Annotated in this window: 94 protein-coding genes, 3 tRNA genes and 2 pseudogenes (1 of these 99 running past the window's edge); 38 read left to right on the top strand and 61 right to left on the bottom strand. The window is 32.3% G+C overall.

The annotated features are described in order from the left end of the window. A protein-coding gene (locus AC061E_RS09230) for a DUF262 domain-containing protein (RefSeq protein ID WP_478285974.1) crosses the window boundary here: on the top strand, positions 1-458 show its end. Its footprint begins 1195 nt before the window's first position; the window shows 458 of its 1653 coding nt (coding positions 1196-1653); its start codon lies beyond the left edge, outside the window; the stop codon is at positions 456-458. Positions 459-477: 19 nt separating this feature from the next. Further along, on the top strand, positions 478-3201 hold the full coding sequence (locus AC061E_RS09225; RefSeq protein ID WP_478285973.1) for a DNA gyrase/topoisomerase IV subunit A: 2724 nt from the start codon (positions 478-480) through the stop codon (positions 3199-3201). Between the two features lie 96 nt (positions 3202-3297). Here AC061E_RS09225 and AC061E_RS09220 read toward each other — a convergent pair whose 3' ends face one another. From AC061E_RS09220 to AC061E_RS09190, 7 genes are all read right to left on the bottom strand, one after another. Further along, the gene (locus AC061E_RS09220; RefSeq protein WP_158729079.1) at positions 3298-4074 is read right to left on the bottom strand and encodes a TerC family protein; all 777 of its coding nucleotides are present in this window, start codon (positions 4072-4074) and stop codon (positions 3298-3300) included. A 25-nt stretch (positions 4075-4099) separates the two neighbouring features. After that, positions 4100-4474: a DNA topoisomerase IV gene (locus tag AC061E_RS09215; protein ID WP_478285972.1), complete on the bottom strand. Its 375-nt coding sequence runs from the start codon at positions 4472-4474 to the stop codon at positions 4100-4102. A 171-nt stretch (positions 4475-4645) separates the two neighbouring features. Then, complete coding sequence (locus AC061E_RS09210; RefSeq protein ID WP_478285971.1) at positions 4646-5218, bottom strand: pentapeptide repeat-containing protein; 573 nt, start codon at positions 5216-5218, stop codon at positions 4646-4648. Then, the gene (locus tag AC061E_RS09205) at positions 5218-5439 is read right to left on the bottom strand and encodes a DUF6095 family protein (RefSeq protein ID WP_182651089.1); all 222 of its coding nucleotides are present in this window, start codon (positions 5437-5439) and stop codon (positions 5218-5220) included. Before AC061E_RS09205 ends, AC061E_RS09210 begins: the two co-directional genes overlap by 1 nt. 62 nt (positions 5440-5501) lie before the next feature. Beyond that, positions 5502-6317: an N-acetylmuramic acid 6-phosphate etherase gene (murQ, locus tag AC061E_RS09200; protein ID WP_478285970.1), complete on the bottom strand. Its 816-nt coding sequence runs from the start codon at positions 6315-6317 to the stop codon at positions 5502-5504. Between the two features lie 168 nt (positions 6318-6485). Next, positions 6486-7157 carry a ZIP family metal transporter gene (locus tag AC061E_RS09195; protein ID WP_478285969.1) on the bottom strand — a complete coding sequence of 224 codons (672 nt, stop codon included), beginning with the start codon at positions 7155-7157 and terminating at the stop codon, positions 6486-6488. A 2-nt stretch (positions 7158-7159) separates the two neighbouring features. Beyond that, complete coding sequence (locus AC061E_RS09190) at positions 7160-7924, bottom strand: class I SAM-dependent methyltransferase (protein WP_478285968.1); 765 nt, start codon at positions 7922-7924, stop codon at positions 7160-7162. Between the two features lie 69 nt (positions 7925-7993). Between AC061E_RS09190 and AC061E_RS09185 the strand changes: the two genes are divergently transcribed. The 4 genes from AC061E_RS09185 (at position 7994) to AC061E_RS09170 (ending at position 10531) form a co-directional block, all read left to right on the top strand. Continuing rightward, positions 7994-9199 carry a THUMP domain-containing class I SAM-dependent RNA methyltransferase gene (locus AC061E_RS09185; protein ID WP_478285967.1) on the top strand — a complete coding sequence of 402 codons (1206 nt, stop codon included), beginning with the start codon at positions 7994-7996 and terminating at the stop codon, positions 9197-9199. A gap of 50 nt (positions 9200-9249) precedes the next feature. Continuing rightward, complete coding sequence (locus AC061E_RS09180) at positions 9250-9486, top strand: hypothetical protein (protein WP_478285966.1); 237 nt, start codon at positions 9250-9252, stop codon at positions 9484-9486. A 133-nt stretch (positions 9487-9619) separates the two neighbouring features. After that, positions 9620-10069: a Panacea domain-containing protein gene (locus AC061E_RS09175; RefSeq protein ID WP_478285965.1), complete on the top strand. Its 450-nt coding sequence runs from the start codon at positions 9620-9622 to the stop codon at positions 10067-10069. A 3-nt stretch (positions 10070-10072) separates the two neighbouring features. After that, the gene (locus tag AC061E_RS09170) at positions 10073-10531 is read left to right on the top strand and encodes a hypothetical protein (RefSeq protein ID WP_478285964.1); all 459 of its coding nucleotides are present in this window, start codon (positions 10073-10075) and stop codon (positions 10529-10531) included. 232 nt (positions 10532-10763) lie between these two features. Here AC061E_RS09170 and AC061E_RS09165 read toward each other — a convergent pair whose 3' ends face one another. Genes AC061E_RS09165 through rlmD form a run of 3 tightly spaced genes read right to left on the bottom strand, consistent with a single transcriptional unit; the run spans position 10764 to position 13560 of the window. After that, positions 10764-11615, bottom strand: coding sequence for a DUF6048 family protein (locus AC061E_RS09165; RefSeq protein ID WP_478285963.1), 852 nt, complete (start codon positions 11613-11615; stop codon positions 10764-10766). Continuing rightward, the gene (locus AC061E_RS09160) at positions 11587-12108 is read right to left on the bottom strand and encodes a DUF6452 family protein (protein ID WP_478285962.1); all 522 of its coding nucleotides are present in this window, start codon (positions 12106-12108) and stop codon (positions 11587-11589) included. The genes AC061E_RS09165 and AC061E_RS09160 overlap by 29 nt, the downstream gene beginning before the upstream one ends. A 39-nt stretch (positions 12109-12147) precedes the next feature. Beyond that, on the bottom strand, positions 12148-13560 hold the full coding sequence (gene rlmD / locus AC061E_RS09155) for a 23S rRNA (uracil(1939)-C(5))-methyltransferase RlmD (protein ID WP_478285961.1): 1413 nt from the start codon (positions 13558-13560) through the stop codon (positions 12148-12150). A gap of 232 nt (positions 13561-13792) precedes the next feature. On the opposite strand from rlmD, the gene AC061E_RS09150 reads away from it, so the two are divergent. Beyond that, positions 13793-14845 carry a sensor histidine kinase gene (locus AC061E_RS09150; RefSeq protein WP_478285960.1) on the top strand — a complete coding sequence of 351 codons (1053 nt, stop codon included), beginning with the start codon at positions 13793-13795 and terminating at the stop codon, positions 14843-14845. 43 nt (positions 14846-14888) lie between these two features. Here the strand turns inward: AC061E_RS09150 and AC061E_RS09145 are convergent, their stop codons facing one another. Beyond that, complete coding sequence (locus AC061E_RS09145; RefSeq protein WP_478285959.1) at positions 14889-16202, bottom strand: CPBP family intramembrane glutamic endopeptidase; 1314 nt, start codon at positions 16200-16202, stop codon at positions 14889-14891. A gap of 240 nt (positions 16203-16442) precedes the next feature. Between AC061E_RS09145 and AC061E_RS09140 the strand changes: the two genes are divergently transcribed. Beyond that, positions 16443-16853 (top strand): OsmC family peroxiredoxin, encoded by a 411-nt coding sequence (locus AC061E_RS09140; protein ID WP_478285958.1) that lies wholly within the window; start codon positions 16443-16445, stop codon positions 16851-16853. 59 nt (positions 16854-16912) lie between these two features. On the opposite strand, the gene AC061E_RS09135 is transcribed toward AC061E_RS09140, so the two are convergent. The 3 genes from AC061E_RS09135 to AC061E_RS09125 all read right to left on the bottom strand — a co-directional run bounded on the left by AC061E_RS09135 (position 16913) and on the right by AC061E_RS09125 (position 19054). Continuing rightward, the gene (locus tag AC061E_RS09135) at positions 16913-17554 is read right to left on the bottom strand and encodes a GDSL-type esterase/lipase family protein (RefSeq protein WP_478285957.1); all 642 of its coding nucleotides are present in this window, start codon (positions 17552-17554) and stop codon (positions 16913-16915) included. Positions 17555-17647: 93 nt separating this feature from the next. Next, positions 17648-18535 (bottom strand): cysteine synthase CysM, encoded by an 888-nt coding sequence (cysM, locus tag AC061E_RS09130; protein ID WP_478285956.1) that lies wholly within the window; start codon positions 18533-18535, stop codon positions 17648-17650. A gap of 222 nt (positions 18536-18757) precedes the next feature. Then, on the bottom strand, positions 18758-19054 hold the full coding sequence (locus AC061E_RS09125) for a DUF2752 domain-containing protein (protein WP_478285955.1): 297 nt from the start codon (positions 19052-19054) through the stop codon (positions 18758-18760). A 99-nt stretch (positions 19055-19153) separates the two neighbouring features. On the opposite strand from AC061E_RS09125, the gene AC061E_RS09120 reads away from it, so the two are divergent. Together AC061E_RS09120 and AC061E_RS09115 are read left to right on the top strand one after the other, a co-directional pair. After that, positions 19154-19339 carry a hypothetical protein gene (locus AC061E_RS09120; RefSeq protein ID WP_478285954.1) on the top strand — a complete coding sequence of 62 codons (186 nt, stop codon included), beginning with the start codon at positions 19154-19156 and terminating at the stop codon, positions 19337-19339. Next, a complete protein-coding gene (locus AC061E_RS09115; RefSeq protein WP_478285953.1) occupies positions 19329-19880 on the top strand; it encodes a DUF8465 domain-containing protein in 552 nt (183 codons plus the stop codon). The genes AC061E_RS09120 and AC061E_RS09115 overlap by 11 nt, the downstream gene beginning before the upstream one ends. Before the next feature lie 107 nt (positions 19881-19987). Here AC061E_RS09115 and AC061E_RS09110 read toward each other — a convergent pair whose 3' ends face one another. Next, entirely contained in the window at positions 19988-20932 is a 945-nt protein-coding gene (locus tag AC061E_RS09110) for a hypothetical protein (RefSeq protein WP_478285952.1), read from the bottom strand. A gap of 190 nt (positions 20933-21122) precedes the next feature. Between AC061E_RS09110 and AC061E_RS09105 the strand changes: the two genes are divergently transcribed. Together AC061E_RS09105 and AC061E_RS09100 are read left to right on the top strand one after the other, a co-directional pair. Further along, on the top strand, positions 21123-22040 hold the full coding sequence (locus AC061E_RS09105; RefSeq protein WP_478285951.1) for an EamA family transporter: 918 nt from the start codon (positions 21123-21125) through the stop codon (positions 22038-22040). A 22-nt stretch (positions 22041-22062) separates the two neighbouring features. After that, complete coding sequence (locus AC061E_RS09100) at positions 22063-23187, top strand: cysteine desulfurase family protein (protein ID WP_478285950.1); 1125 nt, start codon at positions 22063-22065, stop codon at positions 23185-23187. Positions 23188-23213: 26 nt separating this feature from the next. Here AC061E_RS09100 and AC061E_RS09095 read toward each other — a convergent pair whose 3' ends face one another. From AC061E_RS09095 to truA, 15 genes are all read right to left on the bottom strand, one after another. Beyond that, entirely contained in the window at positions 23214-23600 is a 387-nt protein-coding gene (locus AC061E_RS09095) for a response regulator (RefSeq protein WP_478285949.1), read from the bottom strand. Next, positions 23593-26622 (bottom strand): PAS domain S-box protein, encoded by a 3030-nt coding sequence (locus tag AC061E_RS09090; RefSeq protein WP_478285948.1) that lies wholly within the window; start codon positions 26620-26622, stop codon positions 23593-23595. The genes AC061E_RS09095 and AC061E_RS09090 overlap by 8 nt, the downstream gene beginning before the upstream one ends. A gap of 192 nt (positions 26623-26814) precedes the next feature. Continuing rightward, positions 26815-27399: a fasciclin domain-containing protein gene (locus tag AC061E_RS09085; RefSeq protein WP_478285947.1), complete on the bottom strand. Its 585-nt coding sequence runs from the start codon at positions 27397-27399 to the stop codon at positions 26815-26817. Between the two features lie 135 nt (positions 27400-27534). Beyond that, positions 27535-29574, bottom strand: coding sequence for a M48 family metallopeptidase (locus AC061E_RS09080; RefSeq protein WP_478285946.1), 2040 nt, complete (start codon positions 29572-29574; stop codon positions 27535-27537). A 162-nt stretch (positions 29575-29736) separates the two neighbouring features. Then, entirely contained in the window at positions 29737-30804 is a 1068-nt protein-coding gene (locus tag AC061E_RS09075; protein ID WP_478285945.1) for a serine hydrolase domain-containing protein, read from the bottom strand. Between the two features lie 191 nt (positions 30805-30995). Then, complete coding sequence (cysK, locus tag AC061E_RS09070) at positions 30996-31913, bottom strand: cysteine synthase A (RefSeq protein ID WP_478285944.1); 918 nt, start codon at positions 31911-31913, stop codon at positions 30996-30998. A 3-nt stretch (positions 31914-31916) separates the two neighbouring features. Next, positions 31917-32753, bottom strand: a complete 837-nt coding sequence (locus AC061E_RS09065) for a serine O-acetyltransferase (RefSeq protein WP_478285943.1) — start codon at positions 32751-32753, stop codon at positions 31917-31919. Between the two features lie 436 nt (positions 32754-33189). Continuing rightward, entirely contained in the window at positions 33190-33642 is a 453-nt protein-coding gene (locus AC061E_RS09060) for a ferritin-like domain-containing protein (protein WP_478285942.1), read from the bottom strand. 25 nt (positions 33643-33667) lie between these two features. After that, on the bottom strand, positions 33668-33850 hold the full coding sequence (locus AC061E_RS09055) for a pyridoxamine 5'-phosphate oxidase family protein (RefSeq protein ID WP_478286001.1): 183 nt from the start codon (positions 33848-33850) through the stop codon (positions 33668-33670). Positions 33851-34095: 245 nt separating this feature from the next. After that, positions 34096-34635 carry an NADPH-dependent FMN reductase gene (locus tag AC061E_RS09050; protein WP_478285941.1) on the bottom strand — a complete coding sequence of 180 codons (540 nt, stop codon included), beginning with the start codon at positions 34633-34635 and terminating at the stop codon, positions 34096-34098. A gap of 195 nt (positions 34636-34830) precedes the next feature. Continuing rightward, the gene (gene lpdA / locus AC061E_RS09045; RefSeq protein WP_478285940.1) at positions 34831-36219 is read right to left on the bottom strand and encodes a dihydrolipoyl dehydrogenase; all 1389 of its coding nucleotides are present in this window, start codon (positions 36217-36219) and stop codon (positions 34831-34833) included. Between the two features lie 161 nt (positions 36220-36380). Next, positions 36381-36923, bottom strand: a complete 543-nt coding sequence (locus tag AC061E_RS09040; protein ID WP_478285939.1) for a hypothetical protein — start codon at positions 36921-36923, stop codon at positions 36381-36383. Between the two features lie 468 nt (positions 36924-37391). Next, positions 37392-41639, bottom strand: a complete 4248-nt coding sequence (locus tag AC061E_RS09035; protein WP_478285938.1) for a T9SS type A sorting domain-containing protein — start codon at positions 41637-41639, stop codon at positions 37392-37394. A gap of 179 nt (positions 41640-41818) precedes the next feature. Continuing rightward, entirely contained in the window at positions 41819-43573 is a 1755-nt protein-coding gene (locus tag AC061E_RS09030) for an ABC transporter ATP-binding protein (RefSeq protein WP_478285937.1), read from the bottom strand. A gap of 114 nt (positions 43574-43687) precedes the next feature. After that, on the bottom strand, positions 43688-44431 hold the full coding sequence (truA, locus tag AC061E_RS09025; protein WP_478285936.1) for a tRNA pseudouridine(38-40) synthase TruA: 744 nt from the start codon (positions 44429-44431) through the stop codon (positions 43688-43690). A gap of 243 nt (positions 44432-44674) precedes the next feature. Here truA and AC061E_RS09020 point away from each other — a divergent pair, with 243 nt between their 5' ends. Then, a complete protein-coding gene (locus AC061E_RS09020; protein ID WP_478285935.1) occupies positions 44675-45172 on the top strand; it encodes a metallophosphoesterase family protein in 498 nt (165 codons plus the stop codon). Here the strand turns inward: AC061E_RS09020 and AC061E_RS09015 are convergent. From AC061E_RS09015 to AC061E_RS09005, 3 genes are all read right to left on the bottom strand, one after another. After that, the gene (locus tag AC061E_RS09015) at positions 45147-46874 is read right to left on the bottom strand and encodes an ATP-binding protein (protein ID WP_478285934.1); all 1728 of its coding nucleotides are present in this window, start codon (positions 46872-46874) and stop codon (positions 45147-45149) included. The two genes, AC061E_RS09020 and AC061E_RS09015, sit on opposite strands and share 26 nt — an antisense overlap. Positions 46875-46943: 69 nt before the next feature. Continuing rightward, positions 46944-47606, bottom strand: a complete 663-nt coding sequence (locus AC061E_RS09010; protein ID WP_478285933.1) for a response regulator — start codon at positions 47604-47606, stop codon at positions 46944-46946. A gap of 212 nt (positions 47607-47818) precedes the next feature. Beyond that, a complete protein-coding gene (locus tag AC061E_RS09005; protein WP_478285932.1) occupies positions 47819-48232 on the bottom strand; it encodes a DUF4293 domain-containing protein in 414 nt (137 codons plus the stop codon). Positions 48233-48415: 183 nt separating this feature from the next. Here AC061E_RS09005 and rho point away from each other — a divergent pair, with 183 nt between their 5' ends. The 3 genes from rho to AC061E_RS08990 all read left to right on the top strand — a co-directional run bounded on the left by rho (position 48416) and on the right by AC061E_RS08990 (position 55457). Beyond that, entirely contained in the window at positions 48416-50173 is a 1758-nt protein-coding gene (gene rho / locus AC061E_RS09000; RefSeq protein WP_478285931.1) for a transcription termination factor Rho, read from the top strand. Positions 50174-50407: 234 nt separating this feature from the next. Next, complete coding sequence (locus tag AC061E_RS08995) at positions 50408-52876, top strand: zinc-dependent metalloprotease (RefSeq protein WP_478285930.1); 2469 nt, start codon at positions 50408-50410, stop codon at positions 52874-52876. Between the two features lie 250 nt (positions 52877-53126). After that, a complete protein-coding gene (locus AC061E_RS08990) occupies positions 53127-55457 on the top strand; it encodes a PAS domain S-box protein (RefSeq protein WP_478285929.1) in 2331 nt (776 codons plus the stop codon). A 36-nt stretch (positions 55458-55493) separates the two neighbouring features. Here AC061E_RS08990 and AC061E_RS08985 read toward each other — a convergent pair whose 3' ends face one another. The 5 genes from AC061E_RS08985 to AC061E_RS08965 all read right to left on the bottom strand — a co-directional run bounded on the left by AC061E_RS08985 (position 55494) and on the right by AC061E_RS08965 (position 60742). Then, positions 55494-56912, bottom strand: a complete 1419-nt coding sequence (locus tag AC061E_RS08985; RefSeq protein ID WP_478285928.1) for an amidohydrolase family protein — start codon at positions 56910-56912, stop codon at positions 55494-55496. A 168-nt stretch (positions 56913-57080) separates the two neighbouring features. Further along, entirely contained in the window at positions 57081-57659 is a 579-nt protein-coding gene (locus AC061E_RS08980; protein WP_478285927.1) for a hypothetical protein, read from the bottom strand. Positions 57660-57667: 8 nt separating this feature from the next. Continuing rightward, positions 57668-58912 (bottom strand): protoporphyrinogen/coproporphyrinogen oxidase, encoded by a 1245-nt coding sequence (locus tag AC061E_RS08975; RefSeq protein WP_478285926.1) that lies wholly within the window; start codon positions 58910-58912, stop codon positions 57668-57670. Positions 58913-58976: 64 nt separating this feature from the next. Continuing rightward, positions 58977-60218, bottom strand: a complete 1242-nt coding sequence (locus tag AC061E_RS08970; RefSeq protein WP_478285925.1) for an MFS transporter — start codon at positions 60216-60218, stop codon at positions 58977-58979. Between the two features lie 2 nt (positions 60219-60220). Continuing rightward, positions 60221-60742, bottom strand: coding sequence for a GNAT family N-acetyltransferase (locus AC061E_RS08965; RefSeq protein WP_478285924.1), 522 nt, complete (start codon positions 60740-60742; stop codon positions 60221-60223). 160 nt (positions 60743-60902) lie between these two features. On the opposite strand from AC061E_RS08965, the gene yaaA reads away from it, so the two are divergent. Beyond that, positions 60903-61661, top strand: coding sequence for a peroxide stress protein YaaA (yaaA, locus tag AC061E_RS08960; protein WP_478285923.1), 759 nt, complete (start codon positions 60903-60905; stop codon positions 61659-61661). A 42-nt stretch (positions 61662-61703) separates the two neighbouring features. Here yaaA and AC061E_RS08955 read toward each other — a convergent pair whose 3' ends face one another. From AC061E_RS08955 to AC061E_RS08940, 4 genes are all read right to left on the bottom strand, one after another. Continuing rightward, positions 61704-63287 (bottom strand): DHA2 family efflux MFS transporter permease subunit, encoded by a 1584-nt coding sequence (locus AC061E_RS08955; RefSeq protein WP_478285922.1) that lies wholly within the window; start codon positions 63285-63287, stop codon positions 61704-61706. 77 nt (positions 63288-63364) lie between these two features. Further along, on the bottom strand, positions 63365-64444 hold the full coding sequence (locus AC061E_RS08950) for an HlyD family secretion protein (RefSeq protein WP_478285921.1): 1080 nt from the start codon (positions 64442-64444) through the stop codon (positions 63365-63367). Positions 64445-64453: 9 nt separating this feature from the next. Next, a complete protein-coding gene (locus tag AC061E_RS08945; protein ID WP_478285920.1) occupies positions 64454-65779 on the bottom strand; it encodes a TolC family protein in 1326 nt (441 codons plus the stop codon). After that, on the bottom strand, positions 65769-66395 hold the full coding sequence (locus tag AC061E_RS08940; protein ID WP_086453444.1) for a TetR family transcriptional regulator: 627 nt from the start codon (positions 66393-66395) through the stop codon (positions 65769-65771). Before AC061E_RS08940 ends, AC061E_RS08945 begins: the two co-directional genes overlap by 11 nt. A gap of 190 nt (positions 66396-66585) precedes the next feature. Between AC061E_RS08940 and AC061E_RS08935 the strand changes: the two genes are divergently transcribed. The 3 genes from AC061E_RS08935 to AC061E_RS08925 all read left to right on the top strand — a co-directional run bounded on the left by AC061E_RS08935 (position 66586) and on the right by AC061E_RS08925 (position 68551). Continuing rightward, positions 66586-67164, top strand: a complete 579-nt coding sequence (locus tag AC061E_RS08935; RefSeq protein WP_478285919.1) for a TetR family transcriptional regulator — start codon at positions 66586-66588, stop codon at positions 67162-67164. A gap of 31 nt (positions 67165-67195) precedes the next feature. Continuing rightward, positions 67196-67828, top strand: coding sequence for a nitroreductase family protein (locus AC061E_RS08930; protein WP_478285918.1), 633 nt, complete (start codon positions 67196-67198; stop codon positions 67826-67828). Positions 67829-67993: 165 nt separating this feature from the next. Next, the gene (locus AC061E_RS08925; protein WP_478285917.1) at positions 67994-68551 is read left to right on the top strand and encodes a DUF4494 domain-containing protein; all 558 of its coding nucleotides are present in this window, start codon (positions 67994-67996) and stop codon (positions 68549-68551) included. 117 nt (positions 68552-68668) lie between these two features. Here AC061E_RS08925 and AC061E_RS08920 read toward each other — a convergent pair whose 3' ends face one another. From AC061E_RS08920 to thrA, 5 genes are all read right to left on the bottom strand, one after another. Then, complete coding sequence (locus tag AC061E_RS08920) at positions 68669-69178, bottom strand: GNAT family N-acetyltransferase (RefSeq protein WP_478285916.1); 510 nt, start codon at positions 69176-69178, stop codon at positions 68669-68671. Positions 69179-69295: 117 nt separating this feature from the next. Beyond that, a complete protein-coding gene (locus AC061E_RS08915) occupies positions 69296-70291 on the bottom strand; it encodes a phosphotransferase (protein ID WP_478285915.1) in 996 nt (331 codons plus the stop codon). A 191-nt stretch (positions 70292-70482) separates the two neighbouring features. Then, positions 70483-71772 carry a threonine synthase gene (thrC, locus tag AC061E_RS08910; RefSeq protein WP_478285914.1) on the bottom strand — a complete coding sequence of 430 codons (1290 nt, stop codon included), beginning with the start codon at positions 71770-71772 and terminating at the stop codon, positions 70483-70485. A 73-nt stretch (positions 71773-71845) separates the two neighbouring features. Continuing rightward, positions 71846-72769 (bottom strand): homoserine kinase, encoded by a 924-nt coding sequence (locus tag AC061E_RS08905; protein WP_478285913.1) that lies wholly within the window; start codon positions 72767-72769, stop codon positions 71846-71848. A 107-nt stretch (positions 72770-72876) separates the two neighbouring features. Continuing rightward, the gene (gene thrA, locus AC061E_RS08900) at positions 72877-75318 is read right to left on the bottom strand and encodes a bifunctional aspartate kinase/homoserine dehydrogenase I (RefSeq protein WP_478285912.1); all 2442 of its coding nucleotides are present in this window, start codon (positions 75316-75318) and stop codon (positions 72877-72879) included. Between the two features lie 656 nt (positions 75319-75974). Here thrA and hutH point away from each other — a divergent pair. Genes hutH through AC061E_RS08885 form a run of 3 tightly spaced genes read left to right on the top strand, consistent with a single transcriptional unit; the run spans position 75975 to position 79560 of the window. Then, complete coding sequence (gene hutH / locus AC061E_RS08895; RefSeq protein WP_478285911.1) at positions 75975-77489, top strand: histidine ammonia-lyase; 1515 nt, start codon at positions 75975-75977, stop codon at positions 77487-77489. A gap of 49 nt (positions 77490-77538) precedes the next feature. Beyond that, positions 77539-78183 carry a DUF47 domain-containing protein gene (locus AC061E_RS08890; RefSeq protein ID WP_478285910.1) on the top strand — a complete coding sequence of 215 codons (645 nt, stop codon included), beginning with the start codon at positions 77539-77541 and terminating at the stop codon, positions 78181-78183. Between the two features lie 30 nt (positions 78184-78213). Next, positions 78214-79560 (top strand): inorganic phosphate transporter, encoded by a 1347-nt coding sequence (locus AC061E_RS08885; RefSeq protein ID WP_478285909.1) that lies wholly within the window; start codon positions 78214-78216, stop codon positions 79558-79560. 198 nt (positions 79561-79758) lie between these two features. Here the strand turns inward: AC061E_RS08885 and AC061E_RS08880 are convergent. The 3 genes and pseudogenes from AC061E_RS08880 to AC061E_RS08870 form a co-directional block, all read right to left on the bottom strand. Further along, positions 79759-80268, bottom strand: a pseudogene (locus tag AC061E_RS08880) (DUF421 domain-containing protein). Positions 80269-80342: 74 nt separating this feature from the next. Further along, positions 80343-81725 carry a 30S ribosomal protein S6--L-glutamate ligase gene (gene rimK / locus AC061E_RS08875; RefSeq protein ID WP_478285908.1) on the bottom strand — a complete coding sequence of 461 codons (1383 nt, stop codon included), beginning with the start codon at positions 81723-81725 and terminating at the stop codon, positions 80343-80345. A gap of 135 nt (positions 81726-81860) precedes the next feature. Then, positions 81861-84407: an ATP-dependent Clp protease ATP-binding subunit gene (locus AC061E_RS08870; protein WP_478285907.1), complete on the bottom strand. Its 2547-nt coding sequence runs from the start codon at positions 84405-84407 to the stop codon at positions 81861-81863. Positions 84408-84664: 257 nt separating this feature from the next. Here AC061E_RS08870 and gyrA point away from each other — a divergent pair, with 257 nt between their 5' ends. Both gyrA and AC061E_RS08860 read left to right on the top strand, forming a co-directional pair. After that, on the top strand, positions 84665-87316 hold the full coding sequence (gene gyrA / locus AC061E_RS08865) for a DNA gyrase subunit A (protein WP_478285906.1): 2652 nt from the start codon (positions 84665-84667) through the stop codon (positions 87314-87316). Between the two features lie 194 nt (positions 87317-87510). Then, on the top strand, positions 87511-88632 hold the full coding sequence (locus AC061E_RS08860) for a tetratricopeptide repeat protein (RefSeq protein ID WP_478285905.1): 1122 nt from the start codon (positions 87511-87513) through the stop codon (positions 88630-88632). Between the two features lie 48 nt (positions 88633-88680). Here AC061E_RS08860 and AC061E_RS08855 read toward each other — a convergent pair whose 3' ends face one another. Next, a complete protein-coding gene (locus AC061E_RS08855) occupies positions 88681-89442 on the bottom strand; it encodes a C40 family peptidase (protein ID WP_478285904.1) in 762 nt (253 codons plus the stop codon). A 67-nt stretch (positions 89443-89509) separates the two neighbouring features. Continuing rightward, positions 89510-90688, bottom strand: coding sequence for an acetyl-CoA C-acyltransferase (locus tag AC061E_RS08850; RefSeq protein ID WP_478286000.1), 1179 nt, complete (start codon positions 90686-90688; stop codon positions 89510-89512). A 227-nt stretch (positions 90689-90915) separates the two neighbouring features. On the opposite strand from AC061E_RS08850, the gene AC061E_RS08845 reads away from it, so the two are divergent. From AC061E_RS08845 to ddpX, 4 genes are all read left to right on the top strand, one after another. Further along, positions 90916-90999: transfer RNA gene (locus AC061E_RS08845), tRNA-Ser, on the top strand. Between the two features lie 17 nt (positions 91000-91016). Further along, positions 91017-91091 (top strand) — tRNA-Pro (locus tag AC061E_RS08840). A gap of 23 nt (positions 91092-91114) precedes the next feature. Then, positions 91115-91188 (top strand) — tRNA-Arg (locus tag AC061E_RS08835). A 104-nt stretch (positions 91189-91292) separates the two neighbouring features. After that, entirely contained in the window at positions 91293-91940 is a 648-nt protein-coding gene (gene ddpX / locus AC061E_RS08830; RefSeq protein ID WP_478285903.1) for a D-alanyl-D-alanine dipeptidase, read from the top strand. 3 nt (positions 91941-91943) lie between these two features. Here the strand turns inward: ddpX and AC061E_RS08825 are convergent, their stop codons facing one another. The 7 genes from AC061E_RS08825 to tsaD all read right to left on the bottom strand — a co-directional run bounded on the left by AC061E_RS08825 (position 91944) and on the right by tsaD (position 98677). Next, a complete protein-coding gene (locus tag AC061E_RS08825) occupies positions 91944-92510 on the bottom strand; it encodes a hypothetical protein (RefSeq protein ID WP_478285902.1) in 567 nt (188 codons plus the stop codon). A gap of 5 nt (positions 92511-92515) precedes the next feature. After that, entirely contained in the window at positions 92516-93694 is a 1179-nt protein-coding gene (locus tag AC061E_RS08820) for a THUMP-like domain-containing protein (RefSeq protein ID WP_478285901.1), read from the bottom strand. A gap of 2 nt (positions 93695-93696) precedes the next feature. Beyond that, on the bottom strand, positions 93697-94788 hold the full coding sequence (locus tag AC061E_RS08815) for an AI-2E family transporter (protein WP_478285900.1): 1092 nt from the start codon (positions 94786-94788) through the stop codon (positions 93697-93699). 75 nt (positions 94789-94863) lie between these two features. Continuing rightward, positions 94864-95811 carry a zinc metalloprotease gene (locus tag AC061E_RS08810; RefSeq protein ID WP_478285899.1) on the bottom strand — a complete coding sequence of 316 codons (948 nt, stop codon included), beginning with the start codon at positions 95809-95811 and terminating at the stop codon, positions 94864-94866. 480 nt (positions 95812-96291) lie between these two features. After that, the gene (locus AC061E_RS08805; RefSeq protein WP_478285898.1) at positions 96292-96930 is read right to left on the bottom strand and encodes a DUF4159 domain-containing protein; all 639 of its coding nucleotides are present in this window, start codon (positions 96928-96930) and stop codon (positions 96292-96294) included. A 10-nt stretch (positions 96931-96940) separates the two neighbouring features. Next, positions 96941-97648 carry a 16S rRNA (uracil(1498)-N(3))-methyltransferase gene (locus tag AC061E_RS08800; protein WP_478285897.1) on the bottom strand — a complete coding sequence of 236 codons (708 nt, stop codon included), beginning with the start codon at positions 97646-97648 and terminating at the stop codon, positions 96941-96943. Between the two features lie 6 nt (positions 97649-97654). Then, positions 97655-98677: a tRNA (adenosine(37)-N6)-threonylcarbamoyltransferase complex transferase subunit TsaD gene (gene tsaD, locus AC061E_RS08795; protein WP_478285896.1), complete on the bottom strand. Its 1023-nt coding sequence runs from the start codon at positions 98675-98677 to the stop codon at positions 97655-97657. Positions 98678-98899: 222 nt separating this feature from the next. On the opposite strand from tsaD, the gene AC061E_RS08790 reads away from it, so the two are divergent. The 4 genes from AC061E_RS08790 (at position 98900) to AC061E_RS08775 (ending at position 106658) form a co-directional block, all read left to right on the top strand. Continuing rightward, entirely contained in the window at positions 98900-103306 is a 4407-nt protein-coding gene (locus AC061E_RS08790; RefSeq protein WP_478285895.1) for a translocation/assembly module TamB domain-containing protein, read from the top strand. 307 nt (positions 103307-103613) lie between these two features. After that, entirely contained in the window at positions 103614-104600 is a 987-nt protein-coding gene (gene pfkA, locus AC061E_RS08785; RefSeq protein ID WP_086454612.1) for a 6-phosphofructokinase, read from the top strand. Positions 104601-104672: 72 nt separating this feature from the next. Further along, complete coding sequence (gene gap / locus AC061E_RS08780) at positions 104673-105677, top strand: type I glyceraldehyde-3-phosphate dehydrogenase (RefSeq protein ID WP_182650998.1); 1005 nt, start codon at positions 104673-104675, stop codon at positions 105675-105677. Between the two features lie 129 nt (positions 105678-105806). Beyond that, the gene (locus AC061E_RS08775) at positions 105807-106658 is read left to right on the top strand and encodes an N-acetylglucosamine kinase (protein WP_478285894.1); all 852 of its coding nucleotides are present in this window, start codon (positions 105807-105809) and stop codon (positions 106656-106658) included. A 108-nt stretch (positions 106659-106766) separates the two neighbouring features. On the opposite strand, the gene AC061E_RS08770 is transcribed toward AC061E_RS08775, so the two are convergent. Both AC061E_RS08770 and AC061E_RS08765 read right to left on the bottom strand, forming a co-directional pair. Further along, entirely contained in the window at positions 106767-107147 is a 381-nt protein-coding gene (locus AC061E_RS08770; protein ID WP_478285893.1) for a RidA family protein, read from the bottom strand. 28 nt (positions 107148-107175) lie between these two features. Continuing rightward, positions 107176-109923 (bottom strand): putative LPS assembly protein LptD, encoded by a 2748-nt coding sequence (locus AC061E_RS08765; RefSeq protein WP_478285892.1) that lies wholly within the window; start codon positions 109921-109923, stop codon positions 107176-107178. A 131-nt stretch (positions 109924-110054) separates the two neighbouring features. Between AC061E_RS08765 and AC061E_RS08760 the strand changes: the two genes are divergently transcribed. From AC061E_RS08760 to AC061E_RS08740, 5 genes and pseudogenes are all read left to right on the top strand, one after another. Then, positions 110055-111176 (top strand): N-acetylmuramoyl-L-alanine amidase family protein, encoded by a 1122-nt coding sequence (locus tag AC061E_RS08760; protein ID WP_478285999.1) that lies wholly within the window; start codon positions 110055-110057, stop codon positions 111174-111176. 90 nt (positions 111177-111266) lie between these two features. Next, positions 111267-112373: an N-acetylmuramoyl-L-alanine amidase family protein gene (locus AC061E_RS08755; RefSeq protein WP_478285891.1), complete on the top strand. Its 1107-nt coding sequence runs from the start codon at positions 111267-111269 to the stop codon at positions 112371-112373. A 44-nt stretch (positions 112374-112417) separates the two neighbouring features. Beyond that, positions 112418-113377 carry an MlaD family protein gene (locus AC061E_RS08750; protein WP_478285890.1) on the top strand — a complete coding sequence of 320 codons (960 nt, stop codon included), beginning with the start codon at positions 112418-112420 and terminating at the stop codon, positions 113375-113377. Positions 113378-113389: 12 nt separating this feature from the next. Continuing rightward, positions 113390-114721: a 4Fe-4S dicluster domain-containing protein gene (locus tag AC061E_RS08745; RefSeq protein WP_478285889.1), complete on the top strand. Its 1332-nt coding sequence runs from the start codon at positions 113390-113392 to the stop codon at positions 114719-114721. A 77-nt stretch (positions 114722-114798) separates the two neighbouring features. Further along, positions 114799-115263, top strand: a pseudogene (locus AC061E_RS08740) ((Fe-S)-binding protein); the annotation flags it as partial. Between the last annotated feature and the right edge of the window lie 80 nt (positions 115264-115343).

Here is a 115343-nt window from a genome sequence, read left to right as displayed (position 1 = left end):
ATGATAATAACGACAAGTTCGAAACTTTAGAATTTCCAGATAAAATTGAAATGGGAAGTGTAAGAAAAAAAACACTTGCTTTATTTATGATAAATTATTCTATTAATAGAGAATCTATTTTAAATGGTAAATCATTAGATGTTGATAATATTGCAAATGTAAAAAGTCATAAACTTTTTAAAGATTTTAATTCTTCCGAAAATACCGTTTTTATAATAGAAAAATATAACTCAACTGATAATTTTCCAAAAACAATAAAGGATCTTTCTTTTATGCTTTCAATTGAAAACAAAGGAAAGTATTCTGAATATTTTATTAATGAGGCAATGCGACAAGAATATGCCAAAGGAAATATTAGCAATGTTCTAGAAAATAGAAAAGAATTAATTATGGAAGAAGAAAGAAAATTTGTAGAAAATTTAAATATTAATTATACAGACCCTTACATTCCTTGGTAAAATTACATTGATAAAATAAATGAAAGACGAAGAAGACGACAACATAATTCCAGCAAACGAAGACAATAATTCGGAGGATTATTCTAATGATGAAAATCAGGAGGATAATGATTCGGAAGATATTATTGAGGTAGAAGCCAAACATTTTGAAGGACAGCATTTTTACGAAAATCAGGAAGAAGAAGGTGAGGGCGTGATTACGAAAGTAACCGGTATGTACAAAGACTGGTTTCTGGATTATGCTTCGTATGTAATTCTGGAACGCGCTGTACCTGCTATTGAGGATGGTTTTAAACCCGTTCAGCGAAGAATCATGCACTCGCTTAAAGAGTTAGATGATGGTCGTTACAACAAGGTGGCGAACGTTGTGGGGCACACTATGCAGTATCACCCACACGGAGATCAAAGTATTGGTGACGCCATGGTGCAAATTGGTCAAAAAGAATTATTGATAGATTGCCAAGGAAACTGGGGAAATATCCTAACAGGGGATGGTGCTGCGGCTTCGCGTTACATTGAAGCGCGTTTGTCCAAGTTTGCTTTGGAGGTTTTGTATTCTCCAAAAATTACCGATTGGGGTGTTTCGTATGACGGTCGTCGTGCAGAACCAAACAATCTGCCAGTTAAGTTTCCATTGCTTCTGGCGCAAGGAGCAGAAGGTATTGCAGTAGGACTTTCCACGAAAGTGTTGCCGCACAATTTTAATGAGCTCATTGACGCTTCGATCAAAATATTAAAAGGAAAATCGTTTACATTGTATCCTGATTTCATGACGCAAGGTATTGCTGATGTATCAAATTATAATGACGGATTGCGTGGTGGTCGTGTACGCGTACGTGCTAAAATTGCCCAGTTGGACAAAAACACGTTGGTCATTACTCAAATTCCGTTTTCGACAAATACAACGACTTTGATTGATAGTATTTTGAAAGCCAATGAAAAAGGCAAAATCAAAATCAAAAAAATTGAAGACAATACCGCTGCTGAGGTAGAGATATTGATTCACTTATTTCCAGGAGTTTCTCCAGACAAAACCATTGATGCTTTGTTTGCTTTTACAGCTTGCGAAACATCAGTTGCACCTTTGGGTTGTGTGATTGAAGATAACAAACCTTTGTTTATTGGGGTTTCTGAAATGTTGCGCATTTCAACTGCAAGAACAGTTGATTTATTAAAACAAGAACTCGAAATTCAACTCGAAGAATTAAAAAACAAGTGGCATTTTTCAACGCTAGAGAAAATTTTCATTCGCGAAGAAATGTACATTGATTTTAAATTATATGGTGATAGAGAAGCGCTGTATACCTATTTGTACAACCGATTTGAGCCTTTTACGAAATCTTTTGTTAGAGCCATTAATGATGACGATTTGCAGAAACTAACGCAAATTCAAATGATTCGTATTACCCGATTTGACTCGGATAAGGCTGATGACATGATTGCCAAGTTAGAGGGCGAGATGAAGGAAGTAGAACATCATTTAGCTCATTTAACAGACTTTGCAATAGCGTATTTTACGAAATTGAAAGAGAAATACGGAAAAGGTCGCGAACGCCAAACCGAATTGCGTATTTTTGATGATATTGAAGCAACAAAAGTAGTGTTGCGTAATACTAAATTATATGTAAATAGAGAAGAAGGTTTTGTAGGTACAAGTCTTAAAAAAGATGAGTATGTCACAGACTGTTCTGATATTGACGATGTTATTGTTTTTCTAAGAGATGGAAAAATGATGATTACAAAAGTGGATGCAAAAACCTTTGTGGGTAAAGATATTATTCATGTAGCTATTTTTGACAAAAGCGACAAGCGTACGATTTACAACTTGATTTATCGCGATGGAAAATCAGGGCCTTCTTATATAAAACGCTTTAATGTATCGGGAGTTACGCGTGATAAACCTTATGATTTAACTAATGAAACTGCGGGATCTCAAATCGTATACTTTTCATGCAATCCAAACGGTGAAGCTGAGGTAATTACCATTTTGTTGCGCCAAGTGGGAACTATTAAAAAATTGAAATTTGATATTGATTTTTCAAATCTTGCCATAAAAGGAAGAAGTTCTAAGGGGAATTTGGTAACGAAATATCCAATCAAGAAAATAGAATTAAAAGAGAAAGGTATTTCTACACTATTGCCTCGTAAAGTGTGGTTTGATGATACGGTACAACGATTAAATGTAGATGGACGTGGAGAATTGCTGGGTGAATTTAGACCAAGTGATAAAATTTTAATCATTGCACAATCTGGCAAGCTCAAAGTGATAACGCCGGAGTTGACAACACATTTCGACCAAGACATGGTTGTTTTAGAGAAATGGAATCCTAAAAAACCTATTTCGGCCATTTATTTCGATGGAGAAAAAGAGCGCTATTACATCAAACGCTTTTTGGTAGAAACCGAAAATAAAGAGGAAGCCTTTATCTCAGAGCATGCTAATTCGCATCTAGAAATTGTTTCAACAGATTATAGACCTGTGGCCGAATTAGTTTTTGCAAAAGTAAAAGGAGTACAAAAAGAAAACCAAATGGTAGATGTTGAGGCTTTTATAGCCGTAAAAGGATTCAAAGCCCAAGGAAATCAATTGACTGCAGATAAGTTAAAACAAGTCAATTTGCTAGAATCACTCCCGTACGAGGAGCCTGTAGAGGAAATTCCAGAACCGATTGTTTTAAATGATCAAGATGCAGGACCAGTACAACTTGATGAAGATGGCCAAGTCACCATGAGTTTAGATTAATACACTATTCTCAAAAAAATAAATGCCCCCAAAACAGTTTGGGGGCATTTTATTTTATAAAAGGATTCAATTTCACCATTCACTTTTAACTACTTACTATTTACTCTTGCTCTTATTCATTTTCATATTCAGTACTTCTACTAATAATGAAAACGAAATAGCAAAGTACAAATAGCCTTTTGGTACGGGTGTTACGTGACTTCCAAAGATCAAAGCGTTAGATAGATGAGCACTTTCAGTAAGTAACATCATACCTATTAAAATCAAAAATGAAAGCCCAAGGATTTGAATAGATGGATGTTTGTTGACAAAATTCCCAACAGGAACCGCAAATTGCATCATAATAAGTACCGAAATTATTACTGCTGTAATCATAATGTATAAGGCACCTTCAACACCATTTGTCATTCCTACCGCTGTCAAAATACTATCAAAAGAAAAAACCAAATCAATCAAGATAATTTGAAAAATAACGTTTTGAAATGATTTTGTAGCCGCTTTTCCAAGTTCTTTTTCCTCATGTCCTTTCTCATCCACTTTTTCTCGAATTTCATTGGTACTTTTGTAAATCAAAAATAACCCACCACCCAGTAAAATTAGGCTTTGACCCGTAATTCCAGCCGAAAACCAACTCAACTCAATGTGAAACCATGGTTCTTTCATTTGAATTAATAAATTAATACCAAACAAAAGTGCTATTCTCATGAACATTGCCAGGAACATTCCTATTTTAGTGGCTCTTTTGCGTTGTTCGATCGGTAATTTTCCAGTAGCAATAGAGATGAAAATGATATTGTCAATTCCTAAAACAATTTCAAGAAAAGTCAAGGTTAAAAGGGCTATCCACGCATCAGGGTTTAAAAATACTTCCATTATATTTAGTTAGGGTTGATATCTATTAATTGGCAAGCTTCGTCACGGTTCCGCGCTGTTTAGCATCAGATCCTACCATTCCAAACTCAAAGGTATAGGAATTTTTTGATGTTGTCAAAATTTTCATGCCAATCGCTTTTTCTTCGGCCATGTTTTTAGGGTGTAGTTTGAGCAATACATATTCGCAATCATTTACCCAGCGAACGCTTGCAGTATCTGTTTTTCCTTCAAAAGTCTCAATTTCAATACTATCATTGCGTTCAAAGAAAGTGGTTTTTTTAACTCCATTTACTTCATATTCAAACTTGAATTTACCCGTTTTAAAATCCTTACAATTTCTTTCTGCATCATAACAAGACACGAGGAGCAGTAAGGTCATGAGTAGTATTATTTTTTTCATTTGTTGTTTTTTATAGTTTTTTTGAACCTAATCCAGCTGTTTGTTGCAACTCATAAGACTGTAAATCTTTTTTTCTAGTGCCATAAAAGGAGCTTCCGTTGGTCGCTCTTTTAAGTCAAGAAAAAAATAGCTTTCCAGTCTCATGGGTTTTCACTTCCATCTGGGGTAAAATTAGTGTATTTTAATGTCATATTTGTCTAATAAACCACCAATTCCTTGAGTTGAAAATTTCGCTTTTTTCATCGGATTGAACTCTGGATCTATGCTGTAATCTGTGGCTTTAGTAAATTCACAACCAGCTAATTGCGTGTTGTTAAACAGTGCTCCTTGTAGCGTACTGCCATTAAAATTGGAACCCGTTAAATTGGTTTCAGAAAAATTAACTTCTTTCAACGAACAGGAAATAAACTTGGTTTTAGGCATCTTTTTATTGGAAAAAGAGGCATAATCTAAAATGCATTCTTCAAACTCCACTTGAAATAAAAAATCATCACATTCATCAAACAAAATCCCTAATAGTTTACAGTTTTTAAATTGTACTCCTTTTAAACTAGCACTAGCTAATCTCGTCATAGAAAGATTACAGTCTTTAAATACACAATCCATAAAGGTAGCATTGGACAAAACCGCATTGGATATATCACAATTTAAAAAAATACATTCTTCAAATTCTTGATTGCTTATCGAGTTATCAAACGGATTTGTTTTTTCAAATGTTTTTTGAAGGTGAATGAGGTTTTTCATTAGTCGTTAAATAAGCTTTTCATAATTGTTTTTAACCCTACATACATTAGGTACATGGCAATAAAACAAACAATCACGCCAACGCTTAATACTAGATAATGCCAAATGTTTTGCTTGTTCATAAAAGCATTATGAATTATTGTTGGTCCTAAAAATAATAATGGCAAAGCACCTGCTAAATACCTTATTCCTTTTGATAATAATTCTCTATTTGTAGCCATTGTTTCTTTTAAAATTTTAGGTTAAAGCTTTTGAAAATGCAAAATAGTTACAAGTACTATCGTTATTGCGCTAGATAAAAATTAACAGCTTTTCTCACGCTTTTGTGCTCTAACAATAAGGCAGAAGCCTGCTCGTAGGTGACCGGAATTTCTTCCATGATCATCTTTACGCCGCGGTCAACCAGTTTGCTATTGCTGAGTTGCATATCAACCATTTTATTTCCTTTCACTTTACCAAGCTGAATCATGGTAGCAGTTGATATCATGTTGAGTACTAGTTTTTGTGCCGTTCCGGCTTTCATTCGGGAACTTCCGGTTACAAATTCTGGACCTACAATTACTTCAATTGGGAATTTAGCCGTTTGTGACAACTTACTTCCAGTATTACAAGAAATACTTCCAGTAGCTATGTTATTTTCGTTACACGCTTGTAAGCCTCCAATAACATAGGGTGTTGTGCCCGAAGCTGCAATGCCTATAACTACATCTTTTTCATTTATTGCAAAAGCTTGTAAGTCAATCCAAGCTTGCGTTGTATGGTCTTCGGCGTTTTCAACAGCTTTACGAATGGCTGTGTCACCACCAGCAATAATCCCCACCACTAAATCAAATGGAACACCAAATGTAGGCGGACATTCAGAGGCATCTACAATACCTAATCTTCCTGAGGTACCGGCTCCTATATAAAATAAACGACCGCCTAATTTCATTTTAGTGACAATTTCGGTTACTAAATTTTCTATTTGGGGCAATGCTTTTTCAACAGCAAGAGGAACTGTTTTATCTTCTTGATTGATATTTGACAACAATTCTTGAACGGACATTTTTTCTAAATGTTCGTATTTTGAGGATTGTTCGGTGGTTTTAGTGAATTCCATGTGTTTCTAAATTTGTGATGCTAAAGCACTAAATTTTCTATTTGTTCTTGTTTCGCGTGAGGGATAGTAGCGGAAATCCTTTTTATCATGTAGCGGTAGCGAAATGAAAAAAGATTGCAGCGAATAGCCCGACCGCCTTTTTCTGGCAGGCACGCCCACAGTGTAAATTTATATAAAATATGCCAATACAATTCCTATCACAATCATTGAAACTTTGGCGATATTGAACTTGTGTCCTTCGCTGCTTTCAAAAATAATGGTAGATGAAATATGGAATAAGATTCCTATTACTATTGCTGTGATTTGAGTGGTGTATTGGCTAATAAATGGCAAATAATCAGATGTAAGTGTGCCTAATGGCGTCATGATGGCAAAAGTAATCATGAAGGCAAAAATTGCTTTTGGATTGAGAAGGGAATTGATGAAAAACGTAGTCAAGATGATAGCAATAGGCAAGTGGTGTATTGCGATACCGATGGCTAAATTATCATGTTGATGACCCACAGGAAAACCTTCTAAAAAAGCATGAATACATAAGCTGATGAACAATAACCATGGAATGTGATTCATGTTTTCATGTCCGTGTACGTGTCCATGCTCTGCGCCTTTAGAGAAAAACTCTAATATGATTTGGAATAGAATTCCTATCATGATAAAAATTCCAATATTGCTTTGCTTGTTTTCGTATACTTCTGGAAGCAGGCGCATGACGGTTAACGACAATAAAAAAGAACCACTAAAAGCTAAGAGTAACTTTAAGTTGGTCTTGTTTTTTGGTTTTAATAGTGAGGCAATGATATACCCTAATAGTACAGAAAGTAAAGGTAAAAGGTAATTCATTATTATTTAAAAATCATGATTAAGCGTTCACTTTCTGTTTTATGGAATTTTTTTAATTTATAATCCCCAAAGGTATCTAGGAGATAAATTCCGGCTTGCTCCATTAATTCTTCAAAATCTTTCAGCGTTAATGCTTTTACTTTTTCTGTGAAATGGTATTTTTGACCTTTATCTTCAAAGTCAATTTCTTTGTAAATATGGCCTTCTTTTAAATATCGGGTAATGTTAAAATCAATACCATCAACGGTTTTAGTTTCTGTAGGGACAAGTGTTTCTATGACATTAGGGACATTCATAAAATCAATTACTGCAAAACCGTATTCGGACAAGCTTTCTTTGATGGCTATAAGCGTTGTTAGGTTGTCTTCGTCATTTTCAAAATAGCCAAAACTGGTGAACAAATTAAAGATGGCATCAAATTTTTCTTCAAATGGCTCACGCATGTCATGAACTTTGAATTGTAATTTTTCATTAGCATTTTTATTCGCTTCGGCGATACTGTTTTCAGATAAATCGACACCAAGAACGGTAAAACCCAATTGGTTTAAATATATAGAATGACGGCCTTTGCCACATGCTAAATCAAGCACTTTAGCATTTTCTGGTAAATTAAGATAATGTGTAAGGTTGTCCATAAAAACTTGAGCTTCCCTGTAATTTCTATCCTTGTATAAAATGTGATAATAAGGTGTATCAAACCAAGAGGTGTACCAGTTTTCAGTTGATTTGGGTTGATTTTCAAGGGATGTATTTTGTGATGCAGACATTTATTCTTTTTCAATTAATTCGATTGATGCAAATTTAGTGTATTTTTGCAACGAATACTTGATTTTACAATGGAAAATAATTATAAAATGATTGCCAAAACCTTTTTTGGTTTTGAAGAAATACTGGCAAAAGAATTACAAAACCTAGGCGCACAAAATATAGAGCAAGGGGTACGAATGGTTAGTTTTAAAGGTGATAAAGGGTTTATGTACAAGGCTAATTTATCGTTGCGTACCGCTTTAAAAATTTTAAAACCTATTTATTTTTTTAAGGCCAATAATGAACAAGGATTATACAAAGGTATTGCGGGAGTAAACTGGTCTAAATTATTGAATGCTAACCAGACTTTTGTTATTGACACCACAGTGCATTCAGAATATTTTAATCACTCTGAATTTGTTTCTCAAAAATGTAAAGATGCCATTGTAGATCAGTTTAGAGAAAGAACAGGTCAACGACCTAGTATTGATAAAGTTCACCCTGATTTAAGAATTAATATTCATATTGATAAAGACCAAGTTTCGGTAGCGCTAGATACATCTGGTAATGGATTGAACCAGCGTGGATATAGAACTGCAACTAACATTGCACCTATAAACGAGGTTTTGGCAGCCGGGATTTTGTTGCTTTCTGGTTGGGATGGTCAAACAGATTTTTTAGATCCAATGTGTGGATCCGGTACTTTCTTAGCCGAAGCCGCTATGATTGCGTGTAATATTCCAGCTAATATCAACCGTAAACAATTTGCATTCGAAAAATGGAATGATTGGGACAATGATTTGTTTGACGCCATTACGGATAGTTTATTAAAACGTGTTCGCGAATTTCATTATACCATAAAGGGTTATGACAAAGCTCCAAGTGCGGTTCAAAAAGCGAAGGACAACATTAAAAATGCCAATCTAGACGAATACATTTCAATAGAAGATCAAAACTTCTTTGATACTGAGAAAACTTCTGAAGGCAAATTGCATATTACATTTAATCCACCTTATGACGAGCGTTTGGACATTCATATGGAGGAGTTTTATAAGAACGTTGGTGACACTTTAAAGAAAAATTATCCAGGTACAAACGCTTGGATGATCACTGCAAACTTAGAAGCATTAAAACATGTAGGTTTAAAACCTTCTAGAAAAATCAAACTTTTTAATGCAGGTCTTGAGGCTCGACTAGTAAAATATGAGATGTATGAAGGCAGTAAAAGAACAAAGTTTACTTCGTCTGTTCGCTCAGAGGATTCGGATCAGACTACAAAAGATAGTGCTGAATAAGTAATGATAAATTTTTACTTTTTACAATAAAACTTTAAGACTTATAAAAAATGACAAGAAAGCAAATACAAGCATTTGTATATCAATTAGCAAGCTTTGCAGTTTTATTTATCGCCGCAAGATATGCTATTGCGATGTATACTAATCTAACTGGTTTATGGATTCCAATAACGGCATTTGTAATTGGAACTTTAGTAGCTCCAAAATTTCAAGCCGTACAAACCAAAGATGGTGAGAAATTGTATATGAAATGGATTTTCATTAAAGGATTCAAGGAAATAGGCTAGATAATATTATAGCAAAATTGTGCGTTAAAAAAAAATAAAAAGAAAAACGAAATACGTAATTAAAGCAGTTTTATTAATTGTCTTATTTTTAGTAACTTTGTTTAAAGAGAAAATAATTAAAATCCTAAATAGAATGTATAATTGTTTTGACATAGCGAAGTATTTTATTGATTTAGCTAAAGAAGAAGGTCAAGGAATTGATCCAATGAAATTACTAAAACTAACTTATATTGCTCACGGTTGGCATTTAGGTGTTACAGGAAAGCCTCTTTTTCCAAATCAAGTTCAAGCTTGGAAATATGGCTCTGTAATTCCTGATTTATATCAAACAGTAAGGATTTTTGGAAAAAATAATGTTGACCCTTTTTTAATTAATATTTCAGCTAAAAATGAAATAGATGCGGATCATAAAGACTTCCTCAAAAAAATATGGAATAAATACAAACATTTATCGGGTTTACAACTCTCAGCATTAACTCACGAAAAAGACAGTCCTTGGGAGAAAACTTGGGACGGAACCCATAATGTAATTATTGAAAACAGCATTATAAAAGATTATTACAAACAAAAACTTTCAGCGTAACTAATGGGTAAAAAATTAGCAGACTTGCTCTCAGATAAAGCCTTAATTACAGACACTGAGAGCGCACCAAAAACAGATAATCTTAAAGACGAAGCTGAAAAAGAGGAGAACTTGATGAAACCCTATGACCCAAAAACTCATACAGAGTTTTTGGAATTGGAAAGATTTAAGATTGAGCAAGAAAATGAAAAACTTGAACGTGAATTAAGAAAAGATAACGCAATAAAAGCTTTTAAATTTTCTGCTACTTGGGGAGTTTTCATAGGTGTTCTTATTTTATTCCATGGTTTTGGAAAATGTTTTGATTTCTTTGAATTAACTCAAACAGAGTTTCTATTTATAATTGGAACTTTAACCACATCAATTTTTGCTTTTTATACTTTAGTTCTAAAGTACCTTTTCGATAGAAAACCTCAACCAAAGACTATAACAAAAAAAGTAGCTTCAAAAGCAAATGTTTAATTAACTCTCGATAGATACTTACTGTAATACTCTCTTTCACCAAGTTGGGCAATAGTGTTCAGTTTAGATACAGTGATTACTAGACAAGTTAAACAAAACATAAAAATAAAGAATTTTAACTCTAACTGCGTTTAGCACTGGAACGTTTTTAAATCCTAGAAAAATACTTTTACAATATAAACAGCTAGTTAGCTAATTATTTTTTAAGTTGTGTAAGTGAACCTGTTTTTTGCTACTTTTTCGTCACTGAAACTGGTTTTATTTTCTTTTTATAAATAGGAACAAAATACGTTACTGTATAATTGAATCCAACTCCAAAACTCCCATCATACGTCCTATTAAATCCCGGAATATATAAATTAGAGAAGTTCTCAGGTTCTTTATTAGTTACCAATCGATTCAAACGAAGGCTGAAGCCCATAAAAAAATTATCAAATACTTTTGCTTTTATACCTGCAACAACCTCAATCCAGCTCGCAGATAATCCATTGAAAGTTTTCCCTGAATTTATAATAGGATTTTCTTGAAAGTATGGATTGGCATTGTATATTCGGTAATTGTTTAATTGCTGATTGAACGTGCTAAAACCATAACGAAGACCAATTGAAATGATGTTTTCCATATCCAGCCAGTTTTCATAAGCATTGTAATCAAAACCTGCTTTTATGTAACTTCCTTTTGTGGTAAAGTTTACACGATCATCAGCTGTGGTTTTATTTTCGTTTCCAAGCTCGGCAGCAAGGAAATATTTTTTAGTTAATCTGTAGTCACCCACAAGTTCTAATCCCTTATAATCTTTGTCATAAAGTGCACGAGTTACTTTATACAAATCTAAACCTACACGAATTCCATATCGATCTACTTTTACGGGTATGGAGTCCTTTACGGCTACAGTTGGTAGTGGCGCATTTTTTGTTTTCGGCGTATTAGGAATGATTTGCTCTTTAGTTGTTTTTGTGGGCTCAACCGTTGTTATGGTAGCTGGCTTTTTAACTTCTATTTTTTTTGTTGTTTCTTGTGCTTGAACACTAATTATCAGAAACAAAAAACAAATACTAAAAAAAGATGTTGATGTGTGCTTCATTTTCATTGTCTATGTTTCTTGTTACCACCTCTATAAGTCGTATCCATCGTTGATTAGCTGCAATAGGATCAGTATGAACAAATGGTGCTGCTTGATCTAATATAAAAAGCGATTTATATCCGCACGCTCTTGAAACAAAAAGTTCTTGAGTGGTATAATTAAAACGGATAAGATCCGCGTCAACTAAAGCAGGATTCGCATTGTTTGAATTTAGTGTAAACCTAAAACTGGTACTAGTACCAACCGTTTTTAGTGGAATTGCAATTCTATTTCCATTAGTAGTAGGGCTGCCATTAAATAAAACAGCATCTGTCATACCTTCGCCTATAACCTGTAGGCTATTTACATTTTTCTTTACAGATGGGTTTTCAAAATCGTAAAAATCAATTATTAATCTAGGAGTTGTAGGTGTTTTTGGATCGCAGATATCGTCTTTTTCACAACTAGAAAAAGCGAATGCAGATACTAATACAAATAGAAATATTTTTTTCATCTTTCTTTATAATGTTCCCATCTTTAGGGTTTAAGAGGCTTACCTTCTTTCTAAAAGCACTACATTTTCTACGTGATGCGTTTGCGGAAACATATCTACAGGACGTACACGAGTTACTTTGTATTTTTCATCCATTAGAGCCAAATCACGAGCTTGTGTAGCCGAGTTGCAACTTACATAAACCACTTTCGCTGGAGCAATTTTTAGGATTTGTTCTATTACATCTTTGTGCATTCCATCTCTAGGTGGATCTGTAATAATGACATCTGGTTGACCATGTTGTGCTATAAACGCATCATTAAACACTACTTTCATATCTCCAACAAAGAACTCACAATTCGTGATCTCATTTCGAACAGCATTCGCTTTTGCATCTTTTATAGCATCAGGAACACTCTCTACACCAATTACTTTTTTAGCTTTTTTAGAAACAAACTGAGCTATAGTTCCTGTTCCAGTATACAAATCGTACACTACTTCATTTCCTGTTAAACCTGCAAAATCTCTTGTGATTTTGTACAATTCGTAAGCTTGGTCAGAGTTGGTTTGGTAAAAAGATTTGGCATTAATGCTAAATTTCAACCCTTCCATTTCTTCTAGAATGTAATCTCTTCCTTTGTATAACTTGATATCCGTATCGTACAACGTATCGTTTGCTTTATTATTAACTACGTATTGTAACGATGTAATTTGCGGAAATTTTTCATAAAGATGATCTAAAATCAACTCTCTGTTGGCTTTGTCATTTTCGAAAAATTGAATCAATACCATAATCTCACCTGTTGAGGCGGTACGTAACATTAAGGTACGTAATAAACCTTCGTGTGCTCTGGGATTAAAGAAAGTTAATCCATTTGCATTTGCAAAATCTCTAACTTCATTACGAATGGCGTTTGAAGGATCTTCTTGTAAATGACATTTATTAATGTCTAGAATTTTGTCCCACATTTTAGGGATGTGAAAACCAAGTGCATTTCTATTTCCTAAATCTTCAGTACTTTCAATTTCAGCTTCGGTTAACCAACGGCTATTTGAAAACGAAAATTCCATTTTATTTCTGTAAAAAAACTTTTTCTCTGAACCTAAAATTGATTCAAATTCAGGAAGTTCTATTTTTCCAATACGTTGCAAGTGGTTTTTGACTTCGTTTTGTTTGAAAACCAATTGTTGATTGTAGTTCATGTTTTGCCATTTGCACCCTCCACAAACTCCAAAGTGATCACAAATAGGATCTACACGATGCTCTGAGAACTCATGAAAATGAACTGCTTTACCTTCATAATACGCTTTGCGTTTCTTGAAAGTTTGCACATCAACTACATCTCCCGGAACTACATTCGGGATAAAAACTACTTTTCCATCGGGAGCCTTTGCTACCGAAACGCCTTTTGCACCAGCATCAAGGACTTTTATTTGATGAAAGACAACTTTGTCTGTATTTTTCTTAGCCATAGCACAAAAATAAGTGATTGATTGGTTTTATAAATTCAATTTCACAAATATTTTTAATTTTTAGTTAATTAACTCTTTTTGTCTAATTTATTGGCTAAATCTATTTTTGTCTAAAAGTTTTGACATTTAAATCATTAGGGAGTTTTTAATTTATTTTTTTTACAAAATTGGAGAACTTTTTAAATAGATATTTCGTAGTTTATTTATAATTTCCATTCCTAATTACAGTAGTATGAAACTATATGAAAAATTACACAAAATTTCTTTTTTGAGAAAAAAATATGCCTATAAATTTCTTTTTGTAGCTTTTTTGGGAATTCACATTCCACTAATAGGGGTTTCACTTTTTCTTCTTTTTGGAAACCAAGAATTGCAATCTATAATGATTCTTGTCGTTACTTTAGTACTCACTTTACTCGCAACATTGATAACTTTGATAGTGCTCAAAAAGTTAATAAAGCCTATTGAGCTTGCCTCTAGCGCATTATTAGACTATAGAAACAATAGAATTATACCCAATTTACCAACTCAATTTCAAGATGAAACAGGATTATTATTGGCAAATATTCAGTCCTCTATAGCAGATTATGAAACTTATATCAATGATAAGCAAGATTTGATTTATTTGTTATCACATGACTTACGAGGTTTTGCCGCTAATGCTCAGGGGCTTTCTACCTTAATTTTAGATGAAAATCCGTCTGAAATAATAAGTCAGTATGCCAATTTAATCACAGATTCTACGAATCAGCAACTTGCATTCATTGAAACTTTAATTGCACTGATACGTGATAAAGACGAAATATCAAAAAAAGAATACTTTGCAAACCAAATAGATTTCAATACTGTTTTAAGCAAAGTATCAGGGCAGTTAGCCGCAAAATTGATTTCTAAAAACTGTACTTTGGAATATGCAACACAGTTGCCTACCGCCTTAATTCATATAGATGAAGATTTATTAGTACGTGTTTTAATTAACCTTACTGATAATGCTATTAAGTTTTCTTTTCCAGACAGTGTTATTAGAATCAATATGATACAAGACAGTAGAAACATACTTATTCAAGTTACAGATGCTGGTTTGGGATTTAAAAGCCAAGATTTAGAGCATTTGTTTGACAAGTTCACATCAAAAAGCCGTTTAGGGACAAATAATGAAGCCTCAACAGGAATAGGATTGTATTTGTGTAAAAAAATCATAGAAAAATACAAAGGCCGCATTTATGCTGAAAGCATTGGTGTGCATAAAGGTTCTACTTTTTCTATTAGGTTAAATATCAAATAATTTTTTTAGAAAAAAGTAATTTTAAGTTCTTACAATATATTAATTATTGCTCTTTCTTTTCATTGAATTCAATCAAGTATTCTTCTTTTTTCTCCTTAGTTTTTACGACTTTTAAACCGTATTGAGATTCTAGCTGCTGGATTATCTTATCTAAACTATCTGAGTTTAGAGTAATGTTGTACTTGTTTTTTGTGTTAGGAGTTTGATCGTTAAATAATATGTTTTTTTGATTGCTAATGGAAGATGCTAGAGCAGCTAACGTTCCATTTTCGATACGAATTTCTTTAAAGGAGATCGTTGTAGCATTTATAATTTTTGAGTCAGTTGCCAAACTTTTTGCTAACAAAGCCGGATTTACAATATTCATGTTCCAACTTTCTTTTTCAATATTTTTTTTGATAATGGTGAAACCCAAATGCTTTTTGAGTTGCTCAAGGGCTATTTTTCTTGTTTGTAGCGTATCTTTGGTTTTGTTTTTAAAATGAAAACTATAACTTTTTGTTGTTTCAAGAGAATCGTTCACATCTATTAATTGTTCACTAGTTTGTAACACCCGCGCTAGCAAAGTTTTAATGGTTGTATTAGTGTACGCTAAACTGTCCACATAGTTTTTAAAAGATGCATTAGAAAAAGCATCGTTGTTTTGCTCTATTTTAACGTTGTATTTAGGGGTGTTTTCATCAACATTAATCATCATACTATTCATCCCAAGGATTGAAATACCTATAAAAATAGCATTATGAATGGCATGCATCATGTAACCTGCTAGAAAACCTTGTTTTATTCTCAAGAAACCGGTTATAAGTCCCATCATAATTTGTGGGGCTACTAAAAGTGGTGATAACAATAATACATTTGCGCTTGTTTCGAAATTGAAAATGTGAATGAAACCAAACAACAAGGCCGAGAAAAAGAAAACTGTAGCGTAGTATTTTGTCCAAATAGATTGCAGTTTGAGGTTTGTTTTTTGTCGCGCTGTTGTACTACCAAAAGAGGCAAAACCTAGTATAATTTGAATAACACCATTGTACTGATATCGTAAATACAACCTGAAAATTAATTCTTCAAAAAGTGGAATTATAAATACAGCTAAAATAAAAAACAATGGAATTGGTATTGTCTTCATCATTTCTTGAATCGAATGATTTTCAGTATCAATCCATTCAAGCTTCTCTAGTCCGCTAATGATGCCTATCATCAGTAGTAAAACAGGCATCTCAAGTATAATAAAAGCAAGTACGTTTTTAAGTCGTTCTAAAAAAGTTAGTTCGGCTCCTTTTTGATCTGTTGGATTTTTTAAAAAAGAAATAAAATTTTTTAAATTTTCATTAATGTTCTCGGAGAAAGAGTTGCTCATAGTTTTTGATTAACGGGTATTACCGAATCGATTTTAAACAAATCGTAAGATATTTAGTAATCAAACGTACTCAAATTATATTTATTTTAGGGTGTCTTTCACAAATTTTATATCAGATATTTTTCAGGAAGTTTTTTTTGCACTTTAGATACATGCCTAAAGTTACGTTAATTAATATTTTATTGGCAGGCACGTTTGTTTTAGTTTTGTAGATTTGAGATAACACTAAAAAAAAGCATTATGAAAAGATACGCAACAGCACACTGGGAAGGTTCACTTAAAGAAGGAAATGGTACACTTACCACTCAAACAACTACTCTTGATAAAACGCAATATTCTTTTAAATCACGTTTTGAAGAAGGTGTGGGGACAAATCCTGAAGAATTGATGGCAGCCGCACATGCGGGTTGTTTTACGATGCAATTATCGGCATATATTAGCGAAGGAGGATTTGCTATTGAAAATATTGAAACAAAATGTGACATTGATTTTGTAGATGGTGTCATTGCCACATCTCATCTTACGGTTGATGCAAAAATTGATAGTATTACAGCAGATGCTTTTCAAGAGTTAGTTCAAAAAGCCGAACAAAATTGTCCAGTTTCTAAGGTTCTGAACGCGACAATTTCAAGTACTGCAACACTATTGTAAACTAAAAATAGTTTCACATAAAAAAAACTCGAGTTGTACACTCGAGTTTTTTTTATGGATTAAATTTCCAAAACTTTTTGAATTGCCACTTCAACTAGAGGACCCATTACTTGATATCCTGCTAAGTTGGGATGTACACCGTCTGGTCCATATTCTATTTTGAGTCCGTTTTTCTCATCTTTCATTTCGCTAAAATAATTAAGATAATATATACCGTTCTCTAATGCATGTTTTTTTATCAAAAGATTCAAGGCTATAATTTTTTCAGCAGGAAATTGATTGGGTCTCCAAGAAAAATCATAAGCAGGCAAAACAGAACATAAAATGACTTTTATTTTGTTGGTTTGAGCCAAAGCTACCATTTCAAAAATAGTTGTAGCAATCCTTTGGATCGTAGTTGGTCCGGTATTACCAGCAATATCATTCACACCGCCCAGTATAACAACAACAGCAGGGTTTAAATCTAAAACATCAGCTTTAAACCTGTTGAGCATTTGAGGTGTTGTTTGGCCACTAATGCCGCGGTTGATATACGGTTTTAATTCAAAAAAACTCGGATTTATTCTGCTCCAAAATTCAGTAATGGAATCACCCATAAATATAACTCTTTTTTCTCCAGCAGGAGATGGTTTAAGTTGTGAATTTTGTTCTTGGTACTTTTTTAAATTGACCCAGTCTTGAGCTTGTGTTTTTTGCCCCATGATGCATGATACTTCTATTAAACCAATTGAAAAATTATGTCTTGATTAAATTAAAACTAAATTTTTTTCATTGGATAGTATTGATTTTTAGAATTAATCAAATAAATCCGAAGATAAATAACGGTCACCACGATCGCAAATGATTGCTACAATAACACCAGATTCTAAAGTTTCAGCAATTTTTATCGCAGCAGCTACTGATCCGCCGCTACTCATTCCTGCAAAAATTCCTTCTTCAAGCGCTAAACGTTTGGTCATAGCTCTGGCTTCTTGTTCTGAAACTTCAATAACAGTATCTACTTTTTTGGCATCAAAAATTTTAGGCAAATATTCCTGTGGCCATTTTCTAATGCCTGGTATTTGCGAACCGTCACTTGGTTGCGCTCCCACAATTTGAATGGCAGGATTTTTTTCTTTTAAATAGGTAGATGTGCCAATTATAGTTCCTGTAGTACCCATTGCAGATACAAAGTGGGTCACCGTTCCATCAGTATCATTCCAAACTTCGGGACCTGTAGTATTGTAATGAGCTTTCCAGTTGTCATCATTTGCAAACTGATTGAGCATGATATAACCACCTTCAGCAACTTTTTTATCAGCATAATCTCTAGAGCCAATAATTCCGGTTGCCGCTGGAGTTAAAATAACCGTTGCTCCATAAGCACGCATGGTTTGTGTGCGCTCTATGGTAGAATCTTCGGGCAGTATGAGCTCAATTTCAATATTGAATAACTGTGCAATCATGGCTAGTGCTATTCCAGTATTTCCACTAGTTGCCTCTATTAGTTTGTCGCCTTTTTTTATGTCTCCTCGTTCTAATGCCGATTTGATCATGTTGTATGCGGCTCTATCTTTTACACTTCCACCAGGATTGTTACCCTCAAGTTTCAATAATAGTTTTATATTTTTATTGGCAATTAAGTTTGTAGATTCAACTAACGGCGTGTTACCTATTAAATCTAGTATTTTGTATGATTTCATGAGCTTATTGGATTATTAAAAAAGAAAGTTCCTAAAGCAAAAGAGGAACATTCGATAAAAAAAAATTTTTTGGTTCAAAAAAGTGGTGCAAAGATATTGAACTAAATTAAAATTATGCGTTGGATTCAAGTAAACCTGTTTGTGTAATTGGGAAACTTTGTTAAATAATTAATGTTTTTGCCGCAGAAATTTACCCGTGTTAACCATTATTTCAGTCCTGTTTTACATCAAAAAGATCGTTTCAAAATGTTTGAAATAATAACCTACAATCATAAAAACACCATTTATGATTCCCGTTGTAATAATTAGGGTACTATATTTTCTTTTTTTGTCCAAAAAACTTAAAACACAACAAAGTATAAATAGTAATGAGGTAAATACTGCTGGATACATTTTAAAAGCTTTTGTAAAATCACCTTGTATCAAAAGAAGAAATGCACGCTGAAAGCCACAACCCAAACATTCAATTCCAAGGATTGTTTTACTTAAACAAGGGAGCATGTATTTTTCTAAATTCAATTTTTTTCTTTTTTACAACTTTACAAATAAACAATAAACTTTTTACAAATTAAAAAGAGCAATTTAAAAATGATTACTTTTGAATATTAATATTAGAAAATGAAAAAATTTATAATTCCTATTATGATAGTAGCCATTGTGGTGGCTTTGTACGAACAAGTAAGTGCTAATAAAAACATTTATGTAATGGCTGTTGCTATTGTAGTTTTTATGATGGGAATGATGCAATTAAGTGCTAAAACACCGAGTAAGAATCAAGAAAATAAGGATGATAATGTTGAATAAAGGAGATAAAGTTTCGGTTCTTGATGATGCCATTAACGGTGTTGTTCTTTCTGTACAAGAAAATCGTGTGACAATAGAAACCGAAGATGGTTTTACAATGGCATTTCTTGCCAATGAATTGATTAAAGTAAGCGAGAGTAGTAATTTACTAGATACTATTAGAAAGATAGATGTAGCTGAAATTAAAAAAGAAAAAGAGATACCAAAACCGCGTAGTTTTGTAAAAGAAAAAAAATCTAAAAATGAAATTTCTGCACCAGAGTTTGATTTGCATATAGAAAAATTAGTACCTAATAAAAGAGGAATGTCTAATTATGATATTTTGACCTTACAAACTGAAACAGCCAAAAGACACATTGAATTTGCCATTAAAAACAGAATTCCAAAAATAGTTTTTATTCATGGAGTAGGAGAGGGTATCTTAAAAGCAGAACTTGATTTTCTACTTGGTCGCTATGATAATATTGCTTTTCAGGATGGTAATTATCAAAAATATGGTTTAGGTGCCACCGAAGTATATATCAAGCAAAGTGCCATGTAAAATGGTAAGTTGGTCATAAAAAGTAAAACCCAATTCTAAAAGTAATTTATATGTACTGCTAGAATTGGGTTTTTTTGTATCAAATAATATCTACCTTATTTTGAAAACTAATTTGTAGTCTGTAACTCTCCGTAAATGTAATTGTCACCTAGACTAAAATCATTTGTTCCTTTTTTTAGTTTTACCTTTTTTAGAACAATTGTATGCTTAAACCCCGTTCCAAATGTTGTTGTAGTAACCTCAATGGTACCGCTAGTATTAACAACACCAGTAATTGCTATCCATTCTTCAGTTACATTAGGTGTAGCAGGATAAGTAGTGTTGCAAAAATAACTGTCTGACAATACCCCGCCAAACAGTCTGTAAGTGAGTTTGTTTACAGTATTGCTTATTAGTGCTACGCGAGGAGTGTTTAAGGGTGTACTTTCATTTTTAATTAAAGCGGGGTCAATGTCTAGTATTAAGGCTTCACTTTTATTTTTATCGTGTAACTGTTTAGTAGTTGGACATTGATTCAATACTTTATTGAATGCCAAAGGAGGTGGGGTATTAGTGATAATAAAGTCTCCAAAGGTAAATGTATCGTACACCTGAGTGCCATTTCCTTTGTTAAAGGTTATGTTCTTAAATGTAATGTTGTGGCTGTATCCAGTTATTCTGGTACTATTATCAGTTTGGTTTAATGGTTTTACGGCTTTTGTGGTAATAACCATTTTTCCACCTGTTGCAATCCAATCGTCAACAACAATAGGATTTGCAGGAGGTATAGTTTCACATAATGTTGCAGAGGTTACCGTCCCGTTGTAAAAACGATAAATTACACGATTTGTAGAATTAATGTCTATTTCTTGAGTGCTTTCCTCAGTAGGGAATTGAATTCCTGATGCATCAATAAGTAAGGCTTCGTTTTCTTTAACTTTATAAATAATGTTTGTAGTGCTACATTTTTGTGCAGTAACCGAATCGAAGTTAATAGTTTCCTGTGTTAAATCACCGTCATCACAACTGTGTAAAATAGCCGTTAAAAAGAATATGCTGAAAATTTTTTTCATGTTCAATAATTTGAAACAAAAATAGAATTTTTAATGGGTTCTAGTTGCATTGTAATTTAAAAAACATATTTTTAACATGATTTTAAGGCAGTGTTTTTTGAAAGCTTCTGCGTTCATAGCCCAACTTGATGAGTTTTTAAAGCTGTATTACTTTAAGAAAAGAGTATCTTTGTATTTCATTTTTTCATCAATGAGATTAAATAAATATTATTCGGCTGCCTTCCTTGCTTTTTTTATGTGGGGGTTTTTCAGTTTCGCACTTAAACCGTTACATCTTTATCCATCACTAGATATCTTGTTTTATCGTGTTTTCTTCAGTGTAATTACGATGGTTTTAATTAATATTTTTTTTCGAAAAAAAATAATCTCTGAAAATTGGAATCGTTTCAAGCAATTAGCACCTAAGGAGCAAAAAAAAGTAATTTGGCTTACTTTGGGCGGAGGCTTTTTTTTATCTTCAAACTGGTTTGTTTATATTTTTGTAATGAATCATGTAAGCGTAAATGCTGCTTCTTTAGCCTATTTAATATGCCCTATTCTAACCACAGTTTTGGCCTTTTTTATGCTCAAAGAAAAATTAAGTTCTTGGCAATGGGCAGCAGTTGGAATTAGTTTTTTGAGTTGTATTTTGCTATCATTTGATCATTTTCAAGATATCTTTTTTAGTTTGGTTACTGCTGCAACGTATGCTTTGTATTTGGTAAGCCAGCGAAAAAATAATAAAATCGATAAGTTTTTAGGATTAACCATTCAGTTAATTTTTACGGCGGTTATTTTACTGCCTTTTTACCCAAAATACAGTGGTCTAGTTCCTACAGAGCCAATTTTTTATACATGCATGTTTATGATTGTAGTTTTTTTTACGATCATTCCACTTTTCTTAAATCTATATGCCTTAAAAGGAATAAACTCTTCAGCGGTGGGAATTATGATTTATATTAATCCGATAATTAATTTTTTATTAGCTGTTTTTTATTATCAGGAGCAAGTACAAAAGATTCAATTATTTTCCTATTTCTTAATTTTGTTATCTGTCACCGTTTTCAATAAAGAACTATTGTTCAAAAAAAACAGAAAATTATTTTCAACTTCAAAAAACGCCGAGTAACCTTTCAAATATAACAACTACAATGCAAAAAGTATATCTTGACAATGCTTCTACTACTGCACTTCGTCCTGAGGTGATTCAGGAAATGACACACGTTCTAGAACAAGAATACGGTAATCCGTCTTCTACACACAGCTTTGGAAGAAGTGCCAAAAATGTTTTAGAATTGTCTAGAAAAGCTATTGCAAAAAAATTAAATGCAACTGCGCAAGAAATCATCTTTACATCTTGTGGCACTGAGGCTAATAATTGGATTTTACAATCAGCTGTTAAAGATTTAAAAGTAGAACGAATTATTACTAGTAAAATAGAGCATCATGCTGTATTATATACTGTTTTAGCGCTACAGCAACAGTACGGAATTCAAGTAGATTATGTAGCTTTAAAACCAGATGGCGCAATAGATTTAACCCATTTAGTTACTCTTTTAGCTGATGATAAAAAGACTTTAGTTAGTTTAATGCATGTGAATAATGAAATAGGAACTATGCTAGATTTGAACCGTGTGGGTATCATTTGTAAAGAGCACAATGTATTGTTTCACTCGGATACAGTTCAATCAATAGGGAAAATGAAATTAGATTTACAGGAACTTTCAGTAGATTTTATTGTTGCTAGTGCACATAAATTTCATGGTCCAAAAGGAGTAGGGTTTGCTTTTATTCGAAAAAATTCAGGACTACAACCCTTATTTTTTGGTGGAGAGCAGGAAAAAGGCTTGCGCGCAGGAACAGAAGCCTTACATCAAATAGCAGGAATGGCTAAGGCATTAGAACTTTCGTATTTAAATTTAGAAAAGGATCAAAAACACATTGGAACATTAAGGGATTATTTATGGGAACAATTGAATTTAAATTTTCCAGGTGTAAAATGCAACGGGGATCTTTCAGGGTTTTATAATGTTACAAATATATTATTGCCATTCCCAAAAGATAAAACTGCTATGATTTTGTTTCATTTAGACATGAAAGGTATTGCGGTATCTAGGGGAAGCGCCTGTCAATCTGGAAGTATTAAGCCTTCCCATGTTTTGGCAGAACTTTTAAGTGAATCTGATTTAGTATTACCAAGTTTGAGAGTTTCTTTTAGTCATTATAATACCATACAAGATGTTGACGCTTTTATTGCAGCACTTTCAACTCTATAAAATGTATTGTACTTTAAAAAGAAATCTTATTCAATCATTTTTTTTAATTCAATAAGAGTAATTGGTTTAATACTGTAATTTGAAATTTCGTTATATTTTTTTGCCTTTTCAATATCAGTGGGGTCAATTGAACTGGTCATAATATAGATAGTAATTGTTTTTTTTATTGGAATTTTGATAAACTCATCCAGAAACTGCCAACCGTTCCAGATGGGCATGTTTAAGTCCAGTAAGATTAAATCAGGGAGTTTTCCATCTGTATGAATTATTGTTTTTAATTTATCAAATGCTTCTTTGCCGTCTCTAAAAATCATGAAACTAGTGCAAAAATCTGCAATTTCCATAATTCTTTTAGCACCAAAAACAAAGATTGGGTCATTATCTATTATACAAGCAATATCTATTTTAGGCATTTTGAAAATATAATTTAAAAGTGGTTCCTTTGTCAACTTCGCTAGAAACGCTAACTTTACCACCTATAGCTTCTATTTGATTTTTTGTGATAAATAAGCCAATACCTCGCGCATCATCATTTTTATGAAAAGTTTTATACATTCCAAAAATCTTATCTCCGTTTTGTTTTAAATTAATTCCTAGTCCATTGTCTTCAATACTTAGTATTAGTGTCTCATTTTCTATTGTAGCAGTAAGCTTGATGTAGGCTTGTCTATTATCGGATTTGTACTTTATTGAATTAGATAAAAAATTCAACAAGATACTCTCTACATATGCTGGAATACCTAAAATAAACACATCACTTTTTACTTCATTTTGGATATTAACTTGTGCATTTTTAGCTAAAATTTGTATATTGTTTATGCTGTTTTCAATTGCATCACTTAAATTAACAGGTGCTATGTTCTCTGTTATAGTGGTATTCATAATTACCACTTCATTTAGATGTCCAATAGTATCCTTTAAATTTTTTGATGCCAAATCTAGAAGTTGAATGATTTCATTATCGGCATATGTAGGATTCTCATACAAAAGTAGATCTAACATCATAGCAATATTACCTGAATGGGATCTTAAATTATGAGAAACAATATGCGCAAAATTTTTCAATCGTTCGTTTTGATCCTTTGTTACAAACAATAGCGACTGAATTTCATTTTCTACTTTTTTGATGCTACTTATGTCAACAGCTATAAATAGATAGCCTGTAATCGTATTGTCCTTTTTTATGGCAGTAATGGTGAGCTGGACAGGGAAATGGGTACTATCTTTTTTTACATAAGTCCATTCGCTAGTTTCAAATTTACCTTTATGAAGATCATGGGTAAAAACTTCAAAACCTTTGCAGTTAATATTTTTTTGAAGAAATAATTTTTCTTGCTGCGCTTTAATTTCTTCTTGTAAATGAATTATTTCAGGTGTTTTTAGATTAACTATTTCTTCTTTTTTGAATCCCAAAAGATTTTCGGCACCTGTATTAAATGTTGTAATAATACCATCAAGATTAGTTTCTATTATAGCAACTTGTGTACTAGCATCTAGAATTCCTTGAAGTTTTGATACGGCTTGTTCTAATTTATTTTCAGCATTTTTTTGGGATGTAATATCTATGATTTGAGATATGATATACAAGGGGATGTTTTCAGAGTCCCTTACAATTGACGCTGCTAATATTACAAATACAATGGTTCCATTCTTACAAATATATCTTTTTTCAAGGTGGTAAAAATTTATTTTACCCTCTACAAGTTCTTTTAGTAAAGCAAGATCTTCTTCTAAATCATCTGGATGAGTAATGTCTTGAAAAGTGAGTTGCATTAACTCTTCATTAGTGTATCCTGTAATTTCGCATAAGTTTTTATTCACTTTTATCCATTGCCCGTATACATTGAGTAATGCCATACCAATAGCGGCACTCTCAAAATTACCTCGAAAAGCCTCTTCACTTACTAACAGTTGTTCTTGAATTTTTTTTCTTTCAGTGATGTCTTCTGTGAGCATAATTAATCCACCTATTTTTTCTGAATCGGTGTACCAAGGTTTAACTACCCATCTTATCCACTGTGATGAACCATCTAACCGAACAAATTTTTCTTCATCCCTTTTGTGAGTTTCACCAGTTAAACATTGTTGATGTATTTTTTTCCATTCCTCACCTATTTCGGGGAATACATCATAATGTGATTGGCCAATTATGTTTTGACCTTGTAAACGATAATCAGTAATCCACTTTTCAGACGAAGCAATGTATTTCACCTGTGTGTCAAACATTGCAATAGCGGTAGGGGTTTGTTCTATAAATAATTTATTTCTCTCAAATGTTTTTTTAGTTTCGGTAATATCAGTATGAGTACCATACATCATTAAGGGTAGTCCTTCATCAGTCCAGTTTATTATTCTTCCGTGATCTAAAACCCAAACCCATTCCCCATTTTTATGTTTCATTCTGCATTCACAATGATAAAAATCGCGCTTTTTACTATAGCATTCTTCAAGAATTTTTTGAGATTGGAGTAAATCATCAGGATGTGCGAAGTCAACCCAAGTTTGTATGCTTATGGGTTGTAATTCCTCAAGTGTGTAGCCTATAATTTCTGCCCAACGATTATTAAAAATTACTTCTCCTGTTTGAATATTCCATTCCCATGTTCCTAGGTTGATTCCTTCAAGAACACTTTGTAGCTTTTCTTTCTCTTTTATTAATTCAATTTTAGCATTCTTTTCAATAGTTATATCTTGAAATGTACCATATACTTTAGTACACTTTCCATCTATAAATACAGTTTGCCCAATAGTTCTAATCCAGCGGTGATTTCCTTTTGCAGTAATTATCTGCAATCGATGATCAAAAGGGGCGTTATATTTTATAGCGTTAGGAATCGCAAGATTTATAGTGTCTCTATTTTCACCTTCTTTATAAAAATATATAGCCGTTTCAAGATTAGGTATATAGTTTTCACTTACTTCATGGATTTCTTTAGTTATTTTACTCCAATGAATTTTTTGGGCCTTAATGTCATATTCCCAGTACCCAATTCTCGCTGCTGAATTGCAGTTCTCAAGTAAAAGCTCTTGTTCTTTTAGGTATGTAATATCAATATGAGCTCCTAGTAACCGCAAACCATTTCCTTCTGGGCTTTGAATGATTTTACCATTGCATTTCATCCAAACTGTAAACCCGTTTTGATGGGTAAATCTGCAAATTTGCTCGTAAACAAAATCTATAGAATTTGTACGAATTACTTCTTGAAGTAACTCCAAATCTTCTTTGTTAAATAGATCTTTCCATGACTTGATTTTACTAGGTAGTTCGTTATAATTATAACCAAGTGTTGACCAGAACTTAGGGTTCATGTAGTTGTGATTGGGATTTTCAATATCCCAATATGTCAGTCCGTCAAGAGCAGTTTCTTGTATAAAATCAAATACAGAGTTATCTTTTTTGATTAATTCGTATAATTCGGTTTTGAGATAACTCATACGTTACTTATAATTTATTACCAAAATTAAATTATTTTTTTATTTACTTAATGAATGAATGCTAAATTTTTGTAAATATTATACGCATATCGAATAAAAATTATAAATGTGACGAAAATTCATTAAAAAAAATAAAAAAACCGCTGCAATTTTAACATTGCAGCGGTTTTAAGATTTGTAATGAATCAATAATTATTTAGGCATAACCACTGAGTCAATAGCGTGAATAACACCATTAGACGCAGCTACATCAGCAAGAACAACTGTTGAAGTTGCTCCATTTGCATCTGTCAAAATTACTTTACCATCTTTTAAACTCAATACAATAGTACCACCTTGAACAGTTGTAACGATAAACTTACCATTATTTTTGTTAATGGCCTCAGTTACTGCTGCTGCATCAAACTTTCCAGATACTACATGATACGTTAATACCGCTTTCAGTTTATCAAGACTTTCTGGTTTCAATAGCCCATCAACTGTACCAGCTGGTAATTTATCAAATGCGGCATTGTTTGGTGCAAAAACCGTAAATGGACCTTCGCTACTCAATGTTTCTACTAATCCAGCTGCTTTTACTGCAGTTACTAATGTAGAAAAATCGGCATTTCCAGCTGCTACACCTACAATGTTTGGTGTTTCAACAACTGCAGCAGAATCAACTGCAACTGTTGTTGTGTCGGTGGTTCCTGCTGTTTCTGCAATTTTCTTTTCTCCACAAGAAGTTGTAATAACTCCTAAAAGTGCCATAGCACCAATTGCTTTTACTAATTTCATTTTAAATATTTTAGTTTAATTAAATTAAGATACTCAAATGTAAACATAATAAGGTCTTGTTTAACTTATTTAACAAAAAATTAAACAAAATTTAAAGTTGTTGATGATCAAAGCGTTATAGAATGTGTTTTAAGGTTAAAGAAGTTCTTTTTGAAATTCTAATAGGCTTTTCTTTTCTAAAAAAACACTTCTAGAGCTGTAATACCAAAAATCATGTATAGCAGTCATTAAAACATTAAGTTCATGGTTTATATATTGATTGTTTATAAAATAGGTATAATCAATTTTAATATAATTTTCTAAATTTTCTTTACTAGATGGTTTTATCTCTGATTGCATAATTTCACTTTCTAGTAATTGAATGATTTCATTTTTTAATTCAATTTCAAATGTTTTGAGTTGGTCTAAATTTATTTTAATTTGTTCAAATGGAGTTACCAAGCTTAAAAATTGTGTTGTTTCTAATAGGTTTTTATACAGTTCTTGCCTTCTTTCAAGTACCGTGTAGTTTTTAAATAAAGTTTTATAACTATTTTTTAACAATTCATGAATCCCTTTTTTTGCTGCTTGTTGATGAAAGTAGCAATAAATAGTTATGTCGTTTTTTGTTATTTTAGTTTCTAGTTCATTTAGTTCTGAGTTAATTTTGGGAAGTATTGTAACAGTATCATTTGATTTGAATTTTATACCCTCGAAGTCAAATGTTTTGATGTTAATATTTTTGTTTTCAATGTCTTCTAATGTATTTTTGTCGTTATTTAATGCGAAATAATCATAAACAAGATCTATTTTTTCAGGATTAAAAAGAGATTTAAAATCTTGATTTTTTTCTACTATTTCAAGAGAATCGATATCAAAAAGATTAGGGTTTTTATTGTCATAATAGCCATTATAGATTTTGTCAAAAGAATTTTTTTCGAAATTTTGAATAAATTCTGATTCAAATTCGGCGGTACTAAATGCTGTTAGAAGATTTGAATTTTCTATATTCTCAAAAATATTTTGAGTCATTTTCTCTTGTATTTCTTCGGAGTTTTTGAATAATGAATTAGCCAAAACTGTATTATCACTTTTTTCAATTACCGCATTTTCTTCTAAATATGAAATTCGCTCTGTATTACTTGGGTGAGAAGCCCATTGGTCTTTAATAATTAATTTAGATTTATTGAACCTGCTAAAATCTAGTGGACTCACTAGAGGTAATTCATTTTCTATTTTAAGCGCATATTCTTGAGATAAAAATTTTAAAACAACATGTTGTTCGTGGTATATGTTCTTGCTTTTTATTTTATCTTGAATTTTACTTTCATAAAATTGCAAAACACAATTATAGGAATGATCTGCTAAATCCATTCGAAGTAAAGATTCTTTTACGGCTTTAAAACCTGCAACATGAGCAGCAACTTCGTCAGCATGGAATTCCATTTCTCTTGATAATGCTAAGTAATTTAGGTTAATGTAATCATACATTTTTTTTAAAACCCATTGTATGAGTCCAATAATTATTTCAGCAATTGCTACAAAAAAGGTTATAAACCCGCTTATGCTTGCCCATTTTTGGATCATTTTATCAAATGATTCATTGTCATAAAGCATATTAAAAATTACTTGGTTAACATTGTATACATAACTTCCTACCTTCATACTTTTTTGAGAAAAATGACCAAATTCGTGTGCCATAATCGCTTTGAATTCCTGAACAGTGGTTGTGTTTACTAGACCAACACCAATTTGTAAATTTTTTTTGATTGGAAAAAACATACTCCAAAAACTTGAATCATAAAAAACGGAAGCATTTACCTCATTTGAAAGGTATATTTTTTTAGGAAAATCAGTGTCAATTTCGGCAACAATATCGGCAATGAACTCAAATAACTTTGGCTCATCTAGAGCTGTAATTTCAGTAAGATGTCTTCTATCTATTTTGTGTTTTTTAAATGTAAATTTGAATAAAAATGCCAATATTAAGAATCCTAAACTTGCTAGTCCTGCGCCTAAACCGAAGGTAAATAACATTGGTTTTGTGATGATTATAAATATACCACCAGTAACACATGCTATGGTTAATCCTATTGCAATCACTAAAATGATTACATAAACGAGGATAAATAAAATTACAGAGAAAACAGCTTTATTGGTGCTTTTTTTAAAATTTTTGGATATTTGAACATTCATGTTAAAATCAATAATTTTTGTTACCTAATTTGAATTTTTAATTGTTTGTCTTTCAAACTAAAACAAATTAAAATAAAAAAAGTTGATTTTAACTACAAAGTAATAAATGTTTTGAGATAGAAATATATTTTTTGATACGAATGATTTTTGAAAAGTTATTTTTTAATTGATAACAGCATTTATTTTACTCCAAAGGGCATTGTCAAAACCAGAAACTGCAAAGTTAGGATTTGTTGGGTCTGAAGCATTTCCCATTCTAACGATTACCATTTTCTTACTTGGAATAACATAAATTCTTTGATCGCTTGCTCCCATTGCTGCATACATATCAGCAGGTGCATTAGGTACAAGTGAACCTTGAAATACGGTTTGCTCACCAGGAATCATAGCATTCGTTTTACCGTTCAACCACCATAAGTAGCCGTAAGATGGATTTATATTTTGAGATGTCTTTACACTTTCGTTAAAAAAAGATTCGTTTACAATTGTTTCATTATTCCATTTTCCTTTATTTAATGCTAATAGTCCAAATCGCGCCATACTTTTTGTTGTACTATGGTATATTGTGAAAATAGCTCCAAAATTCCAAAAGCCATCCATACCAATTTTATTTTTTAATTTTTCATTAAAATAATTTTCAAATGGTTTATTGCTAGCTTTTGCAATCACATCAGTTAATTTCTGAAAAACATTACTATAAGCCCATCGAGTATTGGCATCAGCAATGTAAGTTATATTTGATTTTATCATAAATTGTTTACTATCATCATTTCCTGAAGTCATGGTCAATAAATTACGAACTTGGATAAGATCTTCTTTAGGTAAAGGCATACTTGTCCATTCCGTACCCAGGTAATTAGATACTTTGGTATTCAAGTTTACTAGACCTTCTTGCTGAGCTATACCTGTTGTAGTTGCTACAAGTGTTTTACCCGCACTATTCCATTCCCATGTATCTATTGCTGTATGACCATTAAAATATTCCTCCATTACTATTCTTCCGTTTACAAGAATTAGAAAAGATTTTGTGTTTTTTTGGATTAAAAAATCTTTTAATGGCTGTATTGCACTTTGATTCCAATTTAAACTAGCACTTGAAGTTGTTTCCCAGTTGGAACTTGTATTTAACGGAAAATACATTTCAGTAGAAGGAGTTGGATCAACGACTTCATTATTATTGCTACAGCTGCTTACTAATACAATACATAGTATTAAAATAAAATTTTTCATAATAGTTTTTTTTCTATGACTTAAGATTTTTAAAAAGGTTTAACTATTAATTATTTTCTTGGTTATAAATCTTTAAAAATTCGAATTTAGGTGTGAAATAAGCGTATTTAATGTTAATTTTAACAATTAAAATTTATAAACTAGAATAAAAAAACCGATTTACAAACGTAAATCGGTTTCTAGAATTTTATTTAAACAAATAAGCCTTCAATACTTAAATAATGTTCACCTGTATCGTAACAAAAAGTTAGCACTTTTGCATTTTCAGGAATTTCAGGAAGTTTTTTAGCCACAGCTGCAAGTGATGCCCCTGATGATATTCCTATAAACATTCCTTCTTCTTTTGCAGCCCTTTGTGCGTAAGTGAATGCTTCGTCTTTGCTCACTTGAATTGTTCCATCTAATAAATCAGTATGAAGATTTTTAGGAATAAATCCAGCACCAATGCCTTGAATAGGGTGTGGAGCAGGAGCTCCACCACTTATTACAGGAGAAGCTTCTGGCTCAACTGCATAAACTTTAAGATTTGGGAAATGTTGTTTTAGTATTTCGGCACAACCTGTAATATGTCCTCCCGTTCCTACACCAGTAATCAAGTAATCCAAGCCTTCAGGGAATGCTTTTATGATTTCTTGTGCAGTAGTTTTTTTATGAATTTCAATATTTGCAGGGTTTTCAAACTGAAGTGGAGACCATGCATTAGCCGATTCAGCAACCAGTTCTTGTGCTTTTTCTAGTGCTCCTTTCATTCCTTTTTCTCGAGGTGTAAGTACAAACTCGGCACCATACAAACTCATGAGTCTACGTCTTTCTATTGACATCGATTCTGGCATCACTAATACTAATTTGTATCCTTTTACGGCTGCAACCATAGCTAAACCAATTCCGGTATTACCTGATGTGGCCTCAATAATGGTTCCACCTGCTTTGAGTAACCCTTTTTCTTCGGCATCTTCAATCATGGCAAGTGCAATTCTATCCTTGATGCTTGCACCAGGATTAGCGCGTTCTAGTTTAATGTAAATATCATGGTTGTTACCAAACAAACGATTGATTTTTACATGTGGCGTATTGCCAATTGTGTCGAGTATGTTGTTGAATTTTGTCATAATTTATATGGAGAAAAAATTAATATCCTTTGTTTCTAGTTGATTTAAAACTGTGTTTTTATTAGACTGCATAACAAATGAATACGGATTTACACTTTTTGTGATAAATGTGTTTCCGCCTATAATACTGTGGTTTCCTATAATGGTACTGCCTCCTAAAATGGTTGCATTAGCATAAATTATAACATGATCTTCAACAGTAGGGTGTCGTTTTTTTTCTTGCATACTTTTTTCTACTTGCAAGGCTCCTAGTGTTACACCTTGGTAAACACTTACATGTTTTCCTATTACTGTGGTTTCACCAATTACTATTCCTGTTCCATGATCAATTATAAACGGAACTCCAATGGTAGCGTTCGGATGGATATCTACACCGGTTTTACTGTGTGCATACTCCGTTAAAATTCTGGGAAGTAGGCAAGGCGTTCTTGTTGCGATGGCATTGGCTATTCGATATACTTCAATTGCAAAAAAACCTGGGTAGGAATTAATGATTTCTTGTATACAATCAGCAGCTGGATCTGTGTCAAGAATGGCTTGAGCATCTTGCTGCATGTTAGCGTATAAATGTGGTAAAGTAGTATAAAACGCTTCGGCGTCATCAAGTATCGCATCTGTGGGTTTGTTCTTTACAATTTCGGATAAAATACTAATAAAATCGGCTTTATTTTGGTTTAAAAGTACTTCTATTTGAATGGTCTCTAGCGCTTTTTCAGGGAATAAAATTTTGAATAAGTCATCAATCCAATTGACAATTTTAGAGGAATCAATGGCTCGTACCCAATTGTTGTTTTGGTTCTCGCTTAATAGTGTAGAAAATCGTTTGTTTTCAGGTGTCATTTTTATAAAATAAGTTCTAAATCATGTGGTCCTGCCCACGTTTTACAAAGATATAGGAGATTTGTTTAGAAAGTAGGGTACGTTTTGTAAATAATTGTTAATGTACAAAAAATATATAAATTAATGTATTTCTGTGAGCATTGAAGCAAAAATAATCTGAATTACTTTCAGAAATGCTAATGAATCAAGATTTAAAAAAAATAAGTATTCTTATTTCGTTCAGTCATTATAATTAGAATTAAGATATCGATACTGTATTGGACAGATAAAAAAACGTTTATTATTAGTTTACTTCCTGTTAACTAAAAAAAAATTCTAAAATCTATTTTGAATTTTCAAAATAGATTTTAGAATTTTTATAAAACGCTTTTGTTAGGACCAATTTTCATTGGTGTGTACCATCTTCTCTTGACAAAAGCGTTTAAAATAATTAAATTTATCCAAGTGCTTCAACCATTGATCTTACTTTATTGTGATCTTCAACTAATTTTAAATGCTGATCTTTTAACATCGTTTGTTGCTCGTAAGAAAGATTTTCAATTTCATTTTCTAACGTTTCTTCGTACGTTTTTTTAGCAACATCTTCGCCATATTCACAGCTTTCTAAGATTACTTTTCTGTCGTTTCCAGTTAAAGCTGCCTTTACATCCATCCATACTCTAAAAAACTTTCCAGTAATTCGTGTATCTTCAGTTGGTGTTCCTCCGTGTCTAGAAACTTCGTTTCTTAATTCGCTGTTTATGTCTACACTTGTTGCTTGAAATTCAGAAAATAATGCTTTTAAATCAGCTTCATTAGTTTCGTCTGATGCAGTTTTGTAACCTTCAATTCTATCGTTGTTGATTTGAATTAGGTTGTTTAATACGGAGATTGTTTTTTCGCTATCCATTTTTTTTTAGTTAAATTTATTGTCTTTATAGTTTTATGTTTCCTTCTTTTGCATCAACTAGAGTTGTTCCCGTTGCAACAGATGCTATCATTTTGAAAAAATTAATCATTTCATTGCCTTCTACATCCCAATAGTAAGCGTTATTTGGCTTAATTTTTAAAATAGAAATATTTGGATCGTCTTTTCCCTTCCTTGCGTACTCCTTGATTTTTTAGAATCGCCTTGGTCAACTCTTCAATTTTTACAAAAAAGACAGATGTCGATGTCCGTTGCCAATTCTTTAATTTTATTAATTCCTTCTTGATTTTCTAAATTCGTTTGCATGGCAATTTTTTGATATTGTAAAGTTGTAGAAATTCTATTCAAAAAAATTATATAATAAAAAGGTTAGTTTACATTATTACCACATTTACAAAATATTTTAATCAAATAACTTATAATCAACGGTATATCTTACTTGATATTTTCAATAAGCTCTTTCAAAAATAGATCTGCTAATTTATTAGTTTCTTCTTTTTTGATTGGATGTCCTTCATCATCAAAGGTTTTTTCAACATTTGGAACCGGAAAATTTGCTTGAATAACCGTGGCTTTCATTTTCCAAAGAATAAATTGTAAATGAGTTAAACATTGATTTCCTCCAAATATGCCAGATGAAACGGTTGAAAGTCCAATTGGCTTTTCTCTCCATTCTTCATATAATAAATCGATTACATTTTTCAAACTAGCGGGTAAACTTCCATTATATTCTGGTGTAATAATAATAATTGCATCAGACGATTTTATTTTTTGAGCGAATTCTAAAACTGATGCCGAAGGCTTTTCTAAATTTTTGAATCGTTCTTCAAACAATGGAAAATTGTATTTTTTTAAATCTAAAATTTCCGATGTAACCAATTTATTAGCTGTTAAATAGTTTTCAAGGTACAATGCCACATTGTGACTTTTTCGCTCTGTGCGTATGCTGGAAGATATTATTGTTATGTTTTTCATTTTCTAGTTTTATGATTTTATAGATGAAATAGTAAAATATAAAATTCGAGAATTATAAGTGTTTGATGTTACATTATTTATGAGATTTGTTACATAATTGACTTTAAAATTAGACAAAAAAAATCCGCTTTGCTTTCACAAAACGGATTTCAAATATTTTAAAATAAGTATTTTTTAGAAACTCTTTTATTTATTTTACAAGTGAATCACTTCACCGTAAGCATCAGCAACAGCTTCCATTACAGCTTCACTCATGGTTGGGTGCGGATGAATGGCTTTTAATATTTCATGTCCAGTAGTTTCTAGTTTACGAGCTACAACTGCCTCAGCAATCATATCAGTAACACCAGCACCTATCATGTGACATCCTAACCATTCGCCGTATTTAGCATCAAAAATTACTTTTACAAAACCATCTGGTGTTCCAGAAGCTTTAGCTTTACCTGATGCTGAGAATGGGAATTTACCAATTTTTAATTCGTATCCTTTTTCTTTAGCTTGTTTTTCAGTTAATCCAACAGATGCAATTTCTGGAGTAGCATAGGTACAACCTGGAACGTTTCCATAGTCAATTGGCTCTACATGAAGACCTGCAATTTTTTCTACACAGTTAATTCCTTCAGCAGATGCTACGTGAGCCAAAGCTTGGCCTGGAGTAACATCACCAATGGCGTAGTAACCTGGGATATTGGTTAAATTGAAAGCGTCTACTAAAATTTTATCTCTATCAGTAGCGATTCCTACTTCCTCTAGTCCAATGTTTTCAATGTTGGTTTTGATTCCAACGGCTGAAAGTAAAATCTCAGCTTCAAGAACTTCTTCTCCTTTGGCTGTTTTTACAAATGCTTTTACACCAGCACCCGTGGTATCAATACGCTCTACAGAAGAGTTGGTCATGATTTTTACACCAGCTTTTTTCATAGAACGCTCCATTTGTTTAGAAATGTCTTCGTCTTCAACAGGAACAATGTTTGGCATAAATTCAACAATAGTTACATCTGTTCCCATTGCGTTGTAGAAATGAGCAAACTCAACTCCAATTGCTCCAGAACCTACAATAATGATTGATTTAGGTTGTGTTGGTAAAGTCATGGCTTGTCTGTAACCAATTACTTTTACACCATCTTGAGGCAAGTTAGGTAATTCACGAGAGCGAGCTCCAGTAGCGATAATAATATGATCTGCACTGTATTCTGTAACTTTATTTTCTTTGTCAGTAACGTCAACTTTTTTGCCTGGTTTTAGTTTTCCAAAACCATCAATAACGTCAATTTTATTTTTCTTCATTAAGAATTGAACACCTTTGCTCATTCCATCTGCTACTGATCGGCTGCGTTGTACAACAGCTGGGAAATCTTTATCAAATGAGGATACCGTTAATCCGTAATCCGAAGCATGTTTTAAATAATCAAAAACTTGAGCCGATTTAAGTAAGGCTTTTGTTGGGATACATCCCCAGTTCAAGCATACACCACCTAAGTTCTCTTTTTCTATTACGGCTACTTTAAAGCCCAATTGAGATGCTCTAATTGCAGTAACATATCCACCAGGACCACTTCCTAAAACTATAATATCGTATTTCATTGTAAAGTTTTTTTGTTTTTTTATTGATAAAAAGGCAGTAGCTAAATACTCACTTGAGCAAGTTGTTAATTACATTCTTCGGTTAGCAAAATTAAGGATTTATTTTAAAAAAAATTAACCGTTTTATAAGTTTATTAGCAATGGTGTTTGCACCAGCTGAATCATTTCATTTTTAAATAGGCTTCAACATAATTTGTGGTCGAAAAATACTCATCTCTAAGCTTTTTTAAATGTTTGGTGACAATTGCTTGATCTGTATAAGTAGGGTCAAGACAGTCCTTGATTTCTTTATCCCTAACCGAAATAATGATGTACCAAAACCCATTTCTATAAGTATAATTGTCCTCAAAGATCGGATCATTCCCTTTGCTTCGTAAACCGGCATCAACGGCAATTGGAAGTAAATTCAGAGTTTTTGTCACTCGTTCTCTTTCAAAAAAAGACATAAAAAAAGTCTTGTTGTCAATAAGAATGGGAACATTTGAATCTACATTGTTGTGTTTTAAATTGTATTTGGTATTGATAAAGTTGTAAAATTCATCAGCCTTTTTTTTATCTTCAAAAACAAACCCGTAGCAATTTGGAAGGTCTTTTTTGAATTTTTTGGCATGTACAATTTTATCACCCTCAATATTTGGAGCAATTCGTAGTGGGATACACGAATAGAATAGTAGAATCAAGAAACAAAGTCCGAGTTTTTTCATCCTCCTAGATTATAATCAATCTTGTTAATTTTAAAATTATATAAAAATATTAACAAATAAAGTTTTGTAAGTTCATTTAATAAGTGCGACAGATAAATTAGAAACACTTGGAGCTATTCCCAAGTGTTTAAGGTCAAAAGCCTAAATTTGTCTCGCATGAAAAAATATAAACAATTAACCGTAGAGCAAAGATGCCAAGTTGTTCATTTTTATTGATATGTATGTTAAAATGCCGAAATATGACTTTTATCAAAAAAATCACATTAACCTTTAAATTTCAGCTAATTTAAGGATTAATTTGATTATTGTGAAATTTAAAAGGGATAAGTTTAGAAGTGTATTTATTTGTTGATTTTATAATATATTAAATTAAATTTTTGTGAATTGAGATTGAAAACAGAAACAAAAACTTCATTTTCAAATATTTGAAAATGAAGTTTTTGTTTGGAGTAGTCTATGAAAAGCTAATTATTTAACTATTATCTTCTTGGTGGTATGCTTATCCTCACTTTCAATAGTTATGTAATAAGTACCTTTTGGTAATTCACTTAAATCAAGTCTATTTTCATTACTGCCTGAAGTAAATTTTGTTGTCTTAACTACTTTTCCCAAATTGTCATAAATTGTTACTTTTTCCAACACAATATTAGAAATATTCAATTCACCTTTTGTAGGATTTGGGTATAAAATGATTTTATCAAAAGTTGTTTCTTCAATTCCTAATGTGTTGCATGTTGAAGAATAGGAAGCGGTAGCATCTTTTGCTGCTGACCAATTGTTTATTGAATAGGTTGTATTATCAACTTTTATGCAGGATAATTTGGAGTTGTTTTTAAAATTTAAAGTGGTTAATAAAGTGTTATTATTGTTATTCAAATCTAAAGTAATTAAATTGTTATTAGAACAATTGATTGTTTTTAGATTTATGTTTTTTGAAAGATCTAAGTTGACCAGTTGATTATTCGCACAACTTAAGTTAGTAAGCAACGTGTTGTTAGATAGATCTATTATTGTTAATTGATTCATGCTCATTATTGATCTTTTTGTAATGGTTACAGTCCCATCACAATACAACTCTAAAAGTAACTTATTTTTTCTTACATCGAGTGAGGCAAGGGGGTTGTTCGAGCAATCTAAGTATTTTAATACTAAGTTTGTAGATAGATTTATTGTTGAGATTGAATTTCCTTTACAAATTAATTTCTCTAATGCCGTAAAGTTTTCAATTCCTTTTAAATTTGTAATACCTGCGTTTGATAGGTCTAAACTTGTAATATTTACAACGTTTGAAGTGAAAGTTTTCCCGTTTTTACCATCTGTATCAATCTTTAGAGCAATAAGTAAATCTTCAAAATTAGGATCAGGAATTAAGGTGTACGAGTTGCAATTTGTATTGAAATTTGCACTAGCATCTTTTTGAGTAGACCATTTAACATTAGAATAGTTTGCATCATCCACTTGAATGCAACTAAGGTTTGGATTATTTCTAAAATCAACATTGTAAATAATGATATTTGGGTCTGGACTTACAAATCTATCGAAAAGTGTGTTATTACCATTTTTCAGATTCAAGTTATCAAGTCGATTTGAAGCGCATTCTAATTTTGATAATTCGGTGTTTAATGAAACATCCAAACTTGTTAAAAGGTTATTGCTACAATCTAGTAAACCTAAAACAGGGTTTTTAGAAACATCCAAAGTGGTCAATTGATTGATGTCACAATACAAATAGTGCATTTTAAGATTTTTTGAAACATCCAAACTTGCTAATTGGTTAGAACTACAATCCATTGTTTCTAAAGCAGTATTTGAAGCAATATCGATAGTTGTTAATTTATTTTTGTAAAACAATAATCTAGTTAAAGCTGTGTTTTTTGATACATCTAATGTTGTTAATAGATTTGTGTTGCAAATTAATGATGTTAAGGCTATGTTGTTATTAACATTCAAGCTAGTTATTTGATTGTCACCAGTCCATAATTCGATTAATTTGACGTTTTTTGAAATATCCAAACTTGTTAATTTGTTAGAAGTACAATCTAATTTTAATAAGGCTATGTTTTTTAAAACATCCAAGTTATTTAATTCGTAATTGTAGCCACAAATCAACTTGGTCAAAGCAGTGTTTTTGGAAACATTTAAACCAGTTAGCTTATTTGATGAACATTGCAATTCAGTCAATTTGGTATTGTTAGTTACGTCTAAATTATTTAGTTTATTGGCATAACAAATTAATGAAGTCAACTCAGTGTTTTTGGAAACATCCAAGCTGGTTACTAAATAATTGTTGGAACAATCTAATAAAGTTAATGCTATGTTTTTTGAAACATCCAAACTTTTTAAGCCATAGTTATTATTGCATTTTAACGAGGTCAAAGCTACAAATCCTTGTATTCCTTCTAAATCTGTAATAGAACTATAAGAAACGTCTAAAGAAGTTAAGGTGTTTATTTTTGAAGTTAAAATTTTTCCGTCATTAGTTCCTGAGTCAATTCCTAATGTAATAAGTTTGTTTTCAAAATTTGCATCAGGAATCAGTGTATATAATCCAGTGGTTTGACAATCTATTGAATAATAGGATGTTGTGTCTTTTGCATTTGCCCAATTGGTATTGGAATAGGTGACGTTGTCAACCTGTATACATTTAAGGTTAGGATTATTTACAAAGTTAATATATGTTAGGTCTAAATTGGTATTAGCACCATTTTTTAGATTCAAGTATGTTAGTTGATTGTTATCGCAACCAATTGATACAATTAAGGGATTTTTAGAAATATCAAGATTTGTAATTTTATTGAATTGACAATCGAAGACCTCCAAATTTAGATTATTTGTTATATCTATTGCTGTTAGCTCATTAGAACCACACATAAGCTCTTTTAACTCAATATTTCGTAAAAGATTTAAGTTAATTATTTTATTATCATAACAATATAATTGAGTCAAAGCTTCATTTTTGGCAATATCTAATGCGGTTAATTGATTAGAACCACAAGTTATACTGATTAAATCCAGATTTTTAGAAATATCTAATGAGGTTAATTGATTTGAATCACAATTTAAAATCAATAAAAATGAATTATACGATAGGTCTAAGGATGTTAGTTGATTATTGCTACAGTATAACTGAATTAAATCTGTGTTCTTGTTAACAGCTAAGTTTAGTAATGAATTTGAATCACAGTCTAAAACTTTTAATAATGTATTATTCGAGAGGTTTAAGGATGTTAGTTGATTTGTACCGCAGTATAAATCAGTCAAAGCTACGTTTTTAGAAACATCTAATGTGGTTAAAGAATTTGAGAAACAATTTAAAGTTTCTAATAATGTATTATGAGAAAGATCAATAGACGTTATTTTATTTGAATCAAAATATAAAGCAGTCAAATTTACGTTTTTTGAAACATCCAAGGAGGTTAATTGATTTGAACCACATTGTAAGTGAGTCAAAGATTTAAAATCTTCAATCCCTGTTAAATTGGTAATTGAACTAGAAGAAACATTTAGCGAAGGTAGAGATTCAATTCTAGCAGTTGCTACTTTACCGTTTTTACCATCTGTATCAATACCGAGGAAGATTAGTTTTTCCTCAAATTTGCTATCCGGAATTAACGTGTAAACAGTACAGTCTAAATTAAAAACAGCTATTGGGTCTTTGGTAATTGTCCAATTAGTAGTAGACTTAAGATCTGCAACTTGTATGCATGTCAAGGTTGGATTGTTAGCGCAATTTAAAGTCAAAAATGCTGTGTTTTTAGAGATATCCAATTTATGTATTAAATTTCCAGAACAATTAAGGCTGGTCAAAGCAATAAAGTTTTGGATACCGGTCAAATCGGTAATCCCAATATTAGATACGTCCAGATTGGTTATACCTGCTATACTGTTGTTTAATACTATCCCATTTTTGCCATCAGTATCAATTCTAAGAGTAATTAGTTTTTCTTCAAATTTTGCATCTGGAATTGCTGTAATTGTCGAGCAGTCAAAAGGAGAATAAAAAGCAAAATAATTCTTTTCATCCGCCCAATTGGCGTTTGAATAACCAACATCATCTACAGCAATACAAGTTAAATTTGGATTTAACGAAAAAGAAAAACCTTTCAATTGAGTATTTTTTCCGTTTTTTAGATTCAAACTCACGAGTTTGTTTGAAGAACAATATAAAGAAGTCAAATCTGCGTTTTTGGTAACATCTATTACGGTTAATTCATTTGATTCACAAGATAATTCTTTTAAAGTCCTGTTTTTAGCAACATCTAAAGTAGTTAGTAGATTGTGACTACAAATTAAAGAAGTCAAAGCCAAGTTTTTGGAAACATCTAAGGATGTTAATTTATTTATATTACAATATAAAGTACTTAATAGTGTATTTTTGGAAACATCTAAGGATGTTAATTTATTAAAGCTACAATCTAAAGTAATCAGAGCTAAGTTTTTGGAAATATCTATGGCAGTTAATTGATTGCAAAAAAAATTCAAAGAAGTCAAACTCACAAAATCTTGAATACCAGTTAAGTCTCTAATAGAACTAGACGAAACATCTAATGAAGTCAATTTGTTAATGTTGTTTGTCAATACTTTCCCATCTGCAACTCCTGAATCAATACCTAATGCAATAAGTTTGTTTTCAAAATTTATATCAGGGATTAAAGTGTATTGTGCATAAGTACTCAAACTTGCTAAAAACAGCAAAAAAAATAATTTTGTTTTCATAGAAACTTGTAAGATTTAAATCGAAACAATATTACAATTTATATTTAATTAACACTATAATTCTGCTATAGATTTTATTAAATATTGCTATAAAGTTGTAAAATTTAAATAAAAAAAAAGTTTTTTATTTATGCTGGAATATAGAATTAAGATTCTGTGTTAAAGCGGTTGTGAACAAATCAATTCGCCACTGAAAACTGCGAATCGTACAAATTCTTATAAAAACCACTTTCACGATTAATTAGTTCTTGATGCGTACCTTGTTCAACGATTAGCCCTTTATCCATCACTACAATTTTATCAGCGTTTACAATCGTGGCTAATCGGTGCGCAATAACAATAGAGGTCCGACCTTTAGTTATGGTTTCTGTTGCACGTTGAATCAATTCTTCAGAGTAGGTATCTATAGAAGACGTGGCTTCGTCAAGAATTAAAATACTTGGGTTACTTACATAAGCTCTTAAGAATGCAATTAATTGGCGCTGACCAGAGGATAGCATTACTCCGCGTTCCTTGACATCAAAGTCATAATTATCAGGCAAGCTCATGATAAATTCATGCACTCCAATTTTTTTGGCTGCAGCCAATACTTGGTCGCGATCAATTTCAGGATTATTTAAGGTGATATTATTAAAAATAGTATCTGCAAAAAGGAAAACATCCTGCAATACTACCGCAATTTGCTTTCGTAAAGAACCTAAAGTATAATTTTCAATATTTTGATTATCAATATATATGGAGCCGCTATTGATTTCGTAAAAACGATTCAGTAAATTTATAATAGTAGATTTTCCTGCACCTGTAGAACCTACAATGGCAATTGTTTGTCCAGCGTTTACTTCTAAGTCAATTCCTTTTATGACTTCTTCATCAGGAATATAACCAAAACGAACTTTATTAAATTCAATATTTCCTTTAAAAATTGGCGCCTCAAGAATACCTGTATCTTGTATTTGATCTTGGGTGTCCAAAATATCAAAAACACGATTAGCAGCAATCATTCCCAGTTGCATCTCATTGAATTTATCGGCAATTTGTCTCAAGGGATTGAACAACATTCCAATAAACATAGTGTATGAAAATAAATCCCCAAACGTAGTGAAATTATCTCCGTTTAATATTTTAATTCCTCCATACAATACAATAAAACCAAGAGTTAATGACGAAATGATATCAGCAATAGGGAAGAAGATGGAGTTGTATAAAATTGTTTTTATCCACGCTTTCTTGTGCTTGTCATTTATCTCTTTGAACTTTTCTGACTCGATATTTTCTCTATTAAAGAGTTGAACAATCTTCATTCCTGTAACTCGCTCTTGTACAAAGGAATTCATATTGGCAATTTGAGTACGCACTTCCTCAAAAGCAACTTGCATTTTCTTTTGGAATATCCTCGTTACAAAAACCAGTATTGGCATGGCGACAATCACAATCCAAGTTAGGGTCCAGTTCATATAAAACATAAAACCCAGAACTACAATCATTTTCATCAAGTCACTGATAATCATGAATAACCCTTGACTAAAAATTCTAGCAATAGATTCGATATCAGAAACGGATCGCGTAACGAGTTGTCCCACAGGAACGTGGTCAAAATATTTCATTCTAAAACTTAAAATGTGCTGAAACAGTTTGGTACGAATGTCTTTTACAATGTCTTGACCCAACCAGTTGGCCCAATACACAAAATAAAACTGTGAAAACACCTCTAGCAATAGCACAATTCCCATTAAGATTACATAAATCAATAATCCTTGCTTGTCTTGCGTAGCAATGTAACCATCAACGGTTTGTTTCAATAAATACGGTCGTAACGCTGCGAATATTGACAATGAAATGGCAAAAATAACCACTCCATTAAAACGCCATTGATAGGGTTTTGTAAATTTTAATATTCTTTTAAATAATCTAGTATCAAATGCTTTTGCTTTCATATTATTTTTTGGAGCTGTTTACTTTGTCAATTCGCTTTGCTCGTGTCTGCTATTCGTTACAAGTACAATTCACTGAACTCCTACGAAAATAAAAGTCTAGTTAAGTAATAAGGGCTATTGCTTGATATAATCGTATTCTATTTTGGTTAAATACAAACCATGTGCTGGAACCGAAATCCCAGCTTTATCTCTGTTTTTACTAGCAATAATGGATGTAAAATCATCTAGTGAAATTTTATGCAACCCTACATTGATCAAAGTACCTACTATGGCACGCACCATATTGCGTAAAAACCTATTTGCCGAAACGGTAAAAACTAACGAATTGTTGTCTTTTTGTGTCCAATGCGCTTCATAAATAGTACAATCAAATGTGTTTACATCAGTGTTTACTTTTGAAAAACATTGAAAATCAGTATGTTTAAAAAGTATTTGTACTGCTTGATTCATGAGTTCAATATCTAACGTTTGATGAAAGTACCAACTCTTATCTTGTAAAAATACATCTTTAAAAGTATGAATGTGATATTCGTAAGTTCTTTTAGTTGCGTCAAACCTAGTATGTGCATCATCATGAACTGCTATTAGGTCATAAATTACAATGTCTTTAGGTAAATAAGAGTTGAGTTTGTGAATCAAGCTTGTTTTATCAAATGATTTTTCTATGTCAAAATGAGCATACATTTCTCTGGCGTGAACTCCAGTATCAGTCCTTCCTGCACCCATAAGATTTAAGGGTGTGTTTAACAATACCGAAAAGGCTTTGTTCATGGTTTCTTGAACAGAGGCTGCATTAGGCTGAAATTGCCAACCGTGGTAATGCGTGCCATTGTATGCAAATTTAACGAAATATCTCAACAGTTTTTTTTTGATGTGACAAAGATACTTATTAATTTTTGTGCTAGGAAATGACAAACTGCCAAAGTTTGTTAAGAATGAATTCGATTTCATTATTGAACCAAGAATGGCTATTTTTACCAAAATTTCTGGCCCAGATAGCCGCGGTATCTCCCGATTTTAAAAAACAAGGCTTTTTAGTAGTAATTTTTTTGATCTGGAATAAAGCGAATAACTGGATAAAGCTTCTAAAAAAAAATTAAATTGAAAAAAATCCTTTTACTTTCGGATACGCACAGTCATATAGACGATGCCATTTTAAAATATGTGGACCAAGCTGATGAAGTGTGGCATGCTGGCGATATAGGTAACCTCATTGTTACAGATGCGTTGCAAAAAGTAAAACCTTTGCGTGCTGTTTATGGTAATATTGATGATGCGCAGGCCCGAATGGAATTTCCATTACACAACCGATTTATGTGTGAAGGAGTTGATGTGTGGATTACACATATTGGTGGTTCTCCAGGGAAGTATAATGCGAATATTAGGGAAGAACTACTTGTAAATCCTCCGAAAATATTTATTTGTGGTCATTCCCATATTTTAAAAGTGATTTTTGATAAAAAACACAATTTACTACACCTTAATCCAGGAGCAGCTGGAGTGAGTGGTTTTCATCAAGTACGCACTATGTTGCGCTTTGTAATAGATGGAGATAAAATTAAGGATATGGAAATTATTGAGTTGGGTAAACGGGGTTAGAATTTTTTTTATGGTAGTGTATGGGTACTTCAATGCTCACGGTTGTACCCCAATTGAGTTTTGAATCTATATAAAAAATCCCTTTCAAGTTGTTGATTCTAGATTTGATTTGGTTTATACCAAAACCTTCAAGAATATGAAAATTAGAAGAATCAAATCCTTTCCCATTATCTATAATTTTTATTTGCAAACTATCATTATTTTCGTCAATAGATACAATAGATTGACTGGCTTTACTGTGTTTGATAGTGTTGTTTATGAGTTCCATAATGATGAAATAGATTTTCATTTCAAAATCTTCTTCATAACGTGTATTTCGATCTACTGAATTGTTAAAAACAAAATTCAGTATAGAATTTGTATTCTTCTCGCACAAATCTTCAAGAGCATCAAATAGCCCAAAACGAACAAGTAGAGAAGGCATTAATTCATGGGATAAATCCCGAACTTGATCGTGAGCATTTTCAAGGATTTGTTTTGTTTTAGTAATTTCAATAGGAGAATTTTGTGTTTGATTTGTAAAAGCTTGTAATTGCATTCCTGCGGATGACAATAGAGCACTTATATTATCATGTAAAAAAGCTGCAATTTTCTTTCGTTCTAATTCTTGACCATTAATTGAGGCATTTAATATGTTTTCTTGAACCTTACTTTGTAAATCTTTGATTTTATTTTTGTGTTTTAGCTTTGCATTTAAAGTTAAAATGTAAAAGACTAAAGAGATTAGTAGCAGGATTATAGCTACAACAATTACAATTTTTTTATTTCGGTATTGTTCTTCTAATAATTCTATTTGTTTGGTTTTGAATTCATTTTCAATTTTGTCAATTTCACGTTTGTACTCGTCAATTTCAAGATTTATTCCGGCTACATTTGCTTTTTTCAGCTTTTCCTCGTCTTTTAATTCCTCGGTCAATTTAATGTAAGAGTCAAGGTGAGAATATGCTTTTTTATAATTTCCAGTTTTTATTAAAAATTTAGAATATTCATGGTAGGAAAATGATAAATCTGATTTTTCGTTACCTTGGTTCCCTAATCTAATGGCATTTTCAAAGAAGTATGTGGCTTTTTTAGTATCGTTAATACTAGAATAATACATTCCGTTAAGCATATTTATGGCCACAATAGTAGATGCATCTCCATCCTTTTTATGGTTTTTATTAATGTAATCTAGATAGGGATAGCCATTTTTAAAATCACCAATATCAAAGTATGCCCAGGTAATATTGAGTTTAGTGAATAGAATTTGATAAACATCATTAATTTTAGTACTGTACTCTAATGATTTTTTGTAGTAATAAATACCTTTTTTATATTGTTTTTTGTCAAAACAATAAATGTTTCCCAAATTGTTGTGTAAGTTGTTTTTTAAAACATCATTATTTGTTCTGTTAGCATATGTTAAACCTTTATTATAGTAGTAAAATGCTTTATCAGTCTCTGAAAATTCATCAAAATTTGCAGCAATAGTATTGTAGCAAAAGGCAATTAAGAAGTCGTTTTTTAATTGAATAGCCTTGCTAAGAGCAAATCTTGATTGTATTAATGATTTTTCATAATTGCCTTCTCTCATGAGCAAAATAGCTCTGTTTGTAATCATAGTAACATCCTTGATTGTTAAGGGTTTGTCTTCTGCCAATAAGGAAGTAGGTAGGGTAATTAAAATGAAAAAAAAGAGAATTGAGATTTGCTTGTTTAACATGCTACTTTAATTATTTATTGCGTTTAAAATCCATTATTTAGGCTATTAAAATAGTATTTTGATAAAATTTTAGGCTTTTATTAGCTTGTTTTTGAGTGCATATTTAACTAAGCTGATAGAGTTTTTTGCATTTAATTTTTTCATAATATTTTTACGGTGCGTTTCTACAGTATTCATACTGATGAAAAGTTGATCGCTGATTTCTTTTCCGCTAAATTCAAGAGCAATTAATGTTATAATCTCGAGTTCTCTATCTGTTAGTATAAATTCTCCGTTTTGATCTAGTTTGTTTAATTTGGGGTTTTCTTTTGTGGCCGAGTTAAAGATTTTTTCACGAACTGATCTGCAAAAATATTCTTCACCGTTATGTACTGCTTGTATGGCTTCAACAATGTTTTCTCCTGCGCATTTTTTGGTCAAATAGCCACTTGAGCCTAATTTCATGACTTCTTTAATGATTCGTAAATCATCATGGCTGGATAAAATTATTATTTTACAAGGAAATCCTTTTGATGCAAACTCTTTTATGACTTGTATACCATCTTTTTCGGGCATATTGATATCTAGAACTAATATGTCTGAATTGTTTTGAACGACTTCCTCATAGAGATTTGATCCGTTTATAGAGAAACCAACAACTTCAAAATTGGGGTTGGTGTGTAGTAGTGTTTTAATACCATCAATTAATATTTGATGGTCATCAGCAAGATGGATTCTTATTCTATGAGACATAAAGTTTTAATATTATCAAATATATAAAAAATAATAGTTACTAGTTTGATTTTATATTTATTATTTCTTACAAAATTTTGAAATTGGATTTATTTGAAATGTAATAAATTGTTACAACGAATAATATTAATTCTTAGTATTTTAACAAATCACAAAAAAACCCGAAACAAAATTCGGGTTTTCTTCGCACTAATAAATAAAAAATTATAGGATTACCTCAATCTGTCCACAGATTTTACAAGATCTTCATCTTTCTTGATCGCCTTATTAGCCAAAACTAAAAACACGATAGCAAGTACAGGTAGAAACATCCCAATACCTTTCTCAGAAACAGCAGGTGTTTCTCCAGATAAATTTAGCGAACGATACACAAACAATCCTAATAAAATCATATTTAATATGATATTCAATCTGCCTATTACAAATTGATTTTGTCTCTTCTTGAATGAAATGATACTTACCAAAGTCAACATGGTACTTAATCCAAGAATAATGGTGTAATATTGATTTTGCATAAAAAAATATGCTTTTCCATCATTTAAGGTCCATAATGGCAAGAAAAACAATAAAATACCAGTCACAAGGAAAACTAATGCTAGGTATACGGTCTGAATTCTTTGTATCATTTTATTAATTTGTTTTACAAAAATATATTTTCTTTTTTAAAAAAACTATTGTGTGCTAGTTTTTTATTCGTATTATTGCAACATAATGCCGTAATAACTTCATACTGCGGTCAGTTGATTTAAAAAATTACCACCTATCTTTTATAACATCTCCAAAAAATTAATTAAATTCCTAGAACATTCATGTTTGATATTTCTGCATTAAAAGAAATGAAGCTTTCTGAGCTTCAAGAAATTGCTAAATTAGCAAAAACCATAAAGTTTAACGGTGTAAAAAAAGAAACATTAATTGGGCTAATACTAGAGCAACAAGCAGTTAGTAAAGCACCTGAGAGTGTTGCAAAACCTAGTGAGAATCTTGAAGAGGAAAAAACAAAAAGAACAAGAATACTTCCTGTAAAAAAAGTACCCATTCAAAAAAACGAAAAAAGCACCCTTTTTGAAAATAATACAACCATAACTCCAGAAGCAAGTGCTACTATTACTCCTGATAATGAAGTGGCAATAGCTACAAAAACAGAGGACATTCCAGTAGTTTCCACGAATATTGAGGAAGATGGTGCTAAAAGGGGTAAAGCTATAAAGTTTAATAAATCAGCATACGAGAAAAAGATAGCTTTAAAGAAAAATAAAGAAGACGTTAAAACAATAGAAACAGAGCCTGAAGCAGTAGTTGATAATGCTCCTATTGTAAAAACAGATCAGCCTTTATTGACAAAAAAAATAAACCCGAATCAACTAAATAAACAAAATGTTAACGGGAATGTGAATCAAAACCCGAATTTTAAAAACAAAAAAAGCAATTTTGCTGCTGCCGATTTTGAATTTGATGGAATTATAGAAAGCGAAGGAGTTCTAGAAATGATGCCTGATGGTTATGGTTTTTTGCGATCTTCGGATTACAATTACTTAGCATCACCAGATGATATTTATTTATCTACTTCACAAATTAGACTTTTTGGGCTAAAAACAGGAGACACGGTAAAAGGTGTAGTGCGTCCACCAAAAGAGGGAGAAAAATTCTTCCCGTTAGTGCGCGTTTTAAAAATCAATGGGCATGACCCACAAGTCGTTCGTGATAGAGTATCATTTGAACACTTAACGCCAGTTTTTCCATCAGAGAAATTCAAATTGGCTGAAAAGCAAAGTACGGTTTCAACCCGTATCATTGATTTGTTTTCACCAATTGGTAAAGGACAGCGTGGTATGATTGTAGCACAGCCTAAAACAGGTAAAACGATGTTGCTTAAAGAAATTGCAAATGCTATTGCCGCCAATCATCCTGAAGTTTATTTGATCGTTCTATTAATTGACGAACGTCCAGAGGAAGTAACAGATATGCAACGCAGTGTGCGTGGTGAAGTAATTGCATCTACCTTTGATAGAGAACCACAAGAACACGTTAAAATAGCTAACATTGTTCTTGAAAAAGCTAAGAGATTAGTAGAATGTGGTCATGATGTTGTTATTTTATTAGATTCCATTACCCGTTTGGCAAGAGCCTACAATACCGTTCAGCCTGCATCTGGTAAGGTATTAAGTGGTGGTGTTGACGCGAATGCATTACAAAAACCAAAACGTTTTTTTGGAGCTGCTCGTAATGTAGAAAATGGAGGATCTCTCAGTATTATTGCTACAGCTTTAACTGAAACAGGATCTAAAATGGATGAAGTTATTTTTGAAGAGTTTAAAGGTACTGGTAATATGGAGTTGCAATTGGATAGAAAAATTGCTAACAAACGTATTTTTCCAGCAATTGATTTAACTTCTTCAAGTACAAGACGTGATGACTTATTATTAGATCAAAAAACATTGCAAAGAATGTGGATTATGAGAAAATACCTTTCTGATATGAATCCTATTGAAGCCATGGACTTTGTAAACGACCGATTTAAGAAAACTAAAAACAACGAGGAGTTTTTAATTTCCATGAATGATTAAATTCTATTTAAACATTTAAGTTGTACTAAATACCTAACCCAAAAGAATTTCTTTTGGGTTTTTTTATGTTTTTCATCAACTTTAAAACTAAAATAGAAAAAAAAACTTCTTTTTAAATATATCTAACCATGTCTTTTTATTAGTTGTTAATTAATTGTTAAATGGAATAATATAGTCTAGTAAAGCTTGATTTACATTTATTTTTGATAGCAAATAATCAATAAAACCTACTAAATGAAGAAATTTTTCATTTTTACTGCTATTACTCTTGCCAGTCTTGTACCTTTAGAAAATCAGGCTCAATCTAAAAAGGAGAAAGACAAAAATACCGTTGTAGCACCACCACCAGAAAAAAAACCTGAGTCCGCCATTAAGGATTATGGAAAAGTAATTACAAAAGATGCCCAATCAGATGAGGGATTGTTTACGGTGCATAAAGTAGACAAAAAGTATTTTTTTGAAATTCCTAATAAGCACTTAGATAAAGACATGTTACTGGTGAGTAGATTATCTAAACTTCCTTCAAATTTAGGAGGTGGATATGTAAATGCAGGATCTGAGACGAATGAACAACTCATTGTTTGGCAGCGTTTTCAAGATAAAATTTTAATAAAACTTAAATCGTTTAATGCGGTTGCTGCCGATAGTTTGCCAATAAGCATTTCGGTTAAAGCTAATAATTACGAACCTACACTTTTTGCTTTTGATATTGTGGCTTTTAGTAAAGACTCTTTGAATACGGTGATTGATGTAACTAAGTTTTACAATACTGATGTTCGTTCTATAAGCGGATTATCAGCAGAAATGAGAGATACTTACAAGGTGAGAAACCTTGATGAATCCCGCAGTTTTATCAATACTATGAAAAGTTTTCCTTTTAATATTGAGGTAATTCAGGATTTTACCTACAATGCCTCAAAACCACCTGTTCAAGTTGATGCTGAAACAATCAGTATTCAAATGAATCAATCGATGATTTTATTACCAGAAAAGCCCATGCAACCCAGACTGGCTGATGATCGTGTGGGATGGTTTACGATGGATCAAATTGATTATGGTAGCGAAGCCTTAAAATCAGATAGTAAAAGATACATTCGCCGCTGGAGATTAGAACCTAAAGATCCAGTTGCTTACGCCAAAGGAGAGCTTGTAGAGCCTATAAAACCAATAGTTTATTATCTTGATCCTGCTACTCCTGTTAAGCTTAGAAAGTACATCAAGCAAGGCATTGAAGATTGGCAAAAACCATTTGAAACAGCAGGTTTTAAAAATGCTATTATTGCCAAGGATGCTCCAAGCAAAGAAGAAGATCCTGATTTTAGCCCAGAAGATATTCGTTATTCTGTGATTCGTTACGTAGCAAGTACAACAAGAAATGCTGTTGGACCTAGTGTTTCTGATCCACGTACTGGAGAAATTATTGAGAGTGATGTAATTTGGTATCATAACCATTTACGTTCCTATAGAAATCGTTATCTATTAGAAACAGGAGCTGCAAATCCTTCGGCTCGAACATTGAACACTAGTGATGAAGAAATGGGCGAAATGATGCGAATGGTTATTGCGCATGAAGTAGGCCACGCACTCGGTTTTCCGCACAATATGGGTGCAAGTTGTGCTTACAATACAGAGAGCTATAGAGATGGAGCTTTCACTCAAAAAAACGGAATAGCAGCAAGTTTAATGGATTATGCTCGTTATAATTACATTGCCCAGCCAGGAGATAAAAATATACGTTTCATTCGACAAATGGGACCTTATGATCATTATGCCACTAACTGGGGGTATCGATACATACCAAACGCTAATTCTCCAGAGGCTGAAGTTCCAACTTTGGATAAATGGATTATGGAAAAAGCAGGAGATATAACCTATAAGTTTGGAAGTCAAAGTAGTAGTTTTGACCCTACTTCACAAACAGAAGATGTAGGTAATGACGCCATGAAAGCCAGTACTTATGGATTGAAAAACTTACAATATGTTGCAACTCATTTACCTGAGTGGACAAGCGATGTGACTAATAATTACGAAGACCTTGATGAGTTATACAAAGAAATGCTAGATGTGTGGGGCAGGTATGTAGGGCATGTTGTTACTAATATAGGTGGAGTGTACGAAAGTTATAAAAAACCCAATCAAAAAGGAAGTGTATATAATGTTGTGCCAAAAGAAAAACAAATTGAAGCCATGCAGTGGTTGCAGGCTAATGCATTTGCTTCTCCTACATGGATTGTTAATGTAAATACCTTAAAAAATCTTGACTATGCAGGATATACAGAGCGTTTTAGAAACATACAAGCCCGTTTTTTAAATAGTGTTTTAAGTTTTGAACGTTTAGGCAGGTTACTAGATGCAGAAATCGTAGGTTCCACAAATTATAAGGCGTTAGATGCTTTCAGTGATATGCGTAAAGGTATTTGGAAAGAAGCTTCGGCTGGAGCCAATGTTACTATCTACAGACGAAATTTACAAAGAGCCTATATTGAACGAATGGCTTTTTTAATGAAAGAAGAAATTAAATCAGGACGTCCCTCAGATTATTATAATGTAGCACAATCTGATGTGAGAGCTCTTGTTCGTGGGGAATTAAACCTACTGAAAGCGCTTTTAACAACAGCGCGCTCTGGTGCTATTTCTGTTGAAACAAAATACCATTTTGAGGATAGTATAAAAAGAATAGATCTAATTTTGAATCCAAGATAAGGCTAGGTATCCTTTCCTAATTTTATAATTTGCCTCCAGATGTTTTTACATTTGGGGGCCTTTTTTTGATACTAACTCTTTAGAATCTTAGTTGATATTTTCTTGTTTTTGATTCAATTTTGGATTTGAGTCGTGTTTTGAGACTGATTTTACGCAGTCTTTTAAGAAAAAAACAAATAATTTTTAAGTATTAGTGTTATAAATCCATTTTTTTCTTTGTAAATTTCCAAGTAAATCAAAATCTTTTCAAATGAAAGTTTACCCAACGCCTGAAAATGAAATTGAACGCCTTAAAGTACTCCAGGAATACGCAATTTTAGATACTATTTCAGAGAAAGAATATGAGGCTATTACGCAACTTGCTTCTTACATATGCGGCGTTCCTATAGCGCTGGTGAGTTTAATTGATAAAGACAGACAATGGTTTAAGGCAAGTGTAGGGCTGGATGCAAGTGAAACATCACGTGAAGATTCTTTTTGTCAATATACAATTATGAATAATGATGTTTTTGAGGTAGAAAATGCAATTGAGCATGAGCTTTTCTTTGACAATCCATTAGTATTGGGTGATCCTAACATAAGGTTTTATGCAGGTGCTCCTTTACTCAATAAAAAAGGTTTTGTGATGGGGTCACTTTGTGTTATTGATACAGAGCCTAAAAAATTAAATGAAGAACAAAAAAATGCATTACAACTTTTAGCCAAACAAGTGGTAGCATTACTAGATGCTAGGAAGAAAAATTTAGAATACTTAGACTCTCAAAAAGAGTTGCAAAATTTCATTGATCTTTCTAAAGATTTAGTTTACATAGCAAATTTAGATGGACTTTTTTATAAAGTAAATCCAGCTTTTACATCGGTTTTAGGATATGAAAAACAAGAAATAGAGGGAATGTCTTTTATAGATTTTGTTCATCCAGAAGATGTTCAAAAAACGATTATGGAGGTTGAAAAACTTGCTGATTTAAAGCAGACCATAAGTTTTGAAAATAGGTTTAGAACTAAAGACGGATCTTATTTAAATTTGAGTTGGAACACTTCACCAGATCCAGAAACTGGTAATCTATACGGAATAGCTAGAAATATTCAGAAAGAAAAACTTGCAGAACAGCATTTAAAAGAAGTGAACTATTTGTTGGAAGAGTCACAACAAATTGCAAAAATAGGTAGTTGGAATTATAGTTTTATTTCAAAAAAATTGATTTGGTCTGATGAGCATTATCGAATTTTTGAAATGAATACTATGCCTACAGATGAGTTGGTTAAAAAATTTAGAACTTTAATTCACCAAGATGATTTAATAGTTTTGGATAAAGTTATTGAAGAGGTCTCAAAAACAGGAAAAAAGTTCAAAACAAATTATAGAATAATTTTTCCAGACGAAAGAATAAAATACATTCTAGCCATGGGAGAACCAGTAATGGATAATCAAGGTTCTATTATTGCCCTGAACGGTGTTGTGCAGGACGTTACAGATATTACGGTAGCTGAGCAAAATCTTTCCGAAAAATCTAAAGAAGTTAAAGACATTAGAGCAGCACTCGATGAAGCAGCCATAGTATCCATATCTAATAAAAAAGGGAAATTAACGTTTGTTAATGATAATTTTTGTTCCGTTTCAAAATTTGATAGAGAAGAATTATTAGGAAAAGAACAACCAAATATGGCTGCTTTTTTTGAAACTGAAATAGGAAAACAAATTTTAGAAAATATTTACAGCGGCACAACCTGGAAAGGTGAAGTACAACATAAAGCCAAAGATGGGACCTACTATTGGGAAAACAAAACGATTGTACCATTTTTAAACAACAAAGGCCTTCCATACCAATACATTTCAATAGGCACTGATATTACTGATAGAAAGAATGCCGAAGAAAATCTAATTGCTGCTCTTGATAGTTTAGAGAAGAAAAACAGAGAGCTTGATGAATATGCTCATGTAGTGTCTCATGATTTAAAATCACCTTTAAGAGCTATTTACAATCTTTCGGAATGGATTGTAGAGGACATGCCTGACATGCCACAAAAAGTAAAAGGAAATTTTGATTTACTGCGTCGTAGAGTATCTAGGATGGAAAATTTAATTAATGGTGTTCTTGAATATTCTAAAATAGGTCGTATCGAAATTGAAAAAGAAAGTATAGATGTCAAGGAACTTTTAGAACAATTAATAGACTCTATTGTACCTGATACTTTTGAAGTTACAATAGGCAACAATTTTCCTATAGTACTTGCTGAAAGGATTTTATTGCAGCAGGTTTTTACTAACTTGATTAGTAATGCTGTGAAATACAATGATAAACCAAAAGGAAAAATAGATTGTTCCTATCAATCTTTGACTGATTTTCATGAGTTTACCATCAAAGATAATGGACCCGGAATTGCAGAAGCTTACCAACAAAAAGTGTTTAAAGTTTTTCAAACAATTGAAGCTCGTGATGTAAAGGAAAGTACAGGAATTGGATTGTCAATAGTAAAAAAAATAGTTGAGGAAAAAGGAGGTGTCATTTATATTGAGAGCCAAGAAGGTACAGGATGTAGTTTTATATTGACAATACCAAAATGTAAAAATTTAAACTAAAACCTAAACTTAAAGGCGTTATTGGATAAAGCCCTTTTACATTTTTGAGAATTGATTCTCAAAGTTGGTAAAACGTTTGTCTAAATCAAGAAGCAATTGTTTTTTCACTGCTTCCTCTTTTATAAAACTGAAGTGAATACTATTATAAACGTATTGTTTGATATCCTCATACGTAACTTGTTGGTATCTTTTAGCTAGTAAGACATATTGTTCTGTCATATTTGTACGTAAAATCCCAGCATCATCTGTGCTGATAACTATGGATACTCCAAACTTTTTATACAAAGTAAAAGGATGACGTTGTTCTTTCACCTTTAATATAAATTCGTTACTCACTAAATTGATCTCAATTGGGATTGCTTTATTAGCCATAAATTGCAGTAAAGTATAGGCATCTTTTTCATAAGCCATATCCACCCCGTGACCTATTCTATAGGCTCCAGCTGTATGAACAGCAGCACCAATATGCCATGTTAATTCTTCCGGTTGAACAAGTCCAAGAGTCAGTTCACCAGCATGCATAGTATATTTTACATTGGGAAAACGAGAACTACAATATTTAAACATCAACATATGTAAACCATAATCTTTCATAGAGGTTTCTCCGTCCTCAGGGGATACTATATTTACGCCAGCCATCAATTTGCTCTCGTTTGCAGAGATAAATGCAATCACTATGTTTTTAAATAAATCAACAGGTTCCATAAAACGCAACACAAAATTTTGATAGCGCATGGTAAATTGTGCATCATCAATTTTTAATTCGTTGTGTAATTTAGCAACAAAATTAGTATTGAAGTTTTTAGCATATAGTTCAGCATCTCTTTTTTGGTAAATGATAAAAAGAGAATCTAATGTTTTAAGTATTGCCTTTTCATCTTTGGCAGCAGCCAATTGTCTTAATCTTGAATTGAATTTTACTAAATCATTCGTTTGCAAAGTATTTGGAATTGTAGATAATTGTGTTTCAATATAACTTACATTTTCAGCTATAGCTCTTTTTTTAAGCTCTAATAATCCTGCAGCAAAATTACCTTGAATTGCTGGTTCGAATTTCATAAATGATTCAAAAAATAATTTATCCGAAGGATAATCAACATAGTTATAATCTTTAATAGACCATTTTTGCATTATTTTTTGTTTATATGTATCCAGAGTACCATTTGCCTTGAGCGCAGAAAATAAGGACAAGTTTCCTGAATTTTCTTTTACTTTTCTCACGTCCATGGTTTCTGTGTTGAGGTAGAAATCCTCTTTTATGGCGTGTTGTAATAAGGGTTCGGCATAAATTGATCCTGAGAAATGGTGGTGTAAATCCCCACCTTTAGGCATTTGCGAAAAAAAAGCAGTAAGTTCTACTTCATTATTTCTTATTTTTTCAAAGTAAGTATCAGCGTTTTGTGCGTAAACAGTGTTTAAGAGAAATGCAACTAATAGGGTATATACTAATTTCATATTTTTTAATTAAAGCTTAGGTAATGTCCTGACTTCCTGAAAAAGAAAATGGTTGAAGAAAGCCGTTCTTAAAAATGTTTCTATTTTTAAGGGAATGTAATAGTTTGCAAAAATAAGCATTTTCATTATCTGTTTTGGCTACTGATAAAAAAGTTTATTTTGAGTACTTTATTGCAATTCAAAAACTAATTTTTCTAAAAAAGTATTGTTTAATTTTTTAGTCATTTTACTTTTTTTCTTGTTCCAATTTTGATAATAGTTTTTGTTAGATAGAAAAGCTTCAATTCCACTTTTGAATTCATAAAGAGAAAATGAATACCCATTTATTTCATTTTTTCCAATGGTATAATTTTTAGTTGTTTTGTCAAATGGAATAGTATTTTTATAAATAACATTGTTTTTATAAATTGGCATTTCACCTTCATTTCCAGCACCTAGAATTACCATTTTTCTATTTTGGTTTCGTGAAAAGAAAAATACTTCTTCTTGACCAATCCTATACTCGGCCCATCTTGATGCACAAGTCCAGTCTTTAAACTTTTGTATTCTAAATATTTTGTATTTGGAGTTTCCTTTATGAAACATCGTAAATTTAACAATGATATTATTTTTTTCAACGATAATGATTGTACCATTACCAATAAATTCTGCATTGCCAATTAATTCAGACAAAATTAACGGTCTATATTTTGCTTGGCAAATGGTGTTAAAAAACACAAGTAATAAAATAATTGTTGCTTTTTTCATGGAGTAGTTTATTTAGATTTCATCATGGCTTCGGCTGCAAGTCTACCTGTTTTCATAGCGGCATTTATAGACCCATTGAGTAAGTTATCTCCACAAATAAATACATTTTCGGATAATTTAAGTTCTTCATTAGATAGTTTATTTCGAACCGATTCTTGGTTAGGCAATGCATATTCTATTTGGTATGATTTAATCATCTTCCAAGATTCAACTTGGTCGCCATACCATTTTTTCAATTCTAGTTTCATGTTTTCCGCCAGAGTATTTTCGTCAACAGTAGGGATACCATTGTAAGAAACGGAAATAAGTATTTTACCTTGTGGAGCGTATGCCTTAGAAACATTAGTCATTACGGTCATGTTATTCACCCATTTTTTATGAGTAGAAGCATTTAGAACAACGACTGCTTTGTTTGTGGGAGCTTTTTCGGCCACAAAGTAGATATTGGTTACTTGTTTTGATTGCATTTTTTGATTTGGAAAATGCGTTTTAGTTAATAAATTTGCTTGAGTAGCCAATAAAATTTGGTTGGCTTCAAAAACTTTTCCATCATCAGTTGTTACTGTATTGCTATCTACTTTTGTTACTTTAGTATTGTATAATATACTGCCTTCAGGGAGCATTTTTACTAATTGTTTCGGGATTTCTTCCATTCCTAACTCAGGTACGGCAACATCACCATCAGAAAACATTTTCATCACAAAATCAAACATCCTGCTAGAAGTTTTTAAGTCGTTTTCGAGAAAAATCCCGGATAGGAAGGGAGCATAAAAACGTTCTATCATTTTTGAACTAAAACCATATTCTTTTAATTGCTGTAAAGTAGTTTGTTCTTTTTGTTCAAAAATAGCTTCAATAGTTTGTTTTTGAAGTTTGTTTTTGAGCCACAACGTATTCAGTTTGTCTTTTATAGATCCCACAGGTGCAAATAGTGTTGCTAGTGTTGCTGATGGTCTTCTAAAAGGATCAGCAATTTCAAAGCTCCCCTTGTCATAGAGTACAGTAGCACCTGGTAGCATTTTTTTTAGATTCAAGGCTTTATAATCCAGCAAAGCTTTCGTTTCTGGATAAGCAGTCAATAAAACCTGAAAACCTCTATCAAAAAGGAAACCGTCTTTTGAATCTGTTTTTATTCTTCCTCCTGCGCGATCACTACTTTCTAGGATTAGTACTTTTCTATCTTGACGGTGTAAATAAACCGCTGCTGTTAATCCTGATATTCCTGCTCCTATAATTATAACGTCTTGTTTCATGATATAAATTTAGACAAAAATAATTCAATTAAATTGTATTTTACTCTTGCAAATAAGATGATTTTTATTCAGAATAATCTAAGTCAGAGTCAAAAGTTTCTTTGAGTTTAAAGAGCGCTACTAATGCTATTATGGAGAGAAGCGTACCCACCACCATAGCCGCAAGGATAATATTTCCATTAAAAAAACGGTCTCTAAAAAAACTATAAACGAGTAAGATTACAGGGAGAGAGCCTCTAACAAAATTAGGCACTGTTGTAGTTACTGTTGCCCGAATATTAGTGCCAAACTGTTCTGCAGCAATTGTGACAAAAAGTACCCAATATCCCACAGAAAATCCCATTAAAAAACACAATGCATAAAAGACCGTTGTAGTTACACTAAATGCGTTTAAGAAAATGAATACCATGATTAAATTTAAAAGTAAAAAAAGAGCCATTACTTTTTTTCTGCTTTTTAACCATTGGCTTATTAATCCGCTGGCAATATCCCCAAAAACCAGTCCGCCATAACACCAAGCAATAGCTTTACCAGCTGCAATTGTTTCGTAACCTTGTACTCCAAGTGCTTTTGCAAATTCTGGCGAAAAAGTAATTAGTACTCCTACCAAAAACCACAACGGAACTCCAATAAGAATGCATTGTAAGTATTTGTAAAATCTAGTTTTATTCGAAAACAAAGACAGGAAATCACCTTTTTTCTCGGTACTTTTATGTGCATCCTGAAACATTTTTGATTCTGAAATTTTAATTCTTAAAAAAAGAAGTAACAATCCTAAAATTCCTCCTGCATAATAGCATAAGCGCCAATCTTGAAAAACTTGGTACACTAAAAATGCAGCTACAGCTCCAGAAACTCCCACGGCTGCTACAATCATAGTACCATATCCTCTTTTTTCTTTAGGCAAACTTTCTGTAACTAAGGTAATCCCAGCGCCTAGTTCACCCGCAAGACCTATTCCAGCTATTAATCTCCAAAAAGCATATCCGTCTACGGTAGTAACCATACCATTAGCAATATTAGCAACAGAATACATGATTATAGAGCCAAATAAAACAGAAATCCGACCTTTTTTATCACCAAGAATGCCCCAAAGTATTCCTCCAAAAAGCATCCCAAACATTTGCATGCTTATCAAATATTCACCTTGGTTACGAATGGCATCTCCTGTAATTCCTAAATCAATAAGGCTATCTGTACGAACAATTCCAAATAGTAATAAGTCATAAATGTCTACAAAATAACCTAGGGCAGCCACGATAACAGCTGCATTTAGTATTCGGGTTGGTTTTTCTGCTGCCATCATAATTATTTTAATTTCAATTTCATTAATAAGTCAGTTTGTTGTTCTTCACCCATTAAAAATAGGTGTTTGTCAAATTCAATAAATCCATTTTTTGTATAGAATTTTAATGCTCTATGATTTTCCTCCCATACGCCTAACCAAATGTAATTGACTTGCTTTTTATGTCCTATTTGTAAAGCAAAATCAAGTAATTGTTGACCTATATTTTTCCCATGATAGGATTGCAGTACATATATCCGATGAATTTCAAGGGAATTCTCATCTTGTTTTTCAGTTTGAGCATCTCCAAAATTAATTTTGAGATAACCCACAACTTCATTATTCAAAATAGCGATGAAAAATTCCGATGAAGGATCTTTAAACTCTTTTGATAATTGCTCAATATTTAAATTTTTTGTAGTATAAGCAGTAATATTTTCGGGGGTATTGACAGCTGCGAATGTTTCAGTAAAGGTTTGTATGCTTATCTTTTGTAACAGCGAAAGGTCTTGTAATGTGGCTTTTTTTATTTGGATATTGTGCATAGAAATGGTTCTTGTTTTTACCAAAAATAAATAAAATAACCATTGATTTTTATAATCTATGACACTATTCGACAAATCAATTTAAAGATTCTTGAAATCTAAATTTCAATTAGTACTTTTGGGATTACTAATATAAAAGCGTTCGAGAAGAATATTGTGTATGAAAATTGTGATATCGCCAGCTAAATCCTTAGATTTTGAGAAGAAATTGCCCGTTGAAACGTTTACCAAGTCTATTTTCTTAAAAGAGTCAGCTGAAATTCATTCAGTTTTAAAAGAAAAAAAACCAGCTGATTTATCAGTATTAATGAGCATATCAGATAAACTTGCAGATCTCAATTGGAAACGAAATCAAGAATGGAAAACTCCATTTACTCCTAAGAATGCTCGTCCAGCAGTATACACTTTTGATGGAGATGTGTACGTAGGATTAGATGTATTTACTCTTTCACCTTCAAAAATTGAAATTTTACAGGACAAATTACGCATCCTATCTGGATTGTACGGTGTGTTAAAACCATTAGACTTGATCCAAGCGTACCGATTAGAAATGGGTACTAAATTACCCATTGGCGAAAGCAAAAACTTGTATGATTTTTGGAAACTTTCCATTACAAAAGCGCTGAATAAAGAGCTAAAAGATGGGGAGTTGTTTTTAAACTTAGCGAGTACAGAATATTTTTCGGCGGTAGATGTGAAGTCGTTAAAAGTTCCTGTCATTACTCCTGAGTTTAAAGATTATAAAAATGGCAAGCTCAAAATTATTAGTTTTTTTGCAAAAAAAGCCCGTGGCATGATGGTGCGATATATCATAGATACGAATGCAGAAACTATTGAGGATTTAAAAGGCTTTAATTATGATGGATATCAATTTGATGTCACAGAATCAAAAGGAAATAACTTGGTTTTTACCAGATAGAAAATAAAAAAACCGTTAATATCGATTAACGGATTTTTTATGTTAATGCATAGCATCAGCAGGATTTATTTTATTTTTTCCTTTTTTTATCAAAAGGATAAATGGGATACAAAACAAGAACAACGCTCCTAAATACATGAAAATATCCATGTAAGATAGTACTGAACTTTGAACCATGACTTTGTATTCTATTGCTTTATAGGCTTTTGCCAATGCTTCATTCTCAGGATACCCCTTAGACATGAAACCTAATTTAAACTGTTGTACAGTTTTTTGTACCTCATAGGATGTTTTGTCTAAATGTGCAATTAAATTTACACGATGTTCTTGATTAAATCGAGCAATAAACGTGGTTATAATGGCAATTCCAAAAGATCCACCTAACTGGCGCATCATTCCTGTAAAAGCAGCTCCTTCGCCAATTCCTTTTCCTTTTAAAGTAGATAATGAAAGCGTTGAAATAGGGACAAACAATAATCCCAAACTAATTCCTCTTAGGATAAGTGGCCAGTACAAATGTTCCCCTGCAGAGTCAGGAGTTATAACACTTTGCATCCAAAAAGTAAAAAAGAAAAATAACAAAAATCCGGCAGCAACCATATACGTTTGTGGAAATCCTCTTTGAATCAATTTCCCTATAAAGGGCATCATAATTCCAATTGTAATAGAACTAGGAATAAGCAACAATCCTGCATCTAGAGCGCTCCAACCCAATACTGATTGTGTATAGATAGGAATTATAAAAGTTGAACCGTATAAACCAAAACCTAGGATAAAACACATGATAGTTCCTATTTTTAGATTTGTATCTTTTAAAACCCTTAGATTTACAATAGGATATTCATACGTAAGCTCTCTCCAAATGAAAAGTAATAAACCAAATACAGTTATTACGCTCAAAGTTATAATAGTAGTATTATTGAACCAATCATCTTGCTGCCCGTGTTCTAGAACGTATTGTAAGGAACCTATAAATGCGGTTAATAGGATAATACCCCACCAGTCTACTTGGCTTGCTTTTAGTTTGTTACCATATTTTGGACTTTTTACAAAAGACAGGGTTAATAACGTAGCAATAATTCCTAAGGGTATGTTGATGTAAAAAATGAAAGGCCATGAAAAATGATCTACAATATATCCACCAAGTGGCGGACCTAATGTTGGTCCTACAATTACGCCCATGCCGTATATAGCTTGAGCCATTCCTCGTTTTGCTATAGGATAACTTTCAGTAATAATGGTTTGTGCCGTAACTAATAAGGCACCACCACCTAATCCCTGAATAAACCTAAAAGTAACGAGTTCCCATATATTGTTTGCGTTTCCACATAAAAAGGAGGAAACCGTAAATATAATTATGGAAACAGCAAAATAATTTCTTCGACCAAATTGTTGTGACATCCAGCTTGTCATGGGGATCACAATTACATTTGCAATTGCATAAGCCGTTATTACCCAAGCCACATCAGTAAGTGATGCTCCTAAGCTTCCGCGCATATTGTTTAACGCCACGTTTACAATGGTGGTATCTACAATTTCCAGCATTGCACAAAGTACTGCTGTAATTGTTATTATGATACGTCTAAAACCGTATTCTACTAAATCATCTTCTCCCGATTCAACCATTTTATAACTAAGTGTAAACTATCATTAGAGTTAAATTTTGCCGTCTTTATCAGTTCCAGATTAACATTTTAAAATGCTTAATCTATTCTAACATCAACATCTACATTCATACCAGGACGCAATAATTTAATTTTCTCTGCATCATTTGTTGGGTCTAAACTAATTTTAACTGGTAATCTTTGAATTGTTTTTACAAAATTTCCGGTGGCATTATCTGGCGGAAGCAAAGAAAATTTAGAACCCGTAGCAGGAGAAAAGGAAGTTAAGGTCCCTTGGAAATCATAATCTGGATAAGCATCAACTTTTACAGTAACTTTTTGGCCAACTACCATTTTGTTTAGTTGAGTTTCCTTAAAATTAGCAACTACCCATGCTTCATTATTATTGATGATGTAAAATAAAGATTGTCCAGGTTGTACTAGTTGTCCAGGTTGTATGTCTATTTTAGAAACTTGTCCATCTATTGCTGCAGTGATAACGGTGTAGGATAAGTTAAGCTTAGCAGCATCAAGTAATGCTCTTGCGCGTTTAATATTGGCAGCAGCTACTTCGGTTTGTTTGTTAGAAACTTTTGATTTTGCAACAGTAACTGATTTTTGAAAAGCGCTGGCTCGTTCTTGTTGTTGTAAAACACGAACCTGATTTTCGGCTTCCAATTTAGCTGCTAGTGCTTGCTCATATTGTTGTTTAGTTATAGAGTGGCTTTTGTATAAATTCTCATAACGAATGTAATCACTCGTTACACGATCTAATCTTATTTTTGCAGTTTGAATGTTACCACCAGCAAAAAGCACATTAGCATCAGATACTGATATGCTTGCAAGTGCGCTACCAATATCAGCTTTTGATACCTCTAAATTGCCTTCTGCACCTACAAGCGCAGCGGTAGCTTCATCAATTTTTAATAAATAATCTCTTTTATCAATTGTAAAAAGTGTGTCTCCTTTTTTTACAAAATCATTATCCTTAATATAGACTTTATCTACATATCCAGAAACTCTAGGGATAATTGGGTTCATTTTCTTTTCAATTTGTGCATCATCAGTTTCTTCATGTGCTAGTGAATGCATGTATTTAAAAGTACCATATGCGCCACCCAAAACTACTAATGCTACTAGGATAATTATAAATTTCGTGTTTGTTTTTTTCTTTTCCATGGTAGTAGTTTATTTATGAGCGAGATTGAATGATTGTGATAATTGACCTGTAACCGAGAGTAACTCGTAATATTTTTGAATACTATTGGCTTTCGCCAAAGCTTTATTAATTTTTGAATTGAGTTGCTCTACATCAGCTTCTAGCAAATCATTTGTGTCAGATAGTCCGTTGTCGTATTTATCTTTAACAATACGATAATTTTCTGTAGCTTGCTCTTGTGCTTCCTCATAAACTACAGTTTGTTTTAAAGCAAGATCATAGTCCTCAATGGCTTTTTTGACTTGTGTCCGAATGTAATCCGTTAAAATGGCTTCGTTATTTTGTACTTCTATAACTTTATTTTCAGCAATTTTCACCAAAGTTCCGTTTTTCAAAAGCATACTTAAATCATACGAAATTCCTACGCCCACATTCATAGCATTTTGAACTGTTATGACATTGCTTAAGTCTAGTGCCGTGTACCCGCCCACAAGCGCTATAGTAGGATAGTAGGAACCTTTAGATATTTTTACATTAGTTTCGCTGGCTTTTACTTGATGTTGTAACGCTTTTAAATCTTTTCTATTTTCTAAGGCTGGCAATTCATTTGTGGGCACATTTGTCATTTTAAAATCAGCAAAATCAGCTTCTCTAATTTCAAGTTGCGTTTCTGGATTTAATTTTAACAGCGTAGTTAAATAAAAATTGATTGTTTTTAAGTTGTTTGTGGTTTCATCTAATGATAACTGAATTTTTGAAACTTGTAATTTTGATTTCAGTAAGTCATTTCGAGGAATTATACCGTTTTTTTCAAGTTCAATAAAATCTTTAACTCTTTGTTTGGCACTTTTTTGATTTTCCTTTAAAATTTCAATTGTTTTTTGTGCTTTGTATAAATTTGCATAATACTCAATAACACGCAAAGCAATTTCCTCTTTGGTTTGTTCTGCATTTGCCATTTCTGCCTGGTACAAATAGTCCTGAGCTTTAATGCTATTTTGGAGTTTAAAGCCTGCAAAAACCGGAACAGTAGCATTCAATTGTCCTACCATCAATTGATTGACAACGGGCATTTGTTGTGGATCACTACTTTGATTTAACTTAAAATTGATACCTGCATTTGCCAAGCGTTGGTATTGTCCTGAAAGTTTTAAATCTGGATATTGATTGTTTTTAGTAGCTTGTAACTCGAGTTTTTTTGTTTTGATTTTAGTGTTAGCTAAAGTAATCTCATTACTTTTACTCCAAGCCATGTCTATTGCTTCAGTAAGCGTAAGACTTGTTTTCTGTTGTGCTTCTAAAGCTGAAATTCCGATGAAGAAAATCCCAAAGAGCATGAATTTACTAGCTTTCATATATTAGCAAGGCTTTTATTGTTTGTTGAATGTGATTAGTCAAATTGGTCTTGATATAATTGTTATATAAATCCTCTGTTTTTAAATTCAATAAATTCTCAAAAAAAGGTTTGTTCATGTGGAAATGAAAAAAAGTTCCTAAAATAGTTGGTGTTATAAGAGGTATAATAACATCTTTCCTAAAAATTCCTTTTTTTTGTCCTTCTTCAATAATCAATTCTAGGGATTTTAAATTTCCTTTTCTAAGTTCAGAGAATGCTTGAATGTTTTGTTCTCTTTTTTTAGATGTAAATTCAAAATGTAAAATGCGATAGATACCTTTATTAAGGTTAATTCTATCAATATATAGTGCTATTAATTTATTTATTTTTTCCAAAGGCTCTATTTCTTCCTGAAGGAGTTTGTCTAATTGGAGTTTTAAATCTGAAGTGCGGTAGACAATTAGGGATTCAAGCAAACGTTCTTTCGAACCAAAATAATAGGAAACCATAGCCACATTAATTTGGGCTAGTTTAGCAATGTTCCGTATTGAGGTACCGTCAAATCCTTTTTCTGAGAATAGAGTTTCTGCAACTTCTAGAATTTGAATCTGTTTGTCATTAAAATTACTTTTCAAAAGAATCTTTTTTAGATGAAACAAAATTAAACATGTGTTTAAATTAAACAGTTGTTTAAAATTTTTTTAACTTTTTTTTAACAATATTTAAGAAAGCACAAATTAACTTTAATTTATGAACGTTCATTCTTTTTTATGAGTATCTTTGTATGATAGTTTAGTTTGAGTTGGTTTGAATAACAAATAGTATATGGCGCAATTGCAAAAAAGTATTGATAAACGATCGGCATTGTTAAAAGCTACATTGCAGCTTGTCAACAGTGGTGGCATTCAAGGAGCATCAATGGCTAAAATAGCGAAAGCTGCTGCTATTTCGCCCGCTACTATTTATCTTTTTTTTGATAGCAAACAAGAATTGCTCAACCAGTTGTATCTATCTGTAAAATCTAATTTTGCTCATGCTGCATTTAGTTCACATGCGCCAGGGGATACTATTCCCATACAGTTTGAAACCATTTGGCACAACATGGCACAATATAAATTAGCACATCCTGAGGAAGCATCATTTTTGTCGCAATGTGATAACACCCCTATGATTGATGATCAAACCAGACAAGAAGGATTACTTTTCTTGACTCCACTTTTTGATTTATGGAAAGCAGGAATACAGGCAGGAATCATAAAGGAATATTCACCTTATTTATTATACGCACACACTATTTATCCCATGGCGTTCTTAATGAACATGCACAATAACCAGCTTTGTATTGCTAATCAAGACCTATTAAACAGTAGTTTTAAAATGGCTTGGGATAGCATCAAAACATAGTAATTTTTAAATACTTAATACTTTATATAAAATGGAATTAATAGATAAATTGAAATGGAGATATGCCGCAAAGGCAATGAACGGTGAAAAAGTTTCGCAAGAAAAATTAGATACTATTCTTGAAGCCGCAATTCTTGCACCAACATCTAGTGGTTTGCAACCTTTTGAAATAATGGTAGTTACTAATCAAGAGATTAAAGAGAAAATAAGAGTTATAGGATGGAATCAATCAGTAATTACAGATTGTTCTCACTTACTAGTTTTTGCTGCTTGGGACACGTATACTGCAGATCGAATCAATACTATGTTTGATCTCACAAATGAGATTCGTGGTTTTAAAAACGAAGGATTTGAAAATTACAGACAAATGCTTTTAAACAGTTATCCACAAAAAGATCCAGAAGTTAACTTTCAACATGCTGCAAGACAAGCGTATATAGCTTTTGCAATGGCTATTGCAGCGGCTGCTTTTGAAGGTGTAGATACCACGCCCATTGAAGGTTTTGATCCTGATGCTCTTGATGAGATTTTAGGTTTAAGAGAAAAAGGACTTAGAAGTTGTGTTATACTTCCTGTAGGGTACCGCGATGCTAAAAATGACTGGTTAGCAGACTTGGTAAAAGTCAGAAAGAGTAAATCGGACTTAGTTACTTTTATTGACTAATACATAAAATAATGTTTATAAAATCTCTCTTTTTAGGAGAGATTTTTTTTTGATGTAAGATTATATGAACCAATAATCGAAAAGAAATTTGTGAATATCTATTTGAAAAAAAAGGTTGTTTTTTTTCTTTAAAATTTATCTTTGGCATCCTAAAAAATAATTGAAATGAGTAATATTTGGTACGAATGCAAAGTAAAATATAGAAAAACAGACGAGACTGGTGGTCAAAAAATTACTACCGAGCCTTATCTTGTAGATGCTCTATCGTATACAGAAGCCGAAAGTAGAATCAATGAAGAAATGGCAGCATATATTAGTGAAGAATTTAAAATCACCAATATTAAAGTAGCCAATTATGCTGAAATTCACCCTTTTGAAAATGCAGACAGATGGTTCCGTTCTAAAATTTCACTAATTGCTTATGATGAAGAGAGCGGAAAGGAACGCAAAACAAATATGTATGTCTTAGTGCAAGCCAATGATGTACGAGAAGCGTACGATAACACGATAACGATCATGAAAGGAACCATGGGTGATTACACCATTCCTGCCGTATCTGAGTCTCCTATTATGGATGTTTTTCCTTATTTCAGTGGTGATGAAGGGGAACTTGAGCAATTAGAACGATTTAATGCCTTAAAAGCTTCAAAACCAGATATTACTCCAGAGATAGAAGATCACATGGAATTTGTAGCCGAAGCAGAGGAAGAAACTATAGCATAATTGGAAGCTTAGTTTATTAATTATTAGCTATACTTTTTAAACACGGTTTACAAACCTCTTCTTTGCTATCAGCAAAAACAAAAGGGATTTGTAAACCGTTTTTATTTTGCTAACGGATTAAGGTTTAAGTATTTTTTCAAAAGCTTTTCGTGCACTTCCTCTAAAAAAAACTTCGCCACAATATTGATAGCCTAAATTCTCAAAAAGGTGCAACATAGGCAGGTTATCAAAGTTGGTATCTGCTTTTATGCTATAAATGTTTTTTTCAAGTGCAACTTGCTCTACATATTTTAAAATCATTTTTGCAAGTCCTTTTCCTGTTTGGCTTTCGCCAATGGCAATTCGGTGTACCACCAGGAAGTCTTTATTTGTTAGCCATTTTCCTTGAATATTTTCATAAGCAGGCTCATAGTTGATGTAAATAGCTGTGTAACCAAGTATTTGATTTTCATGTACTAAAACATATCCAGCGCCTTTTAAAATGTCGTTGTTTACAATTTCTGGATTTGGATAACCATCTTGCCATTGTGTGCTTCCGTCATTTTTTCTTCGCAAAATAGCGTGCTGTAAAATGGTCCAAATTGCAGCAGCATCTGTTTGATTTGCTTGTCTAAAATGAATGTCCATAGTAAAGGTTTTTTTAGTGGTTGTTTTTATTAATTGGTGTTAAAATAAATCTTTGAACTATAATTCATTTACCCTTTTGTGTAAAAAACAGAAATGTATTTCAATAAAACTAAAGCATTAATTTTTAGAATTGTTGTTTCGCTCACTATATTCAATCCAGTTTTTTATTCTTTCAACATACATTTTGAGATAGTTTTCAGTAAAAAAGATATTGGACCAATCAAATCTTTTCGCTTGTATTCCTAAATAAAAAATATAAATAGATGCTCCTGCTTCTGGAATTAAATTAATTTCTTCATTTGATAAACGTCTTATTTTTTGATAACCATTTAAAAAGCTTGTAGCTTTTTGTTCATATACATTTTTGTCTGACTCAATAAAAAATAACTGTTTGCAAAAATAGCCCACATCTAAAATTAATGCCCCATAGCCACAATTATCAAAATCAAAAATAGTGATTTCAGTATTTTTATTAACACTTAAATTATCATACCAAATATCTAGATGTACGATGCCATTTGTAATGTCTAAAAAATCACTTTCGTTAGCCTTCTTTGTTATTTTAAGACTTAATTCTTTTAAAAATTTCATTTCGTCTAAACCTTCGGAAAAGTAGGTTTTTAAAATGAGGTATGATTGGTTTAAAAGAATTTCAGAATCATAATGCACTCTCTCTATTGTTTTATTTTCGGTAATGATATGGATTTTAGCCATTAACGCACCAATTGAATAGCAAGTCTCGTTTGACATAAAACGCATCTTTTCACCTGCAGCAAATGAAAAAAGAACTGCGTACCGAATTCCTTCTGGAGCATTAATTTCTTGAATAAAATTCCCTTTCTTATCTAAAATTGGATATGAAACCGAAAGAGAATTTTCTTTAAGTAAATTTAGAAGTTCTAATTCTTGCTCAATTTCTAACTTAGTTCTCCATTTATAGCAGTATACTCTTAAAACAAATTTAGTTTCATTTTTCGAAATAAAGTAGGTGTGATTTACACCTGTTCGGTACAATTTACAATTATAATCGTCTGTTAGTTCATATCGTTTTTTGATAAAATCCCCTAATTCTTTTTCTGACAATGTTGAGGCTATTACTGGAAAAGTGGTCATCTAATGTTTTTTAAAATAAATGAAATTAAATTATGAGTCTAAACTTACTATTTTTTAAACCAAAAAATAGTTGGTTTTGATTCATTGCTGCGGATAAAATTATTAAAAATTACTCTTTATTTAATCGAATCATTACTATCATTTTAATTCTAAAAAAGGGTGTATTTAAGAAAGGAAAAAATCTCCTGAATCTATTTTAAAAAATTTCTCAAATCCTCATATGTTTTAATTTTAACACTCACTTTTTCTTTACCTAAAACATTTTCTATTTGGATTGGTATGGGTAATGTAATATTTAATGCTGGTTCTACAGTGTCTAAAAACTTTATAGGATGTGCAGTTTCTAAGAAAACACCAATTGCATCAGGGTAGTTTTGTAATTCTTTTTTTAATCCAAGATAGCCCACAGCTCCATGAGGTTCTGCAATATAGCCGCTGGTGTCATAAATGGTTTTCATGGCTGTTAAAGTTTCAGCATCAGAGAATGTAAACGAAGAAAAATCTTTTTTAAATTCCTCCAAATCATTTTGGTACATTTGCTGAATTCGAATAAAATTACTTGGGTTTCCTACGTCCATCGCATTCGAAATTGTAGCTTTGGAAGGTTTTGGATCGTAAATTCCGTTTTCTAAAAATCTCGGAACGGTATCATTTACATTCGTTGAAGCTACAAAATGTTTAATGGGTAATCCCATTTTTTTAGCAATAATCCCTGCGCAAATATTTCCAAAATTCCCACTTGGACAAGAGAAGACAAGTGGTTTGTTCTGTTTTTTTAATTCCTTGTAAGCAAAGAAGAAATAAAACATTTGTGGCAACCAGCGCGCAATATTGATGGAATTTGCTGATGTTAAGTTTTTATGTTGTAGACTTTCGTCCAAAAAAGCTTTTTTCACCATATCCTGACAATCATCAAAAACGCCATCCACTTCTAGCGCTTTTATATTTTGTCCCAAAGTTGTCAATTGTCTTTCTTGAATATCACTTACTTTACCCGATGGATATAGTATAATGACTTCAACGCCTTTTACCCCAAGGAAACCACTGGCTACAGCACCGCCTGTATCGCCAGAGGTGGCAACTAAAACCGTATTTTTACTATCGACCTTTTCTTTATTAAAATACCCCAAACAACGTGACATGAATCGCGCGCCTACGTCTTTGAAAGCCATTGTTGGGCCATGAAACAATTCAAGAGAATAAATGTTTTTTTCAACTTCAACAATAGGGAAATAAAAGCATAATGTTTCGGCGATGATTTGTTTTAAAGTGGTTTCTGGAATTGCATCACCTACAAATTGTTGAATCGCTTGAAATGCTATTTCTTCGTTACTTAAATTTTCGATGGTTTCAAAAAAAGTAGTTGTTAACGGGGTAATAATTTCTGGGAAATATAATCCTTTATCAGATGCTAATCCTTGTATTACAGCTTCTTTGAAAGAAACTTTAGGTGCGGTTTGGTTTAAACTGTAGTATTTCATATTTATTGGCTTTACGCAGTATGCTTTATGCAGTAAGCTTTTTGCCTAATGCCTAATGCCTAATGCTTAATGTTTATAAAATTATTTTCATTCCCACATCATTTACTTTTGAAACGTGAATTTCATAGGGTAAATTCATTTTGTTGTATACGGCGCTCATCGCTTTGGCGATTTTATCAGCGGTTTCCTTTCCTTTGCTTAAAGCAAAAATAGAAGGACCTGATCCCGATATACCTGAACCTAAAGCTCCGTTTTCGTATGCCGTTTTCTTGATTAAATCAAAGCCGGGAATTAAAACACTACGCAAAGGTTCAATGATTTCGTCATGCAAGGACCTACCTATTAAATCATAATCTTTAGTGTATAAACCTGCCACTAATCCGCCTACATTTCCCCATTGTACAATGGCGCTTTTTAAGGAAATGGTTTGTTTTAATACGGAACGAGCATCTGATGTTTTTAATTCAATTTGAGGATGTACCACTGTAGCATACAATTCAGATGGACTTTCTATTTTTATAATATCCAGCGGATTTGAACTTCTTACCAATGTAAAACCACCTAGTAGAGCAGGAGCAACGTTGTCAGCATGGGCATTTCCACTGGCTAATTTTTCGCCTTGCATCGCAAATAAAACCAATTCTTTTCGAGTAAATGGGCGTCCCAATAATTCATTAATTCCAAAAACTGCGCCTGCTGAACTTGCGGCACTACTCCCAATTCCGCTTCCGGCTTTGATGTTTTTGTAAATTTCGATTTCAAAACCAAATTCGGTTTCAACTGCTTCCAGCATCGCCAATGCGGAGACTCCGGCAACATTTTTTTCGGTTTCCAATGGTAAATCAGCACCTACAATTTTAGTAATGCGAATCCCTTTTACCGCAGATTTCTTGATAACCATTTCATCCCCAGCTGTATCAAGACACAATCCTAACACATCAAAGCCACAGGATAGATTAGCAATTGTAGCTGGGCAAAATATTTTTATTTCATTCATAATTTTAGTCTTAAAGTCTAATGTCATAAAGTGGTAAAGTCTTAAGAATGAATATAAAATTAAGTTGGTAACTTTTAGACTTTATGACATTCGACTTTACGACTTATTTATATATTTCCAATTCTAATTACATCTGCAAAAATTCCTGAAGCTGTAACTGCAGCTCCGGCACCAGCTCCTTTTATCAATAAGGGCTGATCTTTGTAACGATCTGTAAAGAATAAAACAATATTATCTTTTCCTTCCAAGTTGTAAAAAGGATGGTCTTTAGGTATGAATCGCAATCCAACATTTGCTTTTCCGTTTTCAAATTGCGCTACATATTTCAAACGAGAATCTTTGCTTAATGCTTCTTTGTAAATGGATTCAAAATGTGCCGCATGTGTTTGTAAGGATTTGAAAAAAGCTTCATTATTAGTTGTCTCCAAACATTCAGCAGGCATGAACGATTCGTTTGTAATTTCGTCAATTTCCATTTTGTAACCGCTTTCACGAATCAAGATTAATATTTTTCTAGCTACGTCAATTCCGCTCAAATCTATCTTTGGATCTGGCTCTGTAAATCCTTGTACACCAGCTTCTTTAACTACATCATGAAAAGTGTTGTTTTCATCGAAATTATTAAAGATAAAGTTCAGACTTCCAGATAATACAGCTTGAATCTTATTTACTTTATCGCCAGATGCAACTAGATTTTTTACCGTATCTATAATTGGTAATCCAGCTCCAACATTGGTTTCAAATAAGAAAGGAGCATTAAATTGTCTGGACAGTTTTTTTAACTTTTTATAATTGTCGTACTCTGATGCGCAAGCAATTTTGTTGCAGGTTACAACAGCAATATTGTTTTTTAAATAGTGTTCGTATGTTTTAGAAACACTTTCATTTGCTGTGATATCTACAAAAATACTGTTGCGTAAATTCAGATTTTTAATTTGTTCAAAAAACTCCACTTGGTTTGACGACTCGCCTGTTTCTAAAGCAAACTGCCAATCTTTTAGGGAGATTCCATCTTCATCAAAATACATTTTTCGGGAATTAGACAAGGCTATAACGCGCAGGTTAATTTTTAATTTTTCTTTAAGAAATTTCTTTTGTAGGTGAATTTGTTCAATGAATTTTTCTCCTACATTGCCCACGCCCATTACAAACAAGTTGAGCTGCTTGGTGTTTTCTTCAAAAAAGTTTTCGTGTAAAACATTTAATGCTTTTTTTACATCTCTTTCGTTGATTACAGCCGAAATATTTCTTTCTGAAGCACCTTGAGCAATGGCGCGAATATTGACATTATTTTTACCCAAAGTACTGAACATTCTACCGCTCAAACCTTGATGGTTCTTCATATTTTCGCCAACCAAGGCAATTATGCAAAGATTTTGTTCTACAATACATGGATTTACTTTATTTTGCAGAATTTCAACTTCAAATGCGGCGTTGATTGCATTCTCGGCTAAAGCTGCGTCTGAATTTAAAATTCCGATACAAATAGAATGCTCAGATGATGCTTGGGTAATAAAAATTACGTTTATTTTATGATGCGATAATACTTCAAAAAGCCTTTTAGAAGAACCAGAAACACCAATCATTCCGGAACCTTCAAGTGTAATCAATGTAATGGCATCAATATGTGTGATTCCTTTTACAGGATTGGACGATGCTGTAATTTGGTTTGAAATGTAAGTTCCTTTGGCTTCTGGTTCAAAAGTATTTTTGATTAAAATAGGAATATTTTTTCTTAAAACAGGCTGTATTGTTGGTGGATACAAAACTTTAGCTCCAAAATGGGATAACTCCATGGCCTCTTGATAGGAAATGTATGCTATGGGTTTAGCTTGTTTTACAATTTTTGGGTTTGCTGTAAACATCCCGTTGACATCAGTCCAAATTTCAAGTTCTTGAACATTAAGAGCGGCAGCAAAAATGGCGGCAGTATAATCAGATCCCCCTCGTCCTAATGTGGTGTTTATTCCGTCTAATGAAGCGGCAATAAAACCTGGCATTACAACTACCTGTTTTTCATTCGACTCGAAAAATTGATTGATCAGTTTATTTGTTACTTCAAAATTTACCGTTGCTTTTCCAAAATCAGTATTGGTTTTGATTAATTCCCTACTGTCTTTGTAACCACTATTTTGAATTATTTGCTGTATTCCTTCGGATATTATAAATGAAGAAAGCAACTCACCAAAACTTAAAATTGTATCGGATGTTCTAGCAGATAATTCACCTAAAAGGTAGCAACCATCAAGTAAAGTTTCAAGATGATTAATGATTCTCTTAATGTGGCTCAACAAACTGCTTTGTTCTTGTATAGGAATAAGTTCTTTTAAAACTTCAAGATGTTTTTTTTCAATTTCAGCAAGAATAATTTTGTAATTTTCATCCCCTTGAGCGGCTTTTTGTGAAGCAAGTTGCAGCATATCAGTAACTTTACTAAAAGCGGATACTACTACAATTATTTGTTGGTCTTGATTCATGACTATTGACATCATCAATTTTATATTTTGCGCATTGGCAACAGAAGTGCCTCCAAATTTGAGTACTTTCATTTTTTATAGTGTTTGGTTTTTTAGAATCGAATAATCTTGATGAGGTGTAAAATGTTGTATCATGATTACTACATGAGTTTATCACCTGCAAAATTGACTTTTTACAAAGTATACGTATAGGATTATATGTGAAAGAAATACCCCTAAGGGGTAGTAGTAGTTGATGTAAAAGTTAAAGCAACAAAATTTTCTTCCCATAATAGGGTAGTATCAGTAGTGTTATATGTTGCTTTGTTGTAGATCATTTGTTTTTCAAAAATACATTATTTAGCTTAAAGACAGCTTTTTTCGAATGATTTTTATGGAATTTAAATTATCTAAAGCGTAAAATAGTGATTGTTAAATTTCAACTGTATTTAAGTTATAGAAATCATGTGATTCTTAATTTTTAAGTTATTTAATGATTTTTAAAAGGTGCTGTTTTTATCTTGAATGGGATAATTTTGTTAAAAAAATCTCTAGAAGACATTTTAATCTATTACATTTTATTTTTTCAGAATAAATAACCAGACATAACTAGGTCAATCAATTATAGTTTTAATATTAGGTTGGGTTTCAAAATTAAATTTTGTTTAAGGAGTAATTTTAAATTAGTATGATTTTATGTTGTATACTATTAAAGAATTGATCAAATTTACTTTTCAAATAGGATACTGATGGAAAATATACATTATGTTAGCACTGAGTTGCTTACACTTGAATCTGTAGGGAAGATTATTAAAGAGAATCAATTAATAGCCCTTTCAGACGAAGCAAAAATAAACATTCAAAATTGCAGAGCCTATTTAGACAAAAAAATGACTTCGCAAGTAGAACCTATCTATGGGATTAATACGGGTTTTGGATCTTTGTGTAATGTTAAGATTTCTAATGAAAATTTGTCTAAACTTCAAGAAAACTTGGTTAAGTCTCATGCTTGTGGAACAGGAGATGAAGTTCCAAAAGAGATTGTTAAGTTGATGCTTTTATTAAAAATACAATCTCTGAGTTATGGGAACTCTGGAATTCAACTGGAAACAGTGGAGAGGTTAGTGTCATTTTATAATAATAATATTTTACCCGTAATTTATACGCAAGGGTCTCTTGGTGCAAGTGGTGATTTAGCACCATTGGCTCATTTATCTTTACCAATCATTGGTCAAGGTGAGGTTTATTACAAAGATCAAAAGGTTCAAGCAGCAGAAGTTTTAAAAGAATTTGACTGGGCTCCAATTGTATTAAAATCAAAAGAAGGATTAGCATTGTTAAATGGTACTCAATTTATGAGCGCTTATGGGGTTTTTATATTGCTAAAATCGAATAAATTATCCTACTTTGCAGATTTTATAAGTGCAGTGTCTCTGGAAGGTTTTGATGGAAGAATAGAACCTTTTAATGAGCTTATTCATTTTATTAGGCCTCATAAAGGACAAATTTTGACAGCAAAAAACATGATTCATTTTCTGTCAGGCAGTGAAATTATAAAACAATCTAAGAATCACGTACAAGATCCCTACTCGTTTAGATGTATTCCTCAAGTACATGGAGCTTCAAAAGATGTTTTTGAGTATGTAAAAAAAATATTCACAACAGAGATTAATTCGGTAACTGATAATCCAAATATTTTTATTGATGAGGATCAAATCGTTTCTGGCGGAAATTTTCATGGTCAACCCCTAGCTATGGCTCTTGATTTTATAGCAATTGCCCTGTCAGAGTTAGGAAGTATCTCTGAGCGTAGAACCTATCAATTAATATCCGGAAATAGAGGATTGCCTGCGTTTTTAGTTGATAATCCAGGACTTAACTCAGGACTAATGATTCCGCAATATACAGCTGCAAGTATTGCAAGTCAAAATAAGCAATTGGCTACGCCTGCCAGTATTGATAATATTGTATCGAGTAATGGTCAAGAAGATCACGTAAGTATGGGCGCTAATGCAGCTACAAAAGCCCTCCGTGTTGTTGATAATTTAGAACGTATTTTAGCTATTGAACTCCTCAATGCGTCACAAGCAATAGCATACCGAAAACCTTTAAAGTCCAGTATTTTAATCGAAAATTTTATAGATTCTTATCGCTCTGTAGTGCCTTTGATTGCTGAGGATAGGATTCTACACTACGATATTTTGGAGACAGTGGCTTTCTTAAATAGTTATCCAGTTGAAAATAATTTGTTAACAATAGCTTAACGTTAGCAATTAATAATGAAGTAATTTTGCCTGACTAAAATTAAATCAAATGAACATTAATAATTTTTTCCAATTTTTGGTTCCTAAAGACAAAAAGTTTTTTCCACTTTTTGAAGAAGCATCTAGTAATTTAATAGAAATTGCAATGAATTTGCATGAGGCTGTAAATTTACCTTTCAAAGAGCGCGAAATTCTTTTTCAAAAAATTGATGTTTTAGAACAAAAAGGAGAGGACATTACACGTCAAACAAACCTTGAGTTGAGCAGAAATTTCATCACTCCATTTGATAGAGAAGATATTCACTCTTTAATTACTGCAATTGATAATGTGGCAGATAATCTTCATGGAGCGGCAAGTAGAATGCGCTTGTACCAAGTGGATAAAATCACTAAATCAATTCGTAAATTAACGGAGATTAATCTTGAAGCATGTCAAAATATTGATGTTGCTATAAGAGAATTGAGAGATTTAAAGAAAATGAAAAACATTACTGATGCTTGTGTTCGCATCAATAAATTAGAAAATAAATCGGATAATGTTTACGATAAAGCTGTTTTGGATTTATTTGAAAACGAAACGGATGCCAAAAACATTATCAAATATAAGGAAGTACTATCTGTTCTTGAAACAGCAACAGATAAATGTAAAAGTGTAGCAGCAGTATTAGAATCTATTTCTGTAAAACATTCTTAATTAATTTCCTTTTTTCCTGAAATCATTCTTATGGACTTCACCTTACTTATAGTTATTATTGTTTTGGCTTTGATTTTTGATTACATCAATGGTTTTCATGATGCGGCCAATGCAATAGCTACGGTTGTTGCAACAAAAGTTTTGTCGCCATTTCAAGCAGTAGTTTGGGCTGCATTTTTTAATTTTTTGGCTTATTGGGTTTTTGGTTTTGGTGTAGCAGATACTGTAGCAAAAACAGCCAATACTCTAGAGATTGATCTTGTAGTTATATTAGCGGGTGTTATAGCAGCAATTATTTGGAATTTATTTACTTGGTGGCAAGGTATTCCATCAAGCTCATCACATACACTTATTGGTGGTTTTGCAGGAGCAGCTATTGCTCATGCTCTTGCAGTTCATGGTTTCTCGGGATATTCAGTAGGGTCAGGTGTAGAGTTGCATACAGCTTATTGGTATGAAACTGTAAACTGGTACACTGCTGGTAAAGACGGCGGATTTCCTTCTGGAGTTATAGTAATCATTGCTTTTATTGTTCTGGCACCACTTTTAGGTGCTTTGATGTCTTACTTGATTTCTATTTGGCTTTTGAATGCATCAAAGAGGAGTATTTATCCTAAAGTTTTTACAGTTTGTTTGATGTTATTAACGATTTGGTTCGTAGAGACTCAAATGGTTTATTATGCTGATATTAAAAAACCGCGTTTTGATTCTCATTTTTGGAGTGTGGTCTTTGAGTCGCACAATATAAAATGGTTTTTAGTTGCTTTTATTATCTTATCAGTAAGTGGGTTTGGATTGATATTTAGTAGTTTAAACTTACATCAATCTACTGCTTGGTTAAAAAAGATGCAATTGTTGTCATCAGCAGCATTTAGCCTTGGACATGGGGGTAATGATTCTCAGAAAGTTATGGGAATTATTGCAGCAGCAGTTACGGTTTATATACAAACAAGTGGATTGAGTCAAGAAAGTCTTCCAGATTGGTTAGATGTTGTTTTACCAAATGAAGAAGGAGTTTTTAAAATGCCAGAATGGATTCCTCTAGCCTGTTACTCTGCTATAGCGGCTGGAACATTGAGCGGCGGTTGGAAAATTGTAAAAACAATGGGGTCAAAAATTACAAAAGTAACTTCTTTTGAAGGAGTTGCAGCAGAGACTGCAGGTGCACTTACCTTGTATTTTACGGAGCATTTTAAAGTTCCAGTAAGTACTACTCATACCATTACAGGTTCTATAATAGGTGTTGGATTAACAAAGAGAGTTTCAGCTGTTCGATGGGGTATGACGGTAAGTTTGATTTGGGCTTGGGTGTTAACTATTCCTATATCAGCAGTATTAGCTGCAATAATTTATTATATGCTCCGTATTTTTATATAAAATTAAAAAATTAAATTATTTTATAAAAAACCATTCTTATCATAATGGTTTTTTGATATTTTTATTTCCTAGTTGTCAATATTATATTGATTTAATAAACTGAAACAGATTATCAATTTAGTTTTTAAAAACCGTTAAAAAATAAATTTCTTAAATGTGATTGAAAGTTTATTATTCAAACAAATATGAGCCTTCTTTTTATCCGTTAAGATTTTTATGATTATGTTTTCGTTTGTGATAGGTCTGTTTTAAATGATTGTTATCCGAAATAATACTAATGTTGCCATCAATCTCCAGCATAGCCAGTTTAACTTCATTAAAATGTTCTATTCCATGTTCCCGCATAGATTCTTTCAATTCGTCTAAAGTAATGTTCAATTTACTTAGAGTTTTAAAGTCAATGTTGCCATTATGAATTAGGATTTCTGGCTTTTCTTGCATGAAATCACTAAATTTAGGGAATCTGAACATCAGTTTTTTTTAAATAAAATTGATGCTAAAAAGGACTGATGCTGCTGCAATGCCTCCCCATAGACTAGTATTGTTTCCTACCATTGCATTTTGAACGGAGTTGCTGATAAGTAAGATTAGAATAACATCAGCAGTATTCAATTGGGATAATTCTTTTTTTCCGAAGAGGCGTAAAGCAATAACCATAAAAAAATAAACAGCACTACTTCGAATAATTATAATCAAATACTCGTTCATTTTTATTACTTATTTTTATTATAAGGTAATTACTCTAGCTACTTTTGTCTTGCAGCTAGAGAGTATTTAAAAGATTATTTCAAATCTACTTTTTGATGAAAGTGCTTTTCAATTGCTTTGATCATCTCTCCAGCAATATCTTTATTGGTAGCGCCTTCTATTCCTTCTAAACCTGGTGACGAGTTAACTTCTAATAGTAACGGACCTTTTGAGGATCGAATTATGTCAACACCTGCTACTTTTAAATCCATTGCTTTGGTTGCCTTAATGGCAATTTTCTTCTCCTCTGGTGTGACTTTAATTACAGAGGCTGTTCCTCCTAGATGTATATTAGCTCTGAATTCACCTGGCATTGCTTCCCGCTGAATTGCGGCAACCACTTTCCCGTCGATGACAAAACAACGGATGTCTTTTCCATTCGCTTCTTTAATGAATTCTTGAACTAATATATTTGCATTTAAACTTTTAAATGCATTAATAACACTTTCTGCAGCTTTTTTGGTTTCAGCCAAAACAACACCTTTACCTTGAGTTCCTTCAAGTAGTTTAACAATTAACGGTGATCCTCCAACCATTTTAATTAAATCATCTGTGTCCAATGGTGAATTAGCAAATCCTGTAGTGGGAATTTCAACGCCATGATTTAACAATAATTGTAGCGAATAAAGCTTGTCACGAGATTGTGTAATAGCATTTGATGAGTTCAAGCAATATACTTTTAAAGCTTCAAATTGACGTGTTAAGGCACAACCATAAAATGTAATACTAGGTCTAATTCTTGGGATAATAGCGTCAAATTGATTTAAAATTTTTCCGCCTCGATAATGAATTTCAGGTGTTTTGGCATCTAATTTCATATAGCATTCCTTGATATTTAAAAAATGCATTTCATGACCTCGCATTTCACCCGCTTCCATAATACGTTTGTTGCTATATAGTTCTGGGTTGCTGGCTAAAAGACCTATTCGTAAGCCTGATGCTGCTTTTTCTGAATTTTTATATAATTCTTTTAGAGTGTCTGATGTAGGTTGACCTAGTAGGTATTTTTGTTCTGGATCTACGAGTACACGTCCGCTCATTGCCTCGCGACCAAGGAGCATTCTAAAACCCATTGAGTCTCTGTTAGTCAAGGTCATCTCAATAGGCCATTGTGAGGTTCCTATCTGTAAATTAGTTTGAATCACATAACGTTGTTCTCTAAAACCGCTAGAGCTTTTTACAATACGTTTATCAATCAAGGGAGCTTCACAATGAATGACAGTTTTTAGATTATTCTGTATTGGATTAATGTCGAATTTCACCCAATTACTATCATTTTTTATAAATGGAGCAATGTTTATTGCGTGTAATGCGGAGGTTTTTGCTCCTGAATCTACGCGTGCCTTTATTGTAGGAATTCCTAGTTCAGGAAATGAACACCATTCCTCACTACCTAAAATAACTTTATTATCTGACATACCTGTTTTTTTTAACCTTAATTTAAAGTCCAAATGTAGATATTTGTTTTTAAAAATAAGGATCTTTTCTTGTAAACAATAAACCCGTTATGTTATGAAAACGTAACGGGTTTATGCATACGAATCTAAATTAATTTATGAGTTTGAAGCTTCGCCAGCTTTATGAACTTTTACCGTTAATTCTTGAGCTCCCTCTTCAATGTCCATGAAGATTTCATCACCAATACTTATTTTTGAAGTAATAATTTCTTCAGCAAGTGTGTCTTCAACATATTTTTGAATAGCTCTTTTTAGGGGTCTAGCTCCAAATTGCTTGTCAAAACCTTTATCTGCAATAAATGCTTTTGCTTTATCAGAAAGATTTAATTGATATCCTAATTCTGCAACACGTGCAAACAATTTTTTCAATTCAATTTCGATAATCAAATCAATATCATGTTTTTCTAAAGCATTAAAGACAATTACATCATCAATTCGGTTAAGGAATTCAGGAGCAAACGTTTTTTTCAATGCATTTTCAATGATACTTTTCGAATTATCATCTGCTTGTGATACTTTTGCAGCAGTTCCAAAACCTACCCCTTGCCCGAAATCTTTTAACTGTCTGGCACCTACATTTGAGGTCATGATGATGATAGTGTTCTTAAAATCAATTTTTCGACCGAGACTATCAGTCAAAAATCCGTCATCAAGAACTTGTAGCAACATATTGAAAACATCAGGATGCGCTTTTTCTATTTCATCTAACAATACGACGCAATACGGTTTTCTTCTTACTTTTTCAGTAAGCTGACCACCTTCTTCATAACCTACATAGCCAGGAGGCGCCCCAACTAAGCGTGAGATTGCAAATTTCTCCATGTACTCGCTCATGTCTATGCGTATCAATGCATCTTCTGAGTCGAAAAGTTCCTTAGCTATAACTTTTGCTAATTGTGTTTTTCCAACTCCAGTTTGTCCCAAGAAAATAAAGGAACCAATAGGTCTATTAGGATCTTTCAATCCAGCACGATTTCTTTGAATAGAACGTGCAATCTTCAACACAGCTTCTTTTTGACCAATTACTTTGCCTTCAATAAGTTCTGGTAATTTAGCCAGTTTATTACTTTCGGTTTGAGCAATACGGTTTACAGGAATACCACTCATCATAGAAACAACATCGGCTACATTATCCTCTGTAACTTCTATGCGATTGTTTTTAGCATCTTCTTCCCATTGTTCTTGGGCTATTGCCAAATCTTTTTCGATGCGTTTTTCATCATCTCTAAGTTTTGCAGCCTCTTCGTATTTTTGTTTTTTTACCACAACATTTTTTAGTTCTCTAACTTCTTCAAGTTGTCTTTCAAGATCTAAAATTTGTTTAGGAACCTCAATATTTGTGATATGCACTCTAGATCCAGCTTCGTCTAAAGCATCAATGGCTTTGTCTGGTAAAAAGCGGTCAGACATGTAACGATCTGTAAGTTTTACACAAGCTTCAATTGCTTCCTGAGTATAGGTAACATTGTGGTGGTCTTCGTATTTGTTCTTGATATTATTTAAAATTGTAATTGTTTCAGTTACCGATGTTGGTTCTACAATTATTTTTTGAAAACGTCTTTCTAAAGCACCGTCTTTTTCTATGTATTGGCGGTATTCGTCAAGAGTTGTAGCACCAATACATTGAATTTCTCCTCTAGCTAGTGCTGGCTTGAACATATTTGATGCATCAAGAGAGCCTGTAGCCCCACCTGCGCCTACAATGGTATGAATTTCATCAATGAATAAAATGATGTCATCATTTTTTTCTAGTTCATTCATAACCGCTTTCATGCGTTCTTCAAACTGGCCACGGTATTTGGTGCCAGCAACAAGGCTTGCTAAATCAAGTGTTACAACGCGTTTGTTGAACAATGTTCTAGAAACTTTTTTCTGAATGATACGTAATGCTAGACCTTCAGCAATTGCTGATTTTCCTACTCCAGGTTCTCCTATTAATAAAGGGTTGTTTTTTTTACGACGGCTTAAGATTTGAGAAACGCGTTCAATTTCTTTTTCGCGTCCCACTACTGGATCTAGTTTTCCTTCTTCGGCCATTTCTGTTAAATCTCTACCAAAATTATCTAAAACTGGAGTCTTTGACTTCTTGTTAGACTTATTGGCTGGATTGTTGAAAGTTCCTTCTTTAAAACTGTCATCTTGTCCTGAATCGTCATTGTATGATTCATTTCTAGGTAAATTTTCGGTAAAATCGTCTTCGCTTGGAGTCATATTTAAATACTGTTCTTTAGCTATATCGTAATCAATTTTAAGTTTATTCAATAGCTTTGTTGTGGGATCGTTTTCGTTTCTTAGGATGCATAATAATAGGTGTGCTGTGCTGATAGATATGCTTTGAAAGACCTTGGCTTCTAGAAAAGTAGTTTTTAGAGCACGTTCAGCTTGTCGCGTTAAATGCAAGTTTTTCTTTTCAGGATTTGTATCTATTCCCGTACTAGCTGGACTTAGTATTTCTACTTTTCTTCGTAAATGGTCTAAATCAATATCTAGACTGTTTAAAATCTGGATTGCTTTTCCATTCCCGTCTCTTAGTATTCCTAGCATTAAATGTTCTGTGCCTATAAAATCGTGACCTAGTCGTAAAGCTTCTTCTTTACTGTAGGTGATAACGTCTTTTACTCTTGGTGAAAAATTATCATCCATAATATATATTTGATATCGTAAATTTAGTGAATTAAGTATTGAAAAACAAAAACCATTCCTATTCCAATCCCTTGTCAGCTAAGTGACAAAATTTATCATGATTTTAAAGTTAAATTTCCTTTAAATTATTAACTAATTCGGCTCTGAATATTGTTAATAAATCATATAAATAAGTCTCGTAAAACTAGTGAAAAAAAATCAGAAAGCTGTATATTGGCACGTTTTGAATTTAATATAATTATTTAATATAACAACTTATGTCTGAAGGAGAAAAGTTAATTCCTATTAACATAGAAGATGAAATGAAATCAGCTTACATCGATTATTCGATGTCAGTAATTGTATCAAGAGCGCTTCCAGATGTTAGAGATGGTTTAAAGCCTGTACATCGAAGAGTTCTTTATGGAATGTATGATCTAGGAGTTTTTTCAAATAAAGCCCATAAAAAATCCGCAAGAATTGTTGGAGAAGTTTTAGGTAAGTATCACCCGCACGGTGATACATCTGTATATGATGCTATGGTGCGTATGGCTCAAGAATGGAGTATGCGTTACTTATTAATTGATGGTCAAGGTAACTTTGGTTCTGTAGATGGAGATAGTCCAGCTGCAATGCGTTATACTGAGGCTAGAATGCGTAAAATTTCGGAAGAAATTATGGCAGACATCGAAAAAGAAACTGTTGATTTTCAATTGAACTTTGATGATACTTTGTATGAGCCAAAAGTAATGCCAACCCGCGTACCTACTTTATTGATTAATGGTGCTACTGGTATTGCTGTAGGTATGGCTACTAATATGCCACCACACAACTTAACCGAAGTGATTAATGGTACACTTGCTTATATTGATAACAATGAAATTGAGATAGATGAGTTGATGAATCATATTAAGGCACCAGATTTTCCTACTGGGGGTATTATATATGGTTATGAAGGGGTTCGTGAAGCTTTTAAAACAGGTAGAGGTCGTATTGTTATGCGTGCCAAAGTAGGTTTTGAAGAGGTTGACGGTAGAGAATCTATTATTGTTACCGAAATTCCGTATCAAGTTAATAAAGCAGACATGATTAAACGTACTGCTGACTTAGTAAATGATAAAAAAATAGAGGGAATAGCGAATATTCGTGACGAATCGGATAGAAATGGGATGCGAATTGTGTACATATTAAAGAGAGACGCTACTCCAAATGTAGTTTTGAATACTCTATATAAGTACACACAGTTGCAATCTTCTTTCAGTGTAAATAATATTGCATTGGTTAAAGGGCGTCCGCAAATGTTGAATCTAAAAGACATGATTCACTATTTTGTAGAACACCGTCATGATGTGGTTATTCGTAGGACGCAATTTGATTTAAGAAAAGCCGAAGAAAGAGCTCATATTTTAGAAGGGTTAATCATTGCCTCAGATAATATTGACGAAGTAATTGCATTAATTAAAGCTTCTAAAAATACAGAAGAAGCTAGAACTAAATTAATTGAAAGATTTAATTTATCAGATATTCAGTCTAGAGCAATTGTAGAAATGCGTTTGCGTCAATTAACAGGTCTTGAGCAAGATAAGTTAAGAGCAGAATATGAAGAAATCATGAAATTGATTGATCACTTGAGAGCCTTACTTGCCGATGTTAATTTAAGAACAGCATTAATTAAAGAAGAGTTAGAAGAAATTCGTGATAAGTACGGTGACGAACGTCGTTCTACCATTCAATATTCTGGTGGTGATGTAAGTATTGAAGATTTAATTGCCGATGAAAATGTGGTAATTACTATTTCGCATGCGGGTTATATTAAGCGTACTAACTTAACGGAGTATAAAACGCAAAATAGAGGAGGAGTAGGTCAAAAAAGTGCGGGTACAAGAGATCAAGATTTCTTAGAACACATGTTTGTGGCTACTAATCATCAGTATATGATGTTCTTTACTCAAAAAGGGAAGTGTTTCTGGATGCGCGTTTATGAAATTCCAGAAGGAAGTAAAACGGCAAAAGGTAGGGCAATTCAAAACTTGGTCAACATTGAAAGTGATGATAAAGTTAAAGCCTTCATTTGTACTCAAGATTTAAAAGACAAAGACTATATCAATAGTCATAATCTTGTTATGGTTACTAAGCAAGGACAGGTAAAGAAAACATCTTTAGAGAAATATTCTAAACCTAGAGTCAATGGTGTTGCGGCAATTACTATTAAAGAAGGTGACGAATTACTTGAAGCTAAATTGACAAATGGGGAAAGCCAAATTATATTAGCTGTTAAATCAGGTAAATTAGTTCGTTTTGAGGAAACTAAAACCAGACCAATGGGTAGAACCGCTTCTGGAGTTCGAGGAATTACTTTAAAAGACGAAACTGATGAAGTTATTGGCATGGTTACTGTGGATAAAAATGATATAAACGATTCTCAAATTCTTGTTGTTACTGAAAACGGTTATGGTAAACGAACAAAACTTGTTGATGATGATGGAGAAGATGTGTATAGGATTACAAATCGTGGTGGAAAAGGAGTTAAAACTTTAAACATCACTGAGAAAACAGGTCAATTGATTTCTATCAATGCTGTGACAGATGCTGATGATTTAATGATTATCAACAAATCTGGCTTAACGATTAGAATGGCAATTGAAGATTTAAGAGTAATGGGAAGAGCAACGCAAGGTGTTCGACTTATAAACCTTAAAGGAAAAGACTCAATTGCGGCTGTTACCAAAGTGATGAAAGATGATGTAAATGAAGTTATTCTTGATGAAGATGGTAATGTGATTGAAACAGCGGTAATTGAACGAGTAAAACCTGATCTTGAAGTCTTAGAAGATGATGGAGTTGTTGAAGATGACGACGACGACGACGAGGTAATTGAAGATGACGAAGATGTTAATGAGGAATCTGAAGACGACGAATCAGAGGAATAAGAATACACTTAATTAAGAATAATTATTAAACAAACAGAGAATATTATGAATAGTAAATATGTAATACTAGCATCAACTTTATTGGTATCAGTATCTATACTTTTGCTCAAAAAGATCAAATTAAAGCAGCCGAAAAGGCATTAAAAAGCGGAAAAAGTCAAGAAGCTGTAACGTTATTAGCTGAAGCAGAACCTTTGATAGCTAACGCACCCGATGCTGAAAAAGCACAGTTTTATTTTGTAAAAGGAAATACATTATTAGACTTAGCAAATAAAAGTATAGATACTGATAAAAATTTATCTCAAGCAGCAGTTGCTTACCAAGATTTAATTGCTGCTGAAAAAGCTTCAGGTAAAATTAAATTTACTACACAAGCAGCTACTTCAATTACTGATATTAAATACAAATTGATTAATAATGCTATTGCAGATTCAAAGGTTGAAAAATTCTCTGATAGCGCAAGAAAATTGTATGACGCTTATCAGTTAGATAAAAAAGATACGATTAACTTGTATTATGCTGCATCCACTTATGTAAATGCAAAAGATTATGACAAAGCATTAGAGTTGTACAGTAATTTAAAGACTTTAAATTATTCTGGTAAAGGAACTAGTTATTTTGCAGTAAATAAATTAACTACTCAGGAAGATTTTTTTACTTCTCTACAAGAAAGAGATAAAATGGTAAAAATGGGCACTCACGAAAAGCCTAGAACAGAAGTTATCCCATCAAAAAGAGGTGAAGTTTATAAAAATATGGCCTTAATTCTAGTTGAAAAAGGGAAAATTGCCGAAGCTAAAAAAGCAATTGCAGAGGCAAGAGTTGCAAATCCTGAAGATGGATCTCTTTTATTGACTGAGGCTAACCTATACCTTGAGACAAAGGATTTTGAAACATATAAAAAATTAATAGCTGAGGTTTTAGAAAAAAATCCTAATGATGCAGATTTGATTTTTAACCTAGGAGTTCTTAGTGCAAATGCTAAAAATTTCGCAGATGCTGAGAAGTATTATAAGAGAGTAATTGAGATTAATCCTAAGTATCTTAATGCTTATATTAATCTTGCAGCAATGAAATTAGATAATGAGAAAGAAATCATTGATGCGATGAATAAGCTAGGAACCACTGAAAAAGATCAAAAGCGTTATGATGAATTAAAAAAGAAAAGAGAAGATATTTTTCGTTCTGCAATTCCATTCTTAGAAAAAGGAGTAGAGTTAGATTCTAAAAATACTGACGTTTCTAAAACTTTATTAGGAGTTTACAATGCTCTTGAAATGACTGCTGAAGCTAAAGCATTAAAAGCTAAAATGTAGTATTGTGTACTTATACTAAAAAACCTGTCTAGTAATAGACAGGTTTTTTTATATAATCTTTTTGATAACTCTTAATTTGTGAGTGTGCTTATTGGTTTCAGTATTGAATATTCCTAAGTGGTCAATTCTATCTATACGGACTTTGCCACTAGCGTGAATAATATAATTGTCATCCATGATTATTCCTACGTGAATGATAGATCCTTCGTCATTATCAAAAAAGGCTAAGTCTCCAGGTTCGCTCTCTTCAATAAAACTTAAAGCTTCACCTTGAGTTGACTGCTGTGATGCATCTCGTAATAAATGATATCCGTTAAGTTTATAGACCATTTGAGTAAAACCTGAACAATCAATGCCAAAAGGTGTTTTTCCACCCCATAAATAAGGAGCATTCAGATACATGAAGGAAGTTTTGATAAGGTTGTCTTTGTTTTTTTTACCGCTCGTTTTAGTGCCTTCAAATTCATAATTATCTTTATTAATGTCAAGATGGTTTAAAAAAGATAATGAAGCACCAAGCGGTATCGGAAGCATCAAGTTATTTGTTCCGGTTATGTATTCTAGTAAATCAGCGTTTAAAATTATAGTATCATTAGTAAGATTTTGATAGCTACTTTCAGATATTAGTTGCATTTGTTTACTGTCAATCCAGCCCTCGTAGTTATCGTACTGCAATTTTATTTTATACCATTGATTGTATTTTTCTAAAATTTCAAAATGTTCTCCAAATAAAACTTGAGAAACTATTTCGCTTTTATCACTTGCTTCATGACGCAGCGGAATGACCGCAAGATTACAAATTCCGAACATTTATGATTTTTTAAAAGGTTAAATGGAGCAAATCAAAACCTTTAATTTGCTCCATTTTTATTAAGTATTACATTCTTTCTACAACAATTGCAGATGCACCACCACCGCCATTGCAAATAGCAGCAGCACCTATTTTTGCGTTATTTTGTTCTAATACATTTAATAAAGTTACAATAATACGCACTCCAGAACATCCTAGCGGGTGTCCAAGTGATACAGCGCCACCGTTTACGTTAACTTTAGCATTGTCTAAGCCTAATATTTTTGAATTTGCAAGTCCAACAACTGCAAACGCCTCATTGAATTCAAAATAATCAACATCATCGAGCGTGATTCCAGCTTTGTCTAGTGCTTTTGGTAAAGCTTTAGCAGGACTTGTGGTAAACCATTTTGGTTCTTGCGCAGCATCAGCATAGCCTTTTATGTATGCTAACGGTTTTAAACCTAATGCAAGTGCTTTTTCTTCACTCATCATGATCACCGCAGCAGCACCGTCATTGATAGTTGATGCGTTAGCAGCTGTTACCGTTCCGTCTTTAGTAAAAACAGGACTTAATGAAGGTATTTTGTCTAGTTTTACATTAGTGTATTCTTCGTCTTTAGAAACAATTATAGGGTCGCCTTTGCGCTGTGGTACAGCAACAGGTACTACTTCATTGTCAAATTTGCCGGTTTCCCATGCTTTAGCACTTCTTTCGTAAGATTGAATAGCATACGCATCTTGATCTTCACGAGAAAAATTGTATTCGGTAGCACACAAATCAGCGCAAACTCCCATTGCACTGTTATCATAAGCGTCTGTAAGGCCATCTTTTTGCATTCCGTCAAGCATTGTTGATGGTCCAAATTTTGTTCCGCTTCTAAGGTTCATGTAATGTGGAATCAAACTCATGTTTTCCATACCACCTGCTACTACAATTTCGGCATCGCCACATTGAATAGCTTGAGCAGCCATCATAACAGCTTTCATACCTGATGCACATACTTTGTTAATAGTGGTACAGGCAACTGTATTAGGTAATCCTGCAAACAAAGCGGCTTGTCTAGCTGGAGCTTGACCCACGCCTGCTTGAACTACGTTACCCATGTAAACTTCGTCAATTAAGTTTGGGTCTAAATTTATTTTGTCTAAAGCACCTTTTATAGCAGCAGCACCCAATTTTGGGGCAGTTACTGTCGATAATGCTCCCATAAAACTTCCGATAGGTGTTCTTACGGCAGAAACGATAACAACTCTTTTGTTCATGTCTTTCATAATGTTAGTTTATGAAGCAAATTTAATCTTTTTTAAGTAAATTTATATTTGGATGAGGATATAATAATTTTATAAAATTTAAAACTTCTATGTGTTTGACTGTGAAGTATTTTTGATTAATTTTAAAAAAATATTAAAAAAAACATCAAAAATAGTTGTGAGAAGTCTAAAGAAGTAGTAAGTTTGCAACCGCAAAACAGAACACGTTTCTTGAGCTTGGAGGGGTGCCAGAGTGGTAATGGAGCAGTTTGCTAAACTGTCATCGAGTGATCGGTGCCAGGGTTCGAGTCCCTGTCCCTCCGCTTTAAGTTTTTGTTTTCGGGGTGTAGCGTAGCTCGGTTATCGCGCCTGCTTTGGGAGCAGGAGGCCGCAGGTTCGAATCCTGCCACCCCGACTAGATTTTTTTACATGAGCAATGGAGGCATAGCTCAGCTGGATAGAGCACCTGCCTTCTAAGCAGGCGGTCGAAGGTTCGAATCCTTCTGCCTTCACTTTAAAACCCACTGTAATCAGTGGGTTTTTTGTGTTTAATCCAATCGTATTTTTTATAAATTTACAGTAAAACATTCTTTACCTTATTTTAACCACATTTGAAATGAAATTGTTTCTACTTCCTTTTATGTTTTTGTTTTTCAATATTTGTTGGGCACAATCCTCGTTAGCTAATTCACATAATGCTAAAAATGACAAAGTGAATGACACGACTTTTGTGAATTTAAAAAGTTATAGTAACGCGTTTGTATACGACATGAAGTACGCAACTGATGATAATTTTTTGAAAGCTAAGGTTTATGATTGTGCAGAGTGCTTTTTGCGATTAAAAACCGTTAAAGCTTTGATTAAAGCCAATGCTAAATTGGCTCAAAAAGGATATACAATAAAAATTTATGACTGCTACAGACCTTTGGATATCCAAAAAAAAATGTGGGAAATAGTTCCAAATCCTAAGTATGTGGCTAACCCTAAAACAGGTTCCATTCACAATAGAGGTGGAGCTGTAGATATTTCCCTTGTGGACAGTCAAGGGAAATCTGTAGATATGGGTACTGATTTTGATTTTTTTGGCGAGAAAGCAAGTCATTTATATCAGGATTTACCAAAAAATGTATTGCAAAACCGAAAACTATTGAAATCAGTAATGATTAGTGCTGGTTTTAATTCATTTGATTCAGAATGGTGGCATTACAATTTGAAAGCGGGCTTGAAAAATCCTGTTTCTAATGTGAAATGGGAATGTGAATAATAGCTATTCTACACATTTTAAATAATTGATAAAATAGTTTTCTGGATTGTAGGTTTCGTTATTGAGTTCGGATTTGAATTCTTTTTTTACTATATGGTCTTCAGTATCAGTTAAGTATTTAATTCGCATTAAAGTGATAGGGACTGTTTTAAGATCTTCAAAATTTTCTTTAGCAAACATAAAAATGCCTGAGTTAATTCTGTTGTCAAATTGATTGTCATCTCTTAAAATGGTGCCACAATTCTCTTGATCAACATGAATTAAGGTTACAATTTTACCGTTGTTTAATTGTAGGTAAATCTTTGAGTTTTTATCGAAACAATTTGCTCTTATGAAGTCTTTACTTTTTTGAATGGTTTGCACGTTTAAAGTAGGTAAGCCATCAGTCATAGCTAGGGAGAAAAAGATGTAACTTTTATTTGTTCCAAAATTTTTCTCACTAATCATGTATTCTTTTGTTATTTTGTAGGAACCTATAGAATCTGTAATATTCTCACTGTATTCACAAGGTTTTTGGCTGAAAACAGCAGTATTAATTAGTACAAAAAAGAGTATTGTTATGTATTTCATTTCAATTATATTTTGTCGCAAAGTAAAACAATTTTGTCATTATTTTCATCAATTGTAAAAAAACAATAGGTGTCTCCTCCATCTTTAATTTTCCATTTTTTTCTTATTTTTTCTACTGTATCTGGAAAGTTTCGTATTGTAATGTTTGCTTTTTTATTTTCGAGTTGTATTTTCATTTCGTTTTTTGAGTATGGAAATGATTTTCGTATTTGAAACGTTCTCCCTGGAAAAGGGATTTGTTTTAACGATGTGTATAAATGGGAATGTTTATGCAATTTATTTACTTTATAAAAAGCACTTACGGCATCAAATCCTCCAGATTTCATTATGGCACTATTTGCTTCGTAAAGATATTTTTGAGGTTCACTGTAAGTTGCAATTTGGCTATTATCATTCCAAATAAAATCAAATTTTTCGATTTCATTTTTTGTTAAGTTGACTGATTTTATCGTGGTAGCTCCGGAGTATTCTTTATGCAATTCCCATAGGAGTTCTTTCACCTCATTTTCTAAAGCAACTATATGAATGCTTTTAACGTATTTAAGTTCTGAAAGTCCAGCGGTAATATCCAATAAAGGTGCTGTTTTTATCAAAATTGAATTGGTTTTTTGAAAGTAAAAATCTAAGTTTTCAGGAACATTTGGCAAGCAATCCTTTAGCATAAAAACTTTGCCTTTAGCATCATTTCTTCTGGAGGGGTCAATGTATATCCAGTCCCATTCTTTATTTATATTTTTAAGCGTATCATTACTATCTCCGGGATAACATGTGATTGAATTGCAATTGAGTTGATTAAAGTTATGTTTTGCTATTTGAGATAATTCAGTATTAATTTCGCAATGAACTATATCTTTAATTTTTTTAGAGTAGTAATAGTCATCAACCCCAAAACCGCCTGTGAGATCAATAAGTGATGTCCCATGGATTAGCGATGCTTTGTAGGCTGCCGTTTTTTCTGAAGATGTTTGTTCTACAGAAATTTTGCTTGGGTAATAAATTAAAGCGGTAGAGAACCAAGTAGGAAGTTTATCCTTGGCTTTAGCCTTAGCTTCGATTTGGTTAATAATTTGAATCCAATCTACTGAATCAAACGGATTTTTTTGCAAGGCAAGCTGTGCTATATTTTTATCCAAATTATTGTTTATAAACAATTGGATATCAGAATCTAATATTTTTGAGTTCAACGTTAAATATCTTTTGTTAACAGCATGATAATTTTATTTTCAGGAAAAAACTCTTTTCCTATGACTTTGATAATCGTGTAAATAGGAACAGCGATTACCATTCCTAAAATTCCAAAAAGAAAACCTGCAATGAGAATGACTAGAAAAATCTCTAATGGGTGAGAGCTTACGCTTTTTGAAAAAATAAGAGGTTGTGATACATTGTTGTCTATCACTTGTACGATCCAAAAACCTATGAGTACATATATTGTTACCGGCAGTATTTCTGTTTGAAAATTACTTCCTAAATTGCTTAGCATGGTTAAAATTGCTGCTAAAACAGATGCAATTAAAGGACCAACATACGGAATGATATTAAGTACCGCACAGAGGAATGCAATAACAACTGCATTCGGTACGCCAAAAATTAAGAGTACAATAACATATAATATAAAAACAATAAATAGCTGTAATAGTAGCCCTATAAAATATCTTGAGAGTAACCCATTTATTTTATCAAATGAGTTTAAAACTTGTTCTTCATGGCTTGCAGGAATAAGTTTTTTAACACTTAGGATAAAAATTAATCGGTCTTTTAAAAAGAAAAAAGTTATAAATAAAACAGAGCCTAATCCCACGCCAAAACTACTGATGGTATTTAAAATTGAATTTAAAAAATTTGGGATGAAATTAAAATTAAGTTTAGAAGTGATATTTGATTCCTTTAGTAATTTAGCAGAGTCGATATTGTGATCGTCTAAAAAAACACTAATTTGATCTATTAAAAGAATAATATCTTTTTCAATTTGGACAGTATTTAATAATGAAAGGTTTGCGCCTTGAGAAAGAATCAAAGGAATAAACATCATAATTAAGCCAGATAAAATTCCAATAAATAAAAGTAAAGTTACAATTGTAGCAGCAAGATGATTGAACTTTAGTTTATGTTTGAAAAAATTCAAAATTGGATTGCCAATCAGTGTTAATATCAATGAAATAATGATATAAATAAGAATAGACTGAATTTGGTATATAAAAAAGAGAAGCAAACCACAACAGATTATAGTAAAAAGGGCTCTTAAAATACCGTTTGAAATAATTTTTGAGGTAATCATAATTTATATTTAGGCTGTAAATATAAAAAAACTCGCTAACAAGTAGCGAGTTTTCTATATTAATAACAATTGGAATTATATTCCGAAACTTGCTCTTGATCCACCAGAAACGAATAAAGCAGCCATTCTAGATTTTTGACCGTTAGAGAACATGTACATTCCTCTATCGTCAGTATAATCCATGTAGTTCATTGTCATTTCTACTGGAGTGCCTGTACAAGTACTGTAGTGAGGATATGCAGGAACACCATAGTTTGCATCATTGTGAGTAGGTGTATCAGAAACTAAATCACTTCCACAAGTAGCATCGCCCCAAATATGACGTAAGTTCATCCAGTGACCTACCTCGTGAGTAGCAGTTCTTCCAAGGTTGAAAGGTGCAGCTACTGTTCCAGTAGTTCCAAATGCGTTGTTATCAATAACTACTCCATCAGTTGATGAAGCTCCTCCAGGAAATTGAGCGTATCCTAAGACTCCACCGCCTAAATTGCAAGACCACATATTTAACACAGTTGTAGGTGTAGTTGGTGCAATTCCTGTTGAAGATTTTTTCATAGCATCGTTTGTAGAGAATGATGTAGTAGTTGTAGCTTTTCTAACTACACTTTGCAATACAAATGAAATTCCAACATTAGCTTTAACACCAGAGAACAAAGCAGGAACTGAGTTGAAATCAGAATTTGTAGCATTAAAATCTTTGTTTAAAACATCAATTTGTGATTGAATTTGTGCTAATGAAATGTTTTCCGCTGCTGTTTTGTACAATACATTTACAACAACAGGAATTTGTACTTTACCATTAACTAATCTTCCGTTAAGCATGGCGTTTTTTGTAAACTCTTCAATTTTGTTCATTCTAAGAGCAAGAGTAGGGTCTGCTTTCATTTGAGCAGCTAAAACTTCTTGTGAAGCACATCCTCTTTTAAGAGTTGCTGAAGCTTCTGGAGCTGTAGTTTCGGTTGTGTCATTTTGACAAGAAAAAAGCATCATAAATGCTAAAGCAGGTAACATAATTTTTTTCATAATTCGTTTGTTAAATATTGATAGTTTTGGTTAATTATTTAACAATTTTATAACAATAATTTTGAAAAAAAAACTTTTTCGATTTTTTTTTTTAGATAAAAATCATAATCCTTTGTTTTACAAGGATTGAAAGAAATAATTTTTTTTCAAATTCACGAATTTTCTGATATGTTTGGATTTGTAAAATATATAAATATGCTTATATGTTAATGATGTCAAAAGAAATTAGGAACTAAAGTATAGTATTGATTGATTTTTCATCAATTTAATAAGAAATATCTAATTTCAAAAATGAATTGATTTGAAAGGTAAATTTGTTTTTTTAGATTCAAAGTTAGATACTTGGAAATCAATGGGAAGATTTTTTTTGGCTTGATTTTATTATAAGGTAACGTATGCCAAGAGTTGGTTTTTTAACTTTTTATAATAAGTGAAGTTAACAGTTTACTAACTTTTAAAAGATGGGTTCTTTTAAGTTGTTTAGTTATTGAAAATATAATAAATGATATTAGCACCCATTTTTAGTGCTTTTTCACGTACATCCTTCGGGTCGTTGTTTACTTCAGGATCTTCCCAACCGTCACCGAGGTCACTTTCATAAGTGTACAATAGAACGAGTTTATTTTCAATAAATATCCCAAAAGCTTGTGGTCTCTTGCCGTCATGCTCATGAATTTTGGGTAATCCGTTTGGGAAAGCAAATGGTTTTTGAAAAATGGGATGTGTGGCTGGTAATTCTACCAAGTTTGTATTTGGAAAAATTTTCTTTATTTCTTTTTTAATGTATTGATCCATCCCGTAGTTGTCATCAATATGCAAAAATCCGCCTGCCACTAAATAATTTTTAAGATTACTAACTTCAGTATCATTAAAAACTACATTGCCATGTCCCGTTAAATGAATGTATGGATATGACAATAAATCAGGACTTGACGTTTCAACAGTAGCTGGCTTTTGTTTAATACGGGTGCTTATATTGCTGTTGCAAAATTTAATTAAGTTAGGCAATGAAGTTGGATTTGCATACCAATCTCCACCGCCGCTGTATTTTACTAATGCAATTTCCTGAGCAAATAAGCTGGAGCTAAAAAGGATTATGAAATAAAAATAATTTTTCATAGAATTAACTTTAGTTTTCGTTTGTGAAAATAACACTGTGACAGGCAACAATTGCAGCAGTTTCCGTTCTCAATCGTGTTTCGCCTAGCATTACAGGAGTGTATTCATTTTCGAGTGCTAGTTGTATTTCTTTTTCTGAAAAATCTCCTTCTGGACCTATTAAAATGGTATAATCTACGTTTTTTTGTAAAATATTTTTCAATGATTTTTTTTCGGTTTCCTCGCAATGTGCTATGATTTTTACACCTGAAGAATTGAGTTTTATAAAATCTTTGAAAGATATTGCATCATTTATTTTTGGTAAAAAAACGGCATTTGATTGCTTCATAGCGGTTAACACTATTTTTTCAAAACGTTCTTTATTTATGTTTTTTCGTTCTGATCGATCACAAAACACAGGTGTGATTTCATGAACTCCAATTTCGGTTGCTTTTTCAAGAAACCATTCGTAACGGTCATTCATTTTGGTAGGAGCAACCGCAAGATGAAGTTTGAAAGTTGAGGGTGCTATTTGTATAAACGAAATAATGTCAACAGTACATTTATTGTCTGATGCTAATGTTATTTGAGTTGTAAATAATAATCCGTTACCATTAGTGACATGAAGAATGTCAGCATCTTTCTTTCGTAAAACTTTTATTATGTGTTTGCTTTCTTCTTTGTCAAATGAAAAATTTTGAGTGTTTTCATTTATTGTAGGGTTGTAAAATAATTGCATAGTGATTTAAAATTGTATTCTAGCTTTTGAAACTACATTAGAGTTTTCAAATGTTTGTGATAAATATTTTTGATATCCTACAATTCCTATCATTGCAGCGTTATCGGTTGTGTATTCAAATTTTGGTATATAGGTTTTCCAACCGTATTTTTTTTCGGTTTCTTTTAAAGTAGTCCTAATGCCGGAGTTTGCAGATACGCCACCTCCAATTGCAATTTGTTTAATATCTGTTTCTTTTACAGCAAGCTTTATTTTATCCATTAAGATTTCAATAATGGTATGTTGTATTGAGGCGCAAATATCGTTTAAGTTTTCAGTTACAAAATTTGGATTTTCGGCAGTTTTCTTTTGAATAAAATAAAGGATTGCAGTCTTTAATCCCGAAAAACTAAAATCTAATCCAGCTACCTTAGGTTTGGTAAATGGAAATGCTTTTGGGTTTCCTAGTTGAGCATATTTGTCTATTAAAGGACCACCAGGATAGGGCAGACCAAGGATTTTGGCACTTTTATCAAATGCTTCGCCTACAGCATCATCAGTTGTTTCGCCAATTATGGTCATGGTAAAATAATCTTCAACTTTAATAATTTGGGTATGACCCCCACTTATAGTTAATGCTAGAAATGGGAAGGTTGGTTTTTCAAATCCTTCTTCATCAATAAAATGTGCTAAAACATGGGCTTGCATGTGATTTATTGCAAGAAGCGGAATGTTTAAGGCTAGAGCCAATGATTTTGCAAAAGAACTTCCTACCAGTAAGGAGCCCATAAGGCCAGGACCTTGTGTAAATGCAATTGCAGATAGCTGTTCTTTTTGTATATTTGCTTTTTTAAGTGCAGCATCTACTACAGGAACAATGTTTTGTTGATGAGCTCTAGAGGCAAGTTCAGGAACAACACCTCCGTATTGATTGTGAATAAGTTGGTTTGCTACAACATTTGATAGTACTTTGTCGTTTTTTAAAACTGCAGCGGCGGTATCATCGCAAGAACTTTCTATTGCAAGTATAAAAACCTCAGGATTTTGCATAAATGGGTATGAATTTTGAGTTACAATTTGTACGCGTCGTACCTATAACATTTGTAATTTTCAAAATTAGAGAATTTTTAGCAAAGGAAGTTGTGTTTGCAAAAGCAAAATTAAATTTTAAATGAATTAACACAATTAAGTATCAAAAAAGTAATAAAAATAGTTTTTAGGGTGTTGCTTGGGCTGCTAGTTCTGCTACTTGTTGCGGGTATTGTGCTAACTATGCCAGCCGTGCAAACGCGTATAGCACGTTATTTTACAGATACTGTGAATAAAGATTATGGTACTAATATAAATGTTGAAGGGGTTTCAATTTCAGTTTTTGGAGGCGTTAAATTTAAAAATGTCCTAATAAGAGATCACCGAAAGGATACTTTGATATATTCTGAGCGCATTGCTACTACTATTCTTGAAGGTAAAAAAATGCTAAATGGAGATCTTATTTTTGATAATCTGGATGTATACGGACTACTTTTTAACTTAAAAACATATAAGGGAGAAAAAGAGACCAATATAGATAAATTCATTAATTCATTTGAGACTGGAAAACGTTCCAATCGAAAGTTTTTAATGAAAGCCAATACCTTACAAATTTATGATGGAAGGTTTATATTAATTGATGAAAACAGAGAAATCCCAAAAGATGTAGATTTCACAAAACTGAATGCATCGGTTACTGATTTTTTAATTTTTGGACCAGAAGTTTCTACCAGTATTAATAAGATGTCCTTTCTAGATTTTAGAGGATTGTATGTTAAAAATTTGAAATCGAAATTTTCATATTCCAAAAAAAACATCAAACTTGAAAAACTAGATTTGCAAACCAAGGAATCTTCACTCAAAGGAGAAGTTATTCTTAAATACAAAATTGAAGATTTTTCTAATTTTAATGATAAAGTAGTATTTGACATTCAATTAGATGCAGCCACAATTGCATCTAATGATATTCGCTATTTTTATAAAGAATTAGGTAGAAACCAGCGATTTACTTTAAAATCAAAGATCAAGGGAACGCTAAATGATTTACAGTTTTCTAAGTTAAATTTAATCGATGAGCGAAAAACGCAGTTAATAGGTGACATCAATTTCAAGAATTTATTTGCTAGAAAAGGACAACAATTTTCAATGTTTTCTAAGTTTGATAAATTGACTTCTACTTATGAGGATTTAGTGGTTATTTTGCCCAACATTTTAGGTAATAAACTGCCTACTTCTCTGCAAAAATTAGGACGTTTTACTACTGAAGGTACAGCATCTGTTACAACTACAGCCGTTGAAGCTGATTTTTCTATGATAACAGCACTGGGAAAAGTAACTTCAATTTTGTCTATCAATAACATCAACGAAATTGATAAAGCATCCTATATCGGTTCTGTAATCTTAGATAATTTTGATCTAGGTACCATGATTGATCGGAAAGATTTAGGAAAAGTTTCTCTTGATATTGATGTAGATGGTCAAGGGTTTAATCAAAAATATTTGAACACTGCGGTGAATGGTCAAGTAAGCCAAATAGAGTTTAAAGGTTATAATTATACAAATATAACTTTAAACGGTAATCTTGCGAGTCCAAATTACATTGGAGACATCCAGATTGATGATCCAAATTTGAAAATGACTTTTGATGGCGCTTTAGATTTAAGTAAAAAAGATAGTAAATATGATTTCCAAATTAATGTTCTCAATGCCGATTTAAAAAAATTGAAGTTGATGAATGATCCTGTTTCTGTTTTCAAAGGAGATGTTGAAGTACAAGCATCTGGTAATTCAATAGAAAATTTTGAAGGAACTGTTTTTATCAATAAAACATCTTATAAAAACGCTAAGGACACTTATGTTTTTAATGATTTTACGATAAATTCAACCTTTGATGCGAATAGAGTAAGAACCATAACGTTAAATTCCCCAGACATTGTTCAAGGTGAGATTGTAGGAAGATATGAATTCAATCAATTGCAAAATTTAGTAAAGAATTCATTAGGAAGTTTATATACTAATTTTAAACCCATAAAGGTTAAAAAAGGTCAGTTCTTAAATTTTAATTTTTCTATTTACAATAAAATAATTGAGATTTTTTACCCAGATATTGCCATCGGAGCTAATACAATTGTTAAAGGAAATATCAGTTCAGATGATCATGAATTTAAATTAGATTTCAATTCTCCACAAATAACAGCTTCAAATATCACCTTTGATAATATTAAAGTGGCTGTTGATAATAAAAACCCGCTTTATAATGCATATGTAGAGCTTGATAGTATTAAAACAAAATATTATAAAATAAGAGATTTCAGTTTGATCAATGTGACACACAAGGATACCTTGTTTTTTAGATCTGAGTTTAAAGGTGGTCCTAAAGCCGAAGATTATTACAATCTCAACTTGTATCATACAATCAACAAGGATAATAATAATGTTGTAGGTATCAGTAAATCAGAAGTCAAGTTTAAAGATTATTTGTGGTTTTTAAACGAAAATGAAACGCCTGATAATCAAATTGTTTTTGATAAATCTTTGGAAAATTTTGATATAGACAGGCTGGTACTTTCCCATGAAAATCAGTCTATTGCGTTGGATGGTAATCTAAAAGGAAGCGATTTTAAGGATTTAAAATTAAGTTTTAAAGATGTTAACTTGAACCAAATTACCCCCACAAACAATAAACTGGTTGTACAAGGAAATATTAACGGAGAAATAGATTTTAAACAAAATAAAAATGTTTACCAGCCTACGGCCGCAATAGTCATTGATAAATTAAACGTAAACAAAACTGATTTGGGTGTTTTGAAATTTGATGTTGAGGGTGATGAAACTTTTAAAAAATTCACCATAAACTCAAACCTAGAAAACGAAAATGTAGAATCATTTAATGCCTACGGGAATTTTGAAATTGTCAATAAAGAAACCATTTTAGACTTAAAATTAAAATTTGATAAGTTTAACATTGCAACACTTAACTCTCTTGGGGGTGATGTTTTATCCAATATAAGAGGTTTTGTAGGTGGTAATGCTACAATTGAGGGTAATTTACAAAATCCTACCATTAACGGAAGATTATTTTTGGACAAAGCAGGTTTGACAATTCCATATCTTAACGTGGATTATGGTTTGAGTGACAATACCATTATAGATTTGACCAATGAGAAATTTTTGTTTAGGAACAACACTTTAACAGATACCAAATATGGTACTATTGGAAGTTTAAATGGGTTTATAGGTCATAATAATTTTTCAGATTGGAAATTAGATTTGGCCATAAATTCAAAAAGATTAGTAGTATTAGATACAAAAGATAGCGAAGATGCAGCTTATTACGGAACTGCTTTTATTGATGGTATCGCAACAATTAAAGGTCCTACCAATAGTTTATTTATAAAAGTTGATGCCAAATCAGAGAAAGGTACAACTGTAAAAATTCCAATTAATAATGCCGAAAGTGTAAGTGATAATGTATTTATTCATTTTGTTACAGAAAAAGAAAAATACAATATTAAAAACGGGATTGTTGAAAACACGCGCAATTACAACGGTTTAGAACTTGAATTTGATTTTGACATTACTCCAGATGCAGAAGTTGAAGTTATTTTAGATCGAAATACAGGTCATGGTATGAAAGGTAAAGGTTTTGGATCTTTACTTTTTAAAATAAATACACTTGGTAAATTTAACATGTGGGGAGATTTCCAGGCATATGAGGGAACCTATAATTTTAAATATGGAGGACTTATTGATAAAAAGTTTGCTGTAAAAAAAGGAGGATCAATATCATGGGAAGGTAATCCTATGAAAGCGCAACTTAATCTTGAAGCAATTTATAAAACAACTGCAAATCCAGCAGTTTTGTTAGATAATGCTTCATTTAATTCAAAAGTTCCAGTAGAGGTTGTGATAGGCGTGCGAGGAGATTTAACAAGTCCTGAGCCCGATTTTAATATCGAATTCCCTACAGTAAGTACTGTTTTAAAATCTGAAATTCAGTATAAATTAAATGATAAAGATGTAAGGCAAACGCAAGCTTTGTACTTATTGTCATCGGGTGGTTTTTTAAGTCCTGAAGGTGTAAATCAATCTGATTTTTCAGGGAGTTTGTTTGAAACGGCTTCGAGTATTTTGGGTGGAATCATTCGCTCTGATGATGAAAAATTCAAAGTAGGTCTAAATTTTATTGGAGCTGACAGACGATTAGGAAAAGAAACGGATGGTAGATTTGTTGCTACAATTTCATCTAAAATAAACGAACGTATTACAATAAATGGTAAGTTAGGAGTTCCGTTTGGAGGAATTAATGAGTCTGCTATTGTAGGCGATGTTGAGGTGCTTTATCGTGTTAACGAAGATGGCACTCTTAATCTCAGACTTTTTAATAAAGAAAATGACATCAATTATGTGGGTCAAGGTATAGGTTATACCCAAGGTTTAGGGGTGTCTTATGAAGTAGATTTTGATACTTTTAAAGAGTTGGTGAACAAAATTTTTAAGAATCTTAAAATAGAAAAAGTAGGTACATCGCTATCTGAGGATCAAGATTCTGATATGGCTCCAGATTATATTAATTTTTCTAAATCCAAGAAAAAAACTCCAGAACCTATTAAGAAAAATCAAGAAGGCCTTCTTCCAGAGGAGTATTAAATAAGAATCGTGCTTTTAAATTATTCTTTTCTACAACTGCTTATTTATTATAGACAGTTTTCAAATTATTTAAATTTCAATAGAAATATCTATACTATAATCCATTATTTTATTTAGTATTAAAACGTTAATATTTTACTAAAAGTGAATAAATTTTCACTTTTAGTAATTAATAGCGTAATTTAATAGTGTTTAAAAAAAACTTATCAACGAAAACGTTTGAATTTAAGAGAGTCTTTTAATTAATAAAAATCACTGTCTTATAAGTGATTAATGTTTGTTAGTTTTACACTTTAATATTATAAAAATGCCAAAAACAATTAAAAAAGTAGGTGTTCTTACCTCTGGTGGAGACTCCCCAGGAATGAATGCAGCAATTCGATCTGTAGTTAGAACTTGTGCTTACCATAACATAGAATGTATAGGGATTTATAGAGGGTACCAAGGTATGATTGAAGGAGACTTTAAAGATATGGGACCTCGTAGTGTAAACAATATTGTAAATAAAGGAGGAACCATATTAAAATCTGCGCGTTCGCTAGAATTTAAAACCCCAGAAGGTAGAAAAAAGGCACATGAAAATTTAACCAAAGCAGGTATAGATGCACTGGTTGTAATAGGAGGTGACGGAACTTTTACGGGTGGATTATTGTTTAATTCAGAATTTAATTTTCCAGTAATGGGAATCCCAGGAACTATAGATAATGACATATTTGGTACCAGCCATACCCTTGGTTATGATACAGCATTAAATACAGTTGTAGATGTTATTGATAAAATAAGAGATACAGCAAGTTCACACAACCGCTTGTTTTTTGTTGAGGTAATGGGTAGAGATGCGGGACATATTGCCTTAAATGCAGGTATAGGTGCTGGTGCAGAAGAGATATTGATTCCTGAAGAAGATTTAGGACTAGATAGATTACTCGAATCTTTACAGAAAAGTAAGGCTTCTGGAAAATCATCAAGTATAGTAGTCATTGCCGAAGGTGATAAAATTGGTAAAAATGTATTTGAACTTAAGGATTACGTAGAAGCTAATTTACCAGAATATGATGTTCGAGTTTCTGTTTTAGGTCATATGCAGCGTGGAGGTTCACCATCTTGTTTTGATAGAGTTCTAGCAAGTAGGTTAGGTGTAAAAGCAGTTGAATCGTTACTAGAAGGTAAATCGAGTTATATGGTAGGGTTGCAAAATGATCAAGTAACATTGACGCCTTTGGAACAAGCTATTAAAGGAGAATCCATGATTGATAGAGAATTATTAAGAGTATCAGACATTATGTCGACATAGTTAATTAAAGTTTATTGTGAGGAAATTAGACTTTAGGTAGAAAAGAAAAATAAACAAAAAAATTAAATTAAAATGTCAAAAGTAAAATTAGGAATTAACGGATTTGGTAGAATTGGAAGAATCGTTTTTAGAGAAACTTTTAATAGAGATAATGTCGAGGTTGTAGCAATAAACGATTTATTAGATGTTGATCATTTAGCTTATTTATTGAAATATGATTCAGTTCACGGTCGTTTTGACGGTACTGTTGAAGTGAAAGAAGGAAAATTATATGTAAACGGAAGAAACATCCGTATCACTGCCGAGAGAAATCCAGCTGATTTGAAATGGAATGAGGTAGATGTTGATGTAGTTGCTGAATGCACAGGTATTTTTACAACTATAGAAACTGCTAGTGAGCATATTAAAGGAGGTGCTAAAAAAGTTATTATTTCTGCTCCATCTGCAGATGCACCAATGTTTGTAATGGGAGTAAATCATGAAACTGCGAAAGCAACAGATTTAGTGGTTTCTAATGCATCTTGTACTACCAATTGCTTAGCGCCATTAGCTAAAGTGATTCATGATAATTTCGGAATTGTAGAGGCGTTAATGACAACTGTTCATGCTACCACTTCAACTCAAATGACAGCAGATGGTCCATCAAAAAAAGACTGGAGAGGCGGACGTGCTGCAAGTGTAAATATTATTCCATCTTCAACAGGCGCCGCAAAAGCAGTAGGAAAAGTTATTCCTGAATTGAATGGAAAATTAACTGGTATGGCTTTTCGTGTTCCTACTGTTGATGTATCTGCAGTAGATTTAACGGTAAAAGTTGCTAAAGAAACTTCTTACGAAGAGATTATGGCAGTTTTAAAAAATGCTTCTGAGACCACTATGAAAGGAATATTAGGCTATACTGAAGATGCTGTAGTATCCCAAGATTTTATTTCTGATAAAAGAACTTCAATCGTAGATGCCACTGCAGGAATTGGATTGAATTCTACTTTTTTCAAAATAGTTTCTTGGTATGATAATGAGTATGGTTATTCTAGTAAGTTAATTGATTTATCTGTGCACATTGCAGGGTTAAAATAATTCTTTATATATTTACAAATCCCGTTATCATGCTGTAACGGGATTTTATTTTTTGTTGCTTTGGTATAGAAATTAAATGGTTATGACTTTATATTAAACGGGCAACACACACCAATAAACTAAAAAAAAATGAGACTAATAGTTGATAGCGGATCTACTAAAGCCGATTGGATTGCGATAGATGACAATGGTAAAATTTTATTTACAACACAAACTCTAGGACTAAATCCAGAAGTGCTAGAGGCTAATGAAATTGTGGAAAGATTGAACGATCGATTTGATATTTTACACAATAAAAAAAATGCTACTCATTTATTCTTTTATGGCGCGGGTTGTGGTACTGAACGGATGAAATTAACACTTTCTCAAGTTTTTCAATCTTATTTCACTAATGCAATCATTGATGTTAGAGAGGATACATACGCAGCTGTATATGCAACTACCCCAAAAGGAGAAAAAGCAATAGTGTCAATACTAGGAACTGGATCAAATTGTAGTTATTTTGATGGTAAAGAGTTGCATCAAAAAGTACAATCTCTGGGTTATATTGCTATGGATGATTGCAGTGGAAATGTTTTTGGGAAAGAATTAATTAGAAAGTATTACTTTAACAAAATGCCAAAAGAATTGGCTGTTGAATTTGAAAAAGAGTATGATTTAGATCCAGATGCTATAAAAAGCAAGTTGTATAAGGAGCCTAATCCTAACGCTTATCTAGCTACTTTTGCAAAGTTTTTAATTCAGCATAAAGAAACAGAGTTTTGTAGGAAAATAATTTTCAAGGGAATGAAATCTTTTGTTAAAAATTATATCAAGCAATTTGATAATTGTAAAGAGGTAAAAGTTCATTTTGTAGGTTCTATTGCTTTTTACTTAAAAGAAGAATTACAGGAAACTTTTGATAAATATGAACTACAATTGGGTAATGTTTTAAGAAGACCTATTGATGGATTAATCGCTTATCACAATTTAAATAAATAGAGTCACATAATATTAAAGTCCTTACTAATTCTTGCAAAGCTATGCTTTCTTAAGAATTAGTAAGGTTTTTGTATATAATTTACAGTTTTAAAAAGCTGTAAATTGATATTAAAATATAGCAATCATTGAGATTTCTACATTAACATTTTTTGGTAAACATGATACCTGAACAGTTTCACGTGCAGGAGCTGATTTTTCGTCAAAATAAGAACCGTAAACCGTGTTTATTTGAGCAAAATCATTCATGTCCATAATGAAAATTGTTGTTTTAACAACATTTTCAAATGTCATTTCTGCTGCTTCAAGAACTGATTTCATGTTTTGCATTACTTGCTCGGTTTCTGCCTCAATAGATGATGTTATTAGTTCTCCAGTTGATGGATCTAAAGCAATTTGACCAGATGTGTAAAGAGTATTCCCTTTTAGTACAGCTTGGCTATAAGGACCTATTGGAGTAGGAGCATTTTTAGTAAAAATTATTTTTTTCATGTAGCATTAATTTGAATTAGTTTTAAAGTTACCTGTTTATGGTACTACGTTTATCCCATTTGATATCACTTAATACACCAGATTTTATCCCGATAAAGAAACCCCAGTTTGCATTTGTACCAAAAGGTGACCAGTTAAAATCCATTCGCCAACTTAATAAATCGCGCTCAAAACGCAGTTGAGTAAACGTAACTCCTTTTTGTACAAAATCATAACCTGTTGAAACACCAGCTTTCCATTTGGGCGTTATGTCTGCATTGGCAGATATCATAATTGAGTTTCCAACAATTTTATTTTCTCGATTATTGTTTCCATATGTTAGGGAATAAGCAAATGTCATGTCCCAAGGTAATTTGGAATTAAAAAACTCAGATTCTGTGTTTTCTTCTTCATTTTCTTCATCCTCGTCAAATAAACTTCTACGGCTATCGCCAAGATCTACATTAGTCCCAAATAAATCGTCTTCTCTACCACCATTTCGTTTGCTTAATGAATTTTTATCTTTCTTTGTTTTGTCTTTTCCTTGACTTGTAATGGCATAATTTATAGTCATATTAGAGCTCGTCATTCTAAAAAGACTACCACCGTTATTGATGTTGAACACATTTATTCGGTTGCCCGAATTATCAATAGCGTAAGGGTCAAGAGTGGCTCCAAAATTGACATTCATTTTATTATCTAGTAAATTTGTACCACCACTTACTCGAACTGGTGCTAATGCTAATGTTGTTTTACCATCTGCATTCATGTTGTATGATGTAGAAAAGTTAAGGTTGTTAAGTAGCATTATTTTTTTTGACTCCACTTTAGTACTATCCTTGTCTGTTACCTTTGCTTCTAGCGTATTGCTTAAATCGAAACCTATAATATTAGAGTTGGTTAACCCTGGAGCACCGTAAATTCCGTTTTCAAATCGTGTATATTTTTGCATTTTTCCTGAACCATCGGCAGCATAAGTATCGTAATATTTTTCAAAACTTGGTGTGTACCCATAAGAAATGGAGGGTCTCATTACGTGACGTATTGATTTTATTTTTTTGTTTTCACCAAAATTGAACGTTCCATATATTGTTGTTCCTACACTTGATGAGAAAGAATAGGTTCTAAAAGCGTCAAAACCATTAACGGTTCTATCAACTACTCGGTTTTGTTCTATATCAAAGCTTTTATTAATGGTTTTAGTATACCAAATTTCTTCATAATTCATTGATGTAGTAGCACTAAAATATTTGAATAATTTAAAATTTGTACTCAACGGGATGCTATGCTGAAAACCTATTTTAGCATCACGAAACATCTGGGGTTTAAAAAATAAAGAGTCATTAGTTGTGATACTATTTCTACCGTTTAGGTTGTATTGTAAATTGATATTCTTAAAAAAACCTTTTCTCACTCCGCCTTTACCTACAAAAGGATACATTCTGTCTACGCTTAATTGTAGAGTAGGTAAGGTCATGTTGATTTCCTCTGTTTGTGTGTTTTGAGAATGTGTAGCTGTCAATGACATACGCACTTGTGGCACTGAAGTAAATGTTTTGGAATAAGATACTGAAGAGCTAAGTGTATTGTTTAGGTTTGAGCCAATATTAACTTGATTAATGGACTGCTGGAAATATTTGCTGCTTCCTAAATTCACAGAAGCTGAAAAAGTAGAATTTGGACTGGATTTTGTATCCTTTGAATGGGACCATTGGATGTTGTAAATGTTCTGTTTAGAATAGTCAGGATACCCTCTTTCACTATTGATTAAATTTTCAAAACGCACATTGATGTTACCACGATAATTGTATCTTTTGGCATAGCTTGACTCAAAACGCATCCCATAGCTACCATTGGTGTAATAATCTCCTAATACGGTTAAGTCATAGTTATCGCTTAAGGCAAAATAGTAGCCTAAGTTTTGCAAAGAAAAACCACGGTTGTTAGAGTCGTTGTAACTAGGTAATATTAAACCCGAAATACTGGTTTCCTTGCTCATAGGAAAAAACGCAAAAGGCAGCGCAATAGGAGTAGGCACATTTGCAATAACCATATTAGTTAATCCAGTAACTACTTTTTTGCCGGGAATAAATTTCACTTTATTGGTTTGGAAATAATATTCAGGATTGTCTACATCTTTTGATGTAGTAAAACGGGCGCCTTTTAAAAAATATACAGAGTCATTTTCTTTTTTAGTAACTGCAGCTTTGATTTTGAATTCGCCTTGATCTGAACGAGAATTCCAAATTAGCGCTTTTTTTGTTTTAAAATTAAACCGAATAGAATCTGGTTCTACGACATTTGTTCCTTGCTTAAAATTAGGATATTGAATGAAAGCACCTGTTGAGTCTTTTAATCTTCCTGCATAGACTTCATTTTTTTCGTAATCAAGTACTATTATACCAGATTTAAGTTCAACATCTTCATAATATAATTCTGCTTGATCGTATAATGTGATTAATTTTCTCTTTTGATCAATTTTGACATACTTACTGGCTTTGTAACGTACTTTTCCGTTTAAAAATACTTTTTTGTTTTTTATAGTGTCAATCTTAATAGTATCTACTTTTTTTGCCTCAATATTAGCATCAGTTTTAATTGTGGATAATGTTTTGAGCTTAGACTCAATTTTATTTTGAGCTTTTACATTCGGCTTTTTTTTAATGATATCTTGCGCGTATGTTGTACCTGAACCTATTGATAGGATAATAGATATTAAAACGATATTAAATAAGTTTGTATGCAAAGGTTTAAATGCTATTTTTGTAAAATGATGGCCTATTTTTTGAGGAGTCAAACTTACAGATTATTTTTGGTCAAAAATAGTCAAATTAATAATTTTATAACTGTAGTCTTTTAATTAAATTAACGTATCAAAACATGTCTTTTTCAAGTAATAATAAATTATTGGTATCTTTTATTTTGTTGATGAATTCCGTTTTGGGTTTTAGTCAATCAAGTAATTTTAAGGTAACGCTAGATGCGGGTCATGGTGCACATGATTTTGGGGCAGTTTATGAAGGTAGGATCGAAAAAAATATTGCATTAGCTGTTGTTTTAAAAGTAGGTAAAATTTTAGAATCAACACCCTATATGGAGGTTAATTATACTCGAAAAACAGATGTTTTTATTGATTTAATCGAAAGAGCCAATATTGCAAATAGGTTTAACGCAAACATCTTTGTATCCATACATTGTAATGCAAATAGAAATACCCTTGCTGATGGAACTGAAACCTATGTGATGGGTTTGAGTAAAGTTTCATCAAACTTAGAGGCAGCCAAGAAAGAGAACTCTGTAATAACCCTAGAAAAGGACTATAAACAAAAATATGAGGGTTTTGATCCTAACTCTCCTGAGACCATGATAGGTATGACTCTCATGCAAGAAGAATACTTAGATAACAGTATTTCACTAGCAAGTAAAGTGGAGGATGCATTTGAAAATTTAGGAAAAAAAATACGGGGAGAAGGTGTAAAACAGGCACCTTTTATGGTATTGCATAAAGCCTATATGCCTAGGGTTTTAATTGAAATGGGATTTATATCAAACACTATTGAAGGTAATATTTTAAACTCTGAAGAGGGTCAAAACCAGATAGCAAAAGCTATTTCTGATGCAATTATTAGTTATAAAGCCGAATATTATGGTACAAATGAAATTGAAAATAACCTAGAGGTTTTACCTCAAGAAAAAATAGAAAAAAACCTTAATGAAATTAACGAAATGCCAACTACACCAAATATACAATCTGGAGTTAATCCTGTAGCTGTTTTACCTGTAGTTAATGGTAACGCCGTAACAGTTTATAAAGTCCAATTGATGGCTAGTTTGACAAACTTAGATACAAGTTCAAAAACGTTTAGAGGCCTAGATGCCATTTCTGTAATTACCGAAAATAAATATTTTAAGTATTTGTTTGGAAATACAACAGATTATGAAACAGCCAAGAAAGATTTGAAAATCGCAAAAGATAAGGGTTTCAGTTCTGCATTTTTAATCGCTTACAAAAATGGTGAGAAAGTTAGTATTCAAGATGTCCTTAAATAAATCCTCCTAGAAAGGACCTTAATAATTTTACACCTATATATTTTGCATAGTGTTTTAAAAATAAAAAAAAAATGTGTCGTTTTTTTTCTAATGACAAGCATAGCTGTTTTTTCTCAATCTAAAGATAGATTTATTGTTATCCTTGATGCTGGCCATGGAGGTAAAGATCCTGGAAATTCCTATCATGGATTCATAGAAAAAGAAATTGCACTAAAAACGACTTTGCAACTCGAAAAGCAGTTGAATGAAGATCCGGATATTAAGGTGATTCATACACGCAAATCAGATGTTTTTATTGAACTCAAAGACCGACCTCACAAAGCAAATAGTCTGCATGCAGATTTATTTATCTCTATTCACTGTAATTCAGTAAATAATCCAGTTCCATATGGGACAGAAACATTTGTCATGGGTTTGTCCCGAAGTAAAGGTAATTTAGAAATTGCAAAACAAGAAAATTCAGTTATACTTTTAGAAAAGGATTATAAAAGAAGCTATAAAGGTTTTGATCCAAAAAATCCAGAAACATTAATAGGGTTAAAAATATTACAAGAAGATTATCTAGATCGGAGTATTCGATTAGCATCAAAAATAGAGGGTAATTTTATACACAAACTCAACAGAAAATCTCGAGGTATAAAACAAACTCCTTTATGGGTGTTAGATGCAGCGTACATGCCAAGTGTTTTAATTGAGCTTGGTTTTTTAAGCAATAAAAGCGAGGGGTCTTATCTCAACTCTGCAGAAGGACAAAAAAACATGGCACAAGCAATTGCATCGGCTATAATTGCTTACAAAAAAGAATACTTTGATACAAGTTTTTCAAATGACAATGATGATTTGAAAGAAGTTTCAAAAACGAAATCATCCTCTGTAGATAAAAAATCAACGGTTAAGGGAACTTTATCAGACATAAATTCTAAACAATCTAAAACTAATGTTGTTTTTAAAGTGCAATTTGCATCGGGTAATAAAAAGTTGGATTTAAAGCCTCAGAATTTTAAAGGTTTGAAAGACGTTTCAGTTCAATCTAGTTCTGGATCTTTGTTTACTTATTTCTATGGAGAAGCAAATACGTATGCTGCAGCCAAAGAAGATTTAAAAAAGGTTCAATTAAAAGGTTATACAACTGCTTATATTGTAGCGTTTCAGAACGGAAAAAATATAAGTATTAAAGAAGCACTTAAATTATTATAACAAGTCAAATATTTTATATTAAATTTGTAAAAAATACAGGAATTTTGAAAATATCACGAGAAATTAAAACTGCAATTTTAGTTATTGCATCTATATCACTTTTTATTTGGGGTTACAGTTTTTTAAAAGGAAAAGACTTGTTTACGGATTATAAAACTTTTTTTGTAGAGTATAATAGTGTTGAAGGTCTTACGTCATCTGCTCCGGTAACTCTTAATGGTTTGATTATAGGTAAAGTAAACAGTATTACTATTAATGCAAATACAGGTAAACTGCTTGTAGAGTTACAATTGAAAACTGATTTTCCTATTTCAAAAAGTAGTATAGCATCACTTTATGAGCCAAGTTTTATTGGCGGAAAGCAAATTGCGATTATGCCTAATTTCAATGATAAAGAATTAGCTGTTGAAGGTCAGTTTTTTCAAAGCGGAATTAAGCTTGGTTTAACCGATAAAGTAGGAGATCAATTAGCGCCTTTGCAAGACAAACTTGAAAAATTATTAGGTAATACAGATAAACTAATTTCTGGATTGAATAATGTTTTAGATCAAAAAGGTCAAGCTGATATCAAATTGACTCTTGCTGAATTGAGTCAAACAGTAGCTGAGTTTCATAAACTTTCAACTAGTGTGAATGATTTATTAGCTACTAATAAAACACAAATTAATGGAGTTGTAACTAATTTGAATAAAGTTTCAGGAAATTTTTCAAAAATTTCAGATTCTTTAAATAAAGCTGACTTAGGTAAAACTGTTAAAAATCTAAATGCTACGCTAGGACGTGTTGATGGAATTATGCGTAACCTAGAATCTGGCAAAGGTACTATTGGTAAATTATTAAAGGATGAATCTTTTTATCAAAATATTAAAACATCTACTAAAGAGTTAGAATTGCTTCTCCAAGATATTAGGTTGTATCCTACTAGATATGTAAATATTTCAGTGTTTGGAAAGAAAAATAAACCATACGTAGGGCCAGAAAATGACACCATTAAATTAAAGTAAATATAAATTAAAATGAGCTACTTAGACAATATTTTATTTGCCATAACGCTGGCAATAGGTTTTGGATATTTTTTTATTAGTGTAAAAAAAATAAGAAGAAATATAAATTTAGGAACCGCTGTTGATCGCAGTGATAATCCTAAAGCAAGATGGACTAATATGGCGATGATTGCATTAGGACAATCAAAAATGGTAAAAAGACCTGTAGCAGGGATTTTACACATTATAGTTTACATAGGTTTTGTAATCATTAACATTGAGTTGTTAGAAATTATTATTGATGGACTTTTTGGTACACATAGAGTTTTTGCTTTCTTAGGAACTACTTATAATATATTAATTGCTTCATTCGAGATACTTGCTGTTTTAGTTTTAGTGGCTGTTTTTGCTTTTTGGAGCCGAAGAAATATTGTTAAATTAAAGCGATTTGTAAGTTCAGATTTAAAAGGCTGGCCTAAAAGTGATGCGAATTACATTTTGTATTTTGAAGTTGTATTGATGACATTATTTTTATTAATGAACGCTTCTGATTTGCATTTACAAAATGTGCCAGGAGGTTACGGACATTTTATAAAAGCAGGATCTTTTCCAGTGAGTCAGTTTATTGAGCCTATTTTTAATGGACTTTCAAATGAATTAGTAATGTTATTATCCGAAGGTTTCTGGTGGGTGCATATCATTGGGATTTTGATTTTCATGAATTATCTTTATTTTTCAAAGCACCTTCATATTTTATTGGCTTTTCCAAATACGTATTTTGCTAACTTGAATGCACAAGGTCAATTTGATAATTTACAATCGGTTACCAATGAAGTTAAATTAATGATGGATCCAAATGCTGATCCTTTTGCAGCAGCACCAGTAGATCCAAATGCGGTTCCAAGTAAATTTGGTGCTAGTGATGTGCAAGATTTAAACTGGGTTCAGTTATTAAATGCGTATACCTGCACGGAATGCGGCAGATGTACCTCTTCATGTCCTGCAAACAATACAGGTAAAAAATTATCTCCTAGAAAAATCATGATGGATACTAGAGATCGTCTTGAGGAAGTAGGTAAAAATATAGATGCAAACAAAGGTGTTTTTGTGCCAGACAATAAGTCATTGTTGAATGATTATATTACCGCTGAGGAATTATGGGCTTGTACATCTTGTAATGCTTGCGTTGAAGAGTGTCCTGTAAACATTAGTCCGTTATCTATTATTATGGATATGAGACGTTATTTAGTAATGGAACAAAGTGCTGCTCCAATGCCATTGAATGCTATGATGACTAACATTGAAAACAATGGCGCACCATGGCAATACAACCAACAAGATAGATTAAATTGGAAGAATGAATAATCCATTATAACGGATTTCATTATTGTATTTTTTTAATACAAACTCAAATTATCACATAACCGAATCAATAAAAAAGTATGTCAGAAAATTTAATAGTGCCTACCATGGCCGAAATGTTAGCTCAAGGAAAGCAGCCAGAAGTTTTATTTTGGGTGGGTTGTGCAGGAAGTTTTGACGATAGAGCCAAAAAAATTACGAAAGCTTTTGTTCGAATTTTAAATAGATCTAATGTTTCTTTTGCAGTTTTAGGAACAGAAGAGAGTTGCACTGGAGATCCAGCAAAAAGAGCCGGAAACGAGTTTTTGTTTCAAATGCAAGCCATGATGAACATTGAAGTTTTGAATGGGTATGAAGCAAAAAAAATAGTTACTGCATGTCCTCATTGTTTTAACACGCTCAAAAATGAGTATCCAGAACTAGGAGGACAATATGAAGTAATACATCATACAGAATTTTTGAAATCGCTACTTGATGATGGTAGACTTACTATTGAAGGTGGTCAATTTAAAGGAAAACGTATTACTTTTCATGACCCTTGTTATTGGCTCTACCCAAATAACAAGGGTCATGAAAAGTAATACGTTTTCATTCGATTCGTGCTTGTCCGTGGTACTCGGCAGAG

The organism is Flavobacterium sp. GNP011, assembly GCF_056428925.1.
This window is presented reverse-complemented; position numbering and strand designations above follow the sequence as displayed.

What these genes read in the sequence shown, in the direction of transcription:
- AC061E_RS09225 (WP_478285973.1), top strand. Translation starts at nt 478, where the DNA reads ATGAAAGACGAAGAAGACGACAACATAATTCCAGCAAACGAAGACAAT.
- AC061E_RS09220 (WP_158729079.1), bottom strand. Translation starts at nt 4,074, where the DNA reads ATGGAAGTATTTTTAAACCCTGATGCGTGGATAGCCCTTTTAACCTTG.
- AC061E_RS09215 (WP_478285972.1), bottom strand. Translation starts at nt 4,474, where the DNA reads ATGAAAAAAATAATACTACTCATGACCTTACTGCTCCTCGTGTCTTGT.
- AC061E_RS09210 (WP_478285971.1), bottom strand. Translation starts at nt 5,218, where the DNA reads ATGAAAAACCTCATTCACCTTCAAAAAACATTTGAAAAAACAAATCCG.
- AC061E_RS09205 (WP_182651089.1), bottom strand. Translation starts at nt 5,439, where the DNA reads ATGGCTACAAATAGAGAATTATTATCAAAAGGAATAAGGTATTTAGCA.
- murQ (WP_478285970.1), bottom strand. Translation starts at nt 6,317, where the DNA reads ATGGAATTCACTAAAACCACCGAACAATCCTCAAAATACGAACATTTA.
- AC061E_RS09195 (WP_478285969.1), bottom strand. Translation starts at nt 7,157, where the DNA reads ATGAATTACCTTTTACCTTTACTTTCTGTACTATTAGGGTATATCATT.
- AC061E_RS09190 (WP_478285968.1), bottom strand. Translation starts at nt 7,924, where the DNA reads ATGTCTGCATCACAAAATACATCCCTTGAAAATCAACCCAAATCAACT.
- AC061E_RS09185 (WP_478285967.1), top strand. Translation starts at nt 7,994, where the DNA reads ATGGAAAATAATTATAAAATGATTGCCAAAACCTTTTTTGGTTTTGAA.
- AC061E_RS09180 (WP_478285966.1), top strand. Translation starts at nt 9,250, where the DNA reads ATGACAAGAAAGCAAATACAAGCATTTGTATATCAATTAGCAAGCTTT.
- AC061E_RS09175 (WP_478285965.1), top strand. Translation starts at nt 9,620, where the DNA reads ATGTATAATTGTTTTGACATAGCGAAGTATTTTATTGATTTAGCTAAA.
- AC061E_RS09170 (WP_478285964.1), top strand. Translation starts at nt 10,073, where the DNA reads ATGGGTAAAAAATTAGCAGACTTGCTCTCAGATAAAGCCTTAATTACA.
- AC061E_RS09165 (WP_478285963.1), bottom strand. Translation starts at nt 11,615, where the DNA reads ATGAAGCACACATCAACATCTTTTTTTAGTATTTGTTTTTTGTTTCTG.
- AC061E_RS09160 (WP_478285962.1), bottom strand. Translation starts at nt 12,108, where the DNA reads ATGAAAAAAATATTTCTATTTGTATTAGTATCTGCATTCGCTTTTTCT.
- rlmD (WP_478285961.1), bottom strand. Translation starts at nt 13,560, where the DNA reads ATGGCTAAGAAAAATACAGACAAAGTTGTCTTTCATCAAATAAAAGTC.
- AC061E_RS09150 (WP_478285960.1), top strand. Translation starts at nt 13,793, where the DNA reads ATGAAACTATATGAAAAATTACACAAAATTTCTTTTTTGAGAAAAAAA.
- AC061E_RS09145 (WP_478285959.1), bottom strand. Translation starts at nt 16,202, where the DNA reads ATGAGCAACTCTTTCTCCGAGAACATTAATGAAAATTTAAAAAATTTT.
- AC061E_RS09140 (WP_478285958.1), top strand. Translation starts at nt 16,443, where the DNA reads ATGAAAAGATACGCAACAGCACACTGGGAAGGTTCACTTAAAGAAGGA.
- AC061E_RS09135 (WP_478285957.1), bottom strand. Translation starts at nt 17,554, where the DNA reads ATGGGGCAAAAAACACAAGCTCAAGACTGGGTCAATTTAAAAAAGTAC.
- cysM (WP_478285956.1), bottom strand. Translation starts at nt 18,535, where the DNA reads ATGAAATCATACAAAATACTAGATTTAATAGGTAACACGCCGTTAGTT.
- AC061E_RS09120 (WP_478285954.1), top strand. Translation starts at nt 19,154, where the DNA reads ATGAAAAAATTTATAATTCCTATTATGATAGTAGCCATTGTGGTGGCT.
- AC061E_RS09115 (WP_478285953.1), top strand. Translation starts at nt 19,329, where the DNA reads ATGTTGAATAAAGGAGATAAAGTTTCGGTTCTTGATGATGCCATTAAC.
- AC061E_RS09110 (WP_478285952.1), bottom strand. Translation starts at nt 20,932, where the DNA reads ATGAAAAAAATTTTCAGCATATTCTTTTTAACGGCTATTTTACACAGT.
- AC061E_RS09105 (WP_478285951.1), top strand. Translation starts at nt 21,123, where the DNA reads ATGAGATTAAATAAATATTATTCGGCTGCCTTCCTTGCTTTTTTTATG.
- AC061E_RS09100 (WP_478285950.1), top strand. Translation starts at nt 22,063, where the DNA reads ATGCAAAAAGTATATCTTGACAATGCTTCTACTACTGCACTTCGTCCT.
- AC061E_RS09095 (WP_478285949.1), bottom strand. Translation starts at nt 23,600, where the DNA reads ATGCCTAAAATAGATATTGCTTGTATAATAGATAATGACCCAATCTTT.
- AC061E_RS09090 (WP_478285948.1), bottom strand. Translation starts at nt 26,622, where the DNA reads ATGAGTTATCTCAAAACCGAATTATACGAATTAATCAAAAAAGATAAC.
- AC061E_RS09085 (WP_478285947.1), bottom strand. Translation starts at nt 27,399, where the DNA reads ATGAAATTAGTAAAAGCAATTGGTGCTATGGCACTTTTAGGAGTTATT.
- AC061E_RS09080 (WP_478285946.1), bottom strand. Translation starts at nt 29,574, where the DNA reads ATGAATGTTCAAATATCCAAAAATTTTAAAAAAAGCACCAATAAAGCT.
- AC061E_RS09075 (WP_478285945.1), bottom strand. Translation starts at nt 30,804, where the DNA reads ATGAAAAATTTTATTTTAATACTATGTATTGTATTAGTAAGCAGCTGT.
- cysK (WP_478285944.1), bottom strand. Translation starts at nt 31,913, where the DNA reads ATGACAAAATTCAACAACATACTCGACACAATTGGCAATACGCCACAT.
- AC061E_RS09065 (WP_478285943.1), bottom strand. Translation starts at nt 32,753, where the DNA reads ATGACACCTGAAAACAAACGATTTTCTACACTATTAAGCGAGAACCAA.
- AC061E_RS09060 (WP_478285942.1), bottom strand. Translation starts at nt 33,642, where the DNA reads ATGGATAGCGAAAAAACAATCTCCGTATTAAACAACCTAATTCAAATC.
- AC061E_RS09050 (WP_478285941.1), bottom strand. Translation starts at nt 34,635, where the DNA reads ATGAAAAACATAACAATAATATCTTCCAGCATACGCACAGAGCGAAAA.
- lpdA (WP_478285940.1), bottom strand. Translation starts at nt 36,219, where the DNA reads ATGAAATACGATATTATAGTTTTAGGAAGTGGTCCTGGTGGATATGTT.
- AC061E_RS09040 (WP_478285939.1), bottom strand. Translation starts at nt 36,923, where the DNA reads ATGAAAAAACTCGGACTTTGTTTCTTGATTCTACTATTCTATTCGTGT.
- AC061E_RS09035 (WP_478285938.1), bottom strand. Translation starts at nt 41,639, where the DNA reads ATGAAAACAAAATTATTTTTTTTGCTGTTTTTAGCAAGTTTGAGTACT.
- AC061E_RS09030 (WP_478285937.1), bottom strand. Translation starts at nt 43,573, where the DNA reads ATGAAAGCAAAAGCATTTGATACTAGATTATTTAAAAGAATATTAAAA.
- AC061E_RS09015 (WP_478285934.1), bottom strand. Translation starts at nt 46,874, where the DNA reads ATGTTAAACAAGCAAATCTCAATTCTCTTTTTTTTCATTTTAATTACC.
- AC061E_RS09010 (WP_478285933.1), bottom strand. Translation starts at nt 47,606, where the DNA reads ATGTCTCATAGAATAAGAATCCATCTTGCTGATGACCATCAAATATTA.
- AC061E_RS09005 (WP_478285932.1), bottom strand. Translation starts at nt 48,232, where the DNA reads ATGATACAAAGAATTCAGACCGTATACCTAGCATTAGTTTTCCTTGTG.
- rho (WP_478285931.1), top strand. Translation starts at nt 48,416, where the DNA reads ATGTTTGATATTTCTGCATTAAAAGAAATGAAGCTTTCTGAGCTTCAA.
- AC061E_RS08995 (WP_478285930.1), top strand. Translation starts at nt 50,408, where the DNA reads ATGAAGAAATTTTTCATTTTTACTGCTATTACTCTTGCCAGTCTTGTA.
- AC061E_RS08990 (WP_478285929.1), top strand. Translation starts at nt 53,127, where the DNA reads ATGAAAGTTTACCCAACGCCTGAAAATGAAATTGAACGCCTTAAAGTA.
- AC061E_RS08985 (WP_478285928.1), bottom strand. Translation starts at nt 56,912, where the DNA reads ATGAAATTAGTATATACCCTATTAGTTGCATTTCTCTTAAACACTGTT.
- AC061E_RS08980 (WP_478285927.1), bottom strand. Translation starts at nt 57,659, where the DNA reads ATGAAAAAAGCAACAATTATTTTATTACTTGTGTTTTTTAACACCATT.
- AC061E_RS08975 (WP_478285926.1), bottom strand. Translation starts at nt 58,912, where the DNA reads ATGAAACAAGACGTTATAATTATAGGAGCAGGAATATCAGGATTAACA.
- AC061E_RS08970 (WP_478285925.1), bottom strand. Translation starts at nt 60,218, where the DNA reads ATGATGGCAGCAGAAAAACCAACCCGAATACTAAATGCAGCTGTTATC.
- AC061E_RS08965 (WP_478285924.1), bottom strand. Translation starts at nt 60,742, where the DNA reads ATGCACAATATCCAAATAAAAAAAGCCACATTACAAGACCTTTCGCTG.
- yaaA (WP_478285923.1), top strand. Translation starts at nt 60,903, where the DNA reads ATGAAAATTGTGATATCGCCAGCTAAATCCTTAGATTTTGAGAAGAAA.
- AC061E_RS08955 (WP_478285922.1), bottom strand. Translation starts at nt 63,287, where the DNA reads ATGGTTGAATCGGGAGAAGATGATTTAGTAGAATACGGTTTTAGACGT.
- AC061E_RS08950 (WP_478285921.1), bottom strand. Translation starts at nt 64,444, where the DNA reads ATGGAAAAGAAAAAAACAAACACGAAATTTATAATTATCCTAGTAGCA.
- AC061E_RS08945 (WP_478285920.1), bottom strand. Translation starts at nt 65,779, where the DNA reads ATGAAAGCTAGTAAATTCATGCTCTTTGGGATTTTCTTCATCGGAATT.
- AC061E_RS08935 (WP_478285919.1), top strand. Translation starts at nt 66,586, where the DNA reads ATGGCGCAATTGCAAAAAAGTATTGATAAACGATCGGCATTGTTAAAA.
- AC061E_RS08930 (WP_478285918.1), top strand. Translation starts at nt 67,196, where the DNA reads ATGGAATTAATAGATAAATTGAAATGGAGATATGCCGCAAAGGCAATG.
- AC061E_RS08925 (WP_478285917.1), top strand. Translation starts at nt 67,994, where the DNA reads ATGAGTAATATTTGGTACGAATGCAAAGTAAAATATAGAAAAACAGAC.
- AC061E_RS08920 (WP_478285916.1), bottom strand. Translation starts at nt 69,178, where the DNA reads ATGGACATTCATTTTAGACAAGCAAATCAAACAGATGCTGCTGCAATT.
- AC061E_RS08915 (WP_478285915.1), bottom strand. Translation starts at nt 70,291, where the DNA reads ATGACCACTTTTCCAGTAATAGCCTCAACATTGTCAGAAAAAGAATTA.
- thrC (WP_478285914.1), bottom strand. Translation starts at nt 71,772, where the DNA reads ATGAAATACTACAGTTTAAACCAAACCGCACCTAAAGTTTCTTTCAAA.
- AC061E_RS08905 (WP_478285913.1), bottom strand. Translation starts at nt 72,769, where the DNA reads ATGAATGAAATAAAAATATTTTGCCCAGCTACAATTGCTAATCTATCC.
- thrA (WP_478285912.1), bottom strand. Translation starts at nt 75,318, where the DNA reads ATGAAAGTACTCAAATTTGGAGGCACTTCTGTTGCCAATGCGCAAAAT.
- hutH (WP_478285911.1), top strand. Translation starts at nt 75,975, where the DNA reads ATGGAAAATATACATTATGTTAGCACTGAGTTGCTTACACTTGAATCT.
- AC061E_RS08890 (WP_478285910.1), top strand. Translation starts at nt 77,539, where the DNA reads ATGAACATTAATAATTTTTTCCAATTTTTGGTTCCTAAAGACAAAAAG.
- AC061E_RS08885 (WP_478285909.1), top strand. Translation starts at nt 78,214, where the DNA reads ATGGACTTCACCTTACTTATAGTTATTATTGTTTTGGCTTTGATTTTT.
- rimK (WP_478285908.1), bottom strand. Translation starts at nt 81,725, where the DNA reads ATGTCAGATAATAAAGTTATTTTAGGTAGTGAGGAATGGTGTTCATTT.
- AC061E_RS08870 (WP_478285907.1), bottom strand. Translation starts at nt 84,407, where the DNA reads ATGGATGATAATTTTTCACCAAGAGTAAAAGACGTTATCACCTACAGT.
- gyrA (WP_478285906.1), top strand. Translation starts at nt 84,665, where the DNA reads ATGTCTGAAGGAGAAAAGTTAATTCCTATTAACATAGAAGATGAAATG.
- AC061E_RS08855 (WP_478285904.1), bottom strand. Translation starts at nt 89,442, where the DNA reads ATGTTCGGAATTTGTAATCTTGCGGTCATTCCGCTGCGTCATGAAGCA.
- AC061E_RS08850 (WP_478286000.1), bottom strand. Translation starts at nt 90,688, where the DNA reads ATGAACAAAAGAGTTGTTATCGTTTCTGCCGTAAGAACACCTATCGGA.
- ddpX (WP_478285903.1), top strand. Translation starts at nt 91,293, where the DNA reads ATGAAATTGTTTCTACTTCCTTTTATGTTTTTGTTTTTCAATATTTGT.
- AC061E_RS08825 (WP_478285902.1), bottom strand. Translation starts at nt 92,510, where the DNA reads ATGAAATACATAACAATACTCTTTTTTGTACTAATTAATACTGCTGTT.
- AC061E_RS08815 (WP_478285900.1), bottom strand. Translation starts at nt 94,788, where the DNA reads ATGATTACCTCAAAAATTATTTCAAACGGTATTTTAAGAGCCCTTTTT.
- AC061E_RS08810 (WP_478285899.1), bottom strand. Translation starts at nt 95,811, where the DNA reads ATGAAAAAAATTATGTTACCTGCTTTAGCATTTATGATGCTTTTTTCT.
- AC061E_RS08805 (WP_478285898.1), bottom strand. Translation starts at nt 96,930, where the DNA reads ATGAAAAATTATTTTTATTTCATAATCCTTTTTAGCTCCAGCTTATTT.
- AC061E_RS08800 (WP_478285897.1), bottom strand. Translation starts at nt 97,648, where the DNA reads ATGCAATTATTTTACAACCCTACAATAAATGAAAACACTCAAAATTTT.
- tsaD (WP_478285896.1), bottom strand. Translation starts at nt 98,677, where the DNA reads ATGCAAAATCCTGAGGTTTTTATACTTGCAATAGAAAGTTCTTGCGAT.
- AC061E_RS08790 (WP_478285895.1), top strand. Translation starts at nt 98,900, where the DNA reads ATGCCAGCCGTGCAAACGCGTATAGCACGTTATTTTACAGATACTGTG.
- pfkA (WP_086454612.1), top strand. Translation starts at nt 103,614, where the DNA reads ATGCCAAAAACAATTAAAAAAGTAGGTGTTCTTACCTCTGGTGGAGAC.
- gap (WP_182650998.1), top strand. Translation starts at nt 104,673, where the DNA reads ATGTCAAAAGTAAAATTAGGAATTAACGGATTTGGTAGAATTGGAAGA.
- AC061E_RS08775 (WP_478285894.1), top strand. Translation starts at nt 105,807, where the DNA reads ATGAGACTAATAGTTGATAGCGGATCTACTAAAGCCGATTGGATTGCG.
- AC061E_RS08770 (WP_478285893.1), bottom strand. Translation starts at nt 107,147, where the DNA reads ATGAAAAAAATAATTTTTACTAAAAATGCTCCTACTCCAATAGGTCCT.
- AC061E_RS08760 (WP_478285999.1), top strand. Translation starts at nt 110,055, where the DNA reads ATGAATTCCGTTTTGGGTTTTAGTCAATCAAGTAATTTTAAGGTAACG.
- AC061E_RS08755 (WP_478285891.1), top strand. Translation starts at nt 111,267, where the DNA reads ATGACAAGCATAGCTGTTTTTTCTCAATCTAAAGATAGATTTATTGTT.
- AC061E_RS08745 (WP_478285889.1), top strand. Translation starts at nt 113,390, where the DNA reads ATGAGCTACTTAGACAATATTTTATTTGCCATAACGCTGGCAATAGGT.